Here is a 103,311-nt window from a genome sequence, read left to right as displayed (position 1 = left end):
TCCTACTCCCGCAACCAACGTCGGAAAATCACAACACAGACCCCTCGATCTACAAAAAGTCCACTGGACTGTGGGCTTGGATGTCGCTGCCAAAACTACCCATCGCCAAAATTAAACACACACATATTCATAATTTAATTTGGTTTTTGCAGACTCAACCGTAACGCCCGTGCTAGACCTAAATTTGAAGTAGGGGGACTTCAGAGGGGCGACATGTCTCAGGACCTGAGCAAGTGGCTAAGCGCAATTGGATTGTCTGACTATGCGCAAGCCTTTCTAGACAACAAGATCGATTTTTCCATTCTGCCAGATTTGACGGCAGAAGACTTAATTGAAATCGGGGTCACTGCGGTTGGTGATCGTCGAAGGTTGTTGCGTGCCATTGAAACTCTTGACGTGGCTGAAGCAGCAACAATGCAAGACACTGCGGCGTCTATAGAACCTGCGCGACGGCAGGTCACCGTGATGTTTGTTGACCTGACTGGGTTTACAAAATTGTCCAGTGACTTGGATGCCGAAGATTTGCACGCCTTGCTCAACCAGTTCTTTGGCAAAGTGGACAATGTTGTTGAGAAATATGGGGGGCGCATAGACAAGCATATTGGCGATGCGGTCATGGCCGTTTTCGGCGCGCCTATATCACATACAAATGACACAGAACGGGCAGCCAGAGCGGCGGCCGAGATACATGCAGTTTTGCCAACACTGACACCACCGCTGTCCTGTCATATCGGAATTGCCTCGGGGCAGGTCATAGCCAGCACAACTGGAAGCCAAGCGCACACGGAATACACCGTTACCGGCGATGGGGTCAATTTAGCCTCGCGTTTGACCGACATCTCAAAAGGTGAAGAAACGCTTGTTTCTCACGACATCCAACGCGCCTTGGGTCCGCTGTTTGTGGGTGAGTCTATCGGCGTGCAGGATATCAAAGGATTGAATGAACCCGTCGAAGTCTGGCGTCTGGACCGTTTGGCCCGGAACATTCGGACAAGACGGCATAAGTTCATCGGGCGCGATCGTGAGATGTCGTTGTTTTCGGCAACATTTGACCGCTGCAAACGGCACGGAGAAGGCGAAGTCCACGTGGTTCTGGGCGAACCGGGTATCGGCAAGACGCATTTGTCCGAGCAGGTGGCCGAACTGGCCAAAAGCCTGTCCTATTCGATCCACAATGGCGTTGTTATGGACTTTGGTGCGCGTGAAGGACACTCGGCCATTCAGTCCGTGGCCCGCAGTGTTCTGGGTCTTGACGCATCGGATGGGCCAAAAACGGGCGCCGCCGTGGCCAAGGAAGCAGTCGCCAAAGGCTGGGTCAGCCCTTCTAATGCAGCGCATCTCAACGCTTTGCTTGAGCTTGAGCAAGATCCGGGATTGGCCGAGGTTTATGCTGTCATGGACAACAAGACCCGGCTACGTGGGCGCAGGCAGGTCATTGATGAGTTGTTGATGGCTCGCAGTCAGGACGCGCCATTGCTGATCCAGATCGAAGATATCCATTGGGCCTCTCCCGACATTCTCGCAGCCTGCGCACATATCGCAGCAGTAACGCGGCAAATCCCTTGTGTCTTGATGATGACCAGTCGGGTTGAAGGAGACCCGATCGATCGAGACTGGCAAATGGCCACAGAGGGCGCGCTTGTCTCTAAACTAGAGTTAGCCCCAATGGGGGAGGACCAGGCGCGGCAACTGGTCGAGGAATTTACGGCCATCGATCCCGAGCTTTTGGACACTTGCGTTAAACGAGCGGGCGGCAACCCTCTGTTCCTGGAACAATTGTTGCGCAACATTGATGTGCTCAAGCAGGAAACGGTTCCCGGAAGCATCCAAGGCATCGTGCAGTCGCGTTTGGATGCACTGGATCGCTCAAGTCGCAGCGCCATTCAGGCGGCGTCAGTGCTGGGGCAGAGATTCTCACCCGAGGTTCTGAATTATATTCTCGGCGAAGGGCATCTGGATACCACAAATCTGATCCGCTCGGCCCTGATACGAGAGGCGGGTGCAGACCTTATGTTTGCGCACGCGCTGATCCGGGACGGGTCTTATGCCACGTTGGTCAAATCGGAACGCGCTCGTTTGCATCGACAGGCGGCCAAATGGTTTGAAGATCGAGATGCGACCCTGCGCGCGCAGCATCTGGACCGGGCGGGGGCCAACAATGCGGCGCAAGCCTATCTGGACGCCGCCGATAAGCTGATCCACGCGTTCCGGTTCGACGACGCAAGCCCGTTGATCGAACGCGCTTTGGAGCTGCCTTCCCCCGCAGGCGTCCGGTTTGACCTGCTGTGTGCACGGGGTGAGACGCACCGGCTGCAGGGCCTGTCTAACGAAGCTTTGCAGGAGTTCCGGGACGCGGCGGGTCTTGCGGAGACGGATGAGCAAATTAGCCGGGCGCATATTGGCCTTGCACAGGCAGCGCGGCAGGCCAGCCTGTATCAGGACGCGCTTGAGGCGCTGGACACAGCTGAAGCTGCGGCTGAGCGTGCTGGCTCCGAACGGGACGTGGCCCAGATCAACTATGTGCGCGGCAATGTGTATTTCCCCTTGGGTCGCGACAAGGAAGCACTGAGTGCGAATGAGCGGGCTCTCACGTTGGCCCGCAAACTGGATTCCGTGCGCCTTGAAGTGGGAGCGCTCAGCGGATTTGGTGATGCCAACTTCATGAAAGCCACCATGAAAACGGCGACTGGCTTTTACACGCAAGCTGTTGACCGGGCGCGTGAAAAGGGGCTGGTTCGGGATTTGGCGGCCAATCTGCACAACCTGAGCGTCGCGCGCAGCTACACGGGGGATGTCGGGCAGGGGCGCGCAGACGCAAACGAAGCCATCGAAGTTTCGCAGAAGTATTTTGCTTTTGTGCCGGAATGTGTGGCTCAGACCTGCCTGGGTGTGGCCGAAACGTTTTTGGGCGATCTTGATCGAGCGCTAGAAGCATTCCGGGTATCGGCCGAGATTGCTGAGCGTGTCGGGGCAAAACGGCTTGAGGCACAAGCGCTGGAGCATCTGGCCCGCACGCAGGTTTATGCCAGGCAAATGGATCAGGCTTTGGAAACAGGCCGACGGGCGGTTGAGATTGCACTGGAACATGGGCGGAATTTTGTAGGGCCCAAAGCACTTTCGGCGTTGGCGATGGCCGAAACCGACCCGGATGAACAAATGCGCCTGTTGAATTTGGGGGCCGAGATTATCGCAGAAGGGTGTGTCGGCCACAGTCATCTGCATTTTTACCCCGATGCCAGCGCAGTCATGCTGGCGCGAGGTGATTGGCAGGCGGCGAATGACTATGCGGATGGGCTGGCGGTCTTTACGGCAGGGGAACCTTTGCCAATGGTCGATTTGTCCATCCGCCAGACGCGTTTTTTGGCGGAATGCGGGCAAATTGGCATCCTGCCACGCAAACATGAGAGTTTTGCCAATCTGCAAGCCGAGTTTGCCGAGATGGGAATTACTCAATCCCTGCTGGGGCCCGCTGATTTTCTGACGGAACAGGCAGGAGGCTGAATGAGCGTCGAGAAGAAGGTTTGGCTTATCTCTGGCCTGCTGACCCTTGGGCTGGCGGGTCTTTTGTTGAAACTCTGGATCGAGTTGAACCATTTCGAAGGCGATCCGACGCAGTTGCCAGATCAAGCCGCAGTAGACTCATATCTGGGTAAGCTGGATGTGGAGCCTGACTACTATGTGCGGACAGGGATTTTCATAAAGTCATTCAGTTTTCTGGGGGCCAGCGATGTTCAGGTCACGGGTTATATCTGGCAGCACTATGAGACGGGCGTGCATGACCAGATCCTCCCGAATGAGGATGAGGTCGGGTTTCTTCTGCCCGAAGCAGTAGATAGTGCAAACGGCCTGATCGCCGAGGCGTACCGACTGCCGCAACCTGACGGCGTATTGGTGGGTTGGTATTTCGAACAAACCCTGCGCCAGAGCTTTGATTACACAAGTTACCCTTTTGATCACAAAACGGTCTGGGTGCGGTTCTGGCCGTCCTCGTTTGAGGATGCCGTCGCGTTGGTTCCCGATTTCGAGGCCTATCCGGCAACCGGGCCGGACGACATTTTTGGGATCGACAACCAAATCGTGATGGGTACGTGGGAGCGGGAAAACACCTATTTCGACTATAAACTGTCAAATCTGGATACAACGCTGGGCATCGGCCAGAACGCCTATCAAACCAACGCGCCCGAGTTGCACTATAATTTCGTCATCAAACGCAATTTTGGCAATGCGTTTATCGTTCATATGGTCCCCTTGATCGTTGTGATGATGTTGCTGTTCGGTGCGGTCATGACCGTCACCCGCCGCGAGGGTTTGGCCGAGAGGCATGATTTCAGCACGTCCAGCGTGATCGGCACCTGTTCGGTTTTGTTCTTCGTGATCCTGCTGGCGCATGTGCAGCTGCGCGAAGGCTTTGCCGGCTCGCCCGTGATCTACATGGAGTCGTTCTTTTTCCTGATGTATTTCATGTTGCTGGCGGTATCGGTCAACACGTACCTATTCGCCTCCGAGGCGGTGCCGTCGCTGCGGATCATCCACTATCGGGACAATCTTATTCCCAAGGCCAGTTTCTGGCCGTTTGTGCTGCTGTGCATGGTGGCGATCACGGCTTACAACCTCAGCCTGAAGGAAAGCCCTGAGCCGCCGCCAATCAGCACGCAAGACGGTTAAGCTACAGGTTCAAACCCCGGTTTTGGCTCGCCCTGCGCCATGTCCAGCGTGTAATCACTGACCATCTCTGACGTGCCGTCTCGCAAGTTCTTCAGGTATTTCTCTGGCTCCGCGATCACATAGGCGTATGCGGGCTTCATCACACCGTTCACGGCCACATTGATCTTCTTGCGGACATACACGTTTTCGGTCGAATTTGGACCGTGGTAACCTTCCAGCTTATCCAGCTCGTGCAAGCCGGATTCCGTCACGCGATAAACCTCACCACTGACCTGTTTGCCCATACCTTGTTGATCCACAAGCGTGGCCATACGGTGCAGGTATCCGCAGTTCGGATTGTCACAGAATGGCTCTTTCGGGACGATCAACGGCATGGGTTGCCGGGTGCGGGCCGGACCCACGAAGTCGTTTAGAACTTTGCTGTGCGCTTCGTGGTTCGGGAATCCCTGTTTCAGCGAACCATATGTGAAATACAGATATGTCGGCTCTTGCACCGCCACAAAGCTCTCATCGCGGCCTTCTTCCGGGTCAGCAAGCTTCACGTTGTGATCGCGCGCCCAGTTGTCCAGCATGGTTCGGATTTCGGGCTCGATCGTCATGCCCTGCACAAAATCGATGCACGAGGTCGCGTCCATGTTTTCGGCCCCCAGCAGGATTTCAACCATCCTGGGCGCTTTGTTCATTACCGCCACATGTAGTGCAGTGAACCCGTGATCGTTGACGATGTTGACGTCGATATCGCGTTTGATCAGGTCCTGGGCAGCTTCATAGTCCGGTTTGCCCAGATCATGGCCGCTTTCGTTCAGCTCACCTTCGCCACCGGCTGCGTAATGCAACAAGGAATCGCCATGCGCTTCGTCTACGATATTGACCCCGACGATGCCTTCGTCGATGGCGCGGAACACGCGTCTCCATTCGTTGATGTCATCGGCGGCGGCGGCCTCGCGCGCCCATTTGCAGACACGGTATTTCTGGTCGTCCAACTCCTCGAAGGCGTCTGCCAAAGCCTCCATGATCTGGTCAGGCGTGGCCATCATGCCGATACCCATCCGACCATTTGACAAGCGCCCTTCGCGCGGACCGATGAAGTCGACACCCAGCGTCTTCAGCTTGTCGACGTTGTTCTGCGTGGTGATGTTGTTCCACATATTCGTGTTGCAGGCCGGGCAAAGGATTACCGGTTTCTTCTGGTATTGCCATGCCACAAAGACCGAGGTTAGAAGATTGTCAGCAATACCGTTGGCCACCTTTCCCATCGTGTTGCAGGTGATAGGGGCCACAATGACGCAATCGGCCCAGTCGCACAGCGCCAGATGCGAGGCCCGCACTGGCATGTCAAACTTCATATAGCGGAAATTCCACTCATCATCGTCGCGGTAATAATCATGATGGGTGATCTTGGCGTCGATCCTCTCGGCCCCGAAATCGCGAAAGAACTTTTCGGCCGAGACCGAGGGGATCAGTTTCACGTTGTGCCCGGCATCGACGATGCGTTCGACAAGTTCAGGGATTTTATCTGCCGCAGACGAGCCGCAGGCACACAACAATACGTTGCGCTTGCCCACGTTGACCTGATTCATCACCCCTTTGGGATAGCCGAAAGGATTCTTCTCAAGGCTTGGTGTTTCATTCAGGTCGGAAACTGGCAGTCCTTCTTTGCGCATCCTGGCTTGCAATTCACCGGCCCGGATCATGTCCACGATGTCTTCCAGCTCTTCGCTTTTGCTGATGCACTCTCCTTGGAAAAACAAATACGGCACGTCTGGTCGCTCACCAAGCGTTACCAGTTGTCGCCGCATCCGGATCATATTGGGATCTCGTCCGCCTACGTCGATTTGCTTGACAGTAGTCGCGCCGATATTCGACAGAATGCTGCGCAGCATATAGGACCAGGGGTCTTCATCCTCATAAAACAGAACCATCGTATTGTGCTTGAGGATACTGACAACATCGCTTGGGTCCTCGGGCGGGTCGATTTCTTCGATCATCACCAATGCGGGGTCTTCCAGATCGCGTAGTCCACGAAAAATATTGCCGCGTGGCGCTTGCCAGACCTGAGAGGTCGCGGGGCTCATGTCGACAATGGTGACAACATCGGTGTTTTCTTCATAGGCAATGCAAAGACACCAGAACTCTTCCAGCAGGGCAGTTTCCCGATAGACGTTTTCCGGCGAACGGATCGCTTCGATCCCGGTGACGCGATTGAAATCGATATTTATCATCAGGTGACGATCTTTGTTGGTATTCAGGCTTTTCAACTGTTCCTTGAACCAATCCTGCGGGGTTTGGATCGATGTGTCCTTGCGGGTAGCAAAGCTTTGGAACGTACTGCCCAGATGCACGTTTTCAGACTGGCTAAGGTATTTTTCCGCCATTTCGTGCATGTCTTTTGCAGTGGCGACCCGGCTGACGGCCTCGGTGAACGACGCCTCGGTCGCCCGCAGCAACTCATCCTCGTCTACGCGGTTGTCGCCGTGAATGGCCAGGCTTTCCGCCAGCACACCCAGCGAGTTCATGTTGGGCGTCGCCCGGCGGAACAGGTTGCGGCGCTTTTTGGGATCTTTCGCCAGATAGCGCGTGCTGTCGACGTAGTTGCACCGTTGTTTGAACGTTTTCAGATGGGTTTTGACCGCAGCGCGTGCCGAGAAGCGCAGAATGCCGCGTGATCGCATCGAGGTTCCATCGCGGTCCGACATGGCCTTCCACAGCCGTTCGATCGTTGTGACCCAAAGCTTGCCGTATTTTTCAGGATGCACATCCATCATATGCACCAGACCGGTGCTTGGGTTGCACTTGGCGATGACGGCGAAATGGCCACCTGGCATATTTTCTTTGCCATGGGCGACACCGACCTGAAAGTTCGCCACTAGAATATCGTTTTCTCCGCCCAGCCGATTGGATTCGTCGATTGCCTCAAGCAGCAGGGGAACGTTGGTTGTGTCTTCATCCATGAAATAGGCCTGAACCTGAACCCGGTCCCGAAGCCCTTGCGAGTGAATATAGGTGCAGGCGACGTCAAACAGTTCCCCCAGCGAGATACCGTCATTCACCACAAAGGATGACGGCAGTGCGCATTCGCGGAAAATGTCATTCACCTCGCAACTGAACCCAAGCGCAGACATGCTGAGCGCTGCGGCTGTCACGCTGCAACAGTTGATTGGTTGCTGGAAATTCTGCAACTGGACGCTCACCAGATCGCCGAACATGGTGGCGAAACAGGGTTTGCGTACCTCTTCCGGTATCTGCCGCCAGTTATCGCTCGATAAATACGCCAAACATGTGCCGTCCAATGCAAGTGCTTCAAGGCTGACAGGTATGTCCGAGATCTGAAGGTGCTCTTCGTAGAAATAATCGCCCACATCTGCGCTGGCCAGCGGTTGCCCATTCTGACGCAACTGAACGAGACCGCGCAGCACAACATACATGCCCTTAGCCGGCAGGACCGTGTTTCCTGTCACCTCGATACACTCAAAATGTGGATTGATGACAGCGGGGTTCGCGACTTCGGCCTCGCCCGGCAGGACTTTGTAAATCACGGTCCAATCTGCGTCGCTTGGAATATATGATCTGGCATTGGCAATTTGATCTGTGGTCACAACTATGTCCCCCCCCGGAGTTGCGTTTCAAATTTCAATTTTGGACCAGCAGAATGTCTGTGTGTTTCCCGGACAGGCATTGGTCTTTGTGCACCAAAGATCGCCCTGTTCTGCGTCTTTTCACTGGTCGAGACTGATCTGTTGATGAAAAAAGTATAAACAAATCGGCCTAATTGGCCGCACAGTATCCGATTTTTAGACAAAAATCACGAATACAGTGAACTTGACGGATGGGTTGCAGGTCCATGGGGCGAAAGCAGGTTGAAGCGGCGCTTGCCGCGCGCCATTCTGAGGGCCCGTTGTCATTCGGATTCCAGGCCGGAGTTTCGCTTAATCGAGGAAAAGATAGTCTAGTCGCATTACGGCGCTGGCCTTTTCCTGACTCACACCAAGAAACCCGGCGATGACAGCCTCATTTTCGCTGCGCGAGGCCGTTTCACGCAAGCGCAGATAATTCTCAAGCCCGGCAGCCCGGATTTGTTGTGATTCATAGTTCAGATCATTGCGCAGCGTCGGCACCAGTTGTGCCACGTTTTCTGCAGGGCTGTTTTCTCCGGCCAGCCCGACGCGGCGTGCATGACCGATCAGATAGTCGTCTGAATACTCGCATTCGATCTCGAGCACATGGGTTTTGGCCTGATCGCCGCAGAAATCTTCAAGCACGTCAAGATTGGCGGGGTCGAGACACAGAACCAGTTGATCCGACCCGAAACTGTCAAACAACATTCTCACCACGGCCCGTCTGTGGCGCGAGCGTTTTGCAAGGCTCGTTTCTATCCCGCCCAGATCGGGCATCTGTGTCTCTTCTTCGTTGAACAGGTACTCGACACAGGGGATATCGGTTTCGGATGCGATCTGATCGACCAGTCGCTTGGCGACGTGCCATTTCTTGCAGACGATGACGAAAAGCTCGCGCTCGGGGTCCAACGCGCGACCGGCTTCCCAGAAACGTGGCCCAAATCGGCGGCCAATACGCCCGCGTCCGGTCAAAAACGCAAACAGGTTGCGACCTTCATTCGAGACCGGAAACTCAATACCTTCACTGGCATAAAGCGACCCCAGGCGATCTTTAAGCTCGTGTGCTTCGGGGCTGATCTTTCGGGCAAACAGATAGTCCTGACCCAAAAGCATGTCATAGTGATCGTTGTAGAAAGTGACCGGCATTCCGTAGTCTGAAAACATCAGGAAGGTTGGTGTGCGGTTTTCGATTTCACCCTTCGGTATCAGATGGCGGACCAATGTCTGAAAGAAGGTCTCGTCCGGGATCCAGGTGGTTGAGAAAAACCGGATCACGTCCCGTCGCTGGCGCAAAAAGTCCAGGATCCTCTCAACGGTGCGGCGGCGCAGGCACCACCATTGGCTGCCGATCATGATCTGCAAGTCTTCGGGGATACCCCGGGTCAGACCAAACCGCTTCTGCATCTCGTAGGCGGAGTAAAACAGTTTAGGCTGAGTGCGTTCATTGAAATGATGGCGATAGATCAGACGGTCTTCTTTCATGCCGGTCTTGATCCAGTTGCTTTCAAAGAAATCGTGGCTTTCGATGAAATCTTTGTCGCGATCGTCCAGAAAACGGTGGGTATATTCGGCGGTTTTGATGGCCATGCAATCGCCAGACAGCATGTAGAAATGCGTGGCGCGGGGGAATGCCTCGACCGCGGCCTTTAAGGCGTTCAGCGTGGCGTGCACCAGCGACCACTCTCCCCATCCGCATTTGATGCGCTTTGCAGCGAAGGTCACATTGGGGTTTTCGCGCAGCGCGCTACGGATCTGGTCATACGCAGCAGAACTGGCACGTGCATCAAAGTGGATCGCCATGCAATCACCCGCAGCGGTCAGCTGTTCGGCCTGCGCGATGATGGCCTCGGGGTCCTTATGGCACAGCAATATGTAGGCAATCTTTGCCATTGAGATCAGGTAATTTCCGTTTCTGCCCGGTTTCAACCGTGATACTGAGGATGCGCGATTGAATAAACAGAATAATTTTGGTTCTTTATTACCAAACGCTGGCGTATCGGACCGAGACCTGACCAGCGAAGGAGGCACAGCAGATGGGGTTTCCCGGTACCTGGATGACCGAGAGTGAAAGCATGGTGTACCGTGTGGTGCCCAAATGTGCGTGCTCGACCATTGGCCAGATCATGTATTATTCGGATCACGGTCAGTTTTTTGATGGCGACATCCACGATGCCAAGGATGGCATGCACAAATGGGCTTTTGACCAGAGTCAGGGCCTGATCACCAATAACGTGCGCAGCCACGCCTCATATTCATTTACCTGCGTGCGCAACCCCTATACCCGCATCCTCAGCTCGTTCTTTGACAAGATCTGCGGCATCCAACGCAACGGCAAGCGATACCGGGGCAATCTGGTGCCGACGCTGATCTACAACTACGGGATCGAAGTTGGCGGAGATGACGGTAAGGGCGAATTCGATCAAATCGCCAGCTTCCGCCGGTTCCTGCTGTTTGCGCGTGACACGATCCGCTGGCGGCGCCCTATGGATCCGGACATTCACTGGTCAGCCATGTCGGGTCATGTGTCGACCTTCATCGTGAATGGCGGGCGTTACGACCGGATTTTCTGGACCGAAGCGTTCAACGACGGGATGCAGGGTGTTCTGGACCATGTGGAATTGAAGCACCCCGTTGCATTGGCCGAGATTCCGCGGTTCAACGAATCCGAAGGCCACGGCCCCAAACGCGCCCATCCGGTCGAGGATTACTTCGATGATCTGTCGATGCATCTGGTCTACGAAATCTACAAACAGGATTTTGAGCTGTTCAAATACGATTTCGAAAACCCGGCCAACAAGATGCCGATCGGCGAAATCGATCTGGATGAAATTCACGCCAAACTGGGTGATTGAGGGCGGGGCGCTCCCTCTTACAGTTTCTGGCGAAATTTTTCCAAAGGATAGACTTGGAAGGGTCGGTTAACGGCCAGCCGAAAAGACTGGCCGTTCCAAGATCAAAGCTGGCGCACGGCCCCTTTTGCCGCGCTGGTGGTCAGCTTGGCATAGGCTTTCAGTGCGGTAGAGACCTTGCGTTTGCGCGGCGCGGCAGGTTCCCAGCCTTTGGCGTCTTGCTCCTGGCGGCGCTCAGCCAGTTCTTCATCAGTCACGGCCAGATGGATCGAGCGGTTGGGGATGTCGATCTCAATTGTATCGCCGTTCTTGACCAGTCCGATTTCACCACCTTCGGCCGCCTCGGGTGAGACGTGGCCAATTGAAAGGCCCGAAGTACCGCCCGAGAAACGTCCATCAGTGAGAAGGGCGCAGGCTTTACCCAGACCTTTGGATTTCAGATACGAGGTTGGGTAGAGCATTTCTTGCATCCCCGGACCGCCACGCGGTCCTTCGTAACGGATGACAACCACGTCGCCCTCTTTCACCTTGCCGGTCAGGATATCACTGACGGCCTGATCTTGGCTTTCGCAGACATAGGCAGAGCCGGTGAACTTCAGGATGTTTTCATCAACGCCAGCCGTTTTCACGATACAGCCATCGCGGGCGATGTTTCCGAACAGAACCGCAAGGCCACCATCCTGGCTGAAAGCGTGTTCCTTCGACCGGATCACGCCGCCTTCGCGGTCAGTATCCAGTTCTTTGTACCGGTTCGACTGGCTGAATGCCTGCGTTGTGCGCACACCGCCGGGGGCAGCTTTGAACAGCTCTTGCGCCTTGGGGTTGTTGGCGATCTTGATGTCCCAGTTGGCAATCGCCTCGCCCATCGTGGCGGAGTGCACGGTGCTGCAGTCTTCGTGCAGCAGACCCGCGCGGCTGAGTTCGCCAAGGATCGAGAAGATGCCGCCTGCGCGGTGGACGTCTTCCATATGAACGTTCTCGGTATTCGGCGCGACCTTGCACAGGCACGGTACGCGACGGCTAAGGCGGTCCATGTGGGTCATGGTGAAATCCACCTCGCCCTCATGTGCGATGGCCAGAAGGTGCAGCACCGTGTTGGTCGACCCACCCATGGCAATGTCGAGGCTCATGGCGTTCTCAAACGCGTCAAAGGTTGCGATTTCACGCGGCAAGAAGCCTTTTTCGTCCAGATCATAGTGCCGTTTGGTTATCTCAACGATACGGCGACCCGCTTCCAGGAACAGCTCTTTGCGGTCGGCATGTGTTGCCAGTGTCGAACCGTTGCCCGGCAAGGCCAGGCCCAGCGCTTCGGCCAGACAGTTCATCGAGTTGGCAGTGAACATCCCCGAGCACGACCCACAGGTCGGGCAGGCGTTTTCTTCGATGTGCTGAACCTGCTCGTCGGTGAATTTGTCATCCGCGGCGGCGACCATTGCGTCCACAAGATCGATTTTCTTGGCATCCAGATCGGCGATGTCGATCTTGCCCGCCTCCATTGGACCGCCAGACACAAAGATCGCCGGAATGTTCAGTCGCATGGCGGCCATCAACATCCCCGGAGTGATCTTGTCACAGTTCGAAATGCAGACCATCGCGTCAGCGCAATGCGCGTTGACCATGTATTCCACTGAATCCGCGATCACCTCACGCGAGGGCAGCGAGTACAGCATTCCATCGTGGCCCATGGCGATGCCGTCATCCACCGCGATGGTGTTGAATTCTTTTGCAACACCACCTGCGGCTTCGACCTCGCGCGCCACCATCTGTCCCAGATCTTTCAGGTGCACGTGGCCGGGCACAAACTGTGTGAACGAGTTGACGATTGCGATGATCGGCTTGCCGAAGTCATCATCGCCCATGCCTGTGGCACGCCACAATCCGCGGGCACCGGCCATGTTGCGGCCATGGGTAGAGGTTCTGGATCGGTACAATGGCATGATGCTGTTTTCCCTATTTCCTCGGGTTGCATGTCTTTGGGTTCGTACGTTATAGCGCACGTAGCACATGTGCGTTATAACGTACAAGAGGATTCGCGGGGCGCAGAAATGGATGCTGATGACATTACCCTAAGGCTGCGAGATGTGCGGTCGGCATCAGGTCTGAGCCTGTCAAAAGCGGCTGAGCTGACCGGCGTCAGCAAAGCCATGCTGGGTCAGATCGAGCGTGGCGAATCCAGCCCGACAATCGCCACGCTGTGGAAGATCGCCAAAGGCTTTCAGGTGCCGCTGAGTGCGTTGATCGATACGGCCAAGGGCGATCCGTCGGTTTTTCAGACCGTCACCTTTCCCGGCAGTATCGAAGTCAAGATCGTCTTCCCTTTCGATCCTGCGCTGAGGGCCGAGACGTTTCACGTCAGTCTGACCCCGAACCAAAGTCACGAGTCACCGGCGCACGCAACGGGCGTGACGGAAGAAGTTTTTGTTCTTGATGGGTCCCTCGACATATTGCGCGACGGAAATTGGGTACCCTTGCAAGCAGGGCAGGGCTTGCGATTTGCCGCTGATCTGCCGCATGGCTATCGCGCGGGTCCGCAGGGGGCAATTTTTCTAAACATGCACCATTACGCGCAACACACCGAGTATTCACAGACGAGCAAGACAGAGTCATGACCGCATTTTTCGACAGCCTCACCATCGTTGACGCCATCGGCTCTTTCGGAGCCCTTATTGTGGTTGCAGCCTATTTCGCGACGCAAATGCGGATGATGAACTCTGACGATCTGGCCTTTCCGGTCGTCAACCTGCTGGGGTCGGTGCTGATCGTCTATTCCCTGCTTGAGAATTTCAATCTGGCCTCGATGCTGATCGAAGGGTTTTGGATATTGATCAGTATCATCGGCATCATTCAGCACTTCCGTCTGCGCCGGGCGCGATAAATCAAGCGGGTATCAGGCGCTAGCGCTATCCAGACTTGAACCTAAAAGACGCGGGGTATAGGGAAAATCCAAGCTCGCTTAGGGGAGGCTTTGATGCAGGACGATCCAAAAACCCTCGTTTCGACTGAATGGTTGGCCGCACATATGAAAGACCCGGATCTGCGGATTCTGGATGGGTCTTGGTATCTGCCTGCGCAGAACCGCGATGCCAAAGCCGAATACGATGCCGGCCACATCCCCGGAGCGCGGTTCTTCGATATTGACGAAATCTCGGATCACCGATCAGAGCTGCCGCATATGGCTCCTCCGGTCGAGAAATTCATGTCGCGCCTGCGGGCGATGGGCGTGGGCGATGGTCATCAGGTTGTCGTCTATGACGGCGCTGGGCTGATGTCAGCAGCACGTGTCTGGTGGTTGTTCCGTCTGATGGGTCAGGACAACATCGCGGTTCTGGATGGTGGATTGCCCAAGTGGCAAGCCGAAGGTCGCGAGATCGAGGATCTGCCGCCGGTCATCCGTGATCGTCACATGACGGTGCGCGTTCAAAACCAGCTTGTCCGGGACGTCACGCAGGTTTCCGCTGCAGCCAAACTGGCCGATCATGAGATCATCGATGCCCGCTCTGCCGGTCGGTTTACCGGCGCGGAAGCCGAGCCGCGCGAAGGATTGCGTTCGGGCCATATCCCCGGGTCCCGCAATGTCCCGTTCGGCCAGTTGCTCAATACAGATGGCACAATGAAATCGCCCGAAGACTGCCGTGCCATTTTCGAGGCCGCTGGCGTCGATCTGTCCAAACCTGCGATTACCTCGTGCGGATCGGGCGTCACGGCTGCGATTCTGAGCCTTGCGCTTGAACGTATGGGCAAGAAAGACCACTCGCTTTATGACGGCTCCTGGGCTGAATGGGGTGCCTTCCCAACCCTGCCCGTCGCAACCGGAGAGAACTGATGTTCGAGAACCTCAAGCCGCAGCCTGCCGACAAGATTCTGGCCTTGATGCAGATGTACCGCGAAGACCCGCGTGATCAGAAGATTGATCTGGGTGTTGGCGTCTACAAGAATGCCGAGGGCGTGACTCCGGTAATGCGTGCGGTGAAAGCTGCTGAGCAGCGCATTTTGGAAGAACAGGAAACCAAAGCCTATACCGGCCTTGCAGGGGATCCAGCCTATGCCGATGTGATGATCGGGCTGATTCTGGGCACCTCGGTTCCGCGTGCCAACATTGCCGCTGTGGCGACACCCGGCGGCACGGGTGCCTGCCGTCAGGCGTTCGAGATGATCCGTATGGCGAACCCTTCGGCGCGTGTGTTCGTGTCGAACCCGACCTGGCCAAACCACCTGTCGATCCTGAACTATCTGGGGATGGAGACCGTTCAGTACCGGTATTTCGATGGTGAAACCCGTGGCGTTGATTTCGACGGGATGATGGCCGACCTGAAAACCGCCAAAGCAGGTGACGTGGTTCTGTTGCATGGCTGCTGCCATAACCCAACCGGTGCCAACCTGAACATGGTGCAATGGCAAGAAGTTGTGAACCTGATCAACGAACTTGGCCTCGTGGCGATGATTGACATTGCCTATCAAGGCTTTGGTGACGGGTTGGAAGAAGACGCACAAGCGGCGCGTTTGGTTGCGTCTTCGGTCAAACAATGCCTGATCGCTGCGTCTTGCTCGAAGAACTTCGGTGTCTACCGTGAACGCACTGGTTTGCTGATGGCCATCAGTGCCGATGCAGGTCAAACCGCCCTGAACCAGGGGACGCTGGCGTTTCTGAACCGTCAGAACTATTCCTTCCCGCCGGATCATGGCGCACGGGTGGTGACGACGATCCTGATGGATGACGCGTTGCGGGCTGACTGGGCCACCGAGTTGGAAGAGATCCGTTTGTCCATGCTGGGCCTGCGCCAACAATTGGCAGACGAACTGCAACGCCTGAGCGGGTCCGACCGTTTCGGTTTCATCGCCCAGCACCGGGGCATGTTCTCGCGCTTGGGAGCGGCACCGGAATTGGTCGAAAAACTGCGCGCCGATCACGGTATCTACATGGTAGGCGACAGCCGCCTGAACATCGCTGGCCTAAACGCGACAACGGTGCCGATTCTGGCGAAGGCGATTATCGACGTCGGCGTTTGATCTCAATAACATTCCAAAAAAAGAAAACCCGGGCGTGAACGCCCGGGTTTTTTTGATTATTTAATAGGGCCTTAGCCCTTCGAGAACTCAGGATATGCTTCCATACCCAGTTCCGCCATGTCCAGACCATTGATCTCGTCTTCTTCGCTGACGCGAATGCCAACGGTGGCTTTCAGGATCGACCACAGGATCAAAGCGGCGACGAAGGTGAACACACCGTAGGCAACGATACCAGTCAGCTGGGTGATCAGGCTTGCCTCACCGTAGAAGATCACCGCGATGGTGCCCCAGATGCCTGCGAACAGGTGAACCGGGATGGCGCCGACCACGTCGTCGATCTTGAACTTGTCCAGCATCGGAACCGCGAAGACCACGATGATACCGCCCACAGCACCGATCCAAAGCGCGCCGAACAGGGTCGGGGCCAGAGGTTCAGCGGTGATCGACACCAGACCGGCCAGCGCGCCGTTAAGCACCATGGTCAGGTCAGGCTTTTTGTACAGGACCTGTGTCATGATCAGGGCTGCGACAGCACCGGATGCGGCCGCCATGTTGGTGTTGGCAAAGATGCGCGACACGTCGGTTACGTCACCCACGGTGCCCATCGCCAGCTGCGAGCCGCCGTTGAAACCGAACCAACCCAGCCACAGGATGAAGGTACCCAAGGTCGCCAGCGCCAGATTTGAACCGGGCATCGGGTGAACTTTGCCGTCCTTGTACTTGCCGATACGTGGCCCAAGGATCAGACAGCCAGCCAGAGCGGCCCAGCCACCGACCGAGTGTACAACGGTCGAACCGGCGAAGTCGGAAAAGCCCATGGCGTCCAGCCAGCCGCCGCCCCATTTCCACGACCCCGAGATCGGGTACAGGATACCGGTCAGCACGACGACGAAGATCAGGAAGGGCCACAGCTTGATACGTTCAGCCACGGCACCCGACACGATCGACGCGGTTGCCGCCACAAAGACCAACTGGAAGAAGAAGTCCGAGCCGATCGAGGCGTAGTCCAGAGCTGCCTGAGCAGGGTCAACGCCAACCGGATCAAGCACGGTTGGGCCGCCAATGGCAAAGAAACCATTGAAGTCGCCCGGATACATCGTGTTGAAGCCAACCAGCCAGTACATGATCGCGGCAATGGAAAACAGCGCGATGTTCTTGATCATCTGCATGGCGACGTTCTTGGACCGCACCAGACCGCCTTCCAGCATGGCAAAGCCTGCAGCCATGAAGAAAACCAGAAAGCCCGCCATCAGGAACAGCAGGGTGGTAAAGATATACTGGGTGTGCAGCGCAGCCTCGCCTTCAGCGGCCTCTTGCGCCAGACCCATCTGCGGCAGCACGATAAGCGCAGCGGCAGGGATGAGAGATTTCATCAGGTTCATTTTACTTCCTCGAATGAGTGTGGAGTGGCCGCGCTTACAGCGCTTCCTCGTTGGTTTCCCCGGTTCGCACGCGCAGGGCCTGCTCGACATCGAGGACGAAAATCTTGCCGTCACCGATTTTGCCGGTTTTGGCGGTGTTGGTGATGGTCTCGACGATCTGGTCGGCCATTGTGGCCGGCACCACGATCTCGAGCTTGATCTTGGGGACAAAATTCACGGCGTATTCGGCCCCACGGTAGATTTCGGTGTGACCGGACTGCGAGCCGAAGCCCTTGATTTCGGTCACCATCATGCCGCGCACGCCAGCTTGGGTCAGTGCCTCGCGCACCTCCTCCAGCTTGAACGGCTTGATTGTCGCAATGATCAGTTTCACGTCTTTCCCCTCTGATTGTCCGGCGGGACCGGTTTGTTTGCACCTGCAGAAAAAAAGCGTGAGAGAGTGGTGTAAGAAACGGTGACGGGTCGTAATTGCGCAGCAAAATGGCGCGATGTTGCACAATTTTTGCACAAAACATGCAAGATGATCAAAAAACAGGCAAATTAATGAGGGGAAATTCCGGAAATTCGGACCTCTACATAGACGGGTCGCCGGGGTATGGTGGCGCAAAAGAACAACGGGCAGAGTTTGAGCATGACTGAGTCCAAGCGCCAGAAGCCGCGATTGGTTGCGGACAAAAGATACCCGTCCAAAGGGCGTAAACCGTCGGCGCCCAAGCGCCCGGCGGGTAAAAAATCGACTGCGCGCAAGACCACCACCCGAAAAACCACGCGAAAGACCAAACGCAAAAGATCGGGTGGAAATGGGGGTGGAATCTTCCGTCGTCTGTTCCGCTGGATCTGGAGGCTGATCTGGGGTCTGACCTGGCGCGTGGGTGCAATCGTCGTTGCGCTGATCGCCTTGGCGGTCGGCATCGTCTATACAACTCTGCCCGACGCGGATGCCTTGTTGGACGGGCGCGCGCGCGGGTCAGTGACCTTGCTGGATCGCGATGGCAAGGTTTTTGCCTGGCGCGGGGATCAGTTTGGCGGGGTTATAACGGCGGATACGGTGTCGCCCCATCTGAAGAACGCGGTGATCGCGACCGAGGACAAGCGATTCTATCGCCATTTCGGTGTCAGCCCGCGCGGTGTGGCCAGTGCCGTACGCATCAACCTAAGCGAAGGGCGCGGGCCCTTGTCAGGCCATGGCGGGTCAACCATCACCCAACAGACAGCCAAGTTGCTGTGTCTGGGAGAGCCCTATGATCCGTCTGAATGGGACTCTGAAGCCGCTTACGAGGCCGATTGCCGTCAGGGCTCGCTCTGGCGCAAGGCCAAGGAAGCCGTTTACGCCATGGCGATGGAGGTCAAGTACTCCAAGGACGAGGTTCTGACGATCTACCTGAACCGGGCCTTCTTGGGTGCAGGTGCGCGCGGGTTCGAAGCGGCCAGCCAGCGGTACTTTGGCAAATCCGCAGCCGAAGTTTCCCCTGCTGAGGCCGCGATGCTGGCCGGTCTGCTGGTGGCACCCACCCGGTATGCGCCAACGAATAACCTGCAACGTTCTCAGGACCGGGCACGGCTTGTGATTGGTCTGATGGAGGACCAGGGCTATTTGACCGCAGCACAAGCCAGCGAAGCACGCACCAGACCGGCCGAGCTTTCAGAAGCTGCCGCTGCGCGCGCAGGCGGCTATTTCGCGGATTGGGTCATGGCAAGCGGGCCCGAGTTCTTTACGCGCAACACCACCGAGGATGTGGTGATCCGTACCACTCTGGATCAGCGTATCCAAACCTCTGCTGAAGAAGCGCTGAAGTTCATCTTTCAGGAAAAGGTGCGGGAAGGGTCCGAGGCGCAGGCTGCGATTGTTGTGATGTCTGCGGACGGTGCAGTGCGCGGCATGGTTGGTGGGCGCAAGACGCGGGTTTCAGGTGCGTTTAACCGGGCGACGCAGGCGCTGCGCCAAACGGGATCGTCTTTCAAGCCGTTCGTCTATGCCACCGCGCTGGAACTTGGGTATTCGCCTTTGGATACCGTGATGGATGAACCTTACTGCGTGAACATTCCCGGTTCAGGTCAATGGTGCCCCAAGAACTACACCAACAAGTTCTATGGGCAGGTGACGTTGGCAGACGCGTTGATGAACTCTTTGAACATTCCGGCAGTGAAAGTAGCCGAGATTTCGGGTTTGGATAACGTCCGCACCGTCGCAAGCGGCTTTGGTATTGCCAGCGATCTGGCGCAAGGTCCGGCCTTGGCGTTGGGCGCGTCGGAAAGCACGCTGATCGAGATGACCGGAGCGTATGCCGGTATTCTGAACGGTGGGTCGGCAGTAGAGCCTTATGGCCTGACCGAACTGAAGCTCTTGGGTGATGACACGCCTGTCATGGTCACAACGACCGGTATTGGTGAGCGGGTCATCAACGACACAGCCGCCAAACAGCTGACCTGGATGATGGAGCGTGTGGTGTCCGAAGGTACCGGTGGGCGTGCCAAATTGCCGGGCTGGCAGGTTGCGGGCAAAACAGGCACGACCCAAGCCGCGCGGGATGCGTGGTTCATCGGCTTTACGGCTGACTATGTGACCGGCGTTTGGATGGGGTATGACGACAACACGCCATTGTCTGGCGTAACCGGGGGCGGGCTGCCTGCTGAAATCTGGAAAGAGACCATGCTGCGCGTCACCGAAGGGATGACGCCCACACCTTTGCCGATGATGGCACCGGAACCACCAGTTCAGGTTGCGCAGCCACAGCCCCGGCGCAGGGGAGGCGGCTTTGCCGAGGACATCAATAACCTGCTGAGAAACATTTTCGGGGGCAACTAACAAAAAAGGCGGTGCACCGGGCACCGCCTTTTGTCGTTCGTTTCTTGCGTGGTTTAGACGCTGGCATCCAAAGCTGCCAGGATCGCGTCACCCATTTCGGTGGTAGACACCGGTGTGACGCCTTCATCCGCCAGCAGGTCGCCGGTGCGGACGCCATCAGCCAGAACTTTCTCGATCGCGGCTTCAAGGCGGTCTGCCTCTTCACCCTGATCAAAGCTGTACCGCAGCGCCATGGCAAAGCTGAGGATACAGGCGATCGGGTTGGCTTTGCCTTCACCCGCGATATCCGGGGCCGAGCCGTGCACCGGTTCATACATCGCTTTGGGGCGACCATTGGCCATTGGAGCGCCCAGCGAGGCTGAAGGTAGCATGCCCAGAGAACCCGTCAGCATCGCGGCGCAGTCGGACAGGATGTCACCAAACAGGTTGTCGGTCAGGATCACGTCGAACTGCTTGGGTGCGCGCACCAGCTGCATGGCGCCGTTGTCGGCGTACATATGGCTCAGCTCAACCTCGGGGTAGTCGGCAGCGACACGATTTACGACTTCACGCCACAGGATGCCCGATTCCATCACGTTGGCTTTCTCCATCGAGCACAGCTTTTTGTTCCGGCGCATGGCCAGTTCAAAGGCCGAGCGTGCGGCGCGTTCAATCTCGGATTCGGTGTAACGCTGGGTGTTGATGCCGACGCGTTCGTTGCCTTCTTCGAAGATGCCGCGCGGCTCGCCGAAATAGACGCCCGAGGTCAGCTCGCGCACGATCATGATATCCAGACCGGCAACGATATCCTTTTTCAGAGACGAGAAATCGGCCAGCGCGTCAAAGCACTGGGCCGGGCGCAGGTTGGAATACAGGTCCATCTCTTTGCGCAAGCGCAGCAACCCGCGCTCGGGCTTGAGGCTGAAATCCAGATCGTCGTATTTCGGGCCACCAACAGCACCCAGCAGAACCGCATCCACCTCTTGTGCTTTGGCCATCGTCTTATCAGACAGCGGCTTGCCGTGGGCGTCATAGGCGGCACCGCCGACCAGATCCTCGCTCACGTCAAATTGAAGACCGCGATTGGTGCCGAACCAATCGATGATTCTGCGCACTTCGGCCATAACTTCCGGGCCAATTCCGTCTCCGGGCAGGATGAGGAGCGAGGGGTTGGACATGAAGGGTCTCCTTGCGTTTTGTTGCACAGGCCCTAGCGTCTGCAGTGCATCGGGTCAATGAGACGAACCCGTCAAAACGCGAGGAAAACACATGCTGACACCTGGAAATCCGGTTCCTGCGCTGAAAATCGAAACCGTTGCGCATGGCAGCTTCGATCTTGAGGCAGACAAGGGCGAAAACGGAACGCTGGTGATTCAATATCGGGGGTTGCATTGCCGATCTGCGTCAAGCAGATGACCGAGGTCGAGGCGGTGCTGGACGATTTTGCGGCGCTGGGCGTCGAGGTCATCATGATCACAACTGATACCGCCGAACGTGCCGCCGAAACAGCCGAGAAAGCCGGAGCGTCACGCTTGCGCGTGGGTCACAGCCTGCCATTGGCTGCCGCGCGCGAGGATTGGGGTCTGAACATCTCGACCAAGCGCGAGGGCAGCGCCGAGCCGGACCTTTTCGCAGAGCCCGGTCATTTCTATATCGCACCCGATCGGACGCTCTATTACGCGTGGCAGCAAACCACACCGTTTGGGCGCCCTTCCATGGCGGATATTGCGGGTGGTCTGAAGTTCACGCTGGGCAACAATTACCCTGCGCGCGGGACTTATACAGGGCCGCTTTGACCTTCAAAGACTGGCTTTGAGTCCTTCGGCCAAAAGATCCCAGACCCTGCGAATACGCGGGGTCTGGCGCATGGCTTGCGGCGCGGCCAGCCACACCGGCATTTTCTTGATCTCGACCCCAATATCCAGAATTTCGACCAGAGGATCGGCCTCGGCCACCTGAATCTGACTGAATCCCAGTCCGCAGCCTGCTCGGATCAATTCCCAATACACGGTCTGGTGGTCGCATCGGGTGGCAAAGGCATCGCGCCCAACGTTCCAACCCCTTTCCTGCATCGAAGCAATTATGCGGTCATCCGTATCAAACCCCACCAGATCATGCTGGAACACTTCTTCTGGCGAGGTCGGGCGACCTGCGCGATCCAAATAGCTTTTAGCAGCGCAAAAACATAGCGAGATCTCGCCCAGATGTCGGGTCAGAATGTCCATCTGCTCGGGGCGGTACATGCGCACAGCAATATCGGCTTCTCGGAACAGCAGGTTTTCGGTGGCGTCCGTGGCAACCAGTTCCAACTGAATCGCAGGTTCCTGTTGTCGGATATGGGCCAGTATCGGCGGCAGGATGTGGTTCGATGCAAAGACCGACGCGGTAATGCGCACCGTTCCGTCCAGCTGCTGTGACTGACCCGCTGCCGTCATGCTGAAAGCATTCATTGCCGTGTGCATCTGTTGCGCCATTGGCAGCAATTGATGACCCACATCGCTCAGCTTCAGCCCTCTTGCGTGTCGTTCGAAAAGAGAAACCTCCAGCTCGGCTTCCAGGGTTTGAATCTGTCGTCCCAATGTGGGCTGGCTGCGCTCCAGCTGTCGGGCTGCGGCAGAAAGGGATCCGGTTTCGGCCACCGCCAGAAAGCTTTGAATCAGGGACCAGTCGGCATGTGTGAGGGCTTTGTCCATTCAAAAATGAATACATGATCTGCAATTTGGGGCAATTCCCTATTGCTTTCCCATGGGTAATCTCTGACCCAACAGGAGGGAACCATGCCGCAATCCGTACTTATTCTGGGGGCCACCGGCCGATTTGGTCGCAATGCCGCGCTGGCATTTCGCGATGCCGGGTGGACTGTATTCAGCTTTGACCGAGCGCGCGATACGTTGGAACAGGCTGCTCGCGGAATGGACGTTATCGTCAATGGCTGGAATCCACCCTACCCCGATTGGGCAGGTCTTGTACTGGGCCTGCACCAACAGGTGATTAAGGTGGCGGAGGAGACCGGGGCAACCGTTTTGGTGCCGGGAAACGTCTATGTCTTTGGACCTGAAGCACCGGGTCCTTGGTATGGTGGAACACCGCACAAGGCGCGCAACCCTTTGGGTCGTGTCAGAATAGAGATGGAGGAAGCCTATCGCCGCTCGACCGCGCGGACCATCATTCTGCGTGCCGGGGATTTCATTGACACATGTGCCTCGGGCAACTGGTTTGATCAGGTCATGATAAAACACCTTGCCAAAGGACGGCTGGTCTACCCCGGCAACCCTGACATCCCGCATGCATGGGCCTATCTACCGGATCTGGCCCATGCCACCGTGCTGTTGGCCGAAAAGCGTCATGAGTTGCCCCGGTTTTGCGATGTCCCATTCGAAGGTTACACCTTGACCGGATCACAGATTGCAAGCGCGCTGTCGCGGGTCACAGGACGGTCAATAGCAGTAAAGCCAATGCAGTGGTGGCCCTTGCATTTGGCCCGACCATTTTGGCGTATGGCCCCGCACCTGCTTGAGATGCGGTATCTTTGGCAGGTGCCTCATCAGTTGGACGGCACGCACCTTGCCGAGTTGCTGGGCGCGGTGCCGCAGACTGATTTGGATGTTGCCCTGTGTTCTGCGATTCCAACGCAGCTTGTAGCCCCACCGCCCGCGACCCGGTCCGTCGGCGGCGGTCTGTTGAAAGCTGCCAACAACTGACCTTCGTCGCGTTTACTTTGAACGGTGAGAGGTACGCGGCTCAAGAGCGCGCCAGACCTCGCGCTGCCAGTCCAAGTGGCTGTGGCGGAGCGGCGGATGCCACTGCGAACAGTTTTCATGATTGTTGGATCTGATCCTTCAACGGGTGCGCCAACACCCCAGAAGGATCAACCACTGCGTCGTTTGAGGTTTTATGACCTCGACCTGTTTGTTGGCAAAAACCCTGAGAGCTGAGGCTCACGAGGCGTGTTGACCCACAGCTCACGGTCCGGGTGCATACCGCCACCGCGCACAGCGGGCACGGCAGATGACCGCATCCGGTGCAAAAGGCGGGTATCCGCTGTCCCGCAAAGTGGATGTACGCCGCCGTTTCCAGCCACCTCGGCTTCCCAGCGCGCCTTGCGTTCAGCAACTACATTCGGGTCGTCCAAAACCGGCGCGTTCAGCTCGTTCACATTCAGATCGGCAATGATCTCGTCGCCGTCTTCGACCAGAGCAATCGGGCCACCCAAAGCGGCCTCAGGTCCGACATGCCCAATGACCAGCCCGACCGATCCGCCCGAAAAACGCGCGTCGGTCATCAGAGCCACCGTGATCCCCCGTTCGCGGCACAGGGTCGTGATCCGTGCTGTTGCGTCCAGCATCTCGGGCATGCCCGGCGCGCCTGACGGCCCTTCGTACCGAACAATGATCATATCATTGTCTTCAAATCCCATCGGGTTAGTGTCGAGCATCTCAAGCAGGCGGGCTTCGCCCTCGAACACCCTCGCTTTACCTCGGAACACGTTGTCCTCAAGTCCGCGCTCGACACCTGCAAGCTTCAAAATGGCGCTGAATTCCGGAGACAGATTACCGCCCAGAAGGCGCAGGCCACCCGTTTCTTTAAAGGGCGCTGACACAGGATAGATCACCGTGCCGTCCGGTGCGGCAGCGCCCAGACGTTCGACCTGTTCCGCCAGAGTTTCGCCAGTGCACGTCGGCGCGTCGCCATTGACCATGCCAGCGTCGATCAGTTCCTTGACGATCACTTGCACACCGCCGACCCTGTCGATGTCCACCATCGAATAGCGGCCGTAGGGTCGTGCGTCTGTCAGGACCGGAACGATTTTCTGAGACCATTCATTGAACTCTTCTGGCGTGACAATGTCTTTCCAGAAATTCGCGTAACCTGCCGCACGTGCGATCTCGGGCGCGTGCAGAACCACGTTGGTCGAGCCGCCGATCGCCATCGCAACAGTCAACGCGTTGCGCAGTGAGTCGCGCCCGACGATGTCGCGGGGTCGCGTGCCGTTTTCAATCAACTTGGCAAGGTAGCCTACCAACTGGGACGGAAACTCTTCCATGCGGCGTGGGTCGTCCGAAGGCGGTGCCACCATATGCAATGGCTGCATGCCCACAACGCCGATAAAGGTTTGCATCGTATTGTAGGTGAAAATCCCACCGCACGATCCAATGCCGGGGCAGGCAAGGCAGGCGATGCGTTTGCGGTATGCGGCGTCCTCGCTCCCGGCGACTTGATAGGCGGCGATGATGTCCAGCATTTCGCCGGTTTCCGGGTCTTTCGAGGGGTGAATGGACCCATCGGACATCATGATCGCGGGTTGGTTGTGTTCAAGCAAAGCAGCCAGGGTACCAACCGGTGGCTTGTCACATGCCACCACAGCAATTGTGCCCCCCAAGCCGGAGGCTGAGAGATGTTCGGAAAACACGTCGTTGGTCACTTCGCGCCCGATGAGTGAATAGCGCATTTCGCGCGTTCCATTGCGGATGCCATCGGATGTCGCGATAGAGTATTCGGGCTGAACCAGACGCATGGCGATCTTGCCTGCGTCTTTGCCGATCTGGTCCCGCAGAACGGCGTGTATTGCTTCGACTTTGGGCTGCACGCCAAGATAGCACTGGCTGTCGCCTTTTGTGCCCACAACCCCAACAGAGGGCGCATGGATCAAATCCTCGTCCGTGCCAAGCTCGCGCGCAATGCCATAAGCCTGAGAGTTGCGTCCAGGATGGTCGTCGATCAGTACAGGATTCTTAGCCACGAGGTTCCTCCAATATCTACTTCTGAGCGGAACCTGTTTTTATCGGCTCCGCCTAACACTGTGCGCAGGCAGGTATGAAAGTTCCTAAGCAGTGAAACGCATACGAGTGGTTCCGTCAATGAAACTCAAATTGGCGTCGTTTGCTTAAAATATCTCGGGCCGTGTCTTACGGCAGTGTGACGTCGACCCAGACCAACCGGTGCCTGCTTGCTTGATCCGCGTCTTCCCGCAGCGGCGCATCTTCCTTGGGCCAGAGAACGCCTGAATCCAAGACACGCAGGTCGCGGGACGGCAAAACAAAATCAACGCGCATTTCACCCGTGGCTTTCCAGTCGACCGTTGCGATTGACCCTGTTGGATCTGTTGGCAGTGGGTCCTGTACAACGGGATTTTCCAAAAGGGCGTGAATGGCCTGTTTGTGGCCCTCGCCGCGCGACGGGTCCAGATTGGCATCCCCGGCGATGACGAAGGGATCTTTGGGAACCGGTCCCAAATCGCCGTTCAGCAGGACGGACCAGAACCGAATCTCATCCCGATTACGCAATCCGTTGCGATCTTCTGGCCCATCGAAAACCGGGGGCGCCGCGTGAAAGGTCATCAGGCCGAGCCGCCCCAAGGGGGTATCAATAGGCACCACCCAATGCGCGGTGGAAGACAGGCGTTGCGTTTTGTGCGCTGCTTCAGACGGGAAGGGGTGGTCATCTACAAAGGGTAAAACCGCGCCCGGAAGATCTTGCCAAAGCAGTTCAGAAAAACTCAAAATCTCGTCGGTGATGATTTCATAACGGGATAAAATCGCCAGCCCGCCCTGTCCGGTGAATTGGCCCCAGCCTTGCGCATCACCGGGACCGTGTGTGCGACCGTCTCCGTCCAGATCCAGCGCTGTTTCCAGGCCAGCGTTGGGCTGCGCAGCATAGAAGTAGCCATAATCCACACCAGCATTGCGCAGTTTCTGGGACAGGGCTTGGATCGCGGCCCCTTCCAGATCCCAGTCGATACCTTGAAGGGCGATAATGTCAGGTTGTGCAGCTGAAATTACACTGACAACCGCAAGAACCTGCGGGTCATCTCTGCCAATGTCCCGCAGCAAAAGCGCGGGGCCTTTTCGGCTAAGCTCGGTATTGTAGGTGGCGATGCGCACGACCTCTGCCTGCGCCGAGAACGGCAACAGAAACAGGACAAGTGCGCGGATCATGCGGCTTGTGTAGTCTCGCTGGTTGAATAAGCACGGCGCTTTTCAACGATAAGTCCTGCGATACGCAGGGTTGCGACACCGCGCATGATCATGCTGGCGGGCAGGAAAGCCCAAGCGCTCATCGTCCAGATCAGTGTCTGGGGATTGTTCAGAGAAATAGGGGCGATCACGCTGCTCATCAGCTTGATGACGGCCGGAATGAGGAAGGGCAGCAGAATGCCGATACAGATGTTCAGGCGGCCATCTCGTTGCAGTCGGGTAACGACATCTCCGCCTTTGGTGGGGTCGAACAGCGGAAGGTTTGTCCACACATTGAAGGCCCCGTTTCCGGTTGGCCATCCACGAACTTTGACCGCATATGCAAAGCTGGCGATGGTCACCAGAGCCGCGACATAGGCTACGCCGGCTGTAACCCGGACCAGTTCGATCAGCGACTGGCTGGCATCCGCTGGCAGCATCAGCACGATCAGGCGCACCGGAGAATAGGGGAAGTCCACCACATTGGCGACCGCAAGACCGACGCCATAAGCGAATGCTGTCAATTCGGTTGGATCAAAAATGTTTTTGCAGATCAGCGTCAGGAACGTGACCATCGACATCAGGCCAACAAACCGAAGTCGGTTTACCGGCGGCGCATCGCGGAATTCGATAAAGCTGGGAAACGCCGAGTTATACTCGGCGAACGTCAGTATGAACGCGAGGATCGCGAGGAAGACCAGAATCTCGGTCCCATTCGTCGATGATACAGGCAGGTACAACGCGGGAGTCAGCACCATCAGTGCCACAAGTACTCCGCGTATCGCCGCCCCTGTTGTGCGTGCAATCACATTCCGAACCCTTTTTCAAACCAGACCAGCCGATCTTTGCCGACTTGAATCCAACTTGTGCCCGTCTCCTCTCGTCTTTGCGACGGATGCCTCGTTAGCGCCAAGATGGACGATAAGCGGCATTTCGCTCAAGACAGGGTGCAGAAAACACGCGATTTCGGGCAAAAAGATGGCGCAACTGGTGCGGGATTGCATCAATTTGGACGCAAATCCGACGTGTATCTCAAAATGAGACCAAGATGTTGTGGTTGCTCGAAAATCAACCCCAAGAATGAGAACGGGGCCGCCTGAGCGACCCCGTTAGGTTGAGTATCCACAGATTCGTCCCCAGAATCAGACCCAGGGGCGGGCTTGACTGGCGTGATCTTCGAATTTGTCGATGTGGTGGTCTTTTTCCATTGTCAGGCCGATATCGTCCAGACCGTTCAGCAAGCAGTGCTTGCGGTGCGGGTCGATGTCGAATTCGATGACCACTCCGTCCGAAGTGGTGATCTGCTGATCTTCCAGATGAACGGTCATGCGGGCGTTTTCACCCTTGTGCGCGTCTTCCATCAGAATCGCGTGGTGCTCTTCCTCGACCACGATGGGCAGGATGCCGTTCTTGAAGCAGTTGTTAAAGAAGATGTCGGCAAAGCTGGTCGAGATTACAACCTTGATGCCGAAATCCTTGATCGCCCAAGGTGCGTGTTCGCGGGAAGAGCCGCAGCCGAAATTGTCGCCTGCGACCAGAATCTCGGTCTGGCGATAGGCGGGTTTGTTCAGAACGAACTCTTCGTTCTCGCCGCCATGATCGTGATAACGCATCTCGTCAAACAGAACGACGCCCAGGCCGGACCGTTTGATGGTTTTCAAGTGCACTTTGGGGATGATCATATCCGTGTCGATATTGATCAACGGCATTGGGGCGGCCACCCCGTGGACTTTTTCAAACTTTTCCATGTTCACACTCCTGCGAGAGAGGGCCGCGCCCGTGTCCCGCGTTTAAGCTTCTTTTGTTTCGTCTTTGGGTGCGTTCTTGACGAAGAACGCCATGAAGACCAATCCGAACCCGTTGAACAGCATCTCGATGCCCAGGAAGATGCCCAAGATGCTCAGCAGCACCTGAGGTTCGCTTCCTACATAGGTCCAGATGATACCGGCCAGGATGATCGACAAGATGCCCGAGATCATCGTGGGCCAGAAAAACTGTGTTCCTTTCATCTGGAACGACAGAATGACCCGCGCGATGCCGCCTGCCATGAACAGAATCAGCATCACAGTCGCCAGCGTCAGCGTGCCCTGTAGCGGGTGATCCAGAAAGGACCAGCCCAGAAACAGCATGACCGCACCCATGATGAGCGACAGGATCTTGTTGCCGGTGCCTTCAACGGTGAAACCGCCGACAACCTGCAAGGCGCCCGAGATCAGAAGCAACGCTCCGGTCACGACCGTAACGGCCACAGACGCTACAATTGGCGCGCCCAGCACAAAGATACCGAACGCTATGGACAGAAGCCCCAGCAGGAGCCATTTGATCCAGTCACTCATGTTTTCAATCCCTCAAATATCTAGATATGAGGGCAGCTTACATCAGTTCTCTGACGTCTGTAAGACGTCCTGTGATTGCTGCGGCGGCTGCCATGGCTGGGCTCAGTAGGTGAGTACGCCCACCCCGACCCTGACGGCCTTCGAAGTTGCGGTTCGAAGTTGCGGCACAGCGCTCGCCCGGTTGCAACTGGTCGGGGTTCATCGCCAGACACATCGAGCATCCTGCCAGACGCCATTCGAACCCGGCCTCTTTGAAGATTTCGGCCAGACCTTCTTCTTCGGCCTGCGCGCGAACCAGACCCGAACCGGGCACGACCATGGCGCGCATCCCGTCCTTGATCTTTTTACCTTTCAGAATCTCGGCCGCGGCGCGCAGGTCTTCGATGCGGCCATTGGTGCAGGACCCGATGAACACGGTGTCGATTTCCACATCGCTGAGCTTCTGACCAGCTTCGAGCCCCATGTATTCGATCGAACGGCGGGCCGCATCGACCTTGCCGCCTTCGAAGTCTTCGGGGTGAGGCACAGAGGCGGTGATCGGCAGAACATCCTCAGGGCTGGTGCCCCAAGTCACGACCGGCGCTATGTCTTCGCCGCGCAATGTGATGACCTTGTCGAAATGCGCGCCCTCATCGGTATAGAGCGTTTTCCACCAGTCCATCGCAGCTTCCCACTGAGCGCCTTTGGGGGCGTGCGGACGGCCTTTGACGTATTCGAACGTGGTCTCATCCGGCGCGATCAGGCCAGCGCGGGCTCCGCCTTCGATGGCCATGTTGCAGACCGTCATACGGCCTTCCATCGACAGATCACGGATCGCTTCACCGCAATATTCGATGACATAGCCAGTACCACCTGCGGTTCCGGTCTCACCGATCACGGCCAGAGTGATGTCCTTGGCGGTCACACCCGGCTGCAGTTTGCCGGTGATTTCCACCTTCATGTTCTTGGATTTTTTCTGGATCAGGGTCTGCGTGGCCAGAACATGTTCAACCTCGGACGTGCCGATACCGTGGGCCAGTGCGCCAAACGCGCCGTGGGTCGCGGTATGGCTGTCGCCGCACACAACGGTCATGCCGGGCAGGGTCCAGCCTTGCTCGGGGCCGACAATGTGCACGATACCCTGACGGACGTCATTCACCGGATAATAGTGAATGCCGAAATCCTTGGCGTTCTTGTCCAGAGCTTCGACCTGAATGCGCGATTCCGGGTTTTCGATCCCGTTCACGCGGTCCGGTGTGGTCGGAACGTTGTGGTCCGGCACGGCAATGGTCTTTTCCGGTGCGCGTACCTTGCGGCCTGCCATGCGCAGCCCTTCAAAGGCTTGCGGGCTGGTCACTTCGTGCACCAGATGGCGGTCGATATAAAGCAGGCAGGTGCCATCATCGGCTTCGTGCGCGACATGAGCATCCCAGATCTTGTCGTAGAGTGTTTTGGGGGACATCGGTCCACTCCCGTATTTTAATGAGAATTGGCTGGCGAATTGGCTCAGGCTGCGGTTAGGCGCGCCAGAACCGTGCGGGCGGCCCCAAAGAACCGTTCACGCAGGCGCGTGCGGTCTTGCAGTTTCGGAGCTGGGGCCAAGTTGAGTCTCATGCGATCCAGATATATCGGGCTTGGCTGTCAATCAAGGTTCAATCCGGTGTCAGACTTGCATCGCCCGGCGTTGCTGTCCAAGCTGTGAATATGAACCAGGACCTGATCCCCAGCTCGCTGTCGGACCTCTACAACAACATGGTCGGGGCCTTTTCAATTCAGTTTGAAAGACTAATCGAGCTTGTCGTTACACCCGGGTGGCGGCAGTATCAGCTGATCATCATCCTGTTTCTGTGGTTGCTGGCGTTCCTGTTGAAGGTCCTGACGCAATCCAGATGGGAAGCTTGGGCACGCGCGCGCAGCGGATGGCCAAAGTGGCGCTTGCGAGTGCTGGTGCAGCTCATGCAGCGACTGACACTGGTGTATTTCGTTCTTTTCTCTTGGTCGCTGTATCTGATCATGCAGCACGTTACCTGGCCGTCGCGCAGCTATTTCATCGGTGTGCTGGCGACGCTGGCAACGGCTTGGCTGGCGATTGCGCTTGTTGCAAGGCTTGTCCGCAACCGCACGCTGCGGCGGATCTTCAAATGGGCCATGTGGGTCTATGCAACGTTAATTGCATTGAACCTGACCGACGACGTTTCAGGCTTTCTGGACGGTGTAGCGATTTCCATCGGGGATCTGCACATTTCGGCGCTGGGCATTCTCAAGGCGATCCTGCTGATAGGTATCCTGTTGACGCTGGCCCGCGTTGGCACGCGCGCGGCTGAACGTGGATTGCAGAGCAACGATGACATTACCCCCTCAATGCAGGTGCTTTTGGCAAAGGGCATTCAGGTTTTGCTCTATGGGGCGGTGTTTTTGGCAGCTATCCGAACGCTCGGATTTGATCTGACCGGGATTGCATTGCTGTCGGGCGCAATCGGTGTTGGCATCGGGTTCGGCTTGCAGAAAGTCGTGTCAAACCTGATCTCGGGAATCATCATTCTGATGGACCGCTCGATCAAGCCCGGCGACGTGATTTCGCTGGGCGATACCTTCGGTTGGATCAATGCGCTGGGTGCGCGCTATGTCTCGGTCGTCACGCGGGACGGGCGCGAATACCTGATCCCGAACGAGGACCTGATTACCAATCAAGTGGTGAACTGGTCTCATTCCGACAAATTCGTGCGGCTGGATCTGGATTTTGGCACCAGCTATGACGACGACCCCCATCATGTGCGTGCGACAGCGATCAAAGCGGTCAAAGCGGTGACCCGGGTCCTCAGCGGAGGCTCGCACGAGCCGGTCTGTCACATCACCGGGTTCGGCGATAGCAGCGTGGACTACGTTCTAAGGTTCTGGATCAGCGACCCGACCAAGGGCCTGACCAATATCCGCGGCAATGTCTATCTTGCGCTATGGGACGCATTTAAGGATGAAGGCATCTCGATCCCCTTCCCGCAGCGCGAAGTTCGTTTGCTGCCGAACGGCGCAGAGCAGCAACAGATCACCAAAGAGTGAGCGAACGTGCGGGCACCTGTCTGGCCTTTCATTGAAATGTTGCAATCCCCTTGTTACCTTATTAGTACCCCGGCGCCGGGGTTTCATGGCGCGCAGCAAAGGAGGACTATGTCCTGTCTCTACATACACAGGCGGGTTTGCCCGCCGATGAAGGGGTCAGTGTAATGGCCCACTCTCAGTCAATCAGCGACAAGCTGCTTGAGCGTATCCTTTCCTCACTTTCCGACGACAAGGCCGAAGACGTCGTGCAGATCAACCTGCAGGGCAAGTCTTCTGTCGCAGATCACATGGTGATCGCATCGGGTCGGTCGACCCGGCAGGTCTCGGCCATGGCGGAAAAACTGACGGATCGCATCAAGCAGGAATTCGGTTTCACCTCGAAGGTTGAAGGCAAGGATGCCGGCGACTGGGTGTTGATCGATACGGGCGACGTGATCGTCCATATCTTCCGCCCCGAAGTGCGTGAATTCTATCAGCTGGAAAAGATGTGGCTGCCTCAGGGCGGCAGCGCCTCGGCGAACTGAGGCGCCATCCTGGCCCGTATTGAGGGGCCGGAGGCGAGAGAGATATGCGTATCAGCATAGTTGCGGTCGGGCGAATGCGCGCCGGGCCCGAGAAGTCCCTGCTTGACGATTATCTGACCCGATTTGACCGGACCGGCCGTGCGCTGGGCCTTGGCCCCGCCCGCGTGATCGAAGTCGAAGACAAGAAAAATGCAGGCATGGGGGCCGAGGCCGCGCTACTGCGCAAAGCGCTGCCCAAGGGTGCGATGATCTGTACCTTGGACGAACGCGGACGGGTTATGTCCTCACCCGAATTTGCCAAAAAGCTGGGCGGCTGGCGCGATGCTGGGCGGCAAGATCTGGCGCTGATCATTGGTGGAGCGGACGGAATTGACTCTAATCTGCGGGCCGAGGCCGATTTTTCCATCTCATTTGGGTCAATGGTCTGGCCCCATATGCTAGTCCGTGTGATGCTGGCCGAGCAACTGTATCGGGCCGCAACCATTCTGTCGGGCGGCCCTTATCACCGGGTTTGACATGGCGCAGCTTCTGATCGTTTACCACTCGCGAACCGGAGGCGCGCGGCAGATGGCGGAAGCGGCGGCCGAGGCCGGGCGTGAAGAGGCAGATGTTGTTCTGAAATTCGCGGATCAGGCGGGACCTGAGGATTTGCTAGCCGCGGATGGCTATATCTTCTGCGCGCCCGAGAATCTGGCGGCGATTTCGGGTCTGATGAAGGAGTTTTTCGACCATTCGTATTATCCTGTCTTGGGTAAGCTCGAAGGTCGACCTTATGCGCAAATGGTCTGTGCTGGGTCCGACGGCGAAAATGCCGCGCGCCAAACCGCACGGATCGCGACCGGCTGGCGGTTGAAAGAGGTTCAGCCACCTTTGATCCTTTGCACATATGCACAAACGCCCGAAGCTATTTTGGCCGAAAAGACCATCCCTGAAGAACAGCTTGAGAAATGCCGCGAGATCGGGGCCGCGATGGCGGCGGGCTTGGCCCTTGGGGTGTTCTGAACTTCAGTTCAGGTCAATCAACGTTGTGTCTTCGCTCCAGCCACCGACATTGTCTCGTGCCTGAATCCGGACCTGCGTGGTGCCTTCGGGTATCGCCACACCGCTCAGCGAGCGGGTGAACGGCTGCTCATCCACATGCGGATGATGCAGGACACGCATCCCTAGTTCATTTCCATTCATGTCCAGCACACGCCAGCCATCGGCGTAGTCATCCCATCCGGTATCGGGATGACGGATCGTCACGTCGAAGCGCCATGTATCGCCGCTGCGGGTGGCCGCGACTTTTTCGATCGTTGGGGGGTCGGCAAAGGCAGGGCTGGCCAGGAAGGCGCTGAGAATCACATATCGCATGGCGCGAATGTACGGGTTATCGCGGCGCATCGGGATCACGTCTCTGTGTAAGGGGACTGGGATATCAGGATTGTGCGGGACTGCGAAGCAAACTCGCGTCGATACAAAACACCGAACGTGATTATGGTGCTCAGCATCAAAGCGATTGGCCCGAGGAACCATGCCAGTGAGGCCAGCGCAAAATAGGTGGCGCGCAGGCCACGGTTAAAGCTGCGGGCGGCTGTGACGCAAATTTCGGCCGATTGGGCGGCGCGTGGGTACGCTTGCGGGTCTTCGGGATCGTTCGGGACCGAGGCCATCAACACGGCGCAATACCCAAAAAGACGATGCGCCCAGACATATTTCAGGAACGCGTTGGCCAGCAGAAGTACGACAACAAGTATCTTGATCTCCCAAACCAAAGCGGGCGCGCTGCCTATCGCGAGGTCACTGGCCACCCCGGCAAGTCTTTCGGTATTGCCCAGCAGGGCCAGCCCGCCGCCGATGGCAATCATAGTAGTGGATGCAAAAAACGTGCTGCCTTGACGCATGGCGGCTACAACCTGTGCATCAAACATGCGCGGCTGGCGCGTTACCATCTCGCGCATCCAGTCGCGGCGGTAATTGTCCATCATTTGCGAGACAGATCGCCTCTGTGGCGACGGATGTTCGATCTTCCACCCGATCCACAGCCATGCGCCCAGCAGCAAGCCGAGGGCGGCGTAATCCAAAGGGGCAAACAAAGCGGCACGTTCGATCCAGGTCATAAGCGTGACACTAAAACTGAACGGAAGAACTTGCCAGATCATCAAATTGGTAATATTATTTTACCAAATTGGAGGATCAGCGATGGAAATGCCCCAGCCAAATCCCGATGTTCTTGCCCGCAAGCAAGTCGTTCTGGCGCGCTTGTTGCAGGTTTTGCCCGAAGATGCTGTGATTCACGATCCGGCTGAGACGAGGGCTTATGAATGTGACGCACTGACCGCCTATCGCTGTCCACCGATGCTGGCTGTTCTTCCGTCATCGACGCAGGACGTGTCCGAAGTCCTGCGAATCTGCCATGAAGAAGGGGTTCCTGTAGTGCCACGTGGTTCCGGCACGTCGCTGGCGGGTGGGGCCTTGCCGACGGCTGATTGTGTCATTCTGGGTGTCGCGCGAATGAATGATGTTCTGGAAACCGACTATGACAACCGGTTCATCCGCGTTCAGACCGGTCGTACCAATCTGAGCGTGACCGGTGCGGTCGAGGAAGAGGATTTCTTTTATGCGCCCGATCCGTCATCGCAATTGGCCTGTGCCATTGCGGGCAATATCGCGATGAATTCGGGTGGCGCGCATTGCCTTAAATACGGTGTGACCACGAATAACCTGCTGGGCGTGACCATGGTGATGATGGACGGCAGTGTCGTGGAAATCGGCGGCGGGCATCTGGATGCCTCTGGCCTGGACCTGCTGGGTGTTATTTGTGGCTCAGAGGGGCAGCTGGGTGTCGTGACCGAGGCCACGCTGCGCATTCTGCGTAAACCCGAAGGGGCGCGGCCGGTTCTGATGGGGTTTGATGACAATGAGGTCGCGGGTCAATGTGTCTCTGACATTATCAAATCGGGCATTTTGCCGGTGGCGATTGAATTCATGGACACGCTTTGTATCAGAGCCTGTGAAAATTTTGCTCATGCAGGGTATCCCGATTGCACCGCCTTGCTGATTGTCGAGGTCGAGGGCTCGGAGGCCGAGATCGACTATCAGTTGGCGAAGATCATAGAGATCGCCAAGCGCCACAATCCCGTTGAACTGCGTGAAAGCCAGTCAGCAGAGGAAAGCGCGAAGATTTGGCTGGGTCGCAAATCGGCTTTTGGCGCGATGGGTCAAATGAACGATTACATGTGTCTGGACGGCACCATCCCGGTATCCTCCTTGCCCGAGGTTCTGCGCCGGATCGGAGAGTTGAGCGAGGAATACGGCCTGCCCGTGGGCAATGTCTTCCACGCGGGTGACGGCAATATGCACCCCTTGATCCTGTTTGACGCCAACAAACCGGGCGATCTGGAGAAATGCGAAGCGTTTGGGGCAGATATCCTGAAGCTGTGTGTCGATGTAGGCGGATGCCTGACCGGAGAACATGGTGTCGGCATCGAAAAGCGGGATTTGATGGCGCATCAGTATGCGCCAGCTGATCTTGAGGCGCAGATGGCGATTAAAGATGTGTTCGATCCGCAGTGGTTGTTGAATCCCGCGAAGGTGTTCCCCTTGGACGCATCCGAGGCGCGACGCTTTGCGGCGGAATAGGGGCTCTGCCCCAATCGCGCAGGCGCGATTTCCCCGGAGTATTTATGAAAAGATGAAGCACATGAGACCTGAGACGGAAGACGAGTTGGCGGACCTGGTGGCCGGGTTGATCGGGCCGGTTCGGATAGCTGGGGGCGGTACACGCGGTGTGACCGGGCCGGGCCTTGAATTGAACGTTTCCGGGCTGAGCGGAATCACCCTTTATGAACCCGGTGCCCTTACACTTGTGGCCAAGGCAGGTACGCCGTTGGCCGAGATTGAGACCGCGCTGGACGCAGAAGGGCAACAACTGGCGTTTGAGCCGATGGACCATCGGGGATTGCTTGCAACTTCGGGCGAACCGACCATCGGTGGTGTTGTGGCGGCAAACGTATCTGGGCCGAGGCGGATACAGGCCGGGGCGTGTCGGGATTTTCTGTTGGGCGTTCGCTTTGTCGATGGGCGCGGTCATGTGGTCAAGAATGGCGGACGGGTGATGAAGAACGTTACCGGTTATGATCTGGTCAAGTTGATGGCCGGGTCATGGGGCACCTTGGGTGTGTTGACCGAGGTTTCGCTGAAAGTGCTGCCCAAGCCAGAGGCCGTTGCGACGCTTGTTTGGGAGGACTGCGGATGGGTCGAGACGTCCAAACTGTTTTGTGACGCGTTGGGATCGCCATACGAAGTCAACGGTGCGGCTCGGTTGCCCGAGGGCGGCGGCAAGCCGTCCCGGACGGTGCTGCGGATTGAGGGCTTTGACCAATCGGTCGAGTATCGCATTGCCAAGTTGCAGGAGTTTTTTGCGGAAATGAAGCCGGATCAGGTTGTCACTGTTGCGGCCGAAAACACCGCTATTTGGCGCGAAGTGCGTGATATCGAGCCCTTCGCCGACAAACCGGGCAATGTCTGGAAAACCTCGGTCAAACCGACTGACATGATCCGTGTGGTCGGTGACGCCAACCCGAACAGGGTTGTGGATTGGGGAGGGGGTCTGATCTGGACATTGGCACCGGAAGGCACTGATCTGCGATCTGAACTGAGTGATGTTGAGGGACATTCGACCTTGGTGCGCGCGGCCCCTGAAGACATGCAAAATCTGGGGCGGTTTCAGCCGGAAAATGCTGCTGTTTCGGCTCTAACACAAGGGATACGGGCAAGATTTGACCCGCGATCTGTGTTCAATCCGGGGCTCATGGGGTAGGGCGATGCAGACAACGTTTACGGAAAAACAGCTGGAAGATCCGGCGATCCAGCGCTCGAATGAGATTCTGCGCAGCTGTGTGCATTGTGGGTTTTGCACTGCGACCTGTCCCACCTATCAGGTGTTGGGGGATGAATTGGACAGCCCGCGCGGCCGTATTTACCTGATCAAGGACATGTTGGAAAACGAACGTGTCCCGGATGAAAAGACGGTCAAGCATATTGATCGCTGCCTGTCCTGTCTGGCCTGCATGACAACCTGTCCATCAGGTGTGCACTACATGCACCTGGTCGATCATGCGCGCGAATACATCGAGGCGAATTACAAACGTCCTTTAACGGATCGTATCCTGCGTTCGGTTCTGGCCCAAATCCTACCTTATCCGATGCGATTCCGTTGGGCCTTGATCGGAGCAAAGTTGGGCCGCCCGTTTCGGTTTCTGATGCCCGATGCCCGGTTGCGGGCCATGCTGGATATGGCCCCAAAGCACATCCCGCCGGTCAGTCGCAACGACGACCCACAAAGTTTTGCGCCCAAAGGAGACCGGAGAAAGCGCGTCGCGCTGATGACCGGCTGCGCGCAAAAGGCTCTAAATACCGACATTAACGATGCTACGATCCGGTTGCTGACGCGTTTGGGGTGCGAGGTTGTGGTGGCCGAAGGCGCCGGATGTTGCGGAGCCCTGACACACCATATGGGCAAAAGTCGTGAAAGCCACGCGGCTGCCGCAGCCAATATCATGGCCTGGACGCGCGAAATGGACGGTGACGGCCTAGACGCCATCGTTATCAACACGTCTGGCTGTGGAACAACGGTTAAAGACTATGGGCACATGTTCCGCAATGACCCTTTGGCCAAGGATGCGGCGCGTGTCGCGGGTATTGCCATGGATATCAGTGAGTTGGTCATGCAGCTGGACCTTCCTGAAGGGCGTGACCAAGACCTTACGGTTGCTTATCACGCAGCCTGTTCATTGCAGCACGGGCAAAAGATCAAGACCTATCCCAAGGATTTGCTGAAACGGGCCGGATTCAAAGTTGTTGAGCCTGCCGACAGCCATTTGTGCTGCGGTAGCGCTGGCACGTACAATCTGATGCAGCCCGAGATTTCGGGCCAGTTGAAACAGCGCAAGGTCAAAACGCTGGAAGCAAAAAAGCCGGACCTGATCGCCGCCGGAAACATCGGATGCATGATGCAGATCGGGTCGGGGACGCAATTGCCAGTCGTTCACACCGTCGAATTGCTGGATTGGGCGACTGGTGGCCCAAAGCCAAGATCCTTGCAACAGCAACGAGACCCAGTGCCGATCCTGAAGTAAAGCACATGATGCCGACCCGCATCAGTTGACCTGGATTTTCTGGCGGTTCCTGATTGCCCTATTTTCGCCCAACGCGACCCGTAGGACAAATAGGTAGAATGAGTCCCGGAGAACCGCGTGCGCAACTGGATCAAGGCGATTGTTTTCTGTGTCATGCCGATTGCGGCCACAGCGCAGGATACCGGGCTGGAAAGCCTGGACACCTCGGATTCCGGGCGAGAATGGATGGCCGTGGGACGGTTGGATATTGCCGGCAGAGGGTTTTGCACCGGAACGCTGGTGTCGCCAACCTTGGTGCTGACCGCAGCGCATTGCCTGTTTGACAAGGTTTCTGGGCAACGTATCAACCCTTCGGACATTGAGTTTCTGGCCGGTTGGCGTTTGGGGCGCGCTTTGGCCTATCGGACGGCGCGGCAAGCCGTGATCCATCCGGACTATCAATATGGTGCGGACTCGACGACCGACCGGGTGAGCGCAGATGTGGCCTTGATCGAACTGTGGCAACCAATCCGAAACACTGCCGTCATTCCATTTGAATCGGGGGATCAGCCGCGCCGTGGCGCAGAAGTTGGTGTGGTGTCTTATGCGCATGACCGGTCCGAGGCCCCTTCGCTGCAACAGGTCTGCTCGGTCATGAACCGGCAGCAGGGTGTCATGGTCATGTCTTGCGACGTCGATTTTGGCTCGTCCGGCGCACCGGTCTTTTCCTTTGCGGGCGGGCGTCCCCAGATCGTGTCGGTTGTTGCGGCCAAGGCCAGTTTGGACGGCCAGAACGTGGCAATTGGCACTGCTGTTGAACACTCGCTGCAATTGCTGCGCAATGAGTTGTCTGCCGGGCGTGGATTTGGGCTTTCAACGCCGGGATCCGGGTCGGGCAAGAATATCGGTGCAAGGTTTATTCGGCCATGATCAGAGTTTTACTGAGCCTCATTTTAGGTTTGTGCATTTTGGCAACCACGTCCCACGCGCAAGCGAACAAGCGCAAGTTGACGGACCGGGACGACCTTTACGGCTGGGAGGCGATAGGCCGATTGGACATAGGGGACGAGTCATTTTGTACGGGTACGCTGATCGCGCAGGACATGGTTCTGACAGCAGCGCATTGCGCAGTGGACGGGCGCACGGGAAAGGCATTTGCCCCAGAAGACATCACGTTTCGCGCAGGTCTCAGCAACGGCAACGCCCTGGCCGAGAGCCGGATCACGCAGGTCGCTATTCATCCCAGCTATGGCTCTAAACCACCGCTTTCCCATGATAGCGTTCGGATTGACGTCGCACTGTTGCGCCTCGATAAGCCCATCCCCTACTCTGTCGCAGATCCCTTTGCACTGTACAGCGGGCGTGTTCTGAGAAATGAGGTCAGCATTGCCTCTTATGGCCGCGGACGGTCTGAGGCGATTACACGGGAACGTTCGTGCCGTATCATTGATCGTCAGCAGGGTCTGATCCTGTTTGATTGTGACATCACCTTCGGCTCGTCCGGGTCCGCTATTTTGGCAAAGAACGGCTCGCGTTGGCAAATTCTGTCCGTTGTTTCGGCGGTTGGGACAAACGGCAACCGGAAAGTTGGATTTGGCATGGAACTTGACGGGATCGTCTCTGAGCTTAAGGCGATCATGCGGCGCGATGCGCCGCAGCCAAAAGCGTCGATCCGCCGGTTGCAGGTGGGGTCCGGTAAGTCCGGGTCTGGTGCGAAATTCATCAGCTCTGGCGGGGGTTGAACTCGGTCAAATCGCTACCCATGTGAAGTGTATCGGATCGCCACAACGGGGTCCGGTATCAATCACTGCCCGTCCAGTTGGAGGGCACAAATCGTAATTCGCTCGAGGATGAGGATACGACACATGCGTACATTTGACTTTGCACCGCTGCACCGCGCCACCATTGGCTTTGATCAGATCGCCGATATGATGGATCGCGTTCTGACCAATGATGTGGCTCAGCCCAGCTACCCCCCCTACAACATCGAAAAAACCGATGCCGACACCTACAGGATTTCCGTCGCCGTCGCCGGTTTTTCCGAAGCAGACCTGTCTGTTGAAGTGAAAGAAAACTCGCTGGTCGTGGCTGGCAAGAAAGCCGCCGAGGACAAAGACCGCAGCTATCTGCACCGTGGCATCGCCACCCGCGCGTTCGAGCGTCGTTTTGCACTGGCCGACCACGTCCGCGTCACGGGCGCCAGCCACGAAAACGGCATGCTGAACATCGACCTGAAGCGCGAAGTGCCCGAGGCGCTGAAACCGCGCCGGATCGAGATCTCATCGGCCAAGGCCATTGAAAAAGACGTCGTTGACGCCAAGGCCGTCAACTAACACGCCTGAAAAGCTTTGCGGCAGTCGCCTCCTCCCAGGCAGTCGCAACACACGCCCCGCGTTCCTCCAGACGCGGGGCGATGTATTTGATAGATGTATCTGAATCAGCCAAACCGGATTTCAAAACAAAACCGGCACCCACATTGATGTGAGCACCTTTCCATTGGCGCGGTTTTACTATCGAAGCGCCCCTGTGCCTGATCAGGTTGAAGTTCTTCGCCTGCGGTTGGCCACTAACCCAAGTCCAAGCAGGCCCGCTCCCAGCATCAGGATCGATGGTGGAATGGGAACTGCGGCAACCTGCATCCCGTCAATTGAGAAGCCGTCATTCAAAAAAGCATTGGCCCCACCTTGCGTGGAATAGTTGGCAAGGGAGATAGATGCAGAGTTGGTCGGCCCTCCGAAATCAATTGTAACCAATTTGATGTTGCCATCTGCCAATTTGCCACCGGTGCGGAGTTCAAAATCGCTTCCACCTGCCGATATACGCAAAAAACCACCCGCATCGCTGGCATCGGTCAGCGCAAAAGCCAGTTTGTCGAACGCTTTTCCGCCAGCGAGTGCCACGTCCCATTGGATGCCTGAAGTATCATTGCTGTCCAGGAACCAAGATCCCCCGCTAGGTGACAGGTTTTGGCGTCCAAAAACACTTCCTGAGCGCAAGGCAAGCTGGGTACCTGTGTTGCCGGACAGCCCGGACACTGTACCGCCTGAACCTGTACCGCCAAGAGTTGAGAACGTTCCCACAGTGGTCGAGAACCCGTTGGCAACTTCTCCTTGACCAAGAGCTGCGCCCAATGACTCAAAGTCTTCTGACACGCCGTGGCCGGAACCGAAAATCGTATTGTAGGATGTCGGAACGTAGTCGATCACGTTTATCGACACTGCATGCGCACTAACGGCAAAAAGTGAAGAGAAGCTTGCAGCTAAAATTAGACAAGACAATTTCATAACGTAACACCCCACAACCCTTGGATAATCATAGCTCAAAAGCCTGAAAACACGAAGCATTCCTTAATAAACTTAGAGCTTCTTTTCGCATTGAACAGTATATCTCAACAAAATAGGCATGTTAGTCGAATTATTGAATGTGAGTAAGTCCTCTTTTGGCGCAACAATTCAAAGAGGTATGGCCCTGCGCAAGCATTGCACAGGGCCAGAGTGGCATTGAACAGAGAATCAATTCCCAGCCGTCACTGACCCGATCGACCAGAACATCGTCTCGCCTGACGCATCGTCGACACCATCATTGTCGGTCATCACAAACGCCTCGCCCGAAGGTAGAATGGCCAGACCTTCGATCTTGTCCAGAACGTATCCGCCGGTTGAGGTCAGGTCGGGCAGCAGGTCGCGGACCTCTTGCTTGCTGACCACTGGCAATGCGCCACCCAGCGGGGCCGGGGTCATTTCGGACAGCGGGATGCGGTAGATCTTTTTGGTTACGGCGCGGTGGTCGTGCTGGTTGTCGCGCTCGATGACATAGACATGATCACCAAAGGCCACGATTTCCGACAGGCCGACCCAACCTTTTTCGGGGTCCGTCTTGGGGTAATGCACGGCACCCCACTCCTTGGTCTCAAGGTTGTAGGCCACCAGTTTCACGTGGTTCTCAGGGTCGTCTTTCCATTCGCGCTGTACAGCCATCCACAGGGTATCGCCTACCTTGGTGATGCCCTCAAAACCAAAGCGTTTTTCAACGGCCATCAGTTCCGGCGGTAGTCCGATCTCGCCCTTGCGGTCCTTGATCAGACCGTCAGCCGAGACGTGATAGATCGCGTGCGGGATGACGCGGTCGGTGCGACCTTCGGAGGCGACGTAAAAGCCACCCTTGCCGTCCAGCGTGATGCCCTCCAGATCCAGCTTCTGCGCCGGATTACCGTCCTGACGGTGAATGCGGATCACGTCCACGATCCGTGCCGGGCTCTGGCTGGGGTCGATCTTGAAGATCGACGGCTGGAAGCCATAAAAGCTGTCATTGACCGCATAGATCATGCCGTCTTCATCCGCGACCAGACCGGAGAGAGCTCCCCATCCAATAAGCTCATCCGCACCAGCGGAGGTCAGGTGCGGATAGTTGGCCGGGGCGTCCTGATACTCAAAGATCGAAACATGCGCGCGCGGGCCGCCATCTTCGATCAGGTCTTTCTCGTTGGCCGAGATCAGAAGGTTGCGTTCGGGAATCGCCACATAACCTTCCGGGCCAACGCCGGAAGGCAGCAGCTGTTTCAGCACCGGGTTGGCCGGATCGGTGGCGTCATAGACACCCACGACCGAGGCGCGCTCGGCCCCGACGAAGATCATCGGTGTGCCCCCGAATGTGGCTGCGGTCACGCTTTCCGGCTCAACGCCTTTGCTGTCTGAACGCTTGTCGGGGTAGTGGCCGATCTGGATGATGGCCTTCTCGAAATCGGTGCCGTTTTCATAAACAACGGTCCCGTCTTTGTGGAAGATCGTCCAACCGCGCGACCCGCCTTCATAGTCACCTTCGTTGGCGGTCGCGAAGTGATTGTCGTCGATCCATTTCACCGCGTCCGGTTCACGCAAACGGCCCTGCTGGCTTTCGGTGAAGATCAGCGCGCCGCGCTCATCAGTGGCGTCGATGCCTTCGAGATCAACCGCGCCTGCAGAGAAATGGCTGACCACGTTGCCGTCCCTGTCGACCACTGCGATGTGGTTGTTTTCCTGCAAAGTGACGACGGTTTCGCCGAGGGCGTTGATGTCGACAAACTCCGGCTCAGGGTCAGTCGGCGCGACCTCTGCCAAACCGGTCAGAGCGGCCATCTTCATGCCAGCGCAATCCAGCGCGCCGTCTTTCAGCGGCACGAGTGCAAGCGATCCGGCAGGCAGCTGCGGGATGATGCCGTCATTCAGGTCTTCGTCGCGTTCGTTTTCAATGGCGACGGCGACAAAGCTGCCATCGGAGGCGATGGCGACGCTGTCGGGCTGACCGCCCAGATCACAGGTGCCGGTTTCGGCCTTACCCGCGATATCAACCGAAATCAGCTTGCCGGACGGGGCGGTATAGCTTTCTGACGTGTTCACGCCCACAAAAGCCGTCGCGCCAACGATACCCACGGATGTCGGCTCGCCGCCCACCTCCATCGCACCCAACGGGGCCGGGTTTGCAGGCTTGGTTATATCGATCATGCCGATCACGCCCAGCGGGCTGTCGGTGTAGACCAACGTCATGCCGTCAGCGGTGGCCGCGATGATCTCGGGCGAGGTCTCACGGGTTGTATCCGCTCCCTCGGCCATGTTCTTGACGACCGGGAAGGACGCAATTCGGTTGAAGTTCATCTCTGCCACGGCCTGACCAGCGGTCAGGGCAAGGGCAGAGGTCAGGCAGGCAAAACGCAAAGGCATCGTTGAGTATCCCCTCTCAGTTGGATGAGAGGGGGATGAACGCAGGTCATTGCAGGGATGTGACGGTTTATTTGCAGTTTTATGACAAACCGAAAGGCCCCAACGCGATGCACCGGGGCTTTGTCAGATTAAACAGACAGGCAGACGTATTTCATTTCCAGATAGTCTTCCATGCCGTGATGGCTGCCTTCGCGGCCCAGACCGGATTGCTTGACGCCACCAAACGGGCCCAGCTCGGTTGAGATGATACCGGTGTTCACACCGACGATGCCATATTCCAGCGCCTCGGCCACTTTGTAGACGCGGCTCAGGTCCTTGGCATAGAAATACGAGGCCAGACCAAAGATCGTATCATTCGCCATGGCGATGACATCGTCTTCATCGTCGAACTTGAACAACGGGGCCAGCGGACCAAAGGTTTCGTCCTGAGCCACCATCATGTCCTGGGTCACGCCCGTCACGATGGTCGGCTGGAAGAAGGTACCGCCCAGATCGTGGGGCAAGCCGCCGGTCAGAACAGCACCGCCCTTGTCGGTTACGTCCTTGATATGCTCTTCAACCTTGGCAACGGCTTCAGCGTTGATCAGCGGGCCGGTTGTGGTTCCGTCTGTCAGACCGTCACCAACTTTCAGCGCCTCAACAGCGGCTTTCAGCTTGGCGGCAAAGGCATCGTAGACACCGGCCTGCACGTAGATACGGTTTGCGCAGACGCAGGTTTGACCGTTGTTGCGAAACTTGCACATCATCGCGCCTTCGACCGCTGCATCCAGATCGGCGTCGTCAAACACGATGAACGGCGCGTTGCCGCCCAGTTCCATCGAGCATTTCATCACCTGATCGGCGGCCTGTTTCAGCAGGATGCGCCCAACCTCGGTCGAACCGGTAAAGGTCAGCTTGCGCACACCGGGGTTCTCGCAGAATTCCTTGCCGATTTCGCTGGCGCGTGACGAGGGTACGACGTTGAACACACCAGCCGGAATGCCGGCCTTTTCCGCCAATACGGCCAGAACCAGCGCAGACAGGGGTGTTTCCTTCGCTGGACGTGCCACAAAGGCGCAACCCGCAGCAAGGGCGGGCCCGGCCTTGCGGGTGATCATCGCGTTGGGAAAGTTCCATGGTGTGATCGACGCAGCAACACCGATGGGCTGTTTCAAAACCATGATCCGCTTGTCACGCTGGTGACCCGGGATCATCTCGCCATAGACACGTTTGGCTTCTTCACCAAAGAACTCGATGAAGGAGGCGCCGTATCCGATTTCACCAATCGCCTCGGCAAGGGGTTTGCCTTGCTCGGCCGTCAGAATCTTGCCCAGATCCTCAGCGTTTTCCATCATCAGATCGAACCAGCGGCGCAGGATCACTGCGCGTTCCTTGCCGGTCAGCTTGGCCCACTCTTTTTGTGCGGCCTCAGCCTGTGCAATCGCGCCTGCCACCTGAGCACGGCTGACATCGGTCACCTCGGCCACCACGTCGCCGCGGGCGGGGTTGGTCACTTCAAAAGTACCATTGTCCCCATCCACCCACTGGCCGCCGATATAGGCCCTGGTCGCCAAAAGGTCGGGGTTTTTCAAAAGAGATTTCAGATCGGTTGTCGCGTCCAGCATGGGTCAGCCTCCGGCAGGAATTTTGTTCAACGCACCCAATCAGGTGGGGTCTTGATTGTCTATGTCCACAATGGTGGTCGGATCAATCCAGATTTGACCCATTGCCACCGAAGCAGCTCGGCAATTCGCGCCTATCTTTTTCAGGCTGAGTTTGCCAAGGTTCAGGGGATTTTTGACTCGCAGGGGATGTAAATAGCCGTAACATTCCCTATCTTATTGGGTAATAGAATAAAAAAGGGATAGAACCGATGTCGAACCAGCAATTTGAGGCGCTGATTAAAGAAACGCAAACCAAGGTGCGCGAAAGTCAGTCGCAGATCGAAGGGCTGACATCGCGCATCGAAGCAGCGCGGGCCAAGATCGGTACCGCCGAGGCCGATATCGACATCGAAAACGCCACGCTTGAGGATGTGCACGCTCATACCGAGGTGATGAACGCCAATATCGCCGAGTTGATCATGGGTCTGGACGACGTCACCAACGCGTTTTCCAAGGATTTCGACGAAATGCGCTCGAAAACCGGGTGGGAGTCGTTTGTCGGCATCTTCTCGAAAGGCAAATCCGAGTCGATGCGGCAGGAACGGATGCGCACTGCCAATATCGACGACAAGCTGCAGGACCTGATCGCCAAATCCGACGTGATCGTGAAATTGCTGCAAGGGCAATTGTCGGTGCTGGAAGAACAGCGTGTGAAGGTTGAGGACAACCTGACCGTGACATTGGACGATCGCGAGGCAACGGTGGCCGAGCTTGAAGCTTTGCGTACTGAAATTCAAGGAATGGATCCGACGATCATCACGCTGGAGAACAAGATCAGCGTCGAACAGGATGCCGCCGCGCGGACCCAGTTAGAGACTGAATTGGCCGAGCTGAACAAGCAATACAACGCCAAGGTTCAGGAAGAGCAGGTCAAGCTGGCCAAGTCGCAGACGCTGGAACGCTATATCGAAAAAGGCAAGACCTGGGTCGATTCGTTGCAGAACCAGGCGGCGACACAGATGGTGCTGATCAACAAGCTGCAGACAGACACGCAGCAGCGCGTGGTGCTGTATGACGCCCTGACCAAATCGCTGAAAACCGCACAGCAGCAGGACGTGGCCCACCGCATCAACGAGATCGGCGTGCAGACCGACCAAGAGGCGCAAACCGCCATGGCCGCCATCGGCACCGCGACCAACCAGAAAATGGCCGACATGCTTGAAGCGCATGAGGACCACATGGTTTTTGCCCGCGACGTGCTGGAGAAAAAGGCCAAGGCGGACGAACGCTTTGCCCGCCGGTTTGCGTCTATTGTCGAGAAGCATGATAAGAATTTGTATGGCGGATGAAGTGGTTTAGCCGAAAAGACGTACGGCTTCTCAGGATTGGCCTCTTTCTCGTAGTTTGGCCGATCCCGATTTATGGCCTTACAGCTCTTTTGCATAAATTGGGTGCTGAAGGCGGAACTTATAAGCTGCTCGGTTTTCTCACTCTATATGGCGGGCCGGTTAGCATAATCTTCGGGCTTATCATCTTCGCGTTGTACCTGATCTCAGACGTTTTTCTCCTGCCATGGCGGCTCAATCAATGCCGTGGAACTGGTTGTAGTGAATCCAAAAATGACTAACCCCACCCAAGACCATGTTGGCCTGACCGACACCTTCGCCTCGCGCCGCTATTTCCGCAAATTCGAGGTGATCACCGTCCACCTTCTGCGCGTGGCCGCGACGATGGAGGCCGAGGGCGCGATCAGCAAGCAAGAGGTGCGGATCATCTCGCGTTATCTCTCGGGACTGCTCTACACGTTCCGGGCGCTCAGCATGAAATACCTGCTGGTCGGGCGCGATACGGGGCGGTTCTTTGGCAGTCTCGCCATGGACAAGCGCGACAGTGGGTTTCCGGTGGCGGCCGAATTGCTGACCATGGCCAATGACGCGCAGCAGGCGCAGGTGCATCTGGCGAATATGCCCTCGGAAGACGACCTGAAAACCGACATGGTGCGGACGATTATTGGCGACCGAGAGATCCCCACCAAGCTGCAATTCGCGCTGTCGCAAAGGCTCTATTATGAAGAATTACTGAAAGGTCAGCTGTTCTGGGCCCGCAACGATCCCGAATGCCATTGGATCGGGAATGAGGGGGATCGGCGCAAGTTCATGATCCATTGGGCAGTCTATGACAGCCAGATCAACCTGCCGGTCATCTACCTGATGCAGTTGGAAGACAGCGGCAAGACGGCCCTGCCCAAAGACCAGCGCCGCTGGCCCGAGGTGCAGGCCCATCTGATGGCGCAGTCTTTGGGCGGGTTGAAACTGGTGACCATCGCCAAAGGCTTTGATCAGGATTTTGACGACCTGCACCCCAAACACCTGCGCCGCATTCATGTGGGGCCAATGTATTCCTCGGCCTATACCGAGCAATCCGGGCCTTTGCGGCAGGTGTTGGAGGACGCACAGGCCCCCGAAGGTCAAGATTGGGCGTTGGCCTGGACCACCGAGGAACTGGAAAGCGAACAGGTGATCGAGGAACGCGCCGGGTGGTTTTCCACCGTTGAACGCGAGATCTTCGCGCTGGACCCCTTTGGCGGTCAGGGGGCCGAGACCGGGGCGACGCGCACCCAGCGGTCGATCATCCTGCCCCAACGCCCGTTTCAGGTTCTGGCCGAGCGCAACCCACCGGGGTTTGCCGATGTGAACAAGTTTGTCGTCAGCAAAGCGGGGCAGGTTTTGCGCTATTAGTTTCGCCTTCGGCGAGAGTATTTTTGAAAAGATGAAGCAAGAGCGGTTCAAGAGATGAGTTTGATGTCAGATCAGATGGAATTACGTGAGGACGACGTTCGCAAGCACTATCAAGCAGCGACCGCTTTGCTGAATGGGTTTGAACACGCGCCGAGGATTGGCAAGGCGTTGGAAGCGGTTGTTGAGCGGTCTCCGGGGGTTTCTACGGGGCGGCGGTTTCGATCCACGACACCGGGTCTGGTCACGCGGCGAACCGTGCGTTCGGACGGAGTGCATCTGGTTGAACGGATCGAGGCGTCGGACGATGGAGATACGCTGGTGTCTCCGCCTCAGGCTACGACACAGCAAGCCATTCGCCGCGCCATTGCCATCGCTTTGGCTGTGGCCGAGGCTTATGCGGACCAGACGCCATTGGCCGATCTGAAACGGGCCAATCTGGCCGGGGATTTGCCAGCCGTGCGCAAGACTGAATTCTCGGAACTGCTGACGGCTGAAGCTCTGATCACCTTGCACACGTTCGGCAATGCGCTGGCTTACTTGATGTCCTCGCATATGGGCGAAACCACGGTTGATCTTGGCGAGATCGAGGAGGTTTTGACCGACAATGGCCAACTCGCCCTGCATGGTGCGTTGTGGGAGCTGGACCAGACGCTCGCCAAACACGCCCCTGATGACGCCCACTTGATCGCGGCAACCAGCGCCTATGCCGAACAACTGATGGAAAAAGTCGCTCTGCGCGCCCAGTCTGCTGGCCACTTGGGCCCGTTCCAGAACGCGGCCTGGCATATCGAGGCCGATGATCTGACGATTAGGGGTTTTGAGCCGGCCTCGAAGGCCAAATCCACCACCCTGACCATGACGTTCAAGAAACCGAACGAGGTGGTGGGCAACCATATCGCCAAGTATCAGGCGATGAAGCTGGCCAAGATGCTGATGGCCTATGACTTCGACCGCCGCCTGAACCCATTTGCGGAGCTTGGCGGGTTCATCTTTACCTTCATGGGCGACGGCAAACCGGGCACCGGCAAGACCACGCTGATCCAGATGATGGCCGGGCTGATCAATGACTATTGCCAGAACGCGGGCTATCCCTTCCGCTATCAGAACCTGAGCACTGACAATATCGACAGCTATCAGGGTAAGTCCGGCCAGAACGCCAAGGCGTTTATCAACACGATCATCGACCCGTCGGTCATCGGCTTTGGCACCATCGACGATATTGACCAGCTGGCGGGCAAACGCGGCGACCGGCAGTCCAGCGCGGGCCAACTGGAAATCACCGCTGTTCTGATGGAGAGCTTTGCGGGGGCCAACACCGTCGTGCGCGGCAATTGCACCTTTGGCATGTTCTCGAACTACCCCGAGAATGTGGACGACGCCCTGCGCCAGCGGGCGGGCGCGCGGTTCCTGGTGGACGGTCCGCAAACGCGCGAGGATTACATCGACATCCTGCACCTGCTGATGGGCCGCAACCACGACATCCCGCTGGGCGAGCACGACGCCTATGCCGCGCAGGAGATCAAAAAGGCGGTCGCCGCCAGTTTCGAAAGCCATTCCCGCCCGCATGAGGACGCTTTGTTACAGGTCTATGACCGGGTGTCCGGCGAGATCGGTCAGATGGACACGATTGCCAAGCTGGGCACCTACCTCAAGGCGATCCAAGCAGCGGATGAGCGTTTTACCGGCCGCGCGATCAAGAACATTACGGACGCGGTCAAGGTCCGCGCGATGGATTTCGAATTGCCCGACGAGTGGATGGAGAACCCCGACCTGTTCCTGTTCCGCGACTACGACAACAAGAAAGCGATGATCGAAGACCTGCGTCAGCCGATCACCGTTGAGATGGTGATCCAAGAGATCAACCGCTACGCCGACAGCGAGTTCCGCTATGCCGACAAGAGCGACGAGGTCGCCATCGAAAACGCCGTCCGCGAGATGGGCCGGATGGAAGAGGCCAAGCGGCGGTATTTGGAGGGGAAGGGGTGATGCTTGTCTTCGCGGTTTCCGGTTTAGCTCTTGTTTTGGGTTTGATCCTGCCTCTGCGTTGGGGCGTTTTCGGATTTCTAGGCGCCGTGCTTGTGCTGTTCCTGACCCAGTTCGGTGTGAACGCGGGCAGAGGGTTTGAGGGTACTTCTTGGGAAGAATCTCTCATACTGTTTGAGGGCAGTGTGGTGTCGTATATCGGGTTCAACTTGCAGATCACAGCGCGAGCGTTTGCATTGCCTTTGTTGGTGCTGGCCGTTCTAGTTGTTGGTCGCTTCAGCAAGGGAGTAAGCTGAGTTGAATTTATACTTTTATTGTCAGGCGGGAGAGCCTGAGTGCTAGATATCATCTTCCTGATAACTTGTTCTTTGCTCGCCTATGTAGGCATCAAGTTCGTCCTTTGGGTGATAAGGCGCAGCTTGCCTGTTCCATTGGGCGAATTCATGTGGTTACGTTTCTTTTTCTGGTGGACCGCCAGTACGGGTGCCGCTGTTGTGGTTTACTTCGGTGCGATCACAGTAATTGGCGTTCTTGTTTTGGAGATCTGGGGTTTGAGTCAGCGACTAGAGCCTTCCTTGCTGTTGATGGGTGGTCTTATTTTGTCGGCGCCTTATTGGGTTGGTTTGGTCAAAGGAATTGATCTTCAAGTTACGCACAGGTGGTCTGTATGATCCGCCTTATCGAAAAAGGCCTGATGTTCGGTAACCTCGTCCACATCTCCAGCCCGGCTCTGGTCGAGCGGTATAACCGCGCGCTGCAGCATCTGGCGGGCAAGACCACGGCGCTGACGGATTTCCATGTCGATATCTCGGGTTATTCGCCTGAGGTGGGGATTGAGCTGGACGATCCGCTCTACCTCAATCCCAACGGGGTCAACCGGCAGTTCATCCTGCTGACGACCGAGCAGAAACGCGCGCCTTTGCTGAACGTCAAATTCTCGACCTCGCGCGACATTCTGCGCGAGTTTATCGAGATGAACGAGGCGCAGCTGTTCGCCCTGTCCGCCACCGATGCGGTGGCGGGAGAGCTGGTGAACTCGGTCATCAAACTCAGCACCCCGCGCGATCTGCTGAACCTGCGTAAGATCGAGATTGAGGCTGACACCGCTGGCGGCACCCTGCGCAAGGCACAGCAACTGGCGGGTATGGTCGAACGGTTCAAGACCGAAGAGGATGCGTGGTTCGACGATGTGCTGATCGCCAAGATGATCGAAACGGCCAAGGAAACCGGTGACGTTACCCGCAACCCCGTGCGCTTGCGTCACACGGATTTTGAGCAGCGCAATTTCTGGACCGCGCATTTTGGCGGGCTGTATCTTTTTCCGGATGTGGATCACCCGGCGGCCGTCTGTATGGGCGAAAAGCCGGATGATCTGCCGATCAAGTACACCTTCGACCCGTCACAGCGGAACCAGATTGCCAAGTTTCTGGATTACAACGATCTGGTCGAACCGATTGTCAAAGCGAGCGGCGTGGATGCCGCCGCGATTCTGCAACAGAAGATGGATTTCCTGACCGTCGATGCGGCTGCGGATTCAGATGTCGACCTGACCGGTTTGGATCGCAGTGACATGCGTCGGCTGGCGCGTAATCACTCGGATCGATTGCCCGAGGCCTATCACGGGCTCGCTCAATTGCTGCGCTGGGCGAGCGATGGGGGGCCATGGCCGCGCATCACCTCGGACCATCCAGCCTATTTCTATACCTTGCGCGCGGCGGATACGCCGAACCGCGATCTGGTGAACATGCTGCTGTCCGAGCTGGCTCCGCTGGACCCGCGCCAGATGTTCATCTGCCATAAAGAGCTGTTCTACCGAACATATTCGGGCTGGCCCGAGCGCAAGAAAGCCTATGTTGCCGACTTCCTTGCGCGTGAGTATCAGGTGGACAAGCAAGGTGCTCGTGCTGCGTTGTTTGGGCATGAGCCGGATATGAGCGGCAATGACCGGGTCAGCGATGACATAATCGCCCGGGTCGGTCCCTGGGGTTCGGTGAGGAAAGGCTGATATGATCGGATTGTTGCGCCTGTTGCTGATCTTGCTGGTGATTCAGACGATTGCCTATGTTGCGCTGTCTTTCTATTCGCGCGGCATTCGGCGGCGTAAGCTGGAGGACTGGTGGGACGAAAAAGGCAAAACGGGCAACAAAGAAGCCTTTGTCGAACGCGGATTGCATGTGTATGACAATTCGTTCCGGCGTAAACTGATCCTGGGTGTCTATATTGTGCCGTGGGTGGCGATTAGCGCGCTGATCTACATCGTGAATTACATGTGAGGAATTAGGCATGGCCTATGTGAAATGGGCGTTCATTATCATCTTCTGGGGCACGATTGCGGCGGTCCTGCAGTACTCGTTGCCGCAGCATGACATTGTGCGCATCGTCAATACCTATGAAGAACGGCAGGATCTGAACGACTGGACCCGGATTTTCTGGTCCGAGCCGCAGGATCAATCCGCGAGCCTGGCCAATCGGGACGTGCAGTTCATTCAGGCTGTGCGCGACAGCGGTAAGCCCATAGTTTATCGAAACGAGGATACCGGCTGGGGCTGGCCCCCCTATTTCAAGTTCGACACAGCCAACCTGTATACCGAAGCCAATGATGCCAAATCGACCAAAGAGAACCCGAAATGGGTGGTTGTTACTCATTACGGCTGGCGCAACGAGTTTCTGTCGATCTTTCCAAACGCCATCTTCATCAACCATGTGGATGGACCGGATGCGCGGATTATCCCTTGGTTCAATATCATCTTCCTGACGATTTTTGCCGCCGTGGTCTGGGCGATATGGGTGCGCTGGCGCAGGTTCCGGCAAGCCCGGATCGACCCGATGATCGAAAATGTGGAAGACGGGCTTTATGCGGCGGGTGACGCTATTGAAGAACGGCGCACCAGGTTTCGGCGCTGGCTGGACAGCTGGAAGTCAAAATAGAGTGCAAGGGGCGTGCAATCAGCACGCCCTTATTGCGTGAACGGCCCGTCACCTGACGATGAACTCTGCGTGTAACGCGCCCGCTGCCTTTATGGTTTTCAAAATGTCGATCATGTCCTGAGGCGATACGCCTAGTGCATTCAAACCTGCAACCACTTCGGACAGGGTTGTGGCCTCGGGGATTTCGGCAAGACCGGTGCCTTCTTCCTCTTCGATGCCAGCGATGGTGCGGGGTACGACCACTGTTTCACCCCTGGCAAACGGGTTGGGCTGCACGGCAATTGGTGCCTCTTGCACAGTTAACGTCAGATTTCCCTGAGAGACAGCGACGCGCGAAATGCGGACCTCTTGCCCCATTACAATCGTGCCGGAACGCTGATCGACGACGACACGTGCCTTTGATTCTGGTTCAACCAGTATGTTTTCGATACGCCCGATGGCATGGGCAGTTGACACCGCCTGCGTTGCAGCGACGTTAAGCTCGACCGTGCCGGAATCCCGCATGATGGCCACGGCCCTGTTGAACTCGGTATTGATTGCGGATTCGATCCGCGCGGCAGTGGTGAAACCGGGTTCTCTCAGCGCAAGACGCATTTGGGTCAGGGTCGACAGGTCAAAGTCAATTTCACGCTCAACTCGTGCCCCAGAGGGTATGACACCTGACGTCGGCACCCCGCGCACCACCGAAGCGGCCTCACCTTCGGCAGAAACGCCGCCCGCCAGGATTGTGCCCTGGGCAACGGCATAGATTTGACCGTCGGCGGCATTAAGAGGGGTCATAATCAGCGTTCCGCCCAACAGGCTGCTGGAATCGCCAATGGCCGAAACCGTCACATCGATCTGACCACCCACCCTGGCAAATGGCGGGAGGCTGGCGGTTACTAGAACGGCTGCAACGTTTTTTGGCCGAAAATCTTCGCCGTTTACGTTGACGCCAAGTCGTTCCAGAATGTTGGACATGATTTCTTCGGTGAAAGGCGCATTACGCAAACCATCACCGGTTCCATTCAATCCCACGACAAGACCGTAGCCGACCAGATCGTTGCCGCGCACGCCGTCGAAATCGACAAGGTCTTTCAGGCGTATCGCTCCTGCCCATGCCAAGCTGGGAAGGAAGATCAGAATAAGTATCAGCGCCCTCATCTCAGAAAGTTCACCAGCGAAAGGTTCGCATTGCGAACGGTTACGGAATAGAGGCTTTCCAATTGGAACTGCACCGTTTGCAATTTGGCCGCTGTTTCATAAGGGTCGGCAGCAATCAGTTCGTTTCGGCTGAACTCAAGGCTGGTGCGGGCAGCAGAATTGCGTGTCGCGGCCTCTTCTATTCGAGCCTCTGCCGTGCCGACCTCGGCCCGAAGTTGCACAGTAGCGTCCTGCGCGTTGGCCAGATCAACACCCAACTGTGTAAACAATGTCGTGCGCTGATCAGGGGAAAGCGCCAAGGTGCTATCTGTAGCTAGCGCAGCCACTGCAACGTCCTGTAGTGCCGCCTTGAAAGCCGGGTCCGTTGCGGTGAACGGCAGCGTGACACTTTCGTTTTCCGAAATCTGCATCGGTGAAAGTGCACTGTTTGCCCCCTGATAAAATACGGCGTCAAACCCGGCCGGGTCATTGAACCAAGTGTCTGCCGCCAGCCGAATATCGGCCACGGTTACAAGCCCGGTCAGTTGCGGTCTAAGCGCCGCCAAAAGATCGTCTGAAGAGGGAAGAGGGGACACATCGGTGGCTGTACCGGAAAACAGGCTGCGCCCACCGACGCGCGTGTTCAACGCCGAGATCATCGTGTCCAGTTCATTTTTCGCCTGCACCGACGCTTGTTCGTGGTTCACGGGCTGATTTGCGGTTCCAAATGCCAGCAGGGACGCAGTCATGTCTCCAACGGAATCTCCGAAGGTTTGCAGGCTTAATTGCATGGCATCGGTGAACAGAGCGGCCTCAGACGTTGCTATGCCAAACGCGTCGAGGCGGGCAAGGCTACGATCCAGATCGAGAAGCTGCGAATAATCGCCCCCCAACCGGCCCGAGATATCTTGTACCTGTCCGGTGGACATCTCAAACGAAAACGTTTCGATCTGTGTTTTTATGTCCGTGGCACGCGTGCGCAGGGTCATGCCGCGCGCCAGATCGCCGATTGAAGTCAAAGTCATCATCACAACCTCAGCAGAGTTTCAAGCAGTTCATCCACGACCGAGATGACCCGGGCATTTGCTGCATATGTCTGTTCGACTTGCATCAGACGTTGCAGTTCCTGATCTGTATCCACGCCCTGTTCGGCCTCAATCTGGGCCATTTGCTGTTGCGCGGTGTTGGCGAAGGTCTGGCGTTGATCTGCAACATGGGCGTTTGTACCGGCTTTGGACAGCAGTGCTTCGGTCAGTTCGGCGGCCCGCATGTTTCCTGTGCCGAACAGCCCGCCAGCTACTGGGCGCGCGTCCTTCAGGATATTGCCGAAGGCACGCAGTTGTGCAGATTGTCCGGGATCACCTGCCGTGACGGCGCCCAAACCCGCGCGCAGCTTCCAGCTGTCACCGCCCATGTTGGGATCCACACTCGCGTTGACCGAAACCCGAGAGGCAAGCCCAACAAAAGCTGTGGGATCAAACCGGTTGCCATCGTCGGTGAACAGACCGGGATCAGTAGCCAGCGCCGTCGGATCCAGGCGGGGCGTCTCGAACCGTTCGATCAAGTCGCGGGCAACGGTGTCGAGCTGAAGTTGAGCCTCAACCGCAAGCTCGTCGCGGATGGTAAACTATCACGGCCGGGATTTGCGACACCAACCCGTCGCCAACGGTCAGAATCGCGTAAGTCTCGAAAGCGGACGCTACGGGCATGCCGTGTACGATCACGCCCATGATCAGACCCATCACAAGGTTCAGCAAGGTGATCAGAAGACCGGCAATGGCGTCGCCTTTGACGAATTTTGACGCCCCGTCGAGCGAGCCAAAAAACGTCGTTTCCTGTTGTTCGCGTTCGCGCCGCTCTTTGGCTTGCTGGTGGTCGATGGCTCCTGCGGACATATCACTGTCAATGGCAAGTTGCTTGCCCGGCATTCCGTCCAGTGCAAAACGTGCACCCACCTCAGCCATGCGGGCAGCACCTTTGGTGATGACCATGAAGTTCACGATCAGCAAGACGCCAAACACCACAAGTCCCAGAAATATACTGCCGCCCATGACGAAATTGGCAAACCCCTCGATGACATCGCCTGCTGCATTTGGACCTGTATGTCCTTGTCCGATGATCAATTTTGTCGAGGATACATTCAACGAAAGCCGCAGCATGAGCGAGGCCAGCAGGATCGTCGGGAAGGATGAGAAATCCAGCGGGCGTTCAATGAACAAGGTCAGAGTAAAAATCAGGATGGCCAAAGCAAATGAGGCGGCCAGCCCTACATCCAGCACCCAGGCAGGCATCGGCAGGATCATCATCACGATGACTGTCATCAAAGCCACTGCCAGAAGAACCGTGGGCGAAAAAAGGGACCGGGCGTCGATTTTGGGCACGCGGAACTCCTAGTTGAAGGCGATGAACGCGGTGGCGCTGCGCGCGGCAGGAACCAGGGACCCCAGCGCACCGGTTTCATGCGCAGTCTTTTGCGATGGGATTAATGGGATTCCAACTCTTGTGAACGGATCACTGGGTACGGCTGCAACCTGAGGCTGAGTTGTACCGTCGAGTCGGTGCAGCACGGTCTGAAAACGCTTCGTATAGGCTTTGGCCAGCGAGTCGGTTCGGGAATGATAGGCTCCGGCGGCGGCGGGCCACGAACCAAGCTCAGCGTACAGGTCTTTCAGAAAGCGGGCGGCGTATGTTGCGTTCTCAACAGGGTCGAACATCGCGTCGAGTGAGCGAAAACCCTTGCCATGCCAGCGGTAGTTAATCTGGAAACAGCCCACATCAAAGCTGCGCGCGCCTGCTTTGAAAATCTTGAACACATAGGTTTTGGCCTCGCTTTCAGAGGGGAACCAATACCCTTTACCTTCAACGTTGATGGTCCACGGCCAGGGCAGAAACTGCCCGTCCAATGTACGACCCGTTTCAACACGTGAGATCGCGCGCAGAACGTCCAGCGGTACCCCTTCGGACAACGCCGCACGCCGTGCAGCCTGATCACACAGATCCCCGGTGTGCGCATTGGGCATGGCAAAGCCTGCTTGGACTGCAGCCACAAGCATGAGCATGAAAAAGAACGGGATCTTTTGAATTGGCATTCTGCCGGTCCGGGATTCTGATCTGTCCCGGCCAAGCTAGCCAATGATCGGTTTACAGAGAGTTATCGGCGCTTCAATTTCGATCAATCCTGCGCCCGAAGACAACGCTGGTATTGGTGCGCAGGACGCCGGGTATCTTGGCCAGGTCGTCGACCAGAATGTCCAGATCTTCCAACCGGGGTGCCTCAGCCGAAAGCATCAGATCAAATTCACCATTGATGGACAGGCACAATTTAACCTCAGGATAAGCTTCAAGCCGCTTGATGATACGGGTCGTTTCTTTCTGTTGCACCTCAAGCATGACGATGACCTGCACTTTGGGAGTGTCTTCCGTTGACCCAAGGCGCACGGAATACCCCGTGATCACGCCGCGTTGCTCCATCCGGTTGATCCGTTCATGAACTGTCGTTCGGGCCACACCCAGCGTAGCCGCAATCTGCGTGGTCGAGGCCCGGGCATTGGCTTGCAGGGCGGCGATAATGCGGCGGTCTAGCTGGTCCATTGGGGCTCCGGCTGATGGGTGCGGTTTTGGTGTAGGGCAGATCGGGGCAGCTTCTCAAGATCTGTGCGGCACGTTCGGATGAAGGTCGTCGATGATAATTGGGTGTGCGTGTGGGCCTGATCCGGTCAGATGCGGGTGATCGGCCGGCAGATCAGGGTGATCATGTTCAATCACTTCCTGATCAAGGCGCGGCCATAAACTGAACGCGCCAATCACACCGGCCACAGACAGCGTTGCCATGCTGCTGAGCGCCACTGTTGGTCCGAATGCAGTCATCAGCCACCCTGCAAGCGGGTAAAGCACCAGCCAACAGCCATGCGACAGGGTAAACTGAGCTGCAAAAACAGCAGGGCGGTCTTCGGGATGAGCCGACCGGGTCAATAAGCGACCCGAGGGTGTCAGAGTGGTGGAATATCCAAAACCGGTAAACGCCCACAACAAGGTCAGCAGGCCAAGTGACAAGGGAACAGTTGCTGCCAGAATCGCGGCCACAGCCATGGACCCTGTGGCAAAAACGGCCCCCGAGATCATAACCCGACGATCCTCGATCCGATCCAGAAGGCGGGGCAGGGTAAAGGCGGCCAACATCGAACCGCCTCCGAATCCGGCTAACGCAATGGCCACCGCGCTTTCCGACAGTCCCAGATTGGCGCGCACGATAACGACGGTGTTGACGATCACCATCGAGCTCAGCGCAGCCGCGCTCCAGCTGAGTGCCAGCAACCCGCGCAACCGGGGTGTTTTCAAATAGATTCGAATACCGCGTGTGGTGCGGTCATAGATTCCGCGGGGTTTGGTTGGTTTTGGCGACGGAAGGACGACGGAGACCACCAGCAATGCCGAAGCGACAAAGCCCAATGCCGTCCCCCAGAACAAGCTGTTGAAGCTGACCAGCAGCAGCAGGGCTGCAGCAAACATCGGGCTCAGCAGGCTTTCCATATCGTAAGCCAGGCGCGACAGGGACAGGGCGCGTGTATATTCCGCTTCATTCGGCAACACGTCAGGAATCGTTGCCTGAAAGGCAGGTGTGAACCCTGCCGAAGCCGATTGCAGCACAAAGATCAACACGTAGATCTGCCAGATTTCCGTCACGAAAGGCAGGCACAGTGCAACGGCCGCGCGGATCAGGTCCAAAACGACCAGCATCTTTCGGCGATCCAAACGTTCGGCGAAGGCGGCCGCCAGCGGTGCAACGGTGACATAGGCAATCATCTTGATCGTCAGCGCAGTGCCCAGGACCAGGCCTGCAGCATCCCCCGCCAGATCGAATGCCAGCAGGCCCAGGGCAACAGTCGCCAACCCGGTGCCTGTCAAGGCGACGATCTGAGCGGCGAACAGGTGGCGGTAGGTGCGGTTCTTCAGAATGCTCAGCATGGCTTAGAGGTATTTCGTAATCGCTTTGAAATCTTCGATCCCGCTGCCAGCGTCGTCGGCGGACAAGCAATGATCGATGTGATCGTGAATCAACGCGCGTTTGGCATTGGTGACAGCCTTTTCCACGGCGAACAACTGTTGGGCAACGTCCGAACAGGGGGCCTGGCTTTCAAGCATGGCAATGACTTTGGCCAGGTGCCCGTGGGCACGCTTTAGTCGGGCCATGATTTGTGGATGCGACTCATGGGTATGATTAGACATGGTATATCCTTATCCCCCCCATGAGGATAAGATCAAGAGCCTGGCGCTTAACAGCCCGCGATTTTTGGACGGCGTTGAGTTTAGGGGCCAAACCGCCTATCTCGGGGACAATAGCGCTCAGAGGATTAGTCGCGTGGCGAACCATTTGTACAAAAACGATCTGCCCGACGGGCTGGATCTGGGCCCCGTTGTGGCCATTGACTGCGAAACCATGGGGTTGAACCCGCATCGCGACCGCTTATGCGTGATCCAGATGTCGGGTGGTGATGGCAACAGCCACATCGTTCAGGTTGAAAAAGGGCAAACCGAAGCACCAAACCTGTGCGCCATGCTGGAAAACCCTGACGTGCTTAAGCTGTTCCATTTCGGGCGGTTTGACATCGCGGCCATGTACCACACCTTTGGTGCGCTGGCCGCTCCGGTTTATTGCACCAAGATCGCCAGCCGTCTGGTGCGCACATACACTGACCGCCACGGCTTGAAGAACTTGTGTCAGGAACTGATCGGTGTCGACATTTCGAAACAACAGCAGATGAGCGATTGGGGAGCCGAGTCTCTGACAGATGCTCAACTGGACTATGCAGCCTCGGATGTTCTGTACCTGCACCGCCTGCGGGATGAATTGAACAAGCGCCTTGCACGTGAAGATCGGACCGAGATGGCGCAAGCCTGTTTTGATTTCCTTCCGATGCGTGCGAAACTGGACCTCGCAGGCTGGCCCGAAACGGATATTTTTGCACACTCATGACTGATAACGAGTCCTTTCTGAAAACCGCCCGTCAGGTCGTTACAGATGAAGCCCGCGCGCTGGACGTGTTGGCTGAAAGTCTGGACGACCATTTTGCAGAAGCCGTGCAAATGATCCTGCAGGCGAAGGGTCGCATCATCGTGAGTGGGATCGGTAAATCGGGTCACATCGGTCACAAGATTGCCGCCACTTTGGCCAGCACTGGTACGCCAGCCTATTTTGTACATCCGGCCGAGGCCAGCCATGGTGATCTGGGCATGGTCTCCAAGGGTGACGTGGTATTGGCGATCTCGAATTCGGGCGAAGCGCCGGAACTGGCCAATCTGCTGGCCTTTACCCGCCGGTTCGGGATTCCGCTGATTGGTCTGTCCAGTAAGCCTGAAAGCACGCTGATGAAACAGGCGGATGTGCATCTTCTGATCCCGTCTTTGGGTGAGGCATGCGGCTTTGGCATGGTGCCTTCGATCTCAACGACATTGACCTTGGCAATGGGCGATGCGCTGGCGATTGCTTTGATGAAGTACCGGGGTTTCAAGCCCGAGAATTTCCGTGACTTTCATCCAGGTGGTAAACTTGGCGCGCAGCTCAGCAAGGTGCGCGATCTGATGCATGCGGATATGCCTGTGGTCACGTCCGGCACTCCGATGAGCGAGGCTTTGCTGGTCATGAGCCAAAAAAGCTTTGGTGTCGTTGGTGTCACCGATGATGCTGGCCGCCTGCTGGGCATTGTCACCGATGGCGACTTGCGCCGCAATATGGATGGGTTGCTGGACAAGAGCACCCAAGAGGTCATGACCCGTGATCCAATGACGATTGCGCCAAACGCGCTGGCGGAAGAAGCCGTTGCGATCATGAATGAGCGCAAGATAACCTCTTTGTTCGTGGTCGACCCTGACGCTGACGGACAGGCGCAGGGCTTGTTGCACATCCACGACTGCCTGCGCGTCGGTTTGGGCTGAGGGAGGGCGAGGTGGACAGATATTCCCGCATGGTGCAGTTCCTGAAGGTGCTGTTGCCGCTTGCGGCGATTGTCTTGCTTTCCACCGTCTTCTTGCTGTCCCGCAGTATCGAAACAAATGTATCTGTGCCGTTCGCGCAAAATGACATCGATGAACGGCTGGCGCAGCAAGTTGTAACTCAGCCAAACTATCAGGGGACCACGCGCAAGGGTGAGGACGTTCATATCGAGGCAACTCAGGCGACCCAGGGCAACGAGACCGCGACCCCGACTGCCTCGGAATTCCGTGGCCGGTTTGGCTTGCTGAGCGGTGGAACGATACTGCTGGACTCCAACTCGGGTTTAATCCGCCCTGACGAAGGCACAGCCACTTTTGTCGGCGACGTGGTGATCACCACAGCTGACGGGCTTCAGGTCACGACCGATCTGCTCAACACATCTTTGGATGAAATCCGCGGCGACACGCCGGGACAGGTGAATGGTACCGGGCCGATCGGCAACTTTTCCGCCGGGCGCATGACTTTTGGGACGGAAAAAAAGGATGGTCCGGTCCATATTGTTTTTACAGATGGTGTGAAGCTGATATACGAGCCTGAAAAGGCAGAAAGATAACTTGTGTTCGATTTTCGTTTTGTTCCACTGTGTCTCGCTGTAATCGCGGGTACCGCGGCCGCGCAAGAGGCGCAGGTGGCCTTTGGTTCTGCAAATGCCGACCCAAGCCTGCCAGTTGAGGTGACTTCGGAGACATTGAACGTCAATCAGGAAGATGGATCTGCCGAGTTCATTGGCAATGTCATCGTTGTGCAAGGCGAAATGCGGCTGACGGCGGAACGTGTTCTGGTGATCTATAATCAGGAACGTTCGGCCATTGAACGGATGGAAGCGACCGAAAACGTGGTTCTGGTCAGCCCACCGGACGCAGCCGAAGGGGATTGGGCAGAGTATACAATCGATTCCGGTGTGATTGTGATGAAGGGCAATGTCCTTCTGACGCAGGGACCCAGCGTCATCAGTGGCGATCAGATGAACGCTAATCTGACAACAGGCAAGGCGACCATGACCGGGCGGGTCAAAACGATCTTGCAGCAGGGCAACAACTGATGGCGGGTCCGAACCTGACATTGGCCGAAGGCAGTTCAGGCCTGCGCATCGAGAAGCTGCGAAAATCTTACCGGAAAAAGACGGTTATTCGCGATGTCTCGATGACGCTGGACCGGTCCGAGGTCGTAGCGCTTTTGGGGCCGAACGGGTCAGGCAAGACCACGACCTTCTATTCCGTCGCAGGGCTTGTGTTTCCCGAAGCAGGTAAAGTGACAATTGATGGTCAGAACGTCACAACCCTGCCGATGTATCGGCGTGCTCGCATGGGGATCGGCTATTTGCCTCAGGAAATGTCGATTTTCCGCGGTATGAGTGTCGAAGACAACATTGCCGCTGTATTGGACATTACGGTTCCACACGCACACAGGCGTAAGGAACGCCTGGAAGAACTGTTGTCGGATTTTTCCATCGAACATTTGCGCCGAGCGCCCGCCTTGGCCCTGTCCGGTGGTGAACGCCGCCGTGTCGAGATCGCGCGCTGTTTGGCGGCCGATCCGAAATATCTGCTGTTGGACGAACCTTTTGCAGGGGTTGATCCGATTAGTGTCGGGGATATTCGACATCTGGTGGCCGATCTCAAAAAACGGGGAATCGGTGTGTTGATCACGGATCACAACGTCCGGGAAACGCTGGAAATTGTGGATCGCGCCTATATCCTGCATGACGGCCAGGTGCTGATGTCCGGCACGCCCGACGAAGTTGTCGAAAACGAGAATGTGCGTCGGGTCTATTTGGGCGAAAACTTCCGTATTTCATAGGCTTGAACCGGTTTGCATCAGATGCATGACGGAAATCGCGTATATACACGCCTGTTTTGATTGACTCTTCCTTCGTCTCTTGCCTCAATTGGACTATGGCATTTACTCGGTTCCAGTCTGGATCTCGATCTCCCTTCTTTGAAGGGCAGGACTTAAGGCAACCGCAGAAAATGCCGCGACCCCCCACCCGATAAAAAAAAGTTCGTCGCGTACCGTGACGTCAGAATGGGTGTGAATTGTGAAGGAGATCACATGCGTTACCAAATCAGCGGAAAACAGATCGACATCGGCGCGGCCTTGCAGACACACGTGCAAACCGAGCTGGGCGAGGTTGTGGGCAAATATGCTCAGCGGCCGACAGATGCCAACGTCGTCTTTTCCCGTTCAGCGCATGAATATGTATGCGAAACAACGGTGCACCTGTCCACGGGCCTGACAGCCCAGGCCAAGGCGCATGCTACCGAGATTTACGCAGCATTTGAGGCATGCTGCGACAAGATGGAAACCCAATTGCGCCGCTATAAGCGCCGCCTGAAGGACCACCACAAGGACCGGGCAGAGCCGGTTGAACTCTTTGGTGCGTCCTCTTATATCCTCGCCTCTGACGAATCGGACACGGCGGACGAGCCCGAATCGCTGCAGCCCATGATTGTGGCTGAGATGGAGACGAAAATTCCGTCTCTGAGCGTTGGGGAAGCCGTGATGCAAATGGAACTTGCTGGCGCTCCGGTGCTGGTGTTCAGGAATGAGAACAAGGATGGATTGAACGTTGTCTACCGTCGCGATGACGGTAACATCGGCTGGATCGATCCGTAACAGGCAAGAAAACGGGGCCGCACCCGCACATGCGGGTGCCGTGCCATGGAGCGTGATCATGGAGCTTTCGAGCATACTCAAGCCCGAGGCAGTGCGTGTACTTTCGGCCGCTTCCAGCAAGAAGCGGTTGTTTCAGGAAATCGGCGACGTTGCCGCCGCGACCCAGGGCCTTGATGCCCAGGCGGTGGTCGACTCTCTGCTTGAGCGCGAAAGCCTTGGGCCGACCGGAGTTGGACATGGCGTCGCGCTGCCCCACGCGCGACTGTCTGAACTTGAGGCGGTTTCAGGCGTCTTCGTCATGCTGGAAAAACCGATCGATTTTGGTTCGGTTGATCGTCAGCCGGTGGATATTGCCTTTGCGCTGTTCGCGCCTGAAGAGGCGGGTGTGGATCACCTCAAAGCGCTGGCTTTGGTGTCGCGTACGCTGCGGGATACCTCGGTCTGCACCAAACTTCGGGCGAACCCCGATCCGGTCAAGCTCTATGCAATTTTGACCGAAGCTCAATCAATGCAAGCTGCATGATTGAATAAAAAAAGCCCCCGAAAACCGAGGGCTTTTTTGATTAACATCTGAGCTGGATCAGCCGCCGGTTCCCATTTCCAGCGTCCACCAGATTTTTCCACCGTTTTCCTGATGCCAGGCGAACCCCATCTGGGTTGCCTTCGGGTCCATGATCACAGCGCGTGGTCCGGGTTCTTGCATCCAGGCCGCCAGTGTCTCGGTCTCGGTCTCGTAGGTTTCGGAAATCGCTTCGCCCAGGAATGTACCAAAATATCCGACCCGCGCGGCACGATCGATTGGGGACGACCCATCCGACCCAAAGTGCCAAGGGCGGTTCTGGCGTGCCATATCCTTTGAGTGAGTCGCAGCGGCCGCGTTCAACTGAGAGTTCAATTGCACAGACTGTAGGCCCTGAGCCTGACGCAAGGCATTGACCGAATCAAGCATTCGGAATTGCAGTTTTTCGGGATTGCCGCGGATTTTGTAGACCGTGGGCAAGGGGCGGCCATCCGCACCAATAGTGGTGGGCTGGGTGCTTGTACATGCCGCAAGCGCGACAAAGCAAATCAACAGTAAAGAAACGATACGCGTCATGATCGACCTGATAATTGTGTTGTCACCCGGCATAGCGTGCCTGACTGCGCTGAGCAAACGTACATTCGTCTATACTCGCGTGATTCTGCCGGTTTGGTTTGCGACTGAAGCATTCTCGCAATAGAATAGATCAGATTCCAGAGCTTACTAGAACACAGGACCCGTTCGTCATGGTCAAAAAGCGTATTCTGTCACCCACGCGCCGGGTGTTTCTGACCGGTGTAACCGCCTCGCTGGCGACACCGGCACTGGCGCAATATATTCCAGGCGACCCGCTGCGCCCTGCACCCGAGCCCGAACCGCCCGTGCGCCGGAATGTGTCGGGGTTCCGTGCCCTGGACTGGCAGCCCTATTTCTCAAACACGAGGAACGGGGCAATTTTGGTCGATACAGTGTCACGCGCGCTGCATTATTGGTCAGATGATCAATCTACATACAAACTCTACCCCTCTTCGGTGCCTTTGACCGAAGAGATGACCCGTCGCGGACGCACCAGCGTGATCCGTAAAGTTGAAGGCCCCAGCTGGTCGCCAACGCCGTCAATGAAGAAAAGAAACCCTGAATGGCCGGACTATATCCCGCCAGGGCCAGATAACCCTCTGGGAACCCACGCTTTATATCTGGGTTGGAAATATTACCGCATCCACGGCACCCATGATACGCGCAAAATCGGGCGCCGCTCGTCAAATGGCTGTATCGGGCTCTTCAATGACGATATCGCCGAGCTCTTTTCTATGACGAAGGTCGGCACGCAAGTGTTGCTAATTTGACGACATTTTCCCGCACGAACCCGCTTAGCGCTCAAGTTGCAATTGCATTCCAGCGCCAATGCTGATTAGAAAAAAACACGAGGTAAGTCTTAGGTGCGCGGTTCCGGGCATTGGAACCGTGCAAATTCTGGAGGTTAATATGAAAAAACTCGTTCTCGCCGCAGCTCTGACCGCCGCAGCTTCGACCGCATACGCAGGCAACCTGGAAGAGCCGGTTGTTGAAGCACCTGTTGTTGTTGAAGAAACTCAGGGTTCTTCGCAGGGCATCCTGCTGCCGCTGATCCTGCTGGTTGTTGTTGCTGCTGCTGTTGCTGCAAGCTAAGCCAACACGGAATTCTTGAAAAAGGCGGTGGAGCAATCCACCGCCTTTTTTGTTTCTGAAAGCCAAAACATGCGAAAAGGGTTCAAAACCAATTGAATCGCTCGCGCCGTGCGTTGTGTTCCGCAAAGCTAGTCCAGCCAGCCGCGCAGATTGTCCTCGACGATCTTGCCCAGGGCGGCGATATGTGCGTCGTCGTCGTTCAGACAGGGGATGTAGGTGAAGGTTTCGCCGCCTGCTTCTTCGAAGCTTTCCTTGATCTCTTCGTTGATCTCTTCGAGCGTTTCGATGCAATCGGCCGAGAAGGCAGGGGCGATGACGGCAATGTTCTTCTTACCTTGCTTTGCCAGATCCGCCACGTGATCCACGGTGTAAGGCTTTAGCCACTCTTCCGGACCGAATCGCGACTGAAATGTCGATACAAGCTGGTCATCAGACCAACCCAACCGTTCTTTCAGCAGCCGGGATGTCTTTGCACACTGGCAATGATAAGGATCCCCTTGCTGAAGATAGCGATCCGGCATTCCGTGGTACGAACAGACCAGAATGTCAGGTTTTGTCTCCATTTCCGCATAGGCGCGCTCAACAGATTGCGCCAGCGCGTCGATGTAACTGAGCTGGTCGAAATAAGCGGGCACAGTGCGGGATGCTGGTTGCCAGGCTTCGTCCATCAACGCGCGGAAAAACTGGTCGTTGGCCGTGGCCGTCGTTGCGCCTGCGTATTGCGGATAGAGCGGGAAGAACAGAATGCGGTCACATCCTGCGGCCACCATCTCGCGCACTTTGGATTTGGTTGACGGGTTGCCATATCGCATACAGAAATCGACCATTACCTGGTCGCCGTACCGGTCATGCATCGCCGCCCGCAGCTTGGCGGTCTGATCCTTGGTAATCGTCATCAACGGGCTTTCGCCTTTGTCGTGATTCCAGATCGATTTATAAGCTTCGCCCGAGCTGAAAGGCCGCTTGCTCAGGATTATGGCTTGTAGAATCGGCTGCCATTTCCATTTCGGATAATCGATGACACGCTGATCTGACAGAAACTCGTTCAGATACCGCCGCATGGGCCAATAGGTGTAATCGTCCGGCGTGCCCAGATTGGCCAGCAAAATGCCGACGCGACCCATCCTGATCTTTGGATGATCCGTAGGAGCGTGTGCGGGGCGGGTAGCATCGAACATATGGGACTTCCTGAATTTCTTGTGGTCCGGCCTGAGATAAGGGGATTTATCCGCACGTCAATCAGGCAGTTTGCCCTCGGTGGTGCGTAAGGCGTCTGCCAGACGGGCCTGGGCCGATCCTGGGGGTAACGGTTTGGGTTGGCTATCGTGCGGCGACCATCCGGTCAGGCAGATCAGGTCGAATGTTGCTGTCACGCGGCCTGAAGCGGTCGAAAAGTGATCCGCATAGATACGCTGCGCGGCCTCGAACACAGCCCGTCTGGTCGGGCGCTTCAGCCGTGCCGACAAGGCGTTGGTTTCACCCATATGGCGCAGATCGCGCATCAGATGCCAAATGTCGCGGTATTCCGCCGTCAGCGGCACTGAATCCGCTACAGGCAAAGCCAAACCGGCCCGTTGCAACAATCCACCCATGTCTCGAAGTTCCGCCATCGGAGCGATGCGAGGGCTCAGGCCGCCTGTGATCTCAATCTCAGCCTGTCCCAATGCGGCGCGCAGTTCGTGCAAAGTCTCCCCGCCCAAACACACGACCAGCAAAAGCCCGTCGGCCTGCAATGCCCTGTGGCATTGGATCAGCTGCCCAACCGGATCATTGGCGCAATGCAGGGCCATTGCGTGGATGACCAGATCATGGGCGCCGGGCTGAAGCGCCAGCACGTCGTCATCCTGGACTAAGGCAGAACCCGAAAAAACATCGTCCCAAAGCCGCGGAAACGAGCTCACGATCGCAGGCGCTGTAAAGGCTTTGTTAACCATAGAGAGCCGATCCTGCACCTCGTCAATTGCGGCGCGATGCAGGAAGAAGGCGTCATCCTGTGCACGGGCGCGGTGGCGCAGGATGGTTTTGCGATCAAACAGAGAGGGTGCGTTGGGCTCGGGCAGTTTCATGGCACGCAAGTATCGCATCGCGCAGCGGATTCAAACCGCACTTGCACTGATTTACCCGCCCCGCTGCATGGGATGCGGCGCGCTGACCGAGTCAGATTTTGGGCTGTGTGGATCCTGCTGGCGTGAAACGCCCTTTATTGGAGGCACCGTTTGCGAAAGCTGCGGAGTGCCGCTGATGGGTGCGCAGGATGGGTATCGGATTGAATGCGACGATTGTCTGAAAGCCCCACCGCCATGGGATGCTGGCCGATCAGCGTTGATGTATGATGGCAAGGCGCGGTCGCTGATCCTTGCCTTGAAACATGGTGACCGGCCCGAACTGGCTCGCCCAGCAGCCCGTTGGATGGCGCAAGCGGGGCGTGAACTGCTACGACCGGGTATGGTGATCGCCCCGGTGCCGCTTCATTGGTCTCGTCTGCTCAAACGGCGCTACAATCAGTCGGCCCTGTTGGCGCAGTATCTGGGTCAGGACAGTGGGCTGGACTGTGTGCCTGATCTGTTGGTGCGAAACAGACGAACACCGGTTCTGGATGGCAAAACGGCGCAAGAACGGGCCGAGGTTCTGAAAGATGCGATTCGCGTCCACCCGCGCAGGGCAAGGCATCTGAAAGCCCGCGACGTGTTACTGGTGGATGATGTGATGACCTCTGGCGCGACGTTGGCCGCCTGTACCCGTGTGTGTCAGGCCGCAGGGGCAAATCATATTTTCGTGTTGGCACTGGCGCGCGTTGCCAAGGATGCCTAATTCGCCCAAGATTGCGCGAAACCCGAAGGGAACGGAAAATGAAGCCGGTAGAAATCTATACCTCGCCGCTATGCGGTTTTTGTCATGCGGCCAAACGTCTGCTGAAACAGAAAGGCGTTGAGTTCAAAGAAGTCGACGTTCTGATGCACCCCAAACGCAAACCCGAGATGATCCAGCGGGCCGGTGGCAAGCGCACTGTACCGCAAATCTTTATCGGCACACAGCATGTGGGTGGTTGTGACGATCTGTATGAACTGGAACGTCAGGGCAAGCTCGACCGGCTGCTGGCGGCCTGATGAAGACCGCGCTGCTGCAGATCACCTCGTCGGACGATCCGGCCGAAAATCTGAACATGGTGCGCGCCATGATGGCTAAGGCCGCCGGGCAAGGCGCGCGGTTCATTTTGACGCCTGAGGTTACGAACTGCGTCTCGACCAGCACCACGCGGCAGCGCGAGGTTCTGCAGCATGAAGAAGACGATATCACCCTGGCGGGCTTGCGCGAAGAGGCCGCCAAACTGGGCGTATGGCTTCTGATCGGTTCGCTGGGGATCAAAACCCACGACGCGGATGGTCGCTTTGCCAACCGGTGCTTCATGATCGACCCGCAGGGTCAGGTCGTGGCGCGCTATGACAAAATCCACATGTTCGACGTGCAGGTCACGGAAACCGAGACTTTCCGCGAATCGTCCAACTACCGGCCCGGCGCCCGCGCGGTTTTGACTGAGACCGATTTTGGCAAGGTGGGGCTGACCATCTGTTACGATATCCGCTTCCCCCATTTGCACGCTGCTCTGGCGCAGGCGGGGGCACGGATCCTGACGGTTCCAGCGGCGTTTTCGCCCGTCACAGGGGCCGCGCATTGGGAATCGCTGTTGCGCGCCCGCGCGATCGAGACCGGGTGTTGGGTGCTGGCTCCGGCACAGACCGGAGAACATCCTAAGACGCGCGGAAAAACCCGCTACACGCACGGCCACAGCATGGTTGTCGCCCCGTGGGGGGAGGTGCTGATCGACGCAGGTACCGATCCGGGCATTCACATTTTCGATTTGGATGATAGTTCTGTGACAGAGGCGCGCCGACGTGTGCCCTCATTGACGCATGTGCGGCCTTTCGACAGGCCCTGATCCAGAACCGGACTTATGACGGACGAAAAAAATGCCCTGGCGGTCACGCTGTTCAGCGAGATTCTGACTGCAGACCAATTGTTGCGCAACCGGCTGAGCCGGGTGCTGCCCAAGGGCATGGAAATCTCGCATTTCTCGGTGCTGAACCATCTGGTGTTTGTTGGGGATGAGCGGACCCCGGCGCAACTGGCCAGCACCTTCCACGTCACGCGCGGAGCCATGACAAACACCTTGGCCAAGCTGGAATGGGCCGGATACATCCACATCCGCCCCGACTGGGACGACGCCCGCCGCAAGATGGTGGCGATCAGCCCCGCCGGTCGCCGTGCGCGGGATCAGGCAATTTCCTCGATCGCGCCGCTGATCAACCGCGTGGTCGGAGAACTGGGGCTGGAGCGCGTGCGCAGCACGCTGCCGGTGCTGCGGGATTTACGCTTGCAGTTGGAGGGGGAGTAGGATTCACCCCGGCTTCACACTCGCCGTCACATAGTTCACGCTCAAATCCCGGTCCGAGATCGACCAACTCCACAGGATCGGGTTGAACACAAACCCCTTGCGGTCCACCGGGTCCAGCCCGGCCTGGCGCAGTAGCTCGAACAGTTCGTCAGGTGTGATGAACTTGTTCCACTCATGCGTGCCGCGCGGCAACCAGCGCATGACCACCTCGGCCCCGAAGATGGCCATCGCATAGGATTTCGGATTGCGGTTGATGGTCGAACAAATCTGTAGCCCGCCGGGTTTCAGCAAGTGTTGCGTGGCGGTCAGGTAACTTTGCGGGTCGGCGACATGCTCGACAACTTCCATGTTCAGCACAACGTCGAACTGCTCACCAGCGGCGGCCATGTCCTCGGCCGTGGTGTGGCGATAGTCAATCTCAAGCCCTGATTGCTCGGCATGGATACGTGCGACAGGCAGATTGCGTTCGGCGGCGTCGGCGCCCACGACCGTCGCACCCAAGCGCGCCATCGGTTCACTGAGCAGCCCGCCACCGCAGCCGATATCCAGCAGGCGCAGGCCCTCGAACGGGTTCGGCGCGGTCAGATAACGATCAAACTCACCTGCGATCTGCTGTGTGATATAATCCAGACGGCACGGATTCAGCATGTGCAGAGGTTTGAATTTCCCGTGAGGATCCCACCATTCTGCCGCCATCGCCTCGAATTTTGCGATCTCGGATGGGTCCACCGTGTTCGGATGCGCTTGCATTCCTGTCTCCGTGTGCTCTTTTACGCTTAAGGACTATATAGGGCCATAATGGACAAGTACCCGGACCAAAAGCGCGCAGTTCAATATCTGTACCCGCCGATCGACCCGTTCGATCAGCGCATGGTCGATATGGGCGATGGGCACCGTATCTATGCGGAACAATGCGGCAATCCCGATGGGATACCGGTTGTTATCCTTCACGGAGGCCCGGGGGGCGGCTGCAGCCCTGCTATGCGGCGCTATTTTGATCCGCGTGCGTACAGGGTGATTCTGTTTGATCAGCGTGGATGTGGTCGGTCCAGACCCACCGCATCGGTCGAAAACAACACGACGTGGCATCTTGTCGCTGATATCGAGCGGCTGCGCGAACTGTTCGAAATTGAAGAGTGGATCGTGTTTGGCGGAAGCTGGGGGGCGACGCTGGCGTTGATCTATGCGCAGACGCATCCGGATCGGGTCAGCCGTCTGGTGCTGCGCGGTGTGTTTCTGGCCACGCAGGCCGAGCTGGATTGGTTCTATGGCGGCGGGGCAGGCCGGTTCTGGCCCGAGCACTGGCAGAAATTCACTGCCCTGCTGCCCGAGGGTGAGCTGGACGATACAATTGCCGCTTATAACAAGCGCTTGTTCTCGGGCGATCGCGCGACGGAGATCCTGTATGCACGCGCCTGGTCGCATTGGGAAAATGCGCTGGCCTCGATCCATACCAACGGATCGGTTGGCGAAAGTCCGGGTGAATACGCCCGCACCTTTGCGCGGCTCGAGAATCACTATTTCATCAACAAGGCGTTTCTGGAGAGGGATGGGCAGATTCTGGATCAGATGGACCGGATCGCCGATATTCCCGGACATATCGTTCAGGGGCGGTATGACATGATATGCCCGCCTCAGGCTGCATGGAATCTGGCTGAACGCTGGCCCAATGCCGAGTTGAAGATGGTGCGACAGGCGGGCCATGCGCTGTCTGAACCCGGCATCAGTGCCGAGCTTGTGCGCATCATGGACCGCGTGGCGGAGGGTGTGGCATGACCCGGATTGACCGCCGTGCCTTGTTTGCCTCGGGTGCTGCAGCCGCGCTGCTGGCGGCGACAGGTGCGTCCTTGGCGGATACGCCGAAGAAAGGCGGCACGTTGCGACTGGCCGTTCCGCGCGACGACAGCCTTGAACAAGTTGCACGCGGGGCTGTTTTCGACACTCTGACCGAGATCGCGCCTGACGGAACGTTGCGGGGTGAGCTTGCAACAGGGTGGCAGACCGATGCCGACGCACGGATCTGGACCTTTGATCTGCGCGATGATGCGGTCTTCCACGACAGCGCGCCGTTGGAAATTGCCGACGTTTTGTCCGTTCTAGCGGAAGTTGGTCGTGCCGAAGCCATGGCCCCCAATCGCGTGCACTTGGAATTGGCTCAGGCCAGTCCGGGTCTGCCGTTCATGTTGGCGGACAGCCGGTTTGTTATTACGCGAGCGGGGCAAACTGTGTCGCCATTGCACGCCGCCAACGGCACTGGCTGTTACCGCGTAGAACGGGCCGAGGATGGACGGCATTTCCTCGGTCGCCGCGTGGCTGGGCACTATAAGGATGGTCAGGCCGGATGGGTCGATGCGATAGAGGTCATCGTGATCCCGGATGCCAGCGTGCGGGCCGAAGCGCTGCGCGATGGTTATGTAGATGTGGCGGCTCTGCCGGATAAGGCGGAAATGCAGGGCGTGCGCGGTCTTCGGTTTCACCCGTCCGAGGCGGACATCGCCCTTGCAGTAGCTGGCGCTGTCGGGATGCCACGCCAGATTGCCGGGTCGTCGGTGCTGGACGATGGCCGTATCGCAGAACGGTGGTGGATGGCGTAAATTCGGCTGCGACTCCCGCCGGGGGTTGCAGACTCGGACCATCCTGCGTATATGCAGTTTCAACAGCGGCGCGTTGAACTTCTGGTTCAAGGCTCCACCGGAAAATTCGACGGGCCGCGCGCCCGTTTTTTTGTGCCCGATTGAAGGGTAGAGAACCAGATGACAAACGACCTGATAGCCAAAGCTGCCATTGACCGGCGACTGGCCGAGATCATCACCCCCGTGATTGAGGATCTGGGGTATGAACTTGTGCGCATTCGCTTGATGAGCGGCAAGCAGACCACGCTGCAGATCATGGCTGACAAGCCAGACGGTGGCATCGAAGTGGACGACTGCGCCGAGATTTCCAATGCGGTCAGCGCCACGCTGGACGTCGAGGATCCGATCCTTGATGCCTATACACTGGAAGTTTCCAGTCCCGGAATCGACCGTCCTCTCACGCGCCTCAAGGATTTTGAGACGTTTGAAGGCTATGAGGCCAAGATCGAGACCGCCGAGCTGATCGACGGCCGCCGCCGTTTTAAGGGTGAATTGGCCGGGATCGAAGGGGATGAGGTTCTGATCAACATCCCCGAGGGGGACGAGACGATCACCATCGGTTTGCAATTCGACTGGCTGAGCGACGCCAAGCTGGTCCTGACCGATGATCTGATCAAGGAAATGCTGCGCCAGCGCAAAGACGCGGGCGCCCTGAACGAAAACGCTTTCGACGAGATTGAGACCGAAGGGTCCGAAGAGGAGACGAACTGATGGCAATCACCTCAGCCAACCAGCTGGAGCTGCTGCAGACCGCCGAGGCCGTGGCCCGCGAAAAGATGATCGACCCCGGTCTGGTTGTTGAAGCGATGGAGGAATCGCTCGCCCGTGCCGCCAAGAGCCGTTACGGCGCGGAAATGGACATTCGCGTGTCCATCGACCGCAAGACCGGTAAGGCGACCTTCACTCGCGTGCGCACTGTTGTCGAGGATGAAGAGCTTGAGAACTATCAGGCCGAGATGACCGTCGAGCAGGCGCGCCAGTACATGGAATCGCCCGAGGTTGGTGACGTCTTCGTCGAAGAAGTGCCGCCGGTTGAAATGGGCCGTATCGCGGCGCAGTCTGCCAAGCAGGTGATCCTGCAAAAGGTCCGCGAAGCGGAACGTGATCGTCAGTACGAAGAATTCAAGGATCGCGCGGGCACCATCATCAACGGTGCTGTCAAACGCGAAGAGTTTGGCAATGTCATCGTCGATCTGGGCGGTGCCGAGGCTGTTCTACGCCGCAATGACAAGATCGGCCGCGAAAGCTATCGCCCGAATGACCGCGTGCGCGCCTATATCAAGGAAGTGCGTCGTGAGGTTCGTGGCCACCAGATCTTCCTGTCGCGCACCGCGCCGGAATTCATGGCCGAGCTGTTCAAGATGGAAGTGCCGGAAATCTATGACGGCATCATCGAGGTCAAGGCCGTGGCTCGTGACCCCGGTTCGCGTGCCAAGATTGCCGTGATCTCGTATGATGGTTCGATTGACCCAGTCGGTGCTTGCGTCGGTATGCGCGGCAGCCGCGTGCAGGCCGTTGTGAACGAACTGCAGGGCGAAAAGATCGACATCATCCCGTGGAACGAAGATCAGCCGACTTTCCTGGTGAACGCTCTGCAGCCCGCCGAGGTCTCCAAGGTGGTTCTGGACGAAGAAGCCGGCAAGATCGAGGTTGTCGTGCCGGAAGAGCAGCTGAGCCTTGCCATCGGTCGCCGCGGTCAGAACGTACGTCTGGCAAGCCAGCTGACCGGTCTGGACATCGACATCATGACCGAAGCAGAAGAATCGGCGCGTCGCCAGAAAGAGTTCGAAGCCCGCACCAAGCTGTTCATGGACAGCCTGGATCTGGATGAATTCTTCGCACAACTTTTGGTCTCGGAAGGCTTTACCAACCTCGAAGAGGTCGCCTATGTCGAAATCGATGAACTGTTGGTCATTGACGGTGTTGACGAAGGCACCGCGCAAGAACTGCAGACACGTGCCCGCGAATTCCTGGAAGCACAGGCGAAAGCGGCTTTGGACGCGGCCCGTGCACTGGGCGCCGAGGACAGCCTTATTGAATTTGAGGGCCTGACACCCCAGATGGTAGAAGCGCTGGCCAAGGATGATGTGAAGACCTTGGAAGACTTCGCAACCTGTGCCGACTGGGAACTGGCCGGTGGCTGGACCACGGTCGACGGCGAACGCATCAAGGATGACGGTGTACTTGAACCTTTCGGTGTGACGCTGGAAGAGGCGCAGGACATGGTCATGACCGCGCGTATCCTGCTGGGTTGGGTTGATCCGGCCGAGCTGGAGCAGACGGAAGAGGATGTCGACGGCGACGCAGAAGATGAGGAGGTCGAGGCCTGATCTCAGGCCTCGGGTGGCGCGTATGGGTCGCGGTGGCGTCCATAAGGATCGGTCTGACGGACCCGAACGCAAGTGCATCGCCACGGGCGAAGTTCAGCCCAAATACGGGCTGATCCGCTTTGTGACGGGACCGGACGGTCAGGTTTATCCCGATGTTGCGGCAAAACTGCCGGGGCGCGGGGTCTATGTGGCGGCAGATCGCGCCGCACTGGACAAGGCGGTTGGCAAGAAACTGTTTGCGCGCGGGTTCAAGGCACAGGTTTCTGTGTCGAAGGATCTGAGCGACGAAGTTGAAAAACAGATCGCGCGCCGCGTGGTTGAGTTGCTCAGCCTGGCGCGCAAGTCCGGTGACGCGGTTGCCGGATACGAAAAGGTCAAGACGTGGCTGGACCGGGAAGAGGCGCAAGTGCTGCTTCAGGCCATTGATGGATCGGGGCGCGGCAAGTCCAAACTCAGCACGCCGCACTTCGGAAAATACATCGGTTGGCTGACTGCGGACGAATTAGGGCAGGCATTTGGGCGCCAAACGGTGATTCATGCTGCCATGGCCTCTGGCGGACTCGCCAAACGTGTTGTAGAGGAAGCGCAGCGCCTGCGTGGCTTGCGCGAAACGGATGACGGCGGCAGGGGCCGCGCGGAAGGGTAAGAAGCTTTATGAGCGATAATGACGGCAAAAAGACATTGGGTCTTCGTGGCGGGGCACGCCCCGGAAATGTGAAACAGAGTTTCAGCCACGGACGCACCAAGAATGTCGTGGTGGAAACCAAACGCAAGCGCGTGGTGGTCCCCAAGCCGGGCGCGGCAAAGCCGGGTGGCAGTGCTGCACCTTCGGGTGATCCGTCGCGTCGCCCTGCGGGTATTTCCGACGCGGAAATGGCACGCCGGATGAAGGCATTGCAGGCCGCCAAGGCGCGCGAGGCTGAAGAGGCCGCCGCCCGCGAGGCTGCAGAAAAGGCGCGCGAAGAAGAGCGTGCCCGCCGCCGTGCGGAACAGGAAGCCAAGGAACGCGAACAGCGTGAAGCTGAAGAGCGCGCCCGCCAAAAGGCGGAAGAGGAAGAGCGCAAGCGCAAAGAGGCGGAAGAAGCCGCCAAACGCGCCGCTGCAGCGCCCGCACCGGAAGAGCCTAAAGCGGCACGCGCCCCGGCCAGCAAGCCTGCACCCGCTGCGACCCCGCGCAAGCAGGATCGCGAACGTGAGCAGCGCGGTCGCGGCAAAGGTCGCGACGATAACCGCCGTTCGGGCAAGCTGACACTGGGTCAGGCCACTGGTGGTGAAGGCAACCGCCAACGCTCGATGGCTGCGATGAAGCGCAAGCAAGAGCGTGCGCGTCAGAAAGCCATGGGCGGCACGGTTGAGCGGGAAAAGGTGATCCGCGACGTACAGCTGCCTGAGGCGATCATGGTCTCGGAACTGGCCAACCGTATGGCCGAGCGTGTGGCTGATGTTGTCAAATCGCTGATGCAGATGGGCATGATGGTCACACAGAACCAGACCATCGACGCTGACACGGCTGAACTGATCATCGAAGAATTTGGCCACAAGGTCACGCGTGTTTCTGATTCGGATGTTGAAGACGTCATCAAAGAGGTCGAAGACAGCGATGAAGATCTGAAGCCGCGCCCGCCCGTCATCACCATCATGGGTCACGTTGACCACGGTAAAACCTCTCTGCTGGATGCAATCCGCGATGCGCGTGTTGTGGCGGGCGAGGCCGGTGGCATCACCCAGCATATCGGCGCCTATCAGGTGAAAACCGAGGGCGGCACCACGCTGACCTTCCTGGATACACCGGGCCACGCGGCGTTTACGTCGATGCGTTCGCGCGGTGCGCAGGTCACGGATATCGTGGTTCTGGTTGTTGCGGCTGACGATGCAGTGATGCCGCAGACGATTGAGGCGATCAACCACGCCAAGGCGGCAGAAGTGCCGATGATCGTGGCGATCAACAAGGTCGACAAGCCGGATGCAAACCCGGACAAGGTGCGCACCGATCTGCTGCAACACGAAGTGATCGTCGAGAAAATGTCGGGTGAGGTTCAGGACGTCGAAGTGTCCGCCATCACCGGTCAGGGTCTGGACGAGCTGCTGGAAGCCATTGCGCTGCAAGCCGAAATTCTGGAACTGAAAGCCAACCCCGACCGCGCCGCCCAAGGTGCTGTGATCGAGGCGCAGCTGGATGTTGGCCGCGGTCCTGTGGCCACCGTTCTGGTTCAGAACGGCACGTTGCGCCAGGGCGACATCTTCGTTGTGGGTGAGCAATACGGTAAGGTCCGTGCGCTGATCAACGACAAGGGCGACCGCGTCAAGGAAGCTGGCCCCTCGGTTCCTGTCGAGGTTCTGGGCTTGAACGGCACGCCCGAGGCCGGTGACGTACTGAACGTGACCGAGACCGAAGCACAGGCCCGCGAAATCGCCGCCTATCGCGAACAAGCCGCCAAGGACAAACGTGCCGCGGCTGGTGCCGCAACCACCCTTGAGCAGCTGATGCAGAAGGCGAAAGAAGACGAGAACGTGGCCGAGCTGCCGATCCTCGTCAAAGCCGACGTGCAGGGGTCTGCCGAAGCTATCGTTCAGGCGATGGAAAAGATCGGCAACGACGAAGTACGCGTGCGCGTTCTGCATTCGGGCGTGGGCGCGATCACCGAAACCGACGTTGGCCTGGCCGAAGCGTCAGGCGCGCCAGTTATGGGCTTTAACGTCCGTGCCAACGCATCGGCGCGGAACACAGCGAACCAGAAGGGTGTCGAGATCCGCTATTACTCGGTGATCTATGACCTTGTGGACGACGTGAAGGCGGCTGCTTCCGGCCTGCTGAGCGCCGAGATTCGCGAGAAGTTCATCGGCTATGCCGAGATCCGTGAAGTCTTCAAGGTCACAGGTGTCGGCAAGGTTGCCGGCTGTTTGGTCACCGAAGGCGTTGCCCGCCGTTCCGCAGGCGTCCGCCTGCTGCGCGACAACGTGGTGATCCACGAAGGCACGCTGAAGACACTCAAGCGCTTCAAGGACGAAGTCGCCGAAGTTCAGTCGGGTCAGGAATGCGGTATGGCGTTCGAGAACTACGACGATATCCGCGCAGGCGACGTGATCGAAATCTTCGAGCGCGAAGAGGTCACCCGGACGCTGGATTGATCCGGTTCAGATCGAATTTAGAGAAAGCGGCCCGCTGGGCCGCTTTTTTTTGTGGGTGTTGTCGAGCATTAAGGTCTGCTGTGCGGACAAAGTTGTCGTTTGAGGAGGCTGCAATTGATCGCTCTGACTCGCAAGTATCGCCGATATCGAATATTAGAGAAGCCCGTAAACCTTTCCAGCGATTGAGATGGATAGATTTCAAAGTGTTCGACTAGTTACGAACATTTCTTCATGAGCTTCTTCGATTTGGTTAATGAGCAGGCGGTCGCACGATCAACCCTTGACCCGTTGGTAATGAAAGAATCGAAGTATCGTGGCGGGCAGCAAAATCGTCCATCGCAAGTTTTTGATTACGATAGCCATGGTAGGCATAGTCATCCAGAACTACCATTGCGCCGGGTACCAAGCGGGGCCACAAAAACTCCATTGCAGCCACTTCCGGTGGGGCTGTATTCATATCGATGCTCGCAAATGCGATTTGTTCAGATGTAATTGAGTCTAACGTCCCCGGAACCGCGCCAACGATGATCCGCGTATTCTCCCATTGGGCAAAGTTTGCTCGAATACTCTCCAGATCGCTGGAGTACAGGCCTGAACCAAAGTGCTTTTTGTTTCGTTCTAAGGCACCAGGATCGTTTTCCTCGGAGCTTACTCCGTCAGTGTCTATCCCTGAAAATGTATCGAGCAACCAAAACGTCCGCCCAAGCGTGTCCCAGTTAAGATCTTCCATAATTCCAGAACTCAAGAACCCACGATTCACGCCGCATTCAACAAAGTCACCAGGTAGACGAGAAGCGCAGCGCGCTGCCCATAGGCCCACGTGGAAGCGCCAGTGCCAATTAAACTCGATCTGCTCGTTAGCAGCCAATCCTCTCGAGTATGCTCGCGAAAAACTTGCTTCATTTCGGAAGCTGCTATCGTGGACAGTCAATAATCCATCTTGCGCGTATGATGGTTTATAAAACCTACCTTCGCTAAAACCAGAGTTAACAAAATGCTCAATCGGATCGAGACCTGCTGCCGCAACGTCTCTATTCAGAGCCAAATACATGGCGGGATCAAAGTCAGGAGGAACTGCTTTCGAGAGAGGTTGGGGAGAAGGCAGGTTACTGCCTTTCAAGGCGTCTAGGCGTGCTTCAATACGTTCCAGAGCACCCAAAGCTTGGGTCACAGCTTTTTCCTGCATTAGTATCGATTTCTTGTACTTTTGTATCGATGACTTGAATTTCGAAAACAAATCTCACTCCCTTGCGCTCAGTTGGCCGTTCAACAAATGCCTTAACCAGATTGAACCAAAAATCAAAGGTGTATCGAATCGAAGGAAGCGCCTAACGCGGCAGACTCAAGTTGACGCTTTGGGCTCTGAGCCGACATCCTTAGCTCCGATAAAACCTCGGTTCACGTTTATCAACTTGGGTATCGGTGAAAGGGGCACATCAGCCAAACGCGCAGTACACTTGACTATCGAGACTCGGGCAAAAACGTCCCCGAATGCATGATGATGTCGAAATGCTGCATCCCTTTCTTCAAATCGAAACTGACCGAATGCCCGGCCTTGCGCAGCAGTTCCGCGTAGTCCCGGCTCTGGCGGATGAACTCGGGCGTGTCCCTTTCCGCCACTGTCACGTGATAGCGCGGGCCGGGGGGCGGCAGGTGGCGGATGGGCGACAGGTCGTTCACCTCGACCGGGGTCAGTTGCAGCGGCTCGTTGATCGGCGTCAGGCTGATCGGCTCCAGATCATAGATGCCGCTGATCAGGATCACGTCGCGCACGCGCAATCCCGCGCGGGCAAGGTCGTTGGCTGAACTGGCCATGACCATACTTGCCAATTGCGCCCCGGCGCTGTGCCCGGACAACGTGATCCGCGATGGGTCAAAACCCAGATCAGACGCATTGGTTGCCAGCCAGAGCAATGCATCGCGGCATTCTTCGACCATCTCTCCGACCCGCGCATCTGGTGCGAGTGTGTAGTTCAGGGTCGAAAACGACTGTTCAGCCTCGATCAGCGCAGGTGCCATCATCGCCGAATCGCGTTGGCTGAGGGCTTGCCAATAGCCCCCGTGAATAAAGACATGCAGCGGCGCACCGGCCCCTTTTGCGGGAAAGAAATCAAGGACCTGAGCGGTTGCATCACCGTAAGAGATGTTCCCGATCACTTCCATCTGTGCGCGGTGCTGTGCGCTGAGCGCGGCGTAGCTGTCCAGATAGGGTGTGAGGTCTCCGCCGATCATTGAAGAGGGGGAATACTCCTGATCCAACTCGGCCTGCGTGAACCCCCGATACAGCATTGCTTACTCCTGATCCGCATACATCAATTCGGTTCGTACATCGTAGAGATCATGGAAAAAGCGCAAATCCAAGGCTTTGCGTAAAAAAGACACACCACTGGAACCGCCCGTACCGGGTTGATTGCCGATCACCCTCTCGACCGCCGTGACGTGATCAAAGCGCCAGCGTTGGAAAAGGGATTCCACATCCATCAGCTTTTCTGCCAGGGCGTACAGATCCCAAAATGTACCAGTGTCCTGAAACACCTGCACCCAGATCTTCACCACACGCGGGTCGCCGGAATAGGGCTGTGCAAAATCGCGCTCTAGCAGGTCTTGGGGCACATTGAACCCTTGGCGGGCCAGCATGAACAGAACTTCGTCATAAAGGGACGGTTTGGTCAGGGCATCATTCAGCATCCCCATCACTTCGGGATCATGCTCATGTACTTTCAGGGTTGCTGCGTCCTTGTTTCCAAGAATGAATTCGATCTGACGGTAGCCATAGCTTTGAAACCCAGAGGAACTGCCCAACGCCTGTCGAAAGGTCATGTAATCGGCAGGCGTCATGGTCAGCAGCGTTTCCCAAGCCGAAATCAACTGGCGCTGGATCGCCTTAACCCTGTCGAGGTTCTTCATCGCCGGGCCAAATTCGTCTCGTTGCAGGTAATGACGCACCTCAACCAGTTGGTGGTGCATCAGTTTTAACCACAGCTCGCTGACCTGATGGATGATGATGAACAGCATCTCATCGGGTTGCGCAGGGTTCTGAAAGGTCTTTTGCAAGTTCAGCAGGGTCTTGAGTTGCAGAAAATCGCCATAGCTCTTGCGATGGGCCTGCGTGAAATCGGTGACGAGAGATTCCTCGATCCCGCGCTCCAGAAACTTGTCCTTGTCGCCCATGTGCCCCTCCAGACGCTTTCGTTTCACCCTGTTTAGGGGGTGACGCGGCGCAGGGCCAGAGTCTCAGGTCCAGTCCAGAACCACTTTGCCCGACCGACCGGATTTCATCGCGGCAAAACCCTCGGCGAATTCATCGACTTTCATTTGGTGTGTGATGACGCGGCTGACATCCAGACCGTTTTGCAACATGGCAATCATCTTGTACCAGGTCTCGAACATTTCACGCCCATAAACGCCTTTGATGGTGATCGCCTTGAAGACGATACAAGACCAATCGACCGGAGATTTTCCCGGTGGAATTCCAAGCAAGGCGATCTTGCCGCCCATGACCAATGCCTCAACCATCTGGTCCAGCGCAGCCTGAGAACCAGACATTTCGAGACCCACGTCAAAGCCTTCTTTCATGCCAAGTTCCGTGATGACGTCCTGCAGGTCTTCCTTGGACACATCAACCGTGCGCAGCGTCGGTACCACATGCTCGGCCAGTTTCAGACGGTCTGGGTTGATATCGGTGATCACGACATGGCGTGCGCCGGCGTGGCGCGCAACAGCGGCTGCCATGATGCCAATCGGGCCCGCGCCTGTTATCAGCACGTCCTCACCCAGCAGATCGAAACTCAGGGCGGTGTGCACCGCGTTGCCGAGCGGGTCGAGGATCGCTCCGATTTCATCCGGAACGTCATCCGGCAAGGGCACCACATTGAAAGCAGGTAGCTTGAGATACTGCGCGAAAGCACCCTGTTCGTTTACGCCAATGCCCCGAGTGCCGGGGTCGAGGTGGAACTTGCCCGCGCGGCTCTGGCGGCTGTCGGTGGTGATCAGATGCCCCTCTCCGGAACACCGTTGACCGATCTCAAGCCCGGTCACGTTGCGCCCGATCTCGACGATCTCTCCGGCGAATTCGTGGCCGGTGATCATCGGAACCGGCACAGTGGCAGAGGCCCATTCATCCCAGTTCCAGATATGAATATCGGTCCCGCAGATACCGGTTTTGTTGATTTTGATCAGCACCTCTTCCGGCCCGATCTCGGGCACCGGGGCCTGCACCATCCACAGGCCTTCTTCGGGTTTGGATTTTTCCAGTGCCTTCATGGTGTTGGGGCGCATCAGATCACCCCCAGTTCTTTGCCAACCTTGCCAAAGGCGGTCAGCGCGCGATCCAATTCATCCTTGGTCAGAGCCGCATTCATTTGGGTTCTGATCCGCGCTTGTCCGCGTGGAACAACCGGGAAGAAGAAACCCGAGACATAGACGCCCTCATCAAACAGCTTTGAGGCCATGTCCTGCGCCAGCGTCGCTTCGCCCAACATCACCGGGATGATCGGGTGTTCGCCGGGCAGCAGGTCGAACCCCAGTTTCTCCAATCCGGCACGCCAGTATTTTGCGTTTCCAAACAGCTGAGCACGCAGCATGTCGCCTTCTTCTACAAGACGGATCGCCTCAAGCCCTGCGGCGACGATCGAGGGCGGCAGCGAATTTGAGAACAGATAGGGCCGCGCCCGCTGCCGCAGCAGGTCGATCACTGGCTGCGGCCCGGCGATGTAACCGCCGATTGCCCCCCCAAGTGCCTTGCCCAAAGTTCCTGTTAGAATGTCGACATCAACACCGAAGTGGTCCGGCGTACCCGCACCGTTCGGCCCCATGAAGCCGGTGGCGTGGCAATCATCAACCATGACAATGGCGTCATACTTGTCCGCCAGTTCGCGAATCTTCGGCAGGTTAGCCAGATAGCCATCCATCGAGAACACGCCATCCGTTGCGATCATGATATGCCGTGCCCCGTCCTCGCGTGCCTGTTTCAGCCAGGCTTCGAGGTCGTTCATGTCATTGTTCAAATAGCGATAGCGCTTTGCCTTGCACAACCGCACTCCGTCTATGATCGAGGCGTGATTCAAACTGTCTGAGATAATCGCGTCCTCGGGGCCGAGCAGCGGTTCGAACAAACCGCCGTTGGCATCAAAACAGGCAGCAAACAGGATCGCGTCGTCCTTGTTCAGGAACTTGGCCAGCTTCTGCTCCAGTTCGCGATGAATGTCTTGCGTGCCGCAGATGAACCGGACCGACGCCATGCCGAATCCTTTTGGGCCCATTGCGTTCGTTGCGGCGTCGATCAGCGCGGGGTGATCGGCCAGACCCAGGTAGTTATTGGCACACAGGTTGATCACCTGCTTGCCGCCCACGGATATCTCACCGCTCTGAGGCGAGGTGATCATTCGTTCGCGCTTGTACAAACCTTCGGATTCGATTTGCGCGAGTGTGTCCGTGATGTGGGACAAGAATGCATCTGCCATGGCGACCTCCGTTCAACTGAGTCGCACATCTAACATAGCGGATGAATTTCCCAAATAGGGGAATTACAATATGAAGGAAAAAAATCCGTGAAGGCGGAAAATTGCCGGTATCATGCGTTCTTTACGATCAAAAAGACCCGTGCGGGCCCTTTGGCGGAAATGGAATGCACAATATCAGCGGCATAGCGGGCGGTGTCCCCTTGGCTGAGATCCGAGATGGCGCTGCCCGATGTGACCCGGACCGAACCTTCCAGAACTGTCAGCTGTTCACGCGCACCGCGGGCATGGGGCTGGCTGTTCAAAGCCCCATCTTTGTCGAACTCAATATCGTAAACCTCGTGACCTCCGGCTTCTTCTGGTGGGGATAGGATGCGAATCCGGCAGTTCTGCCCCATATTATCGATACTGGGGACCTCAGAGCTTCGCAGAACCTCGATCTGGTCACTGGCTTTTGCACCTTCCAAAAGACCGGCAAAATCCACCTGCAAGGCGCGGGTCAGATTCCACAGGGTCGAGATCGTCGGGCTGCTTTCGCCGCGCTCGATCTGGCTGACCATGGACCGGGAAACGCCGCTGAGGTTGGCAACCGCCTCAAGCGACAGTCCTTTTGCCCGGCGTGCCTCTTTCAGGCGTGCAGGCAGGAGGTTCAGGATATCGTCTGTGTTTTCCGTCATGACGGAATCCATGCGTGTTGCGCAACGTAATGTCAATTCCGGGCGTGACAGTGAGTCTAATTTGAAGATCATGCTGCAAGTGCATAATGCGCGCGGGTTTTGGAGGAGAAAACATGACTGACGTAGTGATTCTGGATGGTGCGCGTACCGCCATCGGCACATTTGGTGGCGCTTTGGCTTCGACCGCTCCGATTGATCTGGCCACTGTTGCCACCGAAGCAGCCCTTGAACGTTCGGGTGTTGAAGGCGCGCAGATCGGCAGCGTTGTCTTTGGTCATGTCATCAACACCGAACCACGCGACATGTATTTGTCGCGCGTGGCTGCGATGCAGGCGGGTATCCCCAACGGTACGCCGGCCATGAATGTGAACCGTCTGTGCGGCTCGGGGGCTCAGGCCATTGTATCCGCCGTGCAGTCCCTAATGCTGGGAGATGCGGAATTTGCTGTGGCGGGCGGTGCCGAGAGCATGTCGCGCAGCCCTTACATCGTGCCGCAGGCGCGTTGGGGCGCGAAGATGGGCGATGTTACCTCGCTGGACATGATGCTGGGCGCACTGAATTGCCCGTTTGGCACAGGGCATATGGGTGTCACCGCGGAAAACGTGGCAGACGAACATCAGATCAGCCGTGAGCAGATGGATGAGTTTGCAATGACCAGCCAGACCCGCGCGGCAGCGGCGATTGAGGGCGGTTTTTTCGAAAGCCAGATTGCGCCGGTGCAGGTTAAGGTCAAGCGCGAGATGGTCGACTTCAAGGTCGATGAACACCCAAAAGCGACTACAGCCGAGGCGCTGGCAGGTTTGAGGCCAGTGTTCAAGAAAGACGGGCGCGTCACGGCCGGGAATGCCTCGGGCATCAATGACGGCGCGGCGGCGATGGTTCTGGCAACGGCGGACGCGGCAGAAAAAGCGGGTCTGAAACCGAAAGCACGCGTCATTGGTTATGCCCATGCGGGTGTGCGGCCCGAAGTCATGGGTATTGGCCCGGTCCCGGCTGTTCAAAACCTGTTCAAGAAGACCGGTTTGTCGGCGGGTGATTTCGATGTGATCGAAAGCAACGAAGCTTTCGCCGCACAGGCATTGGCCGTCAATCAGGAGCTTGGTCTGGACGCGGCCAAGGTAAACCCCAACGGGGGTGCCATTGCGCTGGGCCATCCGGTTGGCGCGACCGGCGCGATCATCACCCTCAAGGCGCTGTACGAGTTGGAGCGTACGGGTGGGACAAAAGCTTTGATCACCATGTGTATCGGCGGTGGTCAGGGGATTGCCCTTGCCATCGAGCGGCTCTGAGCCAGAATGGAGCAGGGGGGCTGTCTGCCCCCCATTGCGCCATGCGCAATTCCCCCCGAAGGTATTTTTAGCCAGATGAAGCGGGCGGTTTGTCTTAGCTGAGTGCTATGGCAATAAGCGTTGCGGCTACGCCAAACCCGGCACCGAGAAGGGCAGGCAGGACATACGCGCTGAGGCCATTGTTCTTTTGGTCGTCTTTTTGTGTCTGGGCGATCAATGCGTTTTCGACCAGCGCTGGCAGGCGCGGGCCGAAACGGGCAAGAACCATCGCGGTTTTCCCAAAATCCCGTAGAGCGGCGCGAGGGCCAATAGATCGCTTGATGTAGTCTTCGACCACGGGGCGGGCGACCTCCCAGATGTTCATGTGGTCGTCGAGCGAGCGCGCCACGCCTTCAACCACCACCATGGTGCGTTGCAGCAGGATCAGCTCGGTTCTTGTTTCCATGCCGAACCGTTCGGTCACCTCGAAGAGGTAGTTCAGCAGACGGCCCATCGAGATATGTGAAGCATCCATGCCGAAGATGGGTTCGCCAACTGCACGCAGGGCGCGGGCGAATTCATCTACGTCCTGGTTTGCGGGGACATATCCTGCTTCGAAATGCACCTCGGCCACGCGCTTGTAGTCGCGGCGGATAAAGCCAAAGAGGATCTCGGCATAGACCCGGCGGGTGTATTCGTCGATATGGCCCATGATGCCATAGTCATAAGCGATGATATCACCATTGGCGGCGACCTTCAGGTTGCCCTGGTGCATGTCGGCGTGGAAATACCCGTCGCGCAGGGCGTGCAGCAGGAACAGGCGTAGCACACGTTCGGCCAGGTCGCGGCGGTTGTGGCCTGCTGCGTCAAGGGCTGCGTTATCGCCCAGCGGGATACCGTCGGCCCAGCTGAGTGTCATCACGCGACGCGCAGACAGCGACCAAACCACGGGCGGCAACCAGAACCCGGCGTCGTCCTTAGTGTTGGCGGCGTATTCCGATGCGGCAGAACTTTCCAGCCGCAGATCGAGTTCGCCACGGACAACGCCATCGAAATGTTCGATCACCTCCATTGGGCGCAATCGGCGCGCGCCGGGGGCGAAAAGCTGCACGATACGGGCCGCGAAATAGAAAGCGTCTACATCCTTGCGGAACGCGCGTTCGATATTGGGGCGCAGGACTTTGACGGCTACATCCTCTCCAGTGCTGACCAGTTTGGCTTTATGGACCTGCGCGATAGATGCGGCGGCAATGGGTTCGCTGAAATCGCTAAAGATCTCGGCAACAGGCTGGCCCAGTTCCTTTTCCACCTCGGCCATGGCTTCGGATTTGGAAAAGGGGGGCAGTTTGTCCTGAAGCACGCGCAGCTGCTCGGCCAGTTCGTTGCCGACAACATCGGGGCGAGTAGATAGTACCTGACCAAACTTGATGTAAGCCGGGCCAAGCGCCGTCAGAGCACGTGTGGCGGGCGGCATATCGGGATCACCCTTGTAACCCAGCCATTGGAACGGCTTGCCCAGCGCATGGGCAACAAACCGCAGCGACCGGGGGGCCTCAAAAGCATCCAGCACCACATTCATGGCACCGGTGCGCTCCAAAGTGGCGCCTGTGCGGATCAGGCGGATGATGTTGTGAGGACCGCGCATCAGATCTTCCAGCCGGAATGCAGCGCGGCGATGCCCATGCTCAGGTTTCGATACTTGGCGTTTTCGAACCCGGCGGTGCGGATCATGCCCAGAAACGTCTCTTGATCAGGGAACTTGCGGATCGATTCCACTAGATATTGATAGCTGTCGAAGTCGTTGGCGATCAGCTTGCCCATGCGCGGGATGACGTTGAAGCTGTAGAGATCATAGAGTTTCTGCAGCCCGTCATTGGGCAACTGGCTGAATTCCAGCACCATCAGACGGCCACCGGGTTTCAGCACGCGGTACGCTTCGTTCAGCGCTTCTTGCGGGCGGGTCACGTTCCGGATGCCGAACGAGATTGTATAGACGTCAAAGGTGTTGTCTTCGAACGGCAGGGCCATGGCGTCGCCGACCACCCAGTTCAGGCTATCCGCCATCTGGTCGGCCTCGGCGCGTTGGCGGCCTTCGACCAGCATCGGTTCGGTCAGATCCAGAACGGTGGCGTGACCATGGCCTGCGCGCTTGAGGAAGCGGAAAGAAATGTCGCCCGTACCGCCTGCGACGTCCAGAAGACGTTGGCCGGGGCGTGGCGCCAGCCAGTCCATCATCGCATCCTTCCACACGCGGTGGATGCCCATCGACATGACATCGTTCATCACGTCATATTTCGAGGCGACCGAGTTGAACACGCCCTGCACGCGTCCGGCCTTGTCAGCCTCGCGTACGGTTTCGAACCCGAAATGAGTGGTCTTGTCGCTTTTGTCGGACATTTGCCTTGCCGTTTGTCGAATTTCGCCTCTGTTATAGGGCCATAAGAGGCGGGCACAATGCGGCCCTTTGGATTAGGAGCCGTGTAATGCCCGAATTGCCCGAGGTCGAGACAGTAAGACGCGGCCTGAGTCCTGCTATGGAAGGGGTGGTGATAGAACGGGCCGATGTGAACCGCCCCGATCTGCGCTGGCCCTTCCCAGATCGAATGGCAGAACGGTTGACCGGGCAGCGGGTTGAGCGGTTGCGGCGGCGGTCGAAGTACATTCTGGCAGATCTCAGCAGCGGTGAGACATTGCTAATCCATCTGGGTATGTCCGGGCGGATGACGGTTTCGGGTGATCCGCTGGGTCAGTTCGTGCATAAGCATCCGATGCCGGAGAAACACGATCATGTCGTGTTCCACATGGCCAACGGCGCGCGCATCACTTTCAATGATCCGCGCCGGTTCGGAGCGATGGATCTGTTGCCGACGGCCAAGGCAGATGACCACAAGCTGCTGTCGGTTCTGGGGCCAGAGCCCCTGGGCAATGACTTCCACGAACACCATCTGATCGAGGCCTTCAAAGGGAAGAACACTCCGGTCAAATCTGCTCTGCTGGATCAGGGAATCGTTGCCGGATTGGGCAATATCTATGTCTGCGAGGCGCTTTATCGCGGCAAGGTGTCGCCACGTCGCAAAGCAGGGCAGATTTCTGCATCACGTGTTGCCGCATTGGTTCCGATCATCCGGAAAGTGTTGCAGGACGCCATAGAAGCGGGCGGTTCTTCCTTGCGAGATTTCCGCCAAGCCGATGGAGAGCTTGGATATTTTCAACACAGCTTTGATGTCTATGGACGCGAGGGTGAGCCTTGTCGGACCGAGGGCTGTAGTGCCAAAATTATGAGAATCACTCAATCGGGACGCTCATCCTTCTACTGTGCGCAATGCCAAAGATAGCTTGATCCAGAGAATTCGCGTGATAAGGAATCATACCTGAACGGAACAACCGGAAGCTTTCAACTCATGGCTTTTGAGACGATCATCGTCGAAATCGAAGACCACGTCGCCCTCATCAAACTCGACAGACCGGATGCAATGAACGCATTGAACTCCCAATTGGTGAGAGAGCTTTGCGATGCGCTGGAAGAAGCAGATCGTAATGACAAGGTTCGGTGCATCGTGATCACCGGCTCCGACAAAGCATTTGCCGCAGGCGCGGACATCAAGGAAATGTCCGAGATGAGCTTTGTCGATGTCTTGAGCGCAGATCTGTTTGCTTCGGTAAACGACCGTGTCTCGGCCATTCGCAAACCGATCATAGCGGCCGTGGCGGGGTATGCTCTGGGCGGTGGCTGTGAAGTGGCCATGATGTGTGACTTCATTATTGCTGCAGATACAGCCAAGTTTGGGCAGCCCGAGATCAATCTGGGCGTAGTCGCAGGTATTGGCGGAACACAGCGCCTGACGCGCTTTGTTGGCAAGTCCAAGGCGATGGATATGAACCTCACCGGTCGGTTCATGGATGCAGAAGAGGCAGAGCGTGCCGGTCTTGTTAGCCGTGTCGTTCCAGCCAAAAAACTGATCGAAGAAGCCATGAGTGCAGCGCAGAAGATTGCGGAAAAATCCTTGCTGACAGCTGGGGCCGTCAAGGAGGCTGTGAACCGCAGCTATGAACTGCCGTTGAGCGAAGGGCTTTTGTTTGAGCGTCGTGTCTTCCACTCTATGTTTGCAACCGAAGACCAGAAAGAGGGCATGGCTGCATTCCTCGAAAAGCGCGCGGCGCAATTTCGCGACAAGTAAAACCTTCCAGATCAAGTTCGAAGGCGGGCCATGTGTCCGCCTTTTTGTTTTCATTTTGGTGGGTCTGAGAATCGGCTTGGCAAACCTGAAAAACTTGGATACATACCGCCGCCATACATGCGCGTGCGGCCCGCTTGGCCCGACTCACACTCGTGATTTCTGATCCGGTGCGGATACGTCCGTGGCGCGCAAACCAAGATAACCGTACCGAACGAAGGTCAGAGACACATGGCAAATTCGCCCCAGGCAAAGAAACGCGCACGTCAGAACGAAAAGCGTTTCGCAGTAAACAAAGCGCGTCGTTCGCGCATCCGCACCTATCTGCGTAAAGTCGAAGAAGCGATTGCTTCTGGTGACAAGGACGCAGCAACTGCCGCTCTGCGCGCTGCTCAGCCCGAGCTGATGCGCGGCGTCACCAAAGGTGTTTTCCACAAGAACACAGCAGCTCGCAAAATGTCGCGTCTGTCGGCCCGCGTCAAAGCGCTGGGCTAAGGCTGCAAATTGACCAATGGTCATGTCAACAAGGCTGATCTAAATTTAAGGCGTCGCTTCGAGCGGCGCCTTTTTTCGTGTTGCCGGAAAACCGCGCCTTCACAAAACTGAGAGATTCTTTCGGCCAAAGAACCGAGTCAACATCAGAGTTTCGTTGCCGCGCCCCGCTTGGAGTTGTTACCACTGTTATCAGCGATTCACTCGCTTGGGGGGACAGGCTGTTTCTTTGGTCGAACTGACGGGCATCAGATCGATTTGAGGAAATGGGCGACGACTGGCTGATGCCAGGCTGCCGATCTGTCGTGAAACCCGGGTGCAACCCGGTCTTCTCGGCCCTGTCTAAAAAATTGAGAGTGCTACATGCAACCCGGTTTTCCGGACGCTCACCTATTTTCGGGTGTTCTGCGGGACATGTGTGCATTCGAAAGACATCCCGCCAAACCGGGCAGGTTTTGGCGCAGGGATACCTTTGCGTGCGTGAATGCACAACCGGGCAACCGGATTCGTATGAATAAGGCCGACAGGCCAATAAGAATGGGATGCGTGAGGCGCTGAATGACACAAGAGAAATGGGGACTACTGCGTAACAAATTGCTGAAGGCCGTCGGTCGGAATAACTACACCACCTGGATTGAGCCTTTGGAATTTAAAGAGCTGCAAAACGGTGTGGCGGTTTTTTCCGTGCCGACCAATTTTATGGGCAACTACGTCAGCCAGAACTTTGCAGACCTCATATTGTATGAATTGAACACGGCGGGGGAAACTGTGCAGCGGCTGGATTTTCGGGTTCCCGCGAACTCGCCCGCGCGTCCGAAACTTGCTGTACAAGCTGCTCCTGAGGTGCGTGCAGATCCTGTTGCCGCGCCTGTGACAGAGGTTGCGCAGGATGCGCTCGAGTCTTTGCAGGCTGCGCCGTTGGACACCCGTTTTACGTTTGACAGTTTTGTTGTCGGCAAACCCAACGAACTGGCACATGCCGCTGCGCGCCGTGTGTCCGAAGGTGGTCCGGTCACATTCAACCCGCTGGTGCTGTATGGCGGTGTGGGCTTGGGCAAAACCCACCTGATGCACGCCATCGCGTGGGAATTGAAAACCAAGCATCCTGAGCTGAACGTGCTCTACCTGTCCGCCGAACAATTCATGTACCGTTTTGTTCAGGCCCTACGCGAACGCCGGATGATGGATTTCAAACACCTGTTCCGGTCGGTTGACGTGCTGATGGTGGATGACGTGCAATTCATCGCCGGCAAGGATTCAACCCAGGAGGAATTCTTCCACACCTTTAATGCGCTGGTGGATCAGAACAAGCAGATCATCATTTCCGCCGACCGTGCCCCGGGTGAGATCAAGGATCTGGAAGACCGTGTGAAATCGCGCCTGCAATGCGGTCTGGTCGTCGACCTGCATCCGACCGATTACGAGCTGCGCCTGGGCATTCTGCAGAACAAGGTGCAGCAGTACAGCAGCACCTATCCTGATCTGGAGATTGCTGACGGTGTTTTGGAATTTCTGGCCCACCGCATCTCGACCAATGTCCGCGTTCTGGAAGGCGCTCTGACCCGTCTGTTCGCCTTCGCATCGCTGGTGGGCCGCGAAATCGATATGGAGCTGACCCAGGATTGTCTGGCTGATGTGCTGCGCGCGTCGGAACGCAAAATAAGCGTTGAAGAGATCCAGCGGAAAGTGTCCGAGTATTACAATATTCGTCTGTCTGACATAATCGGGCCCAAACGCCTGCGGTCATACGCGCGTCCGCGTCAGGTTGCGATGTATCTGTGCAAGCAGCTCACCAGCCGTTCGCTGCCCGAGATTGGCCGCCGTTTTGGAGGGCGCGATCATACAACGGTCATGCATGGCGTGAAGCGTATCGAAGAGCTAAAGCTGACCGACGGTCAGATCGCTGAAGATGTGGAAATGCTGCGGCGATCGCTGGAAGCCTGATCTGAGCATTTCATGAAGATAACGCCCCGGTGCTTTGCGTCCGGGGCGTTTTCTTGTGCGCATTAATCCACGGTTGGACCAGAACTGAGGCTAGTTGGGCACGATGCCCTTGACGCTAAGGGCTTTCCAACCCAGAAATCCGTAAAAAATCCTTGTGCCTCAGGGTGGAACCGCTAACGTGCCAGTCCCGCCCATGTCGGTACGCAAGTCAGAGGAACTGAGGGTATGAAGATCAGCATTGAACGCGGCACCCTTCTCAAGGCCGTTTCGCAGGCCCAATCCGTTGTGGAACGGCGCAACACCATACCCATACTTGCGAATGTTTTGATTGAGGCCGAGGGCGACGTGGCCCAATTCCGCGCCACTGATCTGGACATCGAAGTGGTCGACAAAGCGCCTGCGCAGGTCGAGAAAGCCGGGGCGACCACGGTTGCGGCGACCACTTTGCATGAAATCGTACGCAAGCTGCCGGATGGGGCGCTGGTAACGCTGACCGCAGACAGTGCCGCAGGCCGGTTGACCGTCGAGGCGGGCCGGTCAAATTTCTCGTTGGCAACGCTGCCAAAAGAGGATTTTCCGGTTATGGCGTCCTCGGAATATCAGTCGAATTTCACCGCGTCAGCCGCGCTGCTGCGCCGGCTGTTCGACAAATCGAAATTTGCGATTTCAACCGAAGAGACGCGGTACTATCTGAACGGTGTCTACATGCATGTCGCTGACAGCTCGGATGGCGGTAAAGTGCTGCGTTGCGTTGCCACCGATGGTCACCGTCTGGCGCGTATTGATGCGGATCTGCCTGACGGGGCCGCAGATATGCCTGGTGTGATCGTGCCACGCAAAACAGTAGGCGAGCTGCGCAAGCTGCTGGACGATGATGAAATGGATATCGCCGTTTCGGTCAGCGAAACCAAAGTACGTTTTGCCACGCCGGATATCACCCTGACCTCGAAGGTCATCGACGGCACCTTCCCCGATTACACACGCGTCATCCCGCAAGGGAACACCCGCAAGCTTGAGGTCGATGCTGCCGAGTTTGCGCAGGCCGTAGACCGGGTCGCGACAGTGTCGTCCGAACGGTCGCGTGCGGTAAAGCTGCAATTGGATGGCGACAAGTTGGTCCTTTCGGTCAATGCTCCGGATAGTGGTGCGGCTGAAGAAGAACTGGCCGTCGCCTATGGGGATGAACGATTGGAGATCGGGTTCAACGCCAAGTATCTGCTGGAGATTGCGTCTCAGGTCGATCGTGAGAATGCTGTGTTCCTGTTCAACTCGGCAGGTGATCCGACCCTGATGCGTGAAGGCAATGATCAAAGCGCGGTTTATGTTGTGATGCCGATGCGCGTCTGATCGCGCTGACGCGCGACGCCTCCGGCGGGAGTATTTTTGAAAAGATGAAGGGAGGGGTCATGGGATTGGCCCTGACCGAGCTTACGGTCTCGCATTTTCGGTCTCATAAGCTAGCGCGCCTGTCGCTGGACGGGAGGCCGGTTGCGATTCACGGGCCCAATGGAGCGGGCAAGACTAATATTCTGGAAGCGGTTTCTTTGTTTTCGCCCGGTCGTGGTATGCGTCGGGCAAGCGCGGCTGAGATGACACGACGGCCCGAGGCGTTGGGGTGGAAGCTGTCGGGGATATTGGATGCGCAGGGGCAGCGTTACGAGGTGGAAACCTGGTCCGAGGGTGGCGCGGCGCGGCAGGTTCGGATTGACGAAAAGACCTCGAGTCAAATCGAGCTGGGGAAACTGGCGCGGGTTGTTTGGCTGATCCCTTCGATGGACCGGCTTTGGATTGAAGGAGCTGAAGGGCGACGGCGATTTCTGGACCGTATCGCGCTGAGTTTTGACCCAGCCCATGCGGAAGCATCTTTGACTTATGAAAAAGCTATGCGCGAGCGGAACCGTTTGCTGAAAGAGCAGGTGCGGGATGCCCATTGGTATGCGGCCCTGGAGGGTCAGATGGCGGAGTCCGGGCATCGCATACATGCCGCTCGCGTTGCGGCGCTGGATTATTTGCGCGCCGCGCAGGATCGGGCGGAGACGGCTTTTCCGTCAGCTGAGTTGGAATTGGTCCAGACAGAAGGTGCGATGCCTGAGACAGCAGAGGATCTGCGTGACGCCTTGAACGAGAGTCGCTTCCGGGATCTGGCGGCGGGCCGGACTTTGGTAGGGCCGCATCGGTCAGACCTGTATGGGGTGTTCGCTGCAAAGGGCGTTCCGGCCAAGGATTGTTCGACCGGCGAGCAGAAGGCGTTGCTTGTGTCTTTGATTTTGTCGAACGCGCGGGCGCTGGCAGAGATGGTTGGGGCACCTCCGATTGTTCTGTTGGACGAAGTGGCCGCCCATCTGGACGCAGATCGGCGCGCGGCGCTTTATGACGAAATTTGCGCTCTGGGGGCTCAGGCCTGGATGACGGGCACCGGGCCTGAGTTGTTTGCTGAATTGGGGGACCGGGCCCAGACGGTGGTTGTAACCGAAAGCGATGAGGGCTCGGTCGTGACTGCTTAGGCCGGTTCGCTGACTTTACGTTCCCACAGGAAACCGCGCATAACCTCGTCGACCGGTGTCTTGGCCATGTGATTGACGTAGTTCGACATGGTTTTCTGCGCCAAGCCCAGCACCACATCCAGAACCGCACGGTGTGAATAGCCTGCGTCAAAGAACGCCTGCAACTGCTCCTCGGTCGGGTTGCCGCGTGTTTCCATCACTTGCAGAGTGAAGGTGCGCAGCGCCTCGAGCTTGGCTGTAGGCAGCGGAGTTTCGTTGCGCAGTGCCTCGGTGATTGCATCCGAGACTTTCATCATCTTGGCGATGCCGGTGTGCGCTGGCACGCAGTAGTGACATTCATTTTCCACGTTGATGGTCTGCCAAACAACGGTTTTCTCATCATTGTCGAAATCGGTTTGCAGGAACAGGCCATGCAGAACCTGATAACCTTCCAGGTGTTGCGGGCTTTCGGCCATCACCTTGTGCAAACCGGGCAAGCGACCAAACGCGGCCTGCGATTTTTCGAGAAGAGGTTTGGACCCTTCTGGGGCGGATTCGAGGTCGTGCGACGGAAAATTGGCCATGTCGGAACTCCTGTTTCTGGCGCGATGAGTCGTATTTAGGGTTTATTGAACGATCGCTCAAGTATATATTTGAGTGAACGTTCAAGAATTGGTGATGTTGATGCCTCGGAAACCCGCATATGATCGTGATGCTCTGATTGCTAAAGCAAAGGACATCTTCTGGCGTCAGGGCTGGGCCGGGACGTCGCTGAAGGATCTGGAGTGGGAATTGAAACTAAAGCCCGGCAGTTTTTATGCGGCATTCGGCTCGAAGGACGCGCTCTATGCGCTGACAATGGAAAGCTACACACGGGAAGGCGTGGCACGCCTAAAGGCTTTGGCTGAAAAGTTGGGGCCAAAAGGGGCGTTGAAAGCGCAGCCCCGTTTGGTGATCGAAGCGGTCGAGAACCCGACGAAAGCCTGCATGTTGGCAAAGACATATGCGGAGTTGCAGGCGAAAGATCACGACCTTGCGGATCAGGCCGCGCGGCACATGACTGAGATGAAAGCGTGTTTTGCCGAGCTGTTCCGAAGCGCTCAGAATGCTGGTGAAATCCGGTCTGAACATGACCCGGATCGACTGGCGGCGCGGTATCAGTCGGACATTCTTGGATTGCGATTGTCTGCTGAGCGCGAGGATGTCGACGCAGATGAAATCGCTGCGGACATCGCCGCTGACATTGATCGCTTGTGAGCCTGTAACCAGCAGGCAAAAAACGACCCTCGCAAACACAAAATCTTGGGGGATCGCGTGACATTCCCCACCAGAAAACGTATAAGTTACCAAAATAATATAGGTACTGACTGAATGTCCGAAGACGCACAGGCTCCTCAAGAATACGGCGCAGATTCCATCAAGGTTCTCAAAGGGTTGGAGGCTGTTCGAAAGCGCCCCGGCATGTATATCGGGGACACGGATGATGGCTCGGGTCTGCACCATATGGTGTATGAGGTGGTCGACAACGGGATCGATGAAGCCTTGGCGGGTCATGCTGACCATGTAACCGTAAAAATCCATGCGGATTCCAGCGTTTCGGTCAGTGATAACGGGCGCGGAATTCCGGTCGATATTCACCCGGAAGAAGGTGTTTCAGCGGCTGAAGTCATTATGACCCAACTGCACGCGGGCGGTAAGTTCGACAGCAATTCCTACAAGGTGTCGGGCGGTCTGCACGGTGTTGGCGTTTCAGTTGTGAACGCTCTTTCAGATTGGCTGGAATTGCGCATCTGGCGTGCGGGCAAGGAACATGTCGCGCGCTTTGAGGGCGGCGAAACGGCTGAACATCTGAAGGTCGTGGGTGAATGCGGCGATCGCACCGGGACCGAGGTGCGGTTTCTGGCCTCGACCAACACGTTTTCGAACCTCGAGTACTCGTTTGAAACGCTGGAAAAGCGTCTGCGCGAGCTTGCCTTCCTGAACTCAGGCGTACGGATCATCCTGATTGATGAACGCCCTGCTGAGCGGTTGGAAACCGAGTTGTTTTATGAAGGCGGCGTCAAGGAATTCGTCAAGTATCTCGATCGGTCCAAGACCCCGGCTATGCCCGAGCCGATCTATATCAAGGGCGAGCGTGACGACATCGGCGTTGAAATCGCGATGTGGTGGAATGACAGCTACCATGAGACGGTTCTGCCCTTCACCAACAACATCCCGCAGCGGGATGGTGGCACGCATGTCGCCGGTTTCCGGGGTGCTTTGACACGGACGATCAACAACTATGCGCAGTCCAGCGGGATCGCAAAGAAGGAAAAGGTCAGCTTTACAGGTGACGACGCGCGTGAGGGCCTGACCTGCGTGCTGTCGGTGAAAGTGCCTGACCCAAAATTCTCATCCCAAACCAAGGATAAGCTGGTCTCGTCCGAAGTTCGCCCGGCGGTCGAAGGTTTGATGAATGAAAAACTGGCCGAGTGGTTTGAGGAAAACCCCAATGAAGCCAAGGGTATCGTCGGCAAGATCATCGAAGCTGCTCTGGCCCGTGAGGCTGCCCGCAAGGCCCGTGAACTGACCCGCCGCAAAACGGCGATGGATGTGAACTATCTGGCCGGTAAGCTGAAAGATTGTTCCGAGAAAGACCCGTCCAAAACCGAGGTTTTCCTGGTCGAGGGGGACTCGGCAGGTGGTTCCGCGCAAACAGGTCGGGATCGTCTGACACAAGCTGTTCTGCCCTTGCGCGGGAAAATCCTGAACGTGGAACGCGCGCGGTTTGATCGAATGCTGTCGTCGCAGGAAATCGGCAACCTGGTGATGGCGCTGGGCACTGGTATTGGCCGCGATGAGTTCAACATCGAAAAGCTGCGCTACCACAAGATCGTCATCATGACCGATGCCGACGTGGACGGTGCACACATCCGGACGCTGCTGCTGACCTTCTTCTACCGGCAAATGCCGGAACTGATCGAGGGTGGGTATCTCTATATCGCACAGCCACCGCTTTATAAGGTTTCACGAGGTAAATCAGAGGTTTACCTGAAGGATCAGGCGGCGCTGGACGACTATCTGATCAATCAAGGCGTCGAAGGGGCCGTGTTGAAGCTTGGCTCGGGTGAAGAAATCATCGGCCAAGACCTCACGCGTGTCGTGGACGAAGCGCGCCAGTTGAAACGTGTTCTGGACGCGTTCCCGACGCATTACCCGCGTCACATTCTGGAACAGGCTGCCGTCGCGGGGGCTTTCGTGCCGGGTGCGGTTGATGCCGACCTTCAAGGCGTGGCCGACAAGGTTGCTGCCCGTCTTGACCTGATCGCGCTGGAATATGAACGCGGCTGGCAGGGCCGGATCACTCAGGATCACGGCATCCGCTTGGCCCGCATCCTGCGCGGTGTGGAAGAGGTGCGCACACTGGATGGCCCCATGCTGCGCTCGGGTGAGGCGCGTAAGACCGGCAGTTTCACTCAAAGCCTGCAAGAGGTGTATAACACGCCTGCGACGCTGATCCGCCGTGACCGATCTCAGGTTATCCACGGCCCTCTGGACCTGCTGCGGGCCATTTTGGAAGAGGGTGAAAAGGGCCTGTCGCTGCAACGCTACAAAGGCCTCGGTGAGATGAACCCGGACCAGCTGTGGGAAACCACGCTTGACCCGGACGCCCGCACGCTGTTGCAGGTACGCGTCGATGACATGGTCGAGGCAGATGATCTGTTCACCAAGCTCATGGGCGACGTTGTCGAGCCGCGTCGGGAGTTCATCCAGAAAAACGCCCTAAGCGTGGAGAATCTTGATTTCTGACCGTGTGTAGGTGCGCCCATAGCTTTGCATTTCGCCCAAAGAGTTGCATTTTTAGCCCAAAACTTTGGGCGCATTAACCTTCAACTTTCTTGGTTCGAGGCTCCATATCTTCGGGTCTCATTCTTTGCTTGTTTCGCGCCATCGCCGTATTGCCGGGGAAGGTTTTCGGATGGCCGCTTCCAGCCCGAAGCGGACATTCACAACTAGACTTTGCAGATTCCAAGACGCCAAAGAGCGAACTTTTGCACGAGGCTATACCCGATACCAGTTTTCAACGTCTCGGGTAGCTTCCTCGACATTAAAAGCAGCCTCTACCTCTGCGACTACACACCGTACTTCATCCGGGCTTGCATTGAGTTCTAAAATACTCGCCCCCAGATCATGGGCTGACCCGGCATTTGAATAAATCGTATCGACCCCAATTCTGATGGCGTTTCGGTGTTGCAGTAGGTGCTCAAAAAACCGCACATAAATCATCTCCTCGTACTGAGAATGACTGTCTGCTTCAGAGATCAAACCCAATTCTGCGGCCTTGGCACACGTCAAACGCCAAGCCAGTTCCATTGTCGATGGAGGCGCATCTCTGGCCTCATCAGAATGTTTTGGGTTCGCAAATGTAGACCTTCGGATGGCTTCGAGATTGGCCCGCAAGCTCTTTGTAGGAACAGGATAGACGAATGTGGTTTTCTCGGATGCTAAGGCTGTTTCAACTTGATCCGGCTGTGCCTGGATGAACTCGGAAAACCTGTTTCCGATGATAGGGACTTCACCGACAATCATGTCTGTGGGATCGGTATTCTCTGTCAGCCATCGCGCCAGGGCTCTCCGGCCCCACAATCCGGCTGCCTTTCGGATCAATGGATGAGTTCCATCTGAAACATCTGGATACCTAGCGATTAGATCTTCGGTCTGAAACGCCGCGAGACCTGTATCCCAACGCATAATATGCACGCGACGTCCCAAGGAGACCGAAATGGATATCTGCTGACGCAACAGGAATGACTTTCCTGATGCTGGTAATCCAGTGAAGAAAACCATGCGGCAACGACGTGCAGCGTCGGCCAGGTGTCTTCCAATCTCAGTGTCCGCAAAACTGTCGATAGAAATTGCGAATCTCCTAGTTCGGTGTCGGCAATTAGGCTGGAGCGGCGAGCGTTCACCACCTCCAAGATTGTTGCCCAAGAAATCCGGCGATTTCACAGATGAATTGTCAACCTAAATTGCCCCAAAGTGAATTTTGCCTCTCAAGTTATTCTCTTAACCACCAAATAACTCGCCGGTCTCAAAAATTGACCATTCCGCAGCGCACGCTTCTTGACGAGCGTGCGTCCTTGACTCTTCGCAGACTAGGAACGACAAGAGTATATTGATAAAAAGTTACTCGTCGCCGCGATGCTGCCGGCTACGATGATCCAATGGCCTTCAGACTAATTGTAGCATGTGTCCCAGCGTAGGAACGGGTTTCGCTGGGGTCTTCGCCATGAGCTCGTTCCTCGCAAGCATTCGCAACTGTCACCTGATAAGCCTCAGTCATCGCGTGACCCATAAAAGAAGGCGCCTTATGAACAGCACATGGCTCTTAAATTGTGTGCTTGATGCCCGATAGATCAGGTCTCAGGCTCCGTTTCAATCAGTCATTCATCGTGTTTACGCGCTGCATTCTTTGTTTGATCCCGACACTCTTGGTGTTGCTCTTAGGAACGCAACTTCCTGCCCAAGTCGCAGGCAATGCCGATGGATCGGTTTGTGGCGAAGGTTTCGAAAACAAAAACGGATCCTGCCAAAGAACCGACTTACCAGAAAACGCATATTTGACGGGTAGCGCCTACGGCAGCGGCTGGGAATGCAATCACGGTTTTCAGAATGTCGGAGAACTCTGTGAGGCAATAAGAGTTCCTGAAAATGCCTATCTTGCATCGACCGGAGATCAGTGGGAGTGCAATCGGCTGTTCCAGCGTGTCGGAGATAAATGTGAGGAAGTGATTTCGCCTCAAAATGGTTACGTCGAAACTCGGTTTGGCGTGCAGGAAATACACTGCAACTGGGGATTTCGTAAGGAGAATCAAAATTGTGTCGCAATAGAAGTCCCAAAAAACGGTCGTCTGAGTGACAAAAGAAGCTCGGATGGTTGGGTATGCCTCCGAGGTTACAGGGCAGCGGATAGCGGCTGTGAGCCTGTGGCTGTTCCACAGCATGCATATCTTGCACCTGAAACTTATTCCGGATGGAAATGCGAACGTGGTTTTCGCGCAAACCGGGACAGGTGCGTTGCGATCCTTGTCCCTTCAAACGCGCATTTGAATCGAAGAGGTGATGGTTGGGAATGTAATCGGCCGTTCACGAGACAGAACGACAAGTGCACCGAAAATGTGCCGCGACAATAAGTTGGTGGAAACCAAAGCCGCCTGACAAACCCGGAAGGACTAAGCCGTGAACCATAACTCGATTGACGAAAACCTGGGTAAAAGTCTCAAAGCCAAAAAGGTGCGTCGCCGGTCCTATGGGATTAAGATATCTATTGCGTCAGCAGTGTGCGTTGCAGCGATAATTGTAGTGGTGTTTTTCTGATGCGTAAAAATGCCCCTCAAGTAACCCTTCCCGGTTCAAAGATGTCAGCTCATGGCCTGGAACAAAGAGCGTTTCAGGACCGCAGTGTTCGTAAATCGCGGAACGCTGACGTATCAGGAGTGATTGAGGAAGAATTTGGAAAGTACTTGATTAAGGCTGGCGTTCTGAGCGGCAATAGTGTTGCACGGGCATTTCCCAAGCCGCCGGCTAAAACGCAGGCAATGATTGCCGATGCAGTTGGAGAAACACCAGTATTGGCCATTGAAGCCTTAAAGGAAATTCTCGAAGAACGAGACAGGAAGCGTAGCGGTCAACGCCGTTTGGAGGGAAACTCCGGCACCCTCGTTCCCAGTGAAAGAGAATATGCCGAGGCATTGCGCCAGATCAGGCTCACCCCGGCGCAGGTCACATTGCTCAAAGCGCTTACAATCGCAGGCAAGGATGGTCTGACCATTGGTCACTTGTCTCAGGCGGCCGGTTACAAATCGCGCGAGGCCTCAATCAAGGTCTTTAAGAAAATCGGTCTATTGATTGCGGAGTATCTAGAGCTCGAACTTCCCGAAGGCGGATCGGTACAGAATGATGGTGCTGCTCAAGTCCTGGCATTTTCTCACATCGAAAGTGACGACGAGCCAGCAACTTGGATTATGCATCAGGAACTGCGCGACGCTGTTCGTTCGGTTCTATGACGAACGTTCCAGCGCCAGCTCTTGTAGCGAGCTTCGAACCGGAACAAATGCACGAAAGGTTGCTCACTTAGCTTATGTTGGAGAAAAGACCATATCCGCTCGACTTGATCTATGTACCTGTGAAACGTGCGAAAACGCTTGATCAACAAAAAGTTCTGACGCTGGCCGAAGAAATCCTGAAGAACGGC

The 103,311-nt window shown here is 56.9% G+C and carries 99 protein-coding genes and 1 pseudogene (1 of these 100 cut by a window edge); 60 read left to right on the top strand and 40 right to left on the bottom strand.

All coding sequences use genetic code 11. The features are described from left to right. Positions 1-213: 213 nt before the first annotated feature. Together GOV90_RS18800 and GOV90_RS18795 are read left to right on the top strand one after the other, a co-directional pair. Positions 214-3,501: an adenylate/guanylate cyclase domain-containing protein gene (locus GOV90_RS18800; RefSeq protein ID WP_171096641.1), complete on the top strand. Its 3,288-nt coding sequence runs from the start codon at positions 214-216 to the stop codon at positions 3,499-3,501. Continuing rightward, the gene (locus GOV90_RS18795; RefSeq protein ID WP_171096638.1) at positions 3,502-4,665 is read left to right on the top strand and encodes a hypothetical protein; all 1,164 of its coding nucleotides are present in this window, start codon (positions 3,502-3,504) and stop codon (positions 4,663-4,665) included. On the opposite strand, the gene GOV90_RS18790 is transcribed toward GOV90_RS18795, so the two are convergent. Next, on the bottom strand, positions 4,662-8,261 hold the full coding sequence (locus GOV90_RS18790; protein ID WP_171096636.1) for a flavoprotein: 3,600 nt from the start codon (positions 8,259-8,261) through the stop codon (positions 4,662-4,664). The two genes, GOV90_RS18795 and GOV90_RS18790, sit on opposite strands and share 4 nt — an antisense overlap. A 330-nt stretch (positions 8,262-8,591) precedes the next feature. After that, the gene (locus GOV90_RS18785; protein WP_171096630.1) at positions 8,592-10,169 is read right to left on the bottom strand and encodes a DUF5928 domain-containing protein; all 1,578 of its coding nucleotides are present in this window, start codon (positions 10,167-10,169) and stop codon (positions 8,592-8,594) included. A 143-nt stretch (positions 10,170-10,312) separates the two neighbouring features. Here GOV90_RS18785 and GOV90_RS18780 point away from each other — a divergent pair, with 143 nt between their 5' ends. Beyond that, entirely contained in the window at positions 10,313-11,131 is an 819-nt protein-coding gene (locus GOV90_RS18780; protein ID WP_171096628.1) for a sulfotransferase family protein, read from the top strand. Positions 11,132-11,232: 101 nt separating this feature from the next. Here the strand turns inward: GOV90_RS18780 and ilvD are convergent, their stop codons facing one another. Further along, a complete protein-coding gene (ilvD, locus tag GOV90_RS18775; protein WP_171096626.1) occupies positions 11,233-13,065 on the bottom strand; it encodes a dihydroxy-acid dehydratase in 1,833 nt (610 codons plus the stop codon). Between the two features lie 108 nt (positions 13,066-13,173). On the opposite strand from ilvD, the gene GOV90_RS18770 reads away from it, so the two are divergent. The 4 genes from GOV90_RS18770 to GOV90_RS18755 all read left to right on the top strand — a co-directional run bounded on the left by GOV90_RS18770 (position 13,174) and on the right by GOV90_RS18755 (position 16,135). Beyond that, the gene (locus GOV90_RS18770; RefSeq protein WP_171096624.1) at positions 13,174-13,737 is read left to right on the top strand and encodes a helix-turn-helix domain-containing protein; all 564 of its coding nucleotides are present in this window, start codon (positions 13,174-13,176) and stop codon (positions 13,735-13,737) included. Continuing rightward, positions 13,734-14,003: a hypothetical protein gene (locus tag GOV90_RS18765; protein ID WP_171096622.1), complete on the top strand. Its 270-nt coding sequence runs from the start codon at positions 13,734-13,736 to the stop codon at positions 14,001-14,003. Before GOV90_RS18770 ends, GOV90_RS18765 begins: the two co-directional genes overlap by 4 nt. A gap of 93 nt (positions 14,004-14,096) precedes the next feature. Beyond that, on the top strand, positions 14,097-14,951 hold the full coding sequence (gene sseA, locus GOV90_RS18760) for a 3-mercaptopyruvate sulfurtransferase (RefSeq protein WP_171096620.1): 855 nt from the start codon (positions 14,097-14,099) through the stop codon (positions 14,949-14,951). Next, a complete protein-coding gene (locus GOV90_RS18755) occupies positions 14,951-16,135 on the top strand; it encodes an amino acid aminotransferase (protein ID WP_171096618.1) in 1,185 nt (394 codons plus the stop codon). Before sseA ends, GOV90_RS18755 begins: the two co-directional genes overlap by 1 nt. A gap of 71 nt (positions 16,136-16,206) precedes the next feature. On the opposite strand, the gene GOV90_RS18750 is transcribed toward GOV90_RS18755, so the two are convergent. Both GOV90_RS18750 and GOV90_RS18745 read right to left on the bottom strand, forming a co-directional pair. Beyond that, positions 16,207-17,517, bottom strand: coding sequence for an ammonium transporter (locus tag GOV90_RS18750; RefSeq protein WP_171096615.1), 1,311 nt, complete (start codon positions 17,515-17,517; stop codon positions 16,207-16,209). Positions 17,518-17,551: 34 nt separating this feature from the next. Beyond that, positions 17,552-17,890, bottom strand: a complete 339-nt coding sequence (locus GOV90_RS18745; protein WP_170537262.1) for a P-II family nitrogen regulator — start codon at positions 17,888-17,890, stop codon at positions 17,552-17,554. A 258-nt stretch (positions 17,891-18,148) separates the two neighbouring features. Here GOV90_RS18745 and GOV90_RS18740 point away from each other — a divergent pair, with 258 nt between their 5' ends. After that, positions 18,149-20,323, top strand: coding sequence for a transglycosylase domain-containing protein (locus GOV90_RS18740; RefSeq protein ID WP_171096613.1), 2,175 nt, complete (start codon positions 18,149-18,151; stop codon positions 20,321-20,323). 53 nt (positions 20,324-20,376) lie between these two features. Here the strand turns inward: GOV90_RS18740 and leuB are convergent, their stop codons facing one another. Next, positions 20,377-21,480, bottom strand: coding sequence for a 3-isopropylmalate dehydrogenase (gene leuB / locus GOV90_RS18735; protein WP_171096611.1), 1,104 nt, complete (start codon positions 21,478-21,480; stop codon positions 20,377-20,379). A gap of 91 nt (positions 21,481-21,571) precedes the next feature. Between leuB and GOV90_RS21260 the strand changes: the two genes are divergently transcribed. Both GOV90_RS21260 and GOV90_RS18730 read left to right on the top strand, forming a co-directional pair. Continuing rightward, positions 21,572-21,718, top strand: a complete 147-nt coding sequence (locus GOV90_RS21260; protein ID WP_254429086.1) for a hypothetical protein — start codon at positions 21,572-21,574, stop codon at positions 21,716-21,718. After that, complete coding sequence (locus GOV90_RS18730; RefSeq protein WP_254429085.1) at positions 21,694-22,098, top strand: redoxin domain-containing protein; 405 nt, start codon at positions 21,694-21,696, stop codon at positions 22,096-22,098. The genes GOV90_RS21260 and GOV90_RS18730 overlap by 25 nt, the downstream gene beginning before the upstream one ends. Before the next feature lie 3 nt (positions 22,099-22,101). Here the strand turns inward: GOV90_RS18730 and GOV90_RS18725 are convergent, their stop codons facing one another. Further along, positions 22,102-22,995, bottom strand: a complete 894-nt coding sequence (locus GOV90_RS18725; RefSeq protein WP_171096609.1) for a LysR family transcriptional regulator — start codon at positions 22,993-22,995, stop codon at positions 22,102-22,104. Positions 22,996-23,079: 84 nt separating this feature from the next. Here GOV90_RS18725 and GOV90_RS18720 point away from each other — a divergent pair, with 84 nt between their 5' ends. Then, the gene (locus GOV90_RS18720; RefSeq protein WP_171096607.1) at positions 23,080-24,003 is read left to right on the top strand and encodes an epimerase; all 924 of its coding nucleotides are present in this window, start codon (positions 23,080-23,082) and stop codon (positions 24,001-24,003) included. A 191-nt stretch (positions 24,004-24,194) separates the two neighbouring features. On the opposite strand, the gene GOV90_RS18715 is transcribed toward GOV90_RS18720, so the two are convergent. The 6 genes from GOV90_RS18715 to leuC form a co-directional block, all read right to left on the bottom strand. Then, positions 24,195-26,042 (bottom strand): dihydroxy-acid dehydratase, encoded by a 1,848-nt coding sequence (locus GOV90_RS18715; protein ID WP_256367980.1) that lies wholly within the window; start codon positions 26,040-26,042, stop codon positions 24,195-24,197. Positions 26,043-26,208: 166 nt separating this feature from the next. Further along, positions 26,209-27,237 carry an endonuclease/exonuclease/phosphatase family protein gene (locus tag GOV90_RS18710; protein ID WP_171096605.1) on the bottom strand — a complete coding sequence of 343 codons (1,029 nt, stop codon included), beginning with the start codon at positions 27,235-27,237 and terminating at the stop codon, positions 26,209-26,211. Beyond that, positions 27,234-28,064: a hypothetical protein gene (locus GOV90_RS18705; RefSeq protein ID WP_171096603.1), complete on the bottom strand. Its 831-nt coding sequence runs from the start codon at positions 28,062-28,064 to the stop codon at positions 27,234-27,236. Before GOV90_RS18705 ends, GOV90_RS18710 begins: the two co-directional genes overlap by 4 nt. A 333-nt stretch (positions 28,065-28,397) precedes the next feature. Beyond that, entirely contained in the window at positions 28,398-29,003 is a 606-nt protein-coding gene (leuD, locus tag GOV90_RS18700; protein WP_171096601.1) for a 3-isopropylmalate dehydratase small subunit, read from the bottom strand. Between the two features lie 42 nt (positions 29,004-29,045). Further along, positions 29,046-29,591, bottom strand: coding sequence for an HdeD family acid-resistance protein (locus tag GOV90_RS18695; RefSeq protein ID WP_171096599.1), 546 nt, complete (start codon positions 29,589-29,591; stop codon positions 29,046-29,048). Between the two features lie 37 nt (positions 29,592-29,628). Then, positions 29,629-31,032, bottom strand: coding sequence for a 3-isopropylmalate dehydratase large subunit (gene leuC, locus GOV90_RS18690; protein ID WP_171096597.1), 1,404 nt, complete (start codon positions 31,030-31,032; stop codon positions 29,629-29,631). A gap of 242 nt (positions 31,033-31,274) precedes the next feature. Between leuC and GOV90_RS18680 the strand changes: the two genes are divergently transcribed. From GOV90_RS18680 to GOV90_RS18665, 4 genes are all read left to right on the top strand, one after another. Beyond that, a complete protein-coding gene (locus GOV90_RS18680; protein WP_171096593.1) occupies positions 31,275-32,627 on the top strand; it encodes a mechanosensitive ion channel family protein in 1,353 nt (450 codons plus the stop codon). Between the two features lie 164 nt (positions 32,628-32,791). Beyond that, complete coding sequence (rsfS, locus tag GOV90_RS18675; RefSeq protein ID WP_058276550.1) at positions 32,792-33,151, top strand: ribosome silencing factor; 360 nt, start codon at positions 32,792-32,794, stop codon at positions 33,149-33,151. Positions 33,152-33,195: 44 nt separating this feature from the next. Then, positions 33,196-33,666 carry a 23S rRNA (pseudouridine(1915)-N(3))-methyltransferase RlmH gene (rlmH, locus tag GOV90_RS18670; protein WP_171096591.1) on the top strand — a complete coding sequence of 157 codons (471 nt, stop codon included), beginning with the start codon at positions 33,196-33,198 and terminating at the stop codon, positions 33,664-33,666. Position 33,667: 1 nt separating this feature from the next. Next, positions 33,668-34,153: a flavodoxin family protein gene (locus GOV90_RS18665; RefSeq protein ID WP_171096589.1), complete on the top strand. Its 486-nt coding sequence runs from the start codon at positions 33,668-33,670 to the stop codon at positions 34,151-34,153. 3 nt (positions 34,154-34,156) lie between these two features. On the opposite strand, the gene GOV90_RS18660 is transcribed toward GOV90_RS18665, so the two are convergent. Next, positions 34,157-34,534: a hypothetical protein gene (locus tag GOV90_RS18660; RefSeq protein WP_371732523.1), complete on the bottom strand. Its 378-nt coding sequence runs from the start codon at positions 34,532-34,534 to the stop codon at positions 34,157-34,159. A 5-nt stretch (positions 34,535-34,539) separates the two neighbouring features. Next, positions 34,540-35,250, bottom strand: a complete 711-nt coding sequence (locus GOV90_RS18655; protein ID WP_171096663.1) for a DUF599 domain-containing protein — start codon at positions 35,248-35,250, stop codon at positions 34,540-34,542. 82 nt (positions 35,251-35,332) lie between these two features. Here GOV90_RS18655 and GOV90_RS18650 point away from each other — a divergent pair, with 82 nt between their 5' ends. From GOV90_RS18650 to GOV90_RS18625, 6 genes are all read left to right on the top strand, one after another. Continuing rightward, complete coding sequence (locus GOV90_RS18650; RefSeq protein ID WP_171096587.1) at positions 35,333-36,772, top strand: FAD-linked oxidase C-terminal domain-containing protein; 1,440 nt, start codon at positions 35,333-35,335, stop codon at positions 36,770-36,772. 61 nt (positions 36,773-36,833) lie between these two features. Next, the gene (locus tag GOV90_RS18645; protein WP_171096585.1) at positions 36,834-37,952 is read left to right on the top strand and encodes an FAD-binding protein; all 1,119 of its coding nucleotides are present in this window, start codon (positions 36,834-36,836) and stop codon (positions 37,950-37,952) included. Between the two features lie 4 nt (positions 37,953-37,956). Further along, positions 37,957-39,270 carry a glycolate oxidase subunit GlcF gene (gene glcF, locus GOV90_RS18640; protein ID WP_171096582.1) on the top strand — a complete coding sequence of 438 codons (1,314 nt, stop codon included), beginning with the start codon at positions 37,957-37,959 and terminating at the stop codon, positions 39,268-39,270. Positions 39,271-39,387: 117 nt separating this feature from the next. Further along, complete coding sequence (locus GOV90_RS18635; RefSeq protein WP_256367979.1) at positions 39,388-40,179, top strand: trypsin-like peptidase domain-containing protein; 792 nt, start codon at positions 39,388-39,390, stop codon at positions 40,177-40,179. Next, positions 40,176-40,991 (top strand): serine protease, encoded by an 816-nt coding sequence (locus tag GOV90_RS18630; RefSeq protein ID WP_171096580.1) that lies wholly within the window; start codon positions 40,176-40,178, stop codon positions 40,989-40,991. Before GOV90_RS18635 ends, GOV90_RS18630 begins: the two co-directional genes overlap by 4 nt. A 123-nt stretch (positions 40,992-41,114) precedes the next feature. Next, complete coding sequence (locus tag GOV90_RS18625) at positions 41,115-41,582, top strand: Hsp20 family protein (protein WP_171096579.1); 468 nt, start codon at positions 41,115-41,117, stop codon at positions 41,580-41,582. Positions 41,583-41,783: 201 nt separating this feature from the next. Here the strand turns inward: GOV90_RS18625 and GOV90_RS18620 are convergent, their stop codons facing one another. From GOV90_RS18620 to GOV90_RS18610, 3 genes are all read right to left on the bottom strand, one after another. Next, positions 41,784-42,533 carry a hypothetical protein gene (locus tag GOV90_RS18620; RefSeq protein ID WP_171105918.1) on the bottom strand — a complete coding sequence of 250 codons (750 nt, stop codon included), beginning with the start codon at positions 42,531-42,533 and terminating at the stop codon, positions 41,784-41,786. Positions 42,534-42,761: 228 nt separating this feature from the next. Then, the gene (locus tag GOV90_RS18615; protein WP_171096575.1) at positions 42,762-44,945 is read right to left on the bottom strand and encodes an esterase-like activity of phytase family protein; all 2,184 of its coding nucleotides are present in this window, start codon (positions 44,943-44,945) and stop codon (positions 42,762-42,764) included. Between the two features lie 128 nt (positions 44,946-45,073). Then, complete coding sequence (locus GOV90_RS18610) at positions 45,074-46,549, bottom strand: NAD-dependent succinate-semialdehyde dehydrogenase (RefSeq protein ID WP_171096572.1); 1,476 nt, start codon at positions 46,547-46,549, stop codon at positions 45,074-45,076. 248 nt (positions 46,550-46,797) lie between these two features. On the opposite strand from GOV90_RS18610, the gene GOV90_RS18605 reads away from it, so the two are divergent. The 8 genes from GOV90_RS18605 to GOV90_RS18570 all read left to right on the top strand — a co-directional run bounded on the left by GOV90_RS18605 (position 46,798) and on the right by GOV90_RS18570 (position 54,177). Then, on the top strand, positions 46,798-47,877 hold the full coding sequence (locus tag GOV90_RS18605; protein ID WP_171096570.1) for a hypothetical protein: 1,080 nt from the start codon (positions 46,798-46,800) through the stop codon (positions 47,875-47,877). A 270-nt stretch (positions 47,878-48,147) separates the two neighbouring features. Next, positions 48,148-49,266: a hypothetical protein gene (locus GOV90_RS18600; RefSeq protein WP_171096568.1), complete on the top strand. Its 1,119-nt coding sequence runs from the start codon at positions 48,148-48,150 to the stop codon at positions 49,264-49,266. A gap of 54 nt (positions 49,267-49,320) precedes the next feature. Further along, positions 49,321-51,252, top strand: a complete 1,932-nt coding sequence (locus GOV90_RS18595; protein WP_171096567.1) for an ATP-binding protein — start codon at positions 49,321-49,323, stop codon at positions 51,250-51,252. Next, positions 51,252-51,545 carry a hypothetical protein gene (locus tag GOV90_RS18590; RefSeq protein WP_171096565.1) on the top strand — a complete coding sequence of 98 codons (294 nt, stop codon included), beginning with the start codon at positions 51,252-51,254 and terminating at the stop codon, positions 51,543-51,545. The genes GOV90_RS18595 and GOV90_RS18590 overlap by 1 nt, the downstream gene beginning before the upstream one ends. 39 nt (positions 51,546-51,584) lie before the next feature. Continuing rightward, positions 51,585-51,920, top strand: a complete 336-nt coding sequence (locus tag GOV90_RS18585) for a hypothetical protein (protein WP_171096563.1) — start codon at positions 51,585-51,587, stop codon at positions 51,918-51,920. Next, positions 51,917-53,254 carry a DUF6638 family protein gene (locus GOV90_RS18580; RefSeq protein WP_171096561.1) on the top strand — a complete coding sequence of 446 codons (1,338 nt, stop codon included), beginning with the start codon at positions 51,917-51,919 and terminating at the stop codon, positions 53,252-53,254. Before GOV90_RS18585 ends, GOV90_RS18580 begins: the two co-directional genes overlap by 4 nt. Before the next feature lies 1 nt (position 53,255). Further along, complete coding sequence (locus tag GOV90_RS18575) at positions 53,256-53,522, top strand: hypothetical protein (protein WP_171096559.1); 267 nt, start codon at positions 53,256-53,258, stop codon at positions 53,520-53,522. A gap of 10 nt (positions 53,523-53,532) precedes the next feature. Then, entirely contained in the window at positions 53,533-54,177 is a 645-nt protein-coding gene (locus GOV90_RS18570; protein WP_171096557.1) for a DUF1523 family protein, read from the top strand. A gap of 48 nt (positions 54,178-54,225) precedes the next feature. Here GOV90_RS18570 and GOV90_RS18565 read toward each other — a convergent pair whose 3' ends face one another. The 8 genes and pseudogenes from GOV90_RS18565 to GOV90_RS18530 form a co-directional block, all read right to left on the bottom strand. After that, positions 54,226-55,320, bottom strand: a complete 1,095-nt coding sequence (locus GOV90_RS18565; protein ID WP_171172877.1) for a flagellar basal body P-ring protein FlgI — start codon at positions 55,318-55,320, stop codon at positions 54,226-54,228. Then, positions 55,317-56,324 (bottom strand): flagellin, encoded by a 1,008-nt coding sequence (locus GOV90_RS18560; RefSeq protein WP_171096553.1) that lies wholly within the window; start codon positions 56,322-56,324, stop codon positions 55,317-55,319. Before GOV90_RS18560 ends, GOV90_RS18565 begins: the two co-directional genes overlap by 4 nt. A 2-nt stretch (positions 56,325-56,326) precedes the next feature. After that, positions 56,327-56,863 (bottom strand): flagellar basal body rod C-terminal domain-containing protein, encoded by a 537-nt coding sequence (locus GOV90_RS18555; RefSeq protein ID WP_174825544.1) that lies wholly within the window; start codon positions 56,861-56,863, stop codon positions 56,327-56,329. Positions 56,864-56,924: 61 nt separating this feature from the next. Next, positions 56,925-57,680: pseudogene (locus GOV90_RS18550) on the bottom strand (FHIPEP family type III secretion protein); the annotation flags it as partial. Between the two features lie 9 nt (positions 57,681-57,689). Continuing rightward, positions 57,690-58,388: a lytic transglycosylase domain-containing protein gene (locus tag GOV90_RS18545; protein WP_371732522.1), complete on the bottom strand. Its 699-nt coding sequence runs from the start codon at positions 58,386-58,388 to the stop codon at positions 57,690-57,692. A gap of 73 nt (positions 58,389-58,461) precedes the next feature. After that, a complete protein-coding gene (locus tag GOV90_RS18540) occupies positions 58,462-58,890 on the bottom strand; it encodes an Lrp/AsnC family transcriptional regulator (protein WP_171096551.1) in 429 nt (142 codons plus the stop codon). 54 nt (positions 58,891-58,944) lie between these two features. Further along, positions 58,945-60,264, bottom strand: a complete 1,320-nt coding sequence (locus tag GOV90_RS18535; RefSeq protein ID WP_171096549.1) for an MFS transporter — start codon at positions 60,262-60,264, stop codon at positions 58,945-58,947. A 3-nt stretch (positions 60,265-60,267) separates the two neighbouring features. Then, positions 60,268-60,525, bottom strand: coding sequence for a metal-sensing transcriptional repressor (locus GOV90_RS18530; RefSeq protein WP_171096547.1), 258 nt, complete (start codon positions 60,523-60,525; stop codon positions 60,268-60,270). 133 nt (positions 60,526-60,658) lie between these two features. On the opposite strand from GOV90_RS18530, the gene GOV90_RS18525 reads away from it, so the two are divergent. From GOV90_RS18525 to GOV90_RS18495, 7 genes are all read left to right on the top strand, one after another. After that, a complete protein-coding gene (locus GOV90_RS18525; RefSeq protein ID WP_171096545.1) occupies positions 60,659-61,273 on the top strand; it encodes a ribonuclease D in 615 nt (204 codons plus the stop codon). Continuing rightward, positions 61,270-62,232 carry an SIS domain-containing protein gene (locus GOV90_RS18520; protein ID WP_171096543.1) on the top strand — a complete coding sequence of 321 codons (963 nt, stop codon included), beginning with the start codon at positions 61,270-61,272 and terminating at the stop codon, positions 62,230-62,232. The genes GOV90_RS18525 and GOV90_RS18520 overlap by 4 nt, the downstream gene beginning before the upstream one ends. 11 nt (positions 62,233-62,243) lie before the next feature. Then, positions 62,244-62,843 carry an LPS export ABC transporter periplasmic protein LptC gene (lptC, locus tag GOV90_RS18515; RefSeq protein WP_171096541.1) on the top strand — a complete coding sequence of 200 codons (600 nt, stop codon included), beginning with the start codon at positions 62,244-62,246 and terminating at the stop codon, positions 62,841-62,843. Positions 62,844-62,846: 3 nt separating this feature from the next. Continuing rightward, positions 62,847-63,332, top strand: a complete 486-nt coding sequence (locus GOV90_RS18510; protein WP_256367978.1) for an LptA/OstA family protein — start codon at positions 62,847-62,849, stop codon at positions 63,330-63,332. Further along, positions 63,332-64,090, top strand: coding sequence for an LPS export ABC transporter ATP-binding protein (gene lptB, locus GOV90_RS18505; protein ID WP_171096540.1), 759 nt, complete (start codon positions 63,332-63,334; stop codon positions 64,088-64,090). Before GOV90_RS18510 ends, lptB begins: the two co-directional genes overlap by 1 nt. Positions 64,091-64,342: 252 nt before the next feature. Next, entirely contained in the window at positions 64,343-64,906 is a 564-nt protein-coding gene (hpf, locus tag GOV90_RS18500) for a ribosome hibernation-promoting factor, HPF/YfiA family (RefSeq protein WP_050605577.1), read from the top strand. A gap of 58 nt (positions 64,907-64,964) precedes the next feature. Further along, the gene (locus GOV90_RS18495) at positions 64,965-65,429 is read left to right on the top strand and encodes a PTS sugar transporter subunit IIA (protein WP_171096653.1); all 465 of its coding nucleotides are present in this window, start codon (positions 64,965-64,967) and stop codon (positions 65,427-65,429) included. 57 nt (positions 65,430-65,486) lie between these two features. On the opposite strand, the gene GOV90_RS18490 is transcribed toward GOV90_RS18495, so the two are convergent. After that, positions 65,487-66,002, bottom strand: coding sequence for a CAP domain-containing protein (locus GOV90_RS18490; protein WP_171096538.1), 516 nt, complete (start codon positions 66,000-66,002; stop codon positions 65,487-65,489). Between GOV90_RS18490 and GOV90_RS21330 the strand changes: the two genes are divergently transcribed. From GOV90_RS21330 to GOV90_RS18480, 3 genes are all read left to right on the top strand, one after another. After that, the gene (locus tag GOV90_RS21330; RefSeq protein WP_256367977.1) at positions 66,001-66,126 is read left to right on the top strand and encodes a hypothetical protein; all 126 of its coding nucleotides are present in this window, start codon (positions 66,001-66,003) and stop codon (positions 66,124-66,126) included. The genes GOV90_RS18490 and GOV90_RS21330 overlap by 2 nt on opposite strands. 46 nt (positions 66,127-66,172) lie before the next feature. Beyond that, on the top strand, positions 66,173-66,772 hold the full coding sequence (locus tag GOV90_RS18485) for a L,D-transpeptidase (RefSeq protein WP_171096537.1): 600 nt from the start codon (positions 66,173-66,175) through the stop codon (positions 66,770-66,772). Positions 66,773-66,911: 139 nt separating this feature from the next. Next, complete coding sequence (locus tag GOV90_RS18480; protein WP_117870963.1) at positions 66,912-67,094, top strand: hypothetical protein; 183 nt, start codon at positions 66,912-66,914, stop codon at positions 67,092-67,094. A gap of 128 nt (positions 67,095-67,222) precedes the next feature. On the opposite strand, the gene hemH is transcribed toward GOV90_RS18480, so the two are convergent. Further along, positions 67,223-68,272: a ferrochelatase gene (gene hemH / locus GOV90_RS18475; RefSeq protein WP_171096535.1), complete on the bottom strand. Its 1,050-nt coding sequence runs from the start codon at positions 68,270-68,272 to the stop codon at positions 67,223-67,225. A gap of 57 nt (positions 68,273-68,329) precedes the next feature. Next, positions 68,330-69,160 carry an SAM-dependent methyltransferase gene (locus GOV90_RS18470; protein WP_171096533.1) on the bottom strand — a complete coding sequence of 277 codons (831 nt, stop codon included), beginning with the start codon at positions 69,158-69,160 and terminating at the stop codon, positions 68,330-68,332. On the opposite strand from GOV90_RS18470, the gene GOV90_RS18465 reads away from it, so the two are divergent. From GOV90_RS18465 to GOV90_RS18450, 4 genes are read left to right on the top strand one after another with little or no spacing between them, the layout of a single operon-like run. After that, positions 69,159-69,905, top strand: a complete 747-nt coding sequence (locus tag GOV90_RS18465) for a ComF family protein (protein WP_171096531.1) — start codon at positions 69,159-69,161, stop codon at positions 69,903-69,905. The two genes, GOV90_RS18470 and GOV90_RS18465, sit on opposite strands and share 2 nt — an antisense overlap. 38 nt (positions 69,906-69,943) lie before the next feature. Next, complete coding sequence (gene grxC / locus GOV90_RS18460; protein ID WP_050605571.1) at positions 69,944-70,201, top strand: glutaredoxin 3; 258 nt, start codon at positions 69,944-69,946, stop codon at positions 70,199-70,201. Then, complete coding sequence (locus GOV90_RS18455; protein ID WP_171096529.1) at positions 70,201-71,031, top strand: carbon-nitrogen hydrolase family protein; 831 nt, start codon at positions 70,201-70,203, stop codon at positions 71,029-71,031. The genes grxC and GOV90_RS18455 overlap by 1 nt, the downstream gene beginning before the upstream one ends. A 15-nt stretch (positions 71,032-71,046) precedes the next feature. Further along, positions 71,047-71,487, top strand: a complete 441-nt coding sequence (locus GOV90_RS18450; protein ID WP_170334681.1) for a MarR family winged helix-turn-helix transcriptional regulator — start codon at positions 71,047-71,049, stop codon at positions 71,485-71,487. A 3-nt stretch (positions 71,488-71,490) separates the two neighbouring features. On the opposite strand, the gene ubiG is transcribed toward GOV90_RS18450, so the two are convergent. Continuing rightward, complete coding sequence (gene ubiG / locus GOV90_RS18445) at positions 71,491-72,237, bottom strand: bifunctional 2-polyprenyl-6-hydroxyphenol methylase/3-demethylubiquinol 3-O-methyltransferase UbiG (protein ID WP_171096527.1); 747 nt, start codon at positions 72,235-72,237, stop codon at positions 71,491-71,493. Positions 72,238-72,285: 48 nt separating this feature from the next. On the opposite strand from ubiG, the gene pip reads away from it, so the two are divergent. The 6 genes from pip to infB all read left to right on the top strand — a co-directional run bounded on the left by pip (position 72,286) and on the right by infB (position 79,579). Next, entirely contained in the window at positions 72,286-73,263 is a 978-nt protein-coding gene (gene pip / locus GOV90_RS18440) for a prolyl aminopeptidase (protein ID WP_171096525.1), read from the top strand. Beyond that, the gene (locus GOV90_RS18435) at positions 73,260-74,081 is read left to right on the top strand and encodes an ABC transporter substrate-binding protein (RefSeq protein ID WP_171096523.1); all 822 of its coding nucleotides are present in this window, start codon (positions 73,260-73,262) and stop codon (positions 74,079-74,081) included. The genes pip and GOV90_RS18435 overlap by 4 nt, the downstream gene beginning before the upstream one ends. Positions 74,082-74,240: 159 nt before the next feature. Continuing rightward, on the top strand, positions 74,241-74,831 hold the full coding sequence (gene rimP, locus GOV90_RS18430; RefSeq protein WP_152459779.1) for a ribosome maturation factor RimP: 591 nt from the start codon (positions 74,241-74,243) through the stop codon (positions 74,829-74,831). Beyond that, a complete protein-coding gene (gene nusA / locus GOV90_RS18425; protein WP_171096521.1) occupies positions 74,831-76,450 on the top strand; it encodes a transcription termination factor NusA in 1,620 nt (539 codons plus the stop codon). Before rimP ends, nusA begins: the two co-directional genes overlap by 1 nt. Before the next feature lie 22 nt (positions 76,451-76,472). Beyond that, a complete protein-coding gene (locus GOV90_RS18420) occupies positions 76,473-77,096 on the top strand; it encodes an RNA-binding protein (protein WP_171096519.1) in 624 nt (207 codons plus the stop codon). An 8-nt stretch (positions 77,097-77,104) separates the two neighbouring features. Further along, the gene (gene infB / locus GOV90_RS18415) at positions 77,105-79,579 is read left to right on the top strand and encodes a translation initiation factor IF-2 (RefSeq protein ID WP_171096518.1); all 2,475 of its coding nucleotides are present in this window, start codon (positions 77,105-77,107) and stop codon (positions 79,577-79,579) included. 250 nt (positions 79,580-79,829) lie between these two features. Here infB and GOV90_RS18410 read toward each other — a convergent pair whose 3' ends face one another. The 6 genes from GOV90_RS18410 to GOV90_RS18385 form a co-directional block, all read right to left on the bottom strand. Continuing rightward, entirely contained in the window at positions 79,830-80,816 is a 987-nt protein-coding gene (locus GOV90_RS18410) for a TylF/MycF/NovP-related O-methyltransferase (RefSeq protein ID WP_216602370.1), read from the bottom strand. A gap of 224 nt (positions 80,817-81,040) precedes the next feature. Next, positions 81,041-81,868, bottom strand: a complete 828-nt coding sequence (locus GOV90_RS18405; RefSeq protein ID WP_171096516.1) for an alpha/beta hydrolase — start codon at positions 81,866-81,868, stop codon at positions 81,041-81,043. A 3-nt stretch (positions 81,869-81,871) separates the two neighbouring features. After that, the gene (locus GOV90_RS18400) at positions 81,872-82,750 is read right to left on the bottom strand and encodes a tryptophan 2,3-dioxygenase (RefSeq protein WP_171096514.1); all 879 of its coding nucleotides are present in this window, start codon (positions 82,748-82,750) and stop codon (positions 81,872-81,874) included. Between the two features lie 63 nt (positions 82,751-82,813). Next, positions 82,814-83,842, bottom strand: coding sequence for an L-threonine 3-dehydrogenase (gene tdh, locus GOV90_RS18395; protein ID WP_171096649.1), 1,029 nt, complete (start codon positions 83,840-83,842; stop codon positions 82,814-82,816). A 14-nt stretch (positions 83,843-83,856) separates the two neighbouring features. Continuing rightward, on the bottom strand, positions 83,857-85,041 hold the full coding sequence (locus tag GOV90_RS18390) for a glycine C-acetyltransferase (RefSeq protein WP_171096512.1): 1,185 nt from the start codon (positions 85,039-85,041) through the stop codon (positions 83,857-83,859). 110 nt (positions 85,042-85,151) lie between these two features. Beyond that, the gene (locus GOV90_RS18385; RefSeq protein WP_171096511.1) at positions 85,152-85,715 is read right to left on the bottom strand and encodes a helix-turn-helix domain-containing protein; all 564 of its coding nucleotides are present in this window, start codon (positions 85,713-85,715) and stop codon (positions 85,152-85,154) included. Between the two features lie 113 nt (positions 85,716-85,828). On the opposite strand from GOV90_RS18385, the gene GOV90_RS18380 reads away from it, so the two are divergent. Next, positions 85,829-87,004, top strand: coding sequence for an acetyl-CoA C-acyltransferase family protein (locus GOV90_RS18380; protein ID WP_171096509.1), 1,176 nt, complete (start codon positions 85,829-85,831; stop codon positions 87,002-87,004). 94 nt (positions 87,005-87,098) lie between these two features. Here the strand turns inward: GOV90_RS18380 and ubiB are convergent, their stop codons facing one another. Both ubiB and ubiE read right to left on the bottom strand, forming a co-directional pair. Beyond that, the gene (gene ubiB, locus GOV90_RS18375) at positions 87,099-88,628 is read right to left on the bottom strand and encodes a 2-polyprenylphenol 6-hydroxylase (protein WP_171096507.1); all 1,530 of its coding nucleotides are present in this window, start codon (positions 88,626-88,628) and stop codon (positions 87,099-87,101) included. Further along, positions 88,628-89,380, bottom strand: a complete 753-nt coding sequence (gene ubiE, locus GOV90_RS18370) for a bifunctional demethylmenaquinone methyltransferase/2-methoxy-6-polyprenyl-1,4-benzoquinol methylase UbiE (RefSeq protein ID WP_171096505.1) — start codon at positions 89,378-89,380, stop codon at positions 88,628-88,630. Before ubiE ends, ubiB begins: the two co-directional genes overlap by 1 nt. An 86-nt stretch (positions 89,381-89,466) precedes the next feature. On the opposite strand from ubiE, the gene mutM reads away from it, so the two are divergent. From mutM to recF, 6 genes are all read left to right on the top strand, one after another. Continuing rightward, positions 89,467-90,318: a bifunctional DNA-formamidopyrimidine glycosylase/DNA-(apurinic or apyrimidinic site) lyase gene (gene mutM, locus GOV90_RS18365; protein WP_171096503.1), complete on the top strand. Its 852-nt coding sequence runs from the start codon at positions 89,467-89,469 to the stop codon at positions 90,316-90,318. A gap of 66 nt (positions 90,319-90,384) precedes the next feature. Then, positions 90,385-91,161 (top strand): enoyl-CoA hydratase, encoded by a 777-nt coding sequence (locus GOV90_RS18360; protein ID WP_171096501.1) that lies wholly within the window; start codon positions 90,385-90,387, stop codon positions 91,159-91,161. 228 nt (positions 91,162-91,389) lie between these two features. After that, entirely contained in the window at positions 91,390-91,653 is a 264-nt protein-coding gene (rpsT, locus tag GOV90_RS18355; protein ID WP_039541017.1) for a 30S ribosomal protein S20, read from the top strand. 555 nt (positions 91,654-92,208) lie between these two features. Further along, positions 92,209-93,594, top strand: a complete 1,386-nt coding sequence (gene dnaA / locus GOV90_RS18350) for a chromosomal replication initiator protein DnaA (RefSeq protein ID WP_171096500.1) — start codon at positions 92,209-92,211, stop codon at positions 93,592-93,594. Between the two features lie 225 nt (positions 93,595-93,819). Then, on the top strand, positions 93,820-94,941 hold the full coding sequence (gene dnaN / locus GOV90_RS18345) for a DNA polymerase III subunit beta (RefSeq protein ID WP_171096498.1): 1,122 nt from the start codon (positions 93,820-93,822) through the stop codon (positions 94,939-94,941). 59 nt (positions 94,942-95,000) lie between these two features. Further along, a complete protein-coding gene (gene recF / locus GOV90_RS18340; protein WP_171096647.1) occupies positions 95,001-96,098 on the top strand; it encodes a DNA replication/repair protein RecF in 1,098 nt (365 codons plus the stop codon). On the opposite strand, the gene GOV90_RS18335 is transcribed toward recF, so the two are convergent. Then, the gene (locus tag GOV90_RS18335; RefSeq protein ID WP_171096496.1) at positions 96,095-96,661 is read right to left on the bottom strand and encodes a carboxymuconolactone decarboxylase family protein; all 567 of its coding nucleotides are present in this window, start codon (positions 96,659-96,661) and stop codon (positions 96,095-96,097) included. The two genes, recF and GOV90_RS18335, sit on opposite strands and share 4 nt — an antisense overlap. Before the next feature lie 100 nt (positions 96,662-96,761). On the opposite strand from GOV90_RS18335, the gene GOV90_RS18330 reads away from it, so the two are divergent. Continuing rightward, the gene (locus tag GOV90_RS18330) at positions 96,762-97,334 is read left to right on the top strand and encodes a TetR/AcrR family transcriptional regulator (protein WP_171096494.1); all 573 of its coding nucleotides are present in this window, start codon (positions 96,762-96,764) and stop codon (positions 97,332-97,334) included. Between the two features lie 114 nt (positions 97,335-97,448). Then, the gene (gene gyrB, locus GOV90_RS18325; RefSeq protein WP_171096492.1) at positions 97,449-99,866 is read left to right on the top strand and encodes a DNA topoisomerase (ATP-hydrolyzing) subunit B; all 2,418 of its coding nucleotides are present in this window, start codon (positions 97,449-97,451) and stop codon (positions 99,864-99,866) included. Between the two features lie 252 nt (positions 99,867-100,118). Here gyrB and GOV90_RS18320 read toward each other — a convergent pair whose 3' ends face one another. After that, complete coding sequence (locus GOV90_RS18320; RefSeq protein ID WP_171105662.1) at positions 100,119-100,904, bottom strand: hypothetical protein; 786 nt, start codon at positions 100,902-100,904, stop codon at positions 100,119-100,121. A gap of 1,529 nt (positions 100,905-102,433) precedes the next feature. Here GOV90_RS18320 and GOV90_RS18315 point away from each other — a divergent pair. Together GOV90_RS18315 and GOV90_RS18310 are read left to right on the top strand one after the other, a co-directional pair. Further along, entirely contained in the window at positions 102,434-103,123 is a 690-nt protein-coding gene (locus GOV90_RS18315; protein WP_152612010.1) for a hypothetical protein, read from the top strand. Between the two features lie 74 nt (positions 103,124-103,197). Further along, positions 103,198-103,311 carry the 5' end (the start) of a ParB N-terminal domain-containing protein gene (locus GOV90_RS18310; RefSeq protein ID WP_171096488.1) on the top strand. 135 nt of this gene lie beyond the right edge of the window, so 114 of the gene's 249 nt are visible here — the first part of the coding sequence; the start codon lies at positions 103,198-103,200; the stop codon falls past the right edge of the window.

The sequence above is a fragment of the Ruegeria sp. HKCCA5929 genome, assembly GCF_013034525.1.
Taxonomy (GTDB): Bacteria; Pseudomonadota; Alphaproteobacteria; order Rhodobacterales; family Rhodobacteraceae; genus Ruegeria.
The sequence above is the reverse complement of the archived record's forward strand: the minus strand, read 5'-3'. Positions and strand labels throughout refer to the sequence as shown.

Excerpts from the sequence above, each read along its gene's own strand:
- GOV90_RS18725 (WP_171096609.1), bottom strand. The coding sequence starts at position 22,995 with ATGGACAAAGCCCTCACACATGCCGACTGGTCCCTGATTCAAAGCTTT.
- GOV90_RS18570 (WP_171096557.1), top strand. The coding sequence starts at position 53,533 with ATGGCCTATGTGAAATGGGCGTTCATTATCATCTTCTGGGGCACGATT.
- rimP (WP_152459779.1), top strand. The coding sequence starts at position 74,241 with ATGACAAACGACCTGATAGCCAAAGCTGCCATTGACCGGCGACTGGCC.
- GOV90_RS18465 (WP_171096531.1), top strand. The coding sequence starts at position 69,159 with ATGGCACGCAAGTATCGCATCGCGCAGCGGATTCAAACCGCACTTGCA.
- GOV90_RS18390 (WP_171096512.1), bottom strand. The coding sequence starts at position 85,041 with ATGGCAGATGCATTCTTGTCCCACATCACGGACACACTCGCGCAAATC.
- GOV90_RS18720 (WP_171096607.1), top strand. The coding sequence starts at position 23,080 with ATGCCGCAATCCGTACTTATTCTGGGGGCCACCGGCCGATTTGGTCGC.
- GOV90_RS18400 (WP_171096514.1), bottom strand. The coding sequence starts at position 82,750 with ATGGGCGACAAGGACAAGTTTCTGGAGCGCGGGATCGAGGAATCTCTC.
- dnaN (WP_171096498.1), top strand. The coding sequence starts at position 93,820 with ATGAAGATCAGCATTGAACGCGGCACCCTTCTCAAGGCCGTTTCGCAG.
- GOV90_RS18380 (WP_171096509.1), top strand. The coding sequence starts at position 85,829 with ATGACTGACGTAGTGATTCTGGATGGTGCGCGTACCGCCATCGGCACA.
- GOV90_RS21260 (WP_254429086.1), top strand. The coding sequence starts at position 21,572 with ATGCTGACACCTGGAAATCCGGTTCCTGCGCTGAAAATCGAAACCGTT.
- GOV90_RS18680 (WP_171096593.1), top strand. The coding sequence starts at position 31,275 with ATGAACCAGGACCTGATCCCCAGCTCGCTGTCGGACCTCTACAACAAC.
- leuC (WP_171096597.1), bottom strand. The coding sequence starts at position 31,032 with ATGTCCCCCAAAACACTCTACGACAAGATCTGGGATGCTCATGTCGCG.
- GOV90_RS18595 (WP_171096567.1), top strand. The coding sequence starts at position 49,321 with ATGAGTTTGATGTCAGATCAGATGGAATTACGTGAGGACGACGTTCGC.
- GOV90_RS18540 (WP_171096551.1), bottom strand. The coding sequence starts at position 58,890 with ATGGACCAGCTAGACCGCCGCATTATCGCCGCCCTGCAAGCCAATGCC.
- rsfS (WP_058276550.1), top strand. The coding sequence starts at position 32,792 with ATGGCCCACTCTCAGTCAATCAGCGACAAGCTGCTTGAGCGTATCCTT.
- ubiE (WP_171096505.1), bottom strand. The coding sequence starts at position 89,380 with ATGTCCGACAAAAGCGACAAGACCACTCATTTCGGGTTCGAAACCGTA.
- GOV90_RS18590 (WP_171096565.1), top strand. The coding sequence starts at position 51,252 with ATGCTTGTCTTCGCGGTTTCCGGTTTAGCTCTTGTTTTGGGTTTGATC.
- mutM (WP_171096503.1), top strand. The coding sequence starts at position 89,467 with ATGCCCGAATTGCCCGAGGTCGAGACAGTAAGACGCGGCCTGAGTCCT.
- GOV90_RS18780 (WP_171096628.1), top strand. The coding sequence starts at position 10,313 with ATGGGGTTTCCCGGTACCTGGATGACCGAGAGTGAAAGCATGGTGTAC.
- GOV90_RS18485 (WP_171096537.1), top strand. The coding sequence starts at position 66,173 with ATGGTCAAAAAGCGTATTCTGTCACCCACGCGCCGGGTGTTTCTGACC.
- GOV90_RS18740 (WP_171096613.1), top strand. The coding sequence starts at position 18,149 with ATGACTGAGTCCAAGCGCCAGAAGCCGCGATTGGTTGCGGACAAAAGA.
- GOV90_RS18580 (WP_171096561.1), top strand. The coding sequence starts at position 51,917 with ATGATCCGCCTTATCGAAAAAGGCCTGATGTTCGGTAACCTCGTCCAC.
- nusA (WP_171096521.1), top strand. The coding sequence starts at position 74,831 with ATGGCAATCACCTCAGCCAACCAGCTGGAGCTGCTGCAGACCGCCGAG.
- GOV90_RS18770 (WP_171096624.1), top strand. The coding sequence starts at position 13,174 with ATGGATGCTGATGACATTACCCTAAGGCTGCGAGATGTGCGGTCGGCA.
- GOV90_RS18420 (WP_171096519.1), top strand. The coding sequence starts at position 76,473 with ATGGGTCGCGGTGGCGTCCATAAGGATCGGTCTGACGGACCCGAACGC.
- GOV90_RS18620 (WP_171105918.1), bottom strand. The coding sequence starts at position 42,533 with ATGAAATTGTCTTGTCTAATTTTAGCTGCAAGCTTCTCTTCACTTTTT.
- pip (WP_171096525.1), top strand. The coding sequence starts at position 72,286 with ATGGACAAGTACCCGGACCAAAAGCGCGCAGTTCAATATCTGTACCCG.
- GOV90_RS18665 (WP_171096589.1), top strand. The coding sequence starts at position 33,668 with ATGGCGCAGCTTCTGATCGTTTACCACTCGCGAACCGGAGGCGCGCGG.
- recF (WP_171096647.1), top strand. The coding sequence starts at position 95,001 with ATGGGATTGGCCCTGACCGAGCTTACGGTCTCGCATTTTCGGTCTCAT.
- GOV90_RS18800 (WP_171096641.1), top strand. The coding sequence starts at position 214 with ATGTCTCAGGACCTGAGCAAGTGGCTAAGCGCAATTGGATTGTCTGAC.
- GOV90_RS18560 (WP_171096553.1), bottom strand. The coding sequence starts at position 56,324 with ATGACTTTGACTTCAATCGGCGATCTGGCGCGCGGCATGACCCTGCGC.
- GOV90_RS18750 (WP_171096615.1), bottom strand. The coding sequence starts at position 17,517 with ATGAACCTGATGAAATCTCTCATCCCTGCCGCTGCGCTTATCGTGCTG.
- leuD (WP_171096601.1), bottom strand. The coding sequence starts at position 29,003 with ATGGAAAAGTTTGAAAAAGTCCACGGGGTGGCCGCCCCAATGCCGTTG.
- GOV90_RS18765 (WP_171096622.1), top strand. The coding sequence starts at position 13,734 with ATGACCGCATTTTTCGACAGCCTCACCATCGTTGACGCCATCGGCTCT.
- tdh (WP_171096649.1), bottom strand. The coding sequence starts at position 83,842 with ATGAAGGCACTGGAAAAATCCAAACCCGAAGAAGGCCTGTGGATGGTG.
- GOV90_RS18335 (WP_171096496.1), bottom strand. The coding sequence starts at position 96,661 with ATGGCCAATTTTCCGTCGCACGACCTCGAATCCGCCCCAGAAGGGTCC.
- rpsT (WP_039541017.1), top strand. The coding sequence starts at position 91,390 with ATGGCAAATTCGCCCCAGGCAAAGAAACGCGCACGTCAGAACGAAAAG.
- GOV90_RS18330 (WP_171096494.1), top strand. The coding sequence starts at position 96,762 with ATGCCTCGGAAACCCGCATATGATCGTGATGCTCTGATTGCTAAAGCA.
- GOV90_RS18630 (WP_171096580.1), top strand. The coding sequence starts at position 40,176 with ATGATCAGAGTTTTACTGAGCCTCATTTTAGGTTTGTGCATTTTGGCA.
- GOV90_RS18490 (WP_171096538.1), bottom strand. The coding sequence starts at position 66,002 with ATGACGCGTATCGTTTCTTTACTGTTGATTTGCTTTGTCGCGCTTGCG.
- infB (WP_171096518.1), top strand. The coding sequence starts at position 77,105 with ATGAGCGATAATGACGGCAAAAAGACATTGGGTCTTCGTGGCGGGGCA.
- rlmH (WP_171096591.1), top strand. The coding sequence starts at position 33,196 with ATGCGTATCAGCATAGTTGCGGTCGGGCGAATGCGCGCCGGGCCCGAG.
- GOV90_RS18360 (WP_171096501.1), top strand. The coding sequence starts at position 90,385 with ATGGCTTTTGAGACGATCATCGTCGAAATCGAAGACCACGTCGCCCTC.
- lptB (WP_171096540.1), top strand. The coding sequence starts at position 63,332 with ATGGCGGGTCCGAACCTGACATTGGCCGAAGGCAGTTCAGGCCTGCGC.
- GOV90_RS18625 (WP_171096579.1), top strand. The coding sequence starts at position 41,115 with ATGCGTACATTTGACTTTGCACCGCTGCACCGCGCCACCATTGGCTTT.
- GOV90_RS18495 (WP_171096653.1), top strand. The coding sequence starts at position 64,965 with ATGGAGCTTTCGAGCATACTCAAGCCCGAGGCAGTGCGTGTACTTTCG.
- GOV90_RS18455 (WP_171096529.1), top strand. The coding sequence starts at position 70,201 with ATGAAGACCGCGCTGCTGCAGATCACCTCGTCGGACGATCCGGCCGAA.
- GOV90_RS18600 (WP_171096568.1), top strand. The coding sequence starts at position 48,148 with ATGACTAACCCCACCCAAGACCATGTTGGCCTGACCGACACCTTCGCC.
- gyrB (WP_171096492.1), top strand. The coding sequence starts at position 97,449 with ATGTCCGAAGACGCACAGGCTCCTCAAGAATACGGCGCAGATTCCATC.
- GOV90_RS18320 (WP_171105662.1), bottom strand. The coding sequence starts at position 100,904 with ATGGTTTTCTTCACTGGATTACCAGCATCAGGAAAGTCATTCCTGTTG.
- GOV90_RS18470 (WP_171096533.1), bottom strand. The coding sequence starts at position 69,160 with ATGAAACTGCCCGAGCCCAACGCACCCTCTCTGTTTGATCGCAAAACC.
- GOV90_RS18785 (WP_171096630.1), bottom strand. The coding sequence starts at position 10,169 with ATGGCAAAGATTGCCTACATATTGCTGTGCCATAAGGACCCCGAGGCC.
- ilvD (WP_171096626.1), bottom strand. The coding sequence starts at position 13,065 with ATGCCATTGTACCGATCCAGAACCTCTACCCATGGCCGCAACATGGCC.
- GOV90_RS18660 (WP_371732523.1), bottom strand. The coding sequence starts at position 34,534 with ATGCGCCGCGATAACCCGTACATTCGCGCCATGCGATATGTGATTCTC.
- GOV90_RS18565 (WP_171172877.1), bottom strand. The coding sequence starts at position 55,320 with ATGAGGGCGCTGATACTTATTCTGATCTTCCTTCCCAGCTTGGCATGG.
- GOV90_RS18610 (WP_171096572.1), bottom strand. The coding sequence starts at position 46,549 with ATGCTGGACGCGACAACCGATCTGAAATCTCTTTTGAAAAACCCCGAC.
- GOV90_RS18535 (WP_171096549.1), bottom strand. The coding sequence starts at position 60,264 with ATGCTGAGCATTCTGAAGAACCGCACCTACCGCCACCTGTTCGCCGCT.
- GOV90_RS18655 (WP_171096663.1), bottom strand. The coding sequence starts at position 35,250 with ATGACCTGGATCGAACGTGCCGCTTTGTTTGCCCCTTTGGATTACGCC.
- GOV90_RS18405 (WP_171096516.1), bottom strand. The coding sequence starts at position 81,868 with ATGCTGTATCGGGGGTTCACGCAGGCCGAGTTGGATCAGGAGTATTCC.
- GOV90_RS18315 (WP_152612010.1), top strand. The coding sequence starts at position 102,434 with ATGCGTAAAAATGCCCCTCAAGTAACCCTTCCCGGTTCAAAGATGTCA.
- GOV90_RS18450 (WP_170334681.1), top strand. The coding sequence starts at position 71,047 with ATGACGGACGAAAAAAATGCCCTGGCGGTCACGCTGTTCAGCGAGATT.
- GOV90_RS18530 (WP_171096547.1), bottom strand. The coding sequence starts at position 60,525 with ATGTCTAATCATACCCATGAGTCGCATCCACAAATCATGGCCCGACTA.
- GOV90_RS18695 (WP_171096599.1), bottom strand. The coding sequence starts at position 29,591 with ATGAGTGACTGGATCAAATGGCTCCTGCTGGGGCTTCTGTCCATAGCG.
- glcF (WP_171096582.1), top strand. The coding sequence starts at position 37,957 with ATGCAGACAACGTTTACGGAAAAACAGCTGGAAGATCCGGCGATCCAG.
- GOV90_RS18435 (WP_171096523.1), top strand. The coding sequence starts at position 73,260 with ATGACCCGGATTGACCGCCGTGCCTTGTTTGCCTCGGGTGCTGCAGCC.
- ubiG (WP_171096527.1), bottom strand. The coding sequence starts at position 72,237 with ATGCAAGCGCATCCGAACACGGTGGACCCATCCGAGATCGCAAAATTC.
- GOV90_RS18645 (WP_171096585.1), top strand. The coding sequence starts at position 36,834 with ATGAGACCTGAGACGGAAGACGAGTTGGCGGACCTGGTGGCCGGGTTG.
- GOV90_RS18650 (WP_171096587.1), top strand. The coding sequence starts at position 35,333 with ATGGAAATGCCCCAGCCAAATCCCGATGTTCTTGCCCGCAAGCAAGTC.
- GOV90_RS18575 (WP_171096559.1), top strand. The coding sequence starts at position 53,256 with ATGATCGGATTGTTGCGCCTGTTGCTGATCTTGCTGGTGATTCAGACG.
- GOV90_RS18385 (WP_171096511.1), bottom strand. The coding sequence starts at position 85,715 with ATGACGGAAAACACAGACGATATCCTGAACCTCCTGCCTGCACGCCTG.
- hemH (WP_171096535.1), bottom strand. The coding sequence starts at position 68,272 with ATGTTCGATGCTACCCGCCCCGCACACGCTCCTACGGATCATCCAAAG.
- ubiB (WP_171096507.1), bottom strand. The coding sequence starts at position 88,628 with ATGCGCGGTCCTCACAACATCATCCGCCTGATCCGCACAGGCGCCACT.
- GOV90_RS18710 (WP_171096605.1), bottom strand. The coding sequence starts at position 27,237 with ATGATCCGCGCACTTGTCCTGTTTCTGTTGCCGTTCTCGGCGCAGGCA.
- GOV90_RS18520 (WP_171096543.1), top strand. The coding sequence starts at position 61,270 with ATGACTGATAACGAGTCCTTTCTGAAAACCGCCCGTCAGGTCGTTACA.
- hpf (WP_050605577.1), top strand. The coding sequence starts at position 64,343 with ATGCGTTACCAAATCAGCGGAAAACAGATCGACATCGGCGCGGCCTTG.
- GOV90_RS18545 (WP_371732522.1), bottom strand. The coding sequence starts at position 58,388 with ATGCCAATTCAAAAGATCCCGTTCTTTTTCATGCTCATGCTTGTGGCT.
- GOV90_RS21330 (WP_256367977.1), top strand. The coding sequence starts at position 66,001 with ATGATCGACCTGATAATTGTGTTGTCACCCGGCATAGCGTGCCTGACT.
- GOV90_RS18605 (WP_171096570.1), top strand. The coding sequence starts at position 46,798 with ATGTCGAACCAGCAATTTGAGGCGCTGATTAAAGAAACGCAAACCAAG.
- grxC (WP_050605571.1), top strand. The coding sequence starts at position 69,944 with ATGAAGCCGGTAGAAATCTATACCTCGCCGCTATGCGGTTTTTGTCAT.
- GOV90_RS18755 (WP_171096618.1), top strand. The coding sequence starts at position 14,951 with ATGTTCGAGAACCTCAAGCCGCAGCCTGCCGACAAGATTCTGGCCTTG.
- dnaA (WP_171096500.1), top strand. The coding sequence starts at position 92,209 with ATGACACAAGAGAAATGGGGACTACTGCGTAACAAATTGCTGAAGGCC.
- GOV90_RS18480 (WP_117870963.1), top strand. The coding sequence starts at position 66,912 with ATGAAAAAACTCGTTCTCGCCGCAGCTCTGACCGCCGCAGCTTCGACC.
- sseA (WP_171096620.1), top strand. The coding sequence starts at position 14,097 with ATGCAGGACGATCCAAAAACCCTCGTTTCGACTGAATGGTTGGCCGCA.
- GOV90_RS18795 (WP_171096638.1), top strand. The coding sequence starts at position 3,502 with ATGAGCGTCGAGAAGAAGGTTTGGCTTATCTCTGGCCTGCTGACCCTT.
- GOV90_RS18615 (WP_171096575.1), bottom strand. The coding sequence starts at position 44,945 with ATGCCTTTGCGTTTTGCCTGCCTGACCTCTGCCCTTGCCCTGACCGCT.
- leuB (WP_171096611.1), bottom strand. The coding sequence starts at position 21,480 with ATGTCCAACCCCTCGCTCCTCATCCTGCCCGGAGACGGAATTGGCCCG.